Origin of the sequence: Sphingopyxis sp. 113P3 (genome assembly GCF_001278035.1) — a bacterium.
In the GTDB taxonomy this organism is placed as follows: Bacteria; Pseudomonadota; Alphaproteobacteria; order Sphingomonadales; family Sphingomonadaceae; genus Sphingopyxis.
The window spans coordinates 780,693-893,291 of sequence record NZ_CP009452.1; the positions used below are offsets into that span (position 1 = coordinate 780,693).

Consider the following 112,599-nt stretch of genomic DNA (forward strand, 5'->3'; position numbering starts at 1 on the left):
CAGGCCATATTCCTTGAAGATGCGCTCGAACACACTGATTGCGAACACCTCCTTGGTGGTTGCGAGGGCTTCGCAGCCGAGCAGATATCGACTGGCTGAGTCGGTCACCGTCAGCGGATAGCAATATCTCTTGTCGGCGAGCATGAACTCGCCCTTGTAGTCGGCGCACCAAAGATCGTTGGGTGCCAGCGGCCGGGAGAGCGGCGTTCCCTCGGCCTTGTAGCGCCGGCGTCGCCTTCGCTTCACCAGCCCATTGCGGTCGAGCACGGCGTGAACGGTGCTGATCGCGGGGCACTGGAGCTCAGGATAATGGCGCCTGAGCTTCTCACGGATCTTGGGAGCGCCCCAGCTGGGCCATTCGCGCTTCAGCTCGATGATCTGCTTCTCGATCTGGAACGGAAGCTGGTTGGCCTGGCGGTAGGGCCGGCGACTGCGGTCTGTCAGGCCTGACAGACCGCAGTCCTTGTAGCGCTCGAAGATCTTGTAGCCCGTTTTGCGGGAGATATCGAACTCCCGGCACAGCGGCGCCATCTTCTCGCCGTCCAACAGGCGCGCCACAAAGCGGAGACGCTCGTCCATTTTGTCACACTCCTTCCACGGCACTTTGCCCTCCTGCAAAGGCCAGAAGTGTAACCCATCTGTCCGGTACGGAATGTCACCCATCTCTCGGGAAGGGCAACAAAAGAGAGAACTGCGGGCGTGGTTTTGGCCACGCCCGCTGCCGCACTCCGGGCCAGCACGGCTTTGGAGCCACTGATGCGGATTTCATGGGGTTGGACACGGACCTCGCTGAGTAGCAGCCGGGCATAAGCCTGGCGCAGATCAGGCGGACCGTGATGGAGCTTGTCGCGCAGGAGCAGCGCCAGCTTCTCGATCTTGGCGGGCGTGATCACCGGCTCGGCCATAGCCAGACGACGGGTGAGATCGGAAACCTGCTCGGCGAGTTCATCGCGCCGGAACCGCAGATTGACCAACCGCTCGCGCATTGAAGCGTCCTCGGCATCCATTAGGCCCTTCTCGACCAGTTCCAGCAGCCGGGTGATTCCCGCTTCGGTTTCCTTGTGGTCTTGGCGCATCTGCCGCAGCCGATCGCGGTTGCGATCCTCGCGTTCGATCGCCGTGCGCAGATAGTCACTGAGCAGGCTCACGAGATGCTCGGGCTGCAGTATCTGCTTCGTCACCTCGCCGATTACGATCCCGTCGAGCTTGTCCATCGGCATACGCAGACCCTTGCAGCCGAAGGGGCCTTCCTTGAGGCGGCGCGAGCAGCAGTAATAGCGATACTGCCCGCCCTTGCCGGTGTTCTGGATCAACGCAGCGCCGCAGTGGCCGCATCGGGCCACCCCAGCGAGCAGCGTCGGCGTGTTGACCAGGCGCGGCGCCACCCGCTTGGGCGCGCGGCTTTGCAGAAGCGCCTGCGCGGCGTTGAAAGTCTTTTCGTCGATGATCGCCGGGACAGCGAGCGGTATCCATTCGGAAGGATGACGGGGCCGGTCATTCCGGCTGTCGGTGCGATTGAAGTAATGCTGCCCATGATAGGTGCTCGCTGTCAGAATGGCATGAACGCCTCCGGTCGAGAACCTGCGTCCCCGCCGCAATATGCCGCGCTCGTTGAGCCATGTGGCAATCGCCTTCACGCCCATCGGTCGCCCATCCACGCCTGCTGCCATATCGAAGATCATGCGGACGACGCGCGCCTCGGCGTCGTTGACGACCAGCACCTTCTTGTCCTTGCTGCCTCGCCGCTCTGCGATCTCGACGCCATAGCCATAGGGCGGTCGTGAGCCGTTCCAGAAGCCCTGCCGGGCGTTCTCCAGCATGGCGCGGTGAACGTGTTTCGCGGTCTCCCGGCTCTGATGCTCGTCGAAGATGTGCAGCAGCTTGCGGAACATCTCGCCCGTGGGGTCCTGTCCAACCTCCTGCGTGATCGAGACCAGTTCGACCCCGGCCTTACGCAACTCGCGGATGTAGAGTTCGGAATGCAGCGAGTCGCGGCTGAACCGGCTCAGCGAATGCACGACCACGAGATCGAAGGGTTTGTCCGTGCGCTTCGCCGTGTGGATCATTTCCTGGAAGACAGGCCGGTCTTCATCGAGCGCCGAGGCGCCGGGCTCGGAGAAAACTCGGACGACCTCGATGCTCTGCCGCTGACACCATGTGCGGCACTGGGCGATCTGGTCGGGGATCGACAGGTCGCGCTCGGCCTGACGGGTCGTCGATACGCGGACATATATTGCTGCCCGGGTCATGATTCTTCTCCCCGCAGCTTGCGAATGACGTCGGCGTGGCGCGAGTAGGCGGTGAAGCTGGTCGCCTGGTTGTAGTATTTCTGGCTCGAAACCGGCGTCATATGGCCGAGCAGATGCTTGGTCATGCCGATCAGTTCTGGGCGCTCAAGAGCAACTTCGGTGGCCGCGCAGTCGCGGAACAGGTGCGGAGAGAGGTCTCGTCCGAAGTGCTTGCGCGTGGTCTTCGGCACGCGGATGCTGATGTCGTTGGCGGGCATCCGGCGACCCTGGCGTCCGATCCAGAGCCAGCTCTCATCCGGGATGCCGCTCTTGAGCAGGACGGGCCGAACCCGATCGAGATAGGTGAACGTCGCCCCTTTGAGCCGCTCGGGCACATAGCCGTCGAAGGCAACGCCCTTCTTGGTCTCTTCGCGAGGGATTGTGATCCTGATGCCGAAGTCGTCGACAAGCAGGTTATGGCCGAGCCGCAGGTCCGCGAGATTGCGCCGGCGCCAGGGCCGATGGGCAAGCAGGCCGATGATCAATCCGTCGCGATAGATGGGAGCGCCGCTGCGACGGCTGCGCCGCAACTCTTCCAGGCCGATATCCATCAGCCTGTCGGATAGCAGGATGATGTCAGCGACCCGGACCATGCGCGGCAGCTTGGGGCGCGACGGCTTGGCGGTGTTCGTCATCCGGTGCGCGAGCTTGGTCAGCCAGTCCACGCCGTCGGGCGGTGCGCAGGCCCGCAGGACGTAGGCCATGCCCCGAACGGCGCTCGCGACCGTCGTTTCCGCGCGGCCAACGCTATATTCGGTGATGAATGCCCTGATCAGGTCCCGCGTCACACGGTGACAGGGATGTGCGAGGGGATCGAGCTGGCCGCTTCTGTCCAGCCAGCCGACCAACATGCCATACCCCCGCTCACACATCTTCATGGTGGGCGAACGCCACCGCGCGGCAAAGCCGGCATCGTCATCGAACGGTCCGCTGGGCTGCCGGGCGGCCTGCCAGAGGGATCGATCGCGAGCAGGCCACTGATCGACCGGAAGCGGGGGGAATGCCTGTTTGATCACAGCAGGTCTCCCTCGTCGAAATCGTCGGTGATGCTGCTGCTCGATGGCTTGGACGGCCTGGCCGCATCTTTCGAACGCATCTCCTCGATCAGCCCATCGTAGCGGGCGAAGGCATCGTCGGTCAGCAGGCCCTCGTAGAAGCGGATCGTGGTCTCGATATTCTTGTGTCCGAGCAGGCGGCGCACGGTCTCATAGTCGCCGGGGTTGGCGAGGAGATAGAGATGGGCAGCAAGGTGCCGCATGAGATGGGCGTGGATGACCACGCCGATCTCGCGCCGGACGAAGCGGGCGAGCTGCTTTGAAAGGTTGGATGAGCCTTTACGCGCGCCCCGTTGCCCGACAAACAGGGCGGAGGTCGGTCCTTTCATGAGGACCGACCGAAACACGTTCACGTAACGGTCGAGAACGGCGCCAAGCTCTTCGCCGAGCTGAGCGTCGATGGCCCACTGGTTTTTCACTTCGCATGCCGGGATCGAGATGCGCCAACCTCCGATGCTGCCAGCGATCGGAGGAATGATGGTGGTCGCAAGGTCCAGTTCCGAAGGGTTACGGATACGCATCGGCACATGCAGCAACAGGTCAAGCAGCGTGGCCATCTGCATCCGCTGGGCCTGCCGAACCGTGGGGGCGTTCACCGCTCTCAGGTCATCTGCGACCTTCAGAGGCAGGTTGAGCAGTTTGGTGCGAACCGACGGGTCGAACAGCGGAATAAGTCGCTCCCGGTTCTTCTCGCACATGCCGCTGGCCTTGAAGCGGACCTTCTTCGCCAGCTGCTTGAGCCTGGCGCGACTGTCTTTATCCAGATCAAGATAGCGGGCGATGCTCAGGACGGCAGTAGTGATACCGTGCAAATCCATGCGGGCCTTGTCGTCCAACGGCCGTCCATCCAGCCGAAGCTCGAATGCCCGCTTTACGGTTGCGGGATCGACGACCGTGGCCAGCGACGGGAAGTCATCCGGAGACATGCCGTTATCGACCAGCGTGGTGAGCATCGCGCGGATACGGTTATGATAATTATCCAGCGTCACCGGCTTGATCGGGCGGTGCTCCTCATCGAACGGGTCGTCTTCCAGCATCCTCTCGCCGTAGGCGCGCAACTCGTCCTGGAGCGATTGTGGGAAGTCCTCCCAGCGCACGAGGCGCTTGCCGATCGGGTTGGGCGCGGGGATTGTCTGGTAGGATGATCCCTCCACCGCGATCGCGCGGTTCCATGCGCGGCGAGCGACATGACCGCGCTCACGCGGGTTGGTCTGGGTCATCTGCTGATCGAGATAGGCATAATAGGGGTCGAAAATAGCAGGCGAGACATCGTGCGGGCTGATCTCCCGGATCGAACACCAACCAGCAAAGCGGTGAATGTCGTCTCGATCACGTCTGCACAGCGGCGCAAGCAGTTGCTCCCATTCGGAATTCGGTTTGAAATTGCGGCGCTGGCGATGGACTTTGACGCCCCCGATCTCCAATGCGTGGTTGAGCCGCGACAGGATGTTCGCCCAGCTTCCCTTCGTGTATCCGGCGAGCAACCAAGGGGCCTTTGCTCGAAGGGTGCGGATGGTGCCGGGATCGGCGATGATGTCGTCCGGTGTGAGGCCGCAGACCTTGGCGAAATTCCTGATGGCGGAACACAGTTCCCGCCGCTTCCACAGCGGGATTTCCGGCAGGCTCATGATCAGCTCGGCGAGCAAGCGAAGAGTCAAAGTGGGGGTGCTAGGCGCAGGCATGGTGAAGCCCTCCTCTTGGCAGGTAGATGACTGGTGATGACTGGTGTGATCAGGGGGGCGGATTGGTGATCCCCCCGGTGCCCATTTTTATTGAAAATGGGGCTTCAGGGTTTCACCAAACCCTTGATCCGTCCTCTGGCGACAGGACGGGGCAGGACATCAGAGGTCCTGCGCGCAGCGCGCTTCGAATAGCGCGACGTTCGCCGCCGACACGCGAACGGCCCGTCCGATACGATGGGCGACAAGCTCGCCATTGTCGATCAGACGGCGAATATGCCGCTCGGACAGGCTCCACCGGACTGCAAGTTCGGCGACGGTGTAGAACGCCTTACGCCCCGACGGCAGCGGCGCGGGCGCCCGGTTTGCGACGGCGGCGGTTGTCTTCTTCGGTACGCGGATGGGCATGGCAGCAACTCCTTCAGGGCGTTGCAGTCACCTGGCTCCGACAGACTGGATGGGCCAACACATGACTGCGTCTGCCACCAAGGGAAGCGCGAAGTTCAGCGTGAAGCAATGGGATGGCGTCCGCCCGGAGCAAGGTCTGCTCCACTGGGTGCCTCGTTGGAATGACGCCAGACGCGGGCGGCTCAGAATTGCGCGCTTTTCCAACTCGCTCATCGTGCGGCTTGTGTCGTTTAACGCAGGCGCGCTTGACGCCCGCCCGCGTGCTACAGGTCGTCCTGACCCCGCTCGGGTGCGAATCATGGGTAGGCGTTATCGGCCGACGTGTATCGTGTGGTCTGCCCATCACCACACCCCGCCCCCACCGTGTCGGCAGCTTGTGGTCCGGCAGCCGGGAGTTGCTCGTGGACGTGGGTGCGGAATGATCACCGCTCCTCGAAGAGGATCGCGTCGATCTCGCGCGCGAGATAGGCACGCAGAATGGCGACCTCTTCGCGAAGGACCGGCAGGGCGGTCGGCAGGTCGCTGATGACGCCAGTGCCGGCGTCGTTCGTCCGGGCTGCATGGGGTCCAGGCCGTTTGCGCCGGATGACGATCCGTCCACGCCGTTTCGGCGTCGGGCGGCCTATCGAACCAGGGCGGGAGGTGGGCTTGGGGTCCATCTCCCATTGTCTACGGGACACAGCCCCTGGCAACCAAGTCCTATTGAATGGGGTGGGGCGCTGCGTGGTCCACTTGCCGGTCCACTCGATGTCGTGCAATTAATTGCACGAAGTGCACTTCGACTTTATCAATTGTATTTCCAACGTTTAGCCGTTTTCGAAGCTCGCCTCCAACCGCATCGAGGCATCGCACGGCTTCACGCTGTGTCGGGATGCTCAATGCCTGGCGCCGTCATCATTGGACAAGAACAGCCGGCCCGAACGGTCCAGTTCCTCCACTTGCGGCACCGCCCACCAGTCGTTCTCGTCGCGCAGGAACTCGATTACGGCAAGCATCTCATCATCACCGCCATGCTCGCGGACGAGCAGTTCAAGCCGGCCAAGCTGTTCCTCTACCCATTTGCCAGTCATGTGTTGCTCGATGTCGACGAGTGCCGGTGTCTGCCGATCCATGTTGCTCATTTGCCTGATCTCCATGCCTGATGACGAAGATGATGCCGAACCCGCCGGGCAGTGCAAGAGCGCGCCGAGGTCCCGGAGCAAACCGTGACCAAGGAACGTTGAAGGTGCCCGGCGGGGTGAAGGGTCAGTTCGACACGACGCGATCCAGCAGTGCCGTAAGCACGGCCTCCTTGTTCAGCAGGCCCCTTGAATGCGGAATGGCACCCGCAGCCAGAAGTGCCCGCTCGAATACGGCATATTGCTCGCTGTCGAGGTGGAGGACGACGGTCTTGCCATCGGGGTCGAACTCGTTCCCACGCAGATACATCTTCAACTCATGCGCGGTAGCGTCAGCCGCCTTCGCAAGCAGCCTGCCGATGTTGCGCTTATCGACATAGGGTGAAAGCAGCGCGAGTTTGGTCCAGCCGACCTGCCGCAACCGTTCAATTGGCACTTCGAGGTCTTCGAATGTCCGGCTGATCTGGGCGAGATTGTACGCCTTGCGAATACCGATCTTCAGTTGCTTGGCGACCGACCTGAAGTCCTCCGGATGATTTTTCTGTGTCTCGCGCAGGTGCCGCGCGACCTCCAGGAAATGATCACCCATCATGTCGACGATCATCTGAGGCACCTTGGACGTGTTCGATTTTGTCCCTTCCATTGTTCCAAACCTTTGAAGTTGTTGGGAACTATTTCCTATGGAAAAGACGCGCCCAGACAAGGAAATTGCGAGGAAAAACGGCAGATTTCCATGGGTTTTACCGCCATTAACCATAAGCAATTAATTGCAATATGGTTAATGGTGCTGACGGAGCAGCGCCTGCCAAAAGTCAGGGCGAGCGCTCAATCCCGCGATCATCAGGGGGCAGAGGCATGCTGTCCTCGGGCAAACTCTGCTGCCTTCTGGGCATCGAACAGTTCGGCAACGTCGACCTTCAAAGCATCCGCGATCCTGACGAGCACCTTCACTGACGGGTTTCGGACACCGCGTTCCACCCCGCTGATATATCCGCGATCGAAGTCGCCGTCGGTCGCGAAATCTTCCTGCGTGATCTCCCGCTCCTTCCGCAGTCGCCTGAGATTCCAACCTATGCGTTTGTGGACGTCCATCGAGGCGGACGATCAGTTCATGAGACTGATTAGCCCACGACTTATAAGTCTCATTTTGCTGGACGCAGTTGCGCCGATCACGCAGATAAGGGGCATGGCAAGGCATCGAGCAGTCCCGGTTCTCATCACTCACGACAACAATCGCAGTGCGTTGACGCGCGTTCGGCTGGGAGGCGGCCTGCATGACGAAAACTGGCTTCAGGCATTGATCCACGATCATCCGGCCATCCTGCCGATCTCGGACATTGAGCCAGGGTTCGGCGATCTGATTGCGGTTGCCCGCGAAGTCCCCTGCGGACACGGCTACATCGACAATCTCTATCTCACCCCGTCCGGTGACATCGTACTGGTCGAAACCAAGCTATGGCGGAACAGTCAGATGCGACGCGAGGTGGTCGCGCAGGCGCTGGACTATGTGGCTGCGCTCACCCTGATGGGATTCGAGACGTTCGAGGCGGCCATTGCGCGGGGGGGGCAGTCGCCGCGACGCCTGTATGACCTTGTTCGTGACCATCCTGAAGCTCTGGAAGAGGCTGAGTTCATCGATGCTGTCTCCCTGAACTTGCGGCGAGGCAGGATGCTGGTCATCGTCCTGGGCGACGGCATAAGGACGGAAACGGAGGCGCTCAGCGATCTCTTGCAGAGCCATGCAGGCGCGCATTTTACCTTCGCGCTCGTGGAGCTTGCCACATGGCGAAACGCAGCTGGCGACATCCTCGCCGTGCCGAGCACCCTGGCCAGGACCGTGATGATCGAGCGCGGGATCGTCCGCGTCGAGGATGGGGCGGCTACAGTGCATCCAATCTCCGCCGCTGCCCAAAAGGGACCCCAGTCGATCAGTTCGGCGGACTTCTGGGACATGATGGCGAAACGCGATCCGTCGCTGCCCGCCGCGATCCGATCGTTCCTGTCGGCGCTCGAACCGCTGGGTGTCTATCCCGATCTCAAGGCTAGCCTGAACCTGAAGCTCGACCTGGCCGATCAGGAAAAGCCGATCAATTTCGGCTACATCATGAAGAACGGCACCTTCTGGCCAAATCCGGCATCGTGGACATTGCCCGAGGGCATCTGGCGTCCTTACTTCGATGCACTCGCCCGGATGGTCGGCGGTATTGTGATAGACGAGCCCAACAACAAATATGTCGCCGTCAATGGCCGGTCAGGTCCCCGGATCGAACAGTTCCTGCCAAGGCACGAGAACGCATGGGTTGCCTCGATCGAGCAGGCCATCCACGCACTCCGTGCGCAAGCCAACCTGATTGGTTAGCTCGCCGAAGCGATGGTTTTGCATGCCGCATCCGAGTAGGATGGGGCTCGCAAATTCCCAAGGCGACGATGCAGATCTTGTTCGCTCCGATCCGCCTGCAATGCCACATCCTATAAACACTCTGCTGGAGGATGTGCATAACAAAGGGGTCACTTCAAAGCCGTCGTCCCCCGCCGTCGGCACCGCACGCCGACCGAGCCCAGAACGATACCGCCGAGGATCAGCACCATTCCGATGATGTGAAACCTGAATAAAGCCTCGCCCAGCAGTAGGGCGGCGAGACCGGCGCCGAACAAAGGCATCAGTGTAATCATCTGACCCGCGGGTGCTGCGCCGAGATTTTTCACAGCCGCGTTGTAAAGCACATAGGCGACCAGCGACGGGAAGAGCGCGACGTAGACAAAGGCCCCCAGCACATCGACCCGCAGCGGAATGCCTGCCCCGCCAGCCACTTCCATCGCGGCGAGCGGCGCCATAGCCGCCGCGCCGATCGCAAATGTCACCGCCAGGAAACTGGCCGGATGGCAATTGGGGCGAAGGCGCAGCAACGCGGTGTAAAGCGCCCAGCAGACGACCCCGCACAGCACGAGAAAATCCCCGAAATTGAGTGTCAGCCGCGCCAGCGCCGCAAGGTCGCCGCGCAGCACGATGACTGCGACGCCCAGCATGGAGAGGGTTACGCCGACGATCTGCAAAGCCGACGCGCGGTTACCGAAAAAGAGGCGATTGAACAGGAGGACGAGCGCCGGGATCGCCGCCTGAAGCAAAAGCCCGTTACTGGCGGTGGTGAATTGGAGGCCCGAATAGATGAAGGCATTGAAGGCCGCCACACCCGTCAGGCCAAGCAGCAGGACCGCCTTCCAGTGCGACAGGAGCCGTTGCCGATCGGCGCGCAAATGCCGCCAGGCAAAAGGCAGAAGGATCGCAAGCGCACCGCTCCACCTGACCAACGCCAAGGTAAATGGCGGAATGACACCGTGCACCGCTCGCCCGACAATGAAATTGCCCGACCAGAACAGGATCACGATGCAGAGCGTGGCGTAAGACCAGAGATCCATACCACTCGCCGGGGATCGATTCATATGCATGGCTGGCCCCGCATGTCAGACCAGACCGCGTGCGGCGCTGCCCCCGGCAGTCGTTAGCATGGTAGCGATATCGCGAAGCGCCTGTTCAAGAGCATCGCGCGAGCGCAGGCCGCCAAGGCACAGGCGAACCCCAGAGGGCGCCACGGCATCGACAATCGGCCCGTCGGGCGGCGTTAGCGCGATGGAGGCGCGCAAGGCGCGGGCGCTCAGCCGTTCGGCATCGAGCATGGGCATCGGCATCCAAACGTGGAGGCTGCGTCCTGCCCCCGGCACTGCCATCGCCTTGCCGAGGATCGACGATGCCAACTGCGTCCTCGCCTCGCTTTCGGTGATTACATCATCGGCGATCCTGTCGGCCGTTCCGTCCTGTTCCCACTGGCTGAAGACAAGACCGCCCAGCGAGGGTGGGCTGTAGCCAAAGGCCCGGATGCCCAGCAACAGTCGATCGCGAATATCTTCATTATCAGGCGGCAACAGGAAACCGAGCCGCAGGCCGGGCGCGACCGCCTTGGAAACGCCCGCGACCATCAACGTCCGTTCCGGCGCGAGATCCGCAAAGCAGTCCGCCGCTCCGGCATCGGCGAAGACGCGATAGGCATCGTCCTCGACGATCATCAGATCATGGGCACGGGCGACCTCGATGATTTCAGCGCGGCGCGCGGCATCGAGGCTGATCGTGGTCGGGTTTTGCAAGGTCGGGATTACAACTAGGACCTTGGCGCCAGTCTCCCCGGCGCAGCGGGAGAGCGCTTCGGGATCGATGCCGCGCGCATCCATGGCAACGCCCTGCAGGCGGTAGCCCGCATGGTCGGCCAGTGTCCGGATGCCGGGATAAGTCGCGGCTTCGCACAGGATCGTATCGCCGGGCCGCGCCAGCGCCGCGAAAGCAAGTGCAAGGCCATGCTGCCCGCCATTGCACTGAATGACCCGATCTGCCGTCGCGCGCGTCACGCCATGACGGCGCTTGAGCCAGGATGCCCCGGCCTCGCGGATCGAGGCCAAGCCTTCGGGCGGCGCATAGTTCACCGCAGTGCCAAGATCGGCGCGCTGGCGCACGCGGGACAGCCCCTCCCCGATCCAGCGCTCGGCAGGATCGAGCGGCGGCACATTATGCGCCATGTCTAGCGGGCCGGTGTCATGTGGCGCGGCATGCGGTCTTGCCCGGTCAGCGACGAAAGAACCCCGGCCCACATGGCTGGAAATGAACCCCCGCCGCTCCGCCTCGATATAGGCCCGGCTGACCGTGCCGACACTCAGGGACAGGCGGTGCGCCAGATCGCGCTGCGGTGGCAAACGGTCGCCGGGCACAAGGCGGCCATCGCGCACATCGCCCTCCAGCGCGGTCACGAGACGCTCGTACACCGGCGCGCTGCCCTTTGAGATATCCGGCTGCCAGTCCTTCATTGCCATTCCCGATCTATATTGAACCGGTTCAATATCACGTTTGACTCATAGTTCAATGATGATCATCCAGCTTCGCAGGAGAACATTATGGATACGAGTCTGCTTGCCCCGCTTGCGCTGTACAGTTTCGTCTGCACGGCCACGCCCGGCCCCAACAACATCATGCTCGCCTCGTCGGGGCTGGTTTTCGGATTCCGCCGGACCATCCCGCACATCTTCGGGATCAATTTCGGCTGTGCGCTCATGCTGGTGCTCAGCGGGCTGGGTCTGGGTGCGCTGTTCGAGGCATGGCCGGTGCTGCGCTGGGCAGTGCGGATCTTCGGTGCTGTCTATCTTGCCTGGCTGGCGGTGAAACTGTGGCAATCGGAAGGCGTCGAACGCCGCGAGGGCGCGCATCCGCTGACTTTCTTTCAGGCGGCTGCCTTCCAATTCGTCAATCCGAAGGCCTGGGCGATCACCATGCCCGCCATCGCCAGCTTTACCGTGCCCGGCCGGCCGCTCGCCCTGCAGCTCGGCGTTATCGTCGCAGCCTTCGTGTTGGTCGGCCTGCCTTCCATCGCAACCTGGGCGGCGATGGGCGCGGGGGCCCGCGAACTGCTGGAAAGCCGCAAGGGCATGATCGTGTTCGTGCGCGTGATGGCGGTTCTGACCGCGCTCACCGCCCTGCTGTTTCTGATCTGAAGGACAACGCAATGAACCGGGAAGACATGGAGATGTTCGCGGCGAACTGGATCGCCAACTGGAACGCGCGTGATCTCGACGCCATTCTGGCGCACTTTGCCGAGAAGGCGCGCTTCATCAGCCCCCTCGCAGCTGAGGTGACGGGGTCGCCGGTTATCGAAGGCAAGGCGGCCTTGCGCGCCTATTGGTCAAAGGCGCTGGAGGCTTCGTCCGATCTGCATTTCACCCTGATCGCTGCCGTCTGCGATATCGAACGCCAGGTGCTCGGCGTCCACTATGTGGCCCGGCGCAACGGCAAGGCGCGTCGCGCGCTGGAAACCATGCGCTTCGTGGACGACCGTCAGGTTGAAGGCGAGAGCTTCTACAGCGCTCAGGAACTGTCACTGAGCCAATGACCGGGCTGCGAGCGGGATCGCTGGTTCTCCTGAAGTCGGTAAGGACGATGTGTTGATGACGGTTTATGCAATCGGGCAGATTTCGATTCACGACCGGGCGCGCTACAATCGGTATGCTACCGCCTTCTCGGCGACGTTGACGCCCTATGGCGGATCGCTTCGGCTTCATCCAATTCACACAGCCGATACGCGTTCGCGCGTGGTGCCGCCAGTGCTTGCATCGGCCAATGGATCGCTTGCCATGAACGGCACGATGAACGAATCCAGTTCGTTGAACCCGTCGAAAGTCAGAACGGCTATCTGCATGTCTCTCTCGATATGGAAATGGCGCTATCGCTGCGCGGGATGGAAGGCGATGCGCAGGCCCAGCGCGATGAGCACGCCGCCGGTCAGGCCATCGAGCCAGCGCGCTACGGCCCCTTGCGCAAACCAGTGCCGCAGCGGACGGCTGCCAAGGATCAGGAGCGCGAACCAGGCCATGCCAAGCGTGGCATGAAGCGCCGCCAGCAACAGGCTGAAGCCAAGTACCGATGCTCCCGCCGGTACGAACTGCGGCAGGAAGCTCACATAGAAGACACCCATCTTGGGATTGAGCAGATTGGTGAGCAGGCCCTTCATGAACCAGTTGCCCGATCGTGATGGAGCGGATGGCAATGCCGGACTTGCTGCATCGGAGGGCGCGCGCGATTTGAGTGCCGCGCGAACCATACCCAGCCCCAGCCATAGCAAATAGGCCGCGCCTGCATATTGCAGGATCGTGTAGAGCGTGCCTGACAGCGCGAGCAACGCGCCAAGCCCCAGCGCCACCACCAGTCCCCAGGCAAGAACGCCCGCAATCACGCCTGCCGCCGCCGCGAGAGCCTGACGCGGCCCCTCGACGGCGAGCGTGCGCAGGACCAGTGCCATGTCGAGCCCGGGCGTGACGACAAGAAGCCCGGCGGCCAGCGTGAACCCGGCAAGCGCAGTCCAGATGGTCATGCTCCATTCCCTTCGATTTCAGCGAGAAATGAAGTGAGGATATCCCGGCCCTCCGGCCAATCGCCCAGATTGCTGCCCGCGTTGATATGGCCGAGCGGACCCAGCGCGATCAGCCGCGAACCCCATTGCCGGGCGCGTCGTTTGCTGTAATCGACCGTCCTATAAGGATCGTCCGCGCTGGCGACGATCAGGCTGGGAAACGGCAGCGGCTGCTCCGGTACTTGCGCGAAAGACCGCGCTTCATCCGGAAACACCTGTCCAGCGGGGTCGGGCACGGCGACCAGCATCGCGCCGGCTACCGGAGTTCCCCGCGCGGCCGCCCAATGCGCCACCAGCAGGCAGGCCAGGCTATGCGCGACCAGAATGGACGGGCGGTCCAGGGCCTCCACCGCCCGATCCAGCGCCTCGCACCAGTCGGCAAGTTCCGGTCGGTCCCAATCGGATGGTGCGAAGCGGGTCATGTCGGGATCGTTCCGCTCCCAATGGCTTTGCCAATGGTCCGGTCCCGAACCGCCTATGCCGGGAAGCAAGAGCACAGGGAGCGTCATGGCCGTGCCGTTTCCATGCGCATGAGTGTCTGCTGGCCGGAAGCACATAGCACCTCCTCTCCCTCACGCATTGCATGAACCTTGAGATCGCAGACCGTCAGCGCGCGGCCGGCGCGCAGCACTTCACCCGTGGCGCGCAGGCGTTCTCCCGCCGCCGGGCGGATAAGATTGAGCTTGTATTCGACTGTCAGGACATCCTCGCCATCCCCGAAGATCGAATAGGCCGCATAACCGCCCGCCACGTCGGCAATCGCACCAACCACGCCGCCATGAAGGAAGCCGTTCTGCTGGCAAAGATCAGCCCGGAACGGCAGATCGAGAACCACCTTGCCATGGCTGGCGTGGATCACCTCGGCCCCGATCAGCCCCATGAAGCTCTGACGCGAGAAGCTCGCGCGAACGCGTTCGAGCAGAAGCGGGTCATTGGCCCCGCTCATGATTCTGTCCTCCGGGGCACGCCATAATCAAGAGTGCCGAGGCGTTGCATCTCAGCCGTCTGGAACAGTTTGGGATCGGCCAGATAATCGCGCACCATGTCCAGCGTATCGAAGCCCCAGAATAGTTCCTCGCCGATCGCGAGAGTGGGCACGCCAAACACGCCATGCGCGATCGCCGCCTCGGTGTTGGCGCGGAGTCCCTCCTTTACATCCGCGCTTGCGATCCTGTCCTGCACATCGGAAAGACCAAGTTCACCGCCAAGCATCTCCAGTTCGGCACCATCGGTCAGATCCCGGCCTTGCGCAAACACCGCCCCGAACACGGCATCGACGGCATCCGCGCGGGCATCGAGCGCAATTAGCAGTCGCAGGGCCTCGACCGAACGAAATGGATGCGTATCGGGAAAGCGCAGCACGATACCGTTCCTGTCAGCAAGCCATTGGGACATACGATAGGTCTGCGCCCGCTTGGGCGGCACTTCCGCTGGGCCGATCAGGCCCCAGTGGTTGAGCAGCGCCCCCAGCAGCACCGGGACCGGGCGTATCTCCAGTCCGAAATCGTCTTCACGCAGGCGCTTCCACATCAGGAAGGCGAAGGGCGAGACGGGATCGAAATAGAAATTGGCCGGGGTCTTCGTGCTCATCTGGTTGCTCCTTGGGCCTCATCATTGTATCAAATTATGAGTCGATCAAATCAAACATTGTATTGGTTCAATCATGGCCGTTACCACGTCCCCCGTTCTTCATCTCGATGCCCTGGAGCTGCAAACACAGGCGCACGGCGATCTCTACGAAGCGCGTACAGCCTCCTTCGCTTCGCCGCTGGGTGCGCACATGCTGGGCGGAAGGCTGTTTGTGGTGCCGCCGGGAAAGCGGGCGTGGCCCTTTCACGGCCATCACGCGAATGAGGAACTGTTCGTGATCCTCTCCGGCAGCGGCCGCCTGCGCTATTCCGATGGCGACCATGCGTTGCGGGCAGGCGATGTCGCTCTGTGCCCGGCCAGCGGAGCGGCAAGTGCGCCAGATCATCAACACCGGCGATACGGACCTGCGCTATCTCGCCATCAGCACGATGAACGAGCCCGACGTTATCGACTATCCCGACAGCGGCAAGTTCGCGGTCATGGCAGGCGTCGCGCCCGGCGGCGACAAGGCGAGCCGGTCGGTGGACCATGTCGGGCGCTATGCCGATGCGGCAACCTACTGGGACGATGAGACATGACCGGGCGGCTCTCCACCGCCTCCGGCGAGTGCATCGCCACGCCGCCCGCGCTGCTCCTGCCGCCGGGCAAGCTGGTTGATCCCGGCGACCCGGAATGGGCCGCATTTGCGCGGAGTTGGGATGATCTGCCGCGCGACACATGGATGGCCGACGGCGGCACCTATCGCCGCAGACGCTATGCCGCCTTTGAGGTAACAGACAGGAAATGCACGCGTTTGCCGCATCGGCCGCATTACCAGGAGCGCGATCACAATCCATTGAATGGCGGCGTCGAACGCTGGTTCGCGCCAATGGCCGAAGCGCAAACCGGATCGCCGCTGTTTCAGGCGCTGGTGTTGGGCACTGCCTCACTTATCGCGAATACAAGCCCACAAGGTCCGAACTCCTGGGCGGTCGAGGCGCATCAATTTCGCATCGAAGCGCTGTCAGGACGGCCCGGCCTCCCCACGCCGGAGGGCATGCATCATGACGGGCGCGACTGGGTGCTGATCCTGCTTGTCGGCCGCAGTAACTACACTGGCGGCGAGAGCAGCGTCGAGGATGGCTCCGATACTTGCATCCTCGAACATCGGCTAACCCGTCCCGGCGAAGCACTGCTGCTGGATGACCGTACCGTCCGCCACAGCACAAAGCCGATCGAGTCCGCGATACCGGGCGCCCCAGCATGGCGGGACACGCTGGTTCTCACCTTCGCGCAAGCGCGGGAAAGTTGAGGGACGAGATGGACCGCTTCTTCGTCATAACCGGCGGACCGGGATCGGGCAAAGGCAGAGACAAACGCATCCGTCTCAACCAAAATCGGTTGAGACGGACACTGCGCGCCACTCGTTGAGTATAACAGCGTCGGAGGCGTGTTTGGCTTCGATTGCCGCGACCGTATCGCTTCCAAGTGGCAGGCGGACGGGCGGGTTCGGCGCATCGGCGAAGTCGACGATCACACGGGCCAGCCTGTCGGGGTCGCCGGGCTGGGTGTGGTTGAGGCCCGCCGCGCGACTCCTGACAGCGCCGGCGGTTTCCGCATAGTCGGGAATCGGATCAGCGCTGACGCTGAGCGAGGTGGCGTCGAGAAAGTCGGTGCGGAAATAGCCCGGCTCGATCACCGTCACATGGATACCGAGCGGCGCCAGTTCAGCATGGAGCGATTCCGACAGTCCCTCGACCGCGAACTTGGTCGAGCTGTAGACCCCAAACCCCGGTCCGCCGCGATAACCGCCGATCGAGGAGATATTGAGGATGCGCCCTGACCGCGCCGCGCGCATATGGGGCAGCACCGCGCGAGTGACGGCAAGCAAGCCAAAAACATTGGTGCGGTATACCGCTTCCACCTCCGCCGCCGTCGCCTCCTCCACCGCGCCCAGCAGACCGAACCCGGCATTGTTGAGCAGCACGTCGATCCGACCGAAGCGTTCCATGGCAGCCTGTGCGGCGGCTTTCGCCTGTGCCTCGTCCGTGACGTCGAGCGCGGCGGCGAGCAGATTGGGGTGATCCCCAAGCCGTTCGGTGATCGCCTTGGGATTGCGGGCGGTGGCGACCACATTGTCGCCCTGCGTCAGCGCGAGTTCGGCGATACGAGCACCAAAGCCCCGCGACGCGCCGGTGATGAACCATGTCTTCATGATGAAATCCTTTCGCGTATAGTCAGTTGGCCGGCACGGGTTCGACGCGCGACCAGAGATCGTTGAATGCGATGGCATCGAAAAAGGCCGATGCGCGCACGATCCGCCCGGCCCGCATGTCGAGGAACCAAGCGTATGTGTTGACGTAAGGCTCGCCGTCGCGGGCAGTGGCGCGTGCGTCGAAGAATACCACCACAGTGTCTCCGTCGGCATAAAGGCTGCGAACGGCGGGCTTCAGCGGCGTCTTCATCCGCGCGTTGAACGGGCGGATGACTTCGCGCATGAAGTCCTCCCGCGTGGGATAGGTTTTCGAAGCGACACTGTTGCCCTCGATCGTCCAGCGGGCGTCGTCCGCCAGCAGGTCGAACGGGCCGCCGGTGCCAGCGCGCCAGGCGTCGAAGCTGGCACCGATCACGGCCTTGTTGCGCTCTTCGGTTTCGGTGAGGGTCTGTGCCTGCGCTTCGGGCTGAAGCGCCATCAGGGCCAGCGCGGTCGCGCCGACGCCAAGCGCCGCATTGTAGATGCGGCTTGTGCGGGATTTCAAAGCGGTGAGCATGATGAAACTCCTTGATGGGGGAAGAAGGGAGCGGCGCTCCGGGCAAGGAGCACCGCTCAGGCGGGGGATCAGATGCGGTTTTCCCAGGCGTCGAGCTGGTGCTGTTTGAGCATGTCCTCGATGGCCTTGGGGCAGACGTTGCGGAACTTGCCTTCGTCCGCCGGGACGATCTCGATCATGCGATCGATCATCTCCTGCGGGTCCATCCGGCCCTCGGGCGTGGCGAAGAAATCGTCGAAGCCCTTGCGCAGATCGGCACGCTTGGTGAAGTTCACATTGTCGTCGAGCCAGCGGAACGGATTGTCGGCCATCGTCTCGTTGTAGCCGGTGTAATAGGCGCCCGGATTGATGGTCTGGACCTTGATGCCGTAAGCGCGAAGCTCCTGCTGCATCGCCTCCGCGAACGCCTCGAGGGCGTGCTTGGTGGAGACATAGGTGCCCCAGTTCGCCGGGGTGAACAGGCCGCCCATCGAGGAGGTGTAGACTACCTTCTTGCCCTGCGCCTTACCTTCGCGGACCCAGCGCTGGACGACGCCCTGCGTCAGCTCGAGCGGCAAGAAGACGTTCACTTCATAGTTCCTGCGAACGATATCGACGGGGATTTCCCACACCGGGCCGGGTTCGCCCATGCCGGCATTGTTCCACAGCACGTCAAAGTCCCACTTGAACGCCTGTTTGATGTCATAGGGATCGGTGAGGTCGAGCCGCTCGACACGGATCTTGTCGGACAGCCCCAGCGCTTCGACTTCCTCGCGCAGCGGCGTGACCTGCGAGGAGACCTGCGCCGTGGCGATGATATTATGCCCGTTGCGGGCCATGCCGATGGCAGCAGCCTTGCCAAAGCCCGTGGCGCCGCCGGTGATGAGGATGGTCTTGGTCGTCATGATGAATATCCTTTCAAGGTCTTGAGTGCATTGAGATCTGTTGGTGAGTAATCAGCTGCCGATCGCCGCCGCAGCGGCCTCTGCTATGGCGAGATCCTGCGCGACCGCGCCGCCGGAGACCCCGACCGCGCCGATCAACGTGCCTTGGGCGTCCCGGATAGGGAGGCCGCCGGCGAAGACGACGAGGCCGCCATTGCTGTTCTCCAGCCCCGGCGAGGTGCCGCCGGTCTTGCAGAACTCGCCGACATCCTGTGTCGCCATGCCGAAGAGCGCCGATGTGCGGGCCTTGCCGATGGCGATGTCGATGGAGCCGAGCAGCGCTCCGTCCATCCGGCTGAACGCCTTCAGGTGGACGGCGCCGTCGAGAACCGCAATGTTCGCGGCAACGCCGATTTCAGAAGCCCGGGCCTCGCCGGCGGCGATGACTGTCCGGGCCTGGTCGATGGTAATCATGCCAGTTCTCCTGCCTTCGAGGATCGGGACGGAGAGGAAGTTCCCCGTTCCGATAAGACAGGTTTAGGCGGCGGCGATGCGGGGGTATTTCCACATCCTGCGGAGCGATGCGCAGATATTGCTGAAGTAAATGTCCTGCGAACCTGTGGTACGAATTACCGGCGATGCTGCTCGCGGTATTGACCGGGCGTCAGGCCGGTCGCCTTGCGGAACACACGGATGAAGTTCGCCTGCGAGCCGAAGCCGGTATCGAGCGCGATTTCCACAAGCGAACTATGATGGAGCGCCAGCTTCTCGCGCGCGGCCTGCACGCGCCGCTCGGTGACATAACGGTGCGGTGTCAGGCCGGTTGCCTCACGAAACAGACGCGAGAAGTGAAACGGACTGAGAAATGCCTCCGCCGCAAGATCGTCAAGCGAAAGGTCGTCGGCTAGCCGCGCCTCGATGAAATCGAGCACGCGCGCGAGGCGTCGCGGCTCCAGCGAGGGGGCGCGGCTCGGCGGCCGCCAGCGGTCCGCCGCATAGTGCCCAAGCAGATGCCCGGCGAGCGCCGCCTGCATTCCGTCGACGAACAGCCGGTCGGTCGACTGCACCTCGCGGCCGAGCATCGAACGGAACGCCATCCCGATCTGATGCAGCATCGGATCGGCAAAGCCTCCGGCATAGGCGAGACGCACCTTGTCGGGATCGAGATCGTAATCAGCGAGCGCGCTGTGATCGATCAGCGTGGAGGGCAGATAGAGATGCAGGCATTCCATCGAGCCGGTGAGTTCAATACGGCTTTCCTCCGTGCCCACCGGCACGATCCAGCCCATGCCGGGCTGAGCGAAGACCTCCTGCGTCTGCCCGTCGCCCGTGCGACTGACTCCCGCCCGGCCCGAAAGCATCAGCACTACCTCCGTGCATTGCGGCGTCAGTGCCGCCTGCTCGCCGGGTTGCAGCAACCGATGCTCCACGCGCAATGTCGGCCAGTCCACCGCATCGCTGAGCGGCTGGCTCGACAGATATTTGATGTCCCCATGCGCCTGCAAAACCATGCCGCACCTCAGCGCAATTTTAACTCAATATAGAAAACGCGCAATAATGCTGAGATAGTGGTCGTTCCGGAGCATAAAGGGTCGTCGTATCCTTTGTGACTTCGACGAAGGGATCGTGGCGCATCGTCGTCCAGTCAAGCAGACCCGGCACCTTCCATCGCGTGTCGCCCGTCCCGTTGCCGGCGATCTTCATGACCGCGGAAACCAGCTCATGATCCCAGATGCGGCCATAGTCCGGCCCGGTCACGGCGCGCAGCTCGGTTCGCCCGTCTCCGGTCTCGAGGGTCTTCACCAGTTCGCCGCGATGCGCGAGCAAGCCGTGCTGCATGTTGATCCCCGCCAGGGCCGCAGGCAGCTGGCGCAAATATCCCGCGGGTGCGCCCACGAGACTGCAGAGCTGGCCGAACGACCAGTGCGTGGGAGCCACGGGCTCGGGCCGTTCGGGCAGGATGAGGCTCAGGCGCTCGGGATTGTCGGCAGCCGCTTCGACGCGGATCGCGCGTGTTTCGACCGTGCGCGCCGTTGCCGCCTCGGCGCGCGCCCGGACAGTTTCATAAAGGTCGCCGAGTGACAGGAACCGTTCGTCGTCAGGGCGCGAAAACCATTCCGAAGAAACGCGGCCGATCCGCTGTCCGCGCGAGATGTCGACCTTATAGCCCTGGGGTTTGCCGGCGGATTGGCTCGGGCTGGGAAATGTCATGGCTGTTCTCCACGACGGGTCCGGGAGCCTCTCTCCCGGCAAATGCCCGTCACGGCATGCCGCAGGCCCTCTCCCTCTCCAGCGAAAAGCGGGAGCGCGGCGCAACGCTCGCCCGCCAGCTCAACTGTTCAAGGCCATTTCATTCCAAAAAATGCCCGTTTGAAACAATCCCCGACCATCCAACCTGCCCATCAAGATCATATGATGGAGTATGATTTTGACCTGATCGTAATTGGAGCTGGCTCGGGCGGGGTCCGCGCGGCGCGTGTCGCGGCAGCCCATGGCGCCAACGTGGCTGTTGCGGAGGAACATCGCGTCGGCGGCACCTGCGTGATCCGCGGCTGCGTGCCCAAGAAGATGTTGGTCTATGGCTCGCATTTCGCCGAAGATGTGCGCGATGCCGCACATTATGGCTGGAATCTAGGCGAGACGAGCTTCGAATGGGAGACGCTGCGCGACAATATCAATGCCGATGTGGATCGGCTTGAGGGTCTCTATACCAACACGCTCGACAACAATGATGTGGAGCTTTTCCGCGAGCGCGCTACCATCTCCGGGCCGAACAAGGTGATGCTCCAGAGCGGCCGCGAGGTGAGTTCCCGATATATTCTCGTTGCGACCGGTGCGTGGCCTATGGTGCCCAAGGTACCGGGGGCCGAGTTAGGCATTACCTCCAACGAGGTCTTCTATCTCGAGAAACTGCCCCGGCGCGTTATGATCGCTGGCGCCGGCTATATCGCCAACGAATTTGCGGGCATCTTCCATGCGCTGGGCTGCCACGTAACGGTGGTCAACCGCTCGGACCAGATCCTGCGCGGTTACGATGAGCAAATTCGCGACCGGCTGCTCCAAATCTCCACCCAGAAGGGAATCGAGTTCATCTTCAACGCCAACTTCGAGAGAATCGAAAAGAAGGACGACGAAACGCTCCGCGTTCATTTTGACGAGCACCCCGGTTGCGACACCGACCTTCTGCTGTTCGCAATCGGCCGCAGCCCGAAAATCGAAGGGCTTGGCCTCGAGGAGGCCGGAGTGAAAATCGACGACAAGGGCGCAATTATGGTCGACGCCGATTACCGTTCGTCGGTGCCGTCGATCTTCGCGATTGGCGATGTCACCAATCGGGTGCAATTGACCCCCGTCGCGATCCGCGAGGGCCAGGCCTTCGCAGATGCTATCTTCGGCAACAAGCCGACCCGAGTCGACTATGCGACGATCCCGAGCGCGGTTTTCTCCAGTCCACCAATGGCGGGTGTCGGGTTTACCGAGCGCGAAGCGCGCGAACAGTTCGGCGCGGTGAAAATCTACACCTCGGATTTCAGGCCGATGCGCAATGTCCTCGCCGGGCGACAGGAACGATCACTCTACAAACTGGTCGTCCATGCCGAAACCGACGTCGTCCTGGGCATTCACATGATCAGCCCCGACGCCCCCGAAATCCTGCAAGCGGCCGCGATTGCGGTGAAAGCACGACTCACCAAGGCACAGTTCGACGAGACTATCGCGCTTCACCCTTCGATGGCCGAGGAGTTGGTACTTATGCGGTGAACTTGGCGTCGTTGTTTCAGCACGTCGACTTCGAAACTCGCCGGTCCAACCCGAAACGAAGCGCTCCAACGGGCGCGCCTCACACAGCGGACAAATCAATTTCATCCCGGGCTTGAATCACGATACTTCTTGAGTTACATGATAGGAGACCCGCTGTCGGAGCCTGTCATGAGTGAGGAAACCTTTGATGAAACTCTATGAGATGGAATTTGGCGTCTATCCGCGCCGTGTGAGCATTTACCTCGCCGAGAAAGGGATAACGGATGTCGAACGTTCGCCCTTCGACCTGAGCCAGGGCTGGCCGCCCAAAGACATGCCGAAGCTGTCGTCGCTCGGCACCGTGCCGATCCTGCAAGTCGATCAGGACATCATCATCCGGTCATCGATTGCGATCCTCGAGTATCTCGAGGAACGCTACCCGACGCCTCCCATGATCGGGGGCACGCTGGCCGAAAAGGCCCGCACGCGAGAATTCGTCGCCCTCGCAGACGAGGCGACCACCATGTTCAGCTTCTGGGTTCGCAAGGCCAGCCCCCTCTTCACTGGCCGGGAGGAGCTCAATCGCGATGCGGCCCGGCTTGGCGCAGAATGGTATTATCGCCGGCTCCGGGAAATCGACATGCTGATGTCCGAGAAGGAATGCGAATTCCTCGTTGGGAATGCTCCCACGATTGCCGACTGCATCACCTATTCGACGATTCAATTCGCTCACGATCTGTATGATGTACCCTATCCCGACGATGCGCCGCGTCTCATGGATTGGTTCCATCGGTTCGCAGCCCGCCCGAGTGCGACGAGCGTGCCCTTTCCGGCCGATCTTCGGGCCGCGACGCAGGGCTTGCCCGCTCTGACCTGGGAAGACTGAAAGATGGACGTCGCGATCGAAGCGGCGCGCCGCCAAATTGAGAGCGCCGTCCATCATCATGATAAGAGGCCATATGTCCGTGCGTTTCACGACGCGACGACAAACGCATTCAGCTATGTCGTCCATGACCCTGTGAGCCGGAAGGGCGCTGTGATCGACCCCGTTATGGGATTCGATCCAGCGTCCGGGCGCATTTCATATACCATGGCGGATCGTATGGCTGCCTATGCATCGGCAGTTGGAATCGATATCCAATATCTCATCGAAACCCATGCGCATGCCGACCATCTATCCGCGGCCGCATATCTGCAAGACAAGCTCGGCGGAAAGCTGGCGATAGGACGCGACATCGTCCGGGTGCAGAGGCATTTCCGTCGATATTTTCGCCAAGACGAACTGGAGCGTCCGTTCGAGTTCGATCATCTTTTCGAGGATGGCGAGCGATTTAGCTTAGGCGAGATCGAAGGCACGATCCTCCATCTGCCGGGCCATACTCCCGCCGATATAGCCGTGGTCATTGGTAACGCGGCTTTTGTCGGCGATACGATTTTCATGCCGGATGTAGGGACGGCGCGAACCGACTTCCCGGGCGGTGATGCAGTTCAGCTCCACAAATCGGTTCGCCGCCTGTTCTCCCTGCCGGACGAAACCCGGATTTTCCTGTGTCACGATTATCCGCCACCCGGTCGGGATGAATATGTCTGCCAGACCACAATCGGTGCGCAGCGGGCAGCAAATATACATGTCCGTGACGGAATTGGTGAGGAGGAGTTTGTGTCAATGCGAACGAACCGCGATCGGACGCTGGCGCTGCCCGCACTTTTCATACCTTCGCTACAGGTCAATCTAACACTACTTTGGCAGAAATGTGATTTTTGGGATTCCCAAAAGGAGATTTCCCTGATTCATGGGGAGCCAGCTTTTATGGAGGCTGGCGATGTCAGAGGATTGGCGCAATGATCTTGAGGTTTGGCTGACGCCATTTTTGTCGGCGTTGCGGCACAAGGCGCGGAAGCGTGTGTGCCCGGCCTATATCGCGGGATTGATCGGCCCCGGTGACCGCAAGAGCGTGCAGCCGATGGCGGCTCGTGATGGTGAGTTTGGCTACGACCAACTGCATCATTTCGTCGCGGACGGGGTGTGGGATAGTGCGCCGCTCGAGGCTGTTCTTCTGAAGGAAGCCGATCGTCTGGTTGGAGACGAAGCGGGATATCTGGTCATTGACGATACTGCCTTGCCGAAGAAGGGCCGTCATTCGGTCGGCGTGGCTGCGCAATACGCCTCCTCCCTTGGCAAGACCTCGAACTGCCAATCCCTCGTTTCGGTGACGCTAGCGTCCGGGGAGGTTCCGGTGATGGTGGGCCTGCGGCTCTTTTTGCCTGAAAGCTGGACGGACGACGCCCCCCGCATGGAGCGCGCCCGTGTCCCCCAGGAGCGACAAGTCGCTCGCACAAAGCCGGAGATCGCTATCGAGGAGATCGATCGGGTCATTGCCTCGGGCACTCGGTTCGGCTGCGTTCTAGCCGACGCCGGCTACGGGGCGAGCGGCCCCTTCCGCCAGGCTCTGAGCGAGCGTGGTTTGCGGTGGGCGGTGGGCATGTCACGGCGTCAGAATGTCTATCCGGCAGACACCGGGCTGATCTTTCCCGAGGCAGCAACAGGCAGGCGCCGCAAATATCACGTCCCCGACCGCACCGCCGTTTCTGCCGAAAAGATGCTGGGAGAAGAAAAATGGAAGAAAATCAGCTGGCGACGCGGGACCAAAGGCAAGCTGACCTGTAAATTTGCGGCATGCCGCGTCCGGGTGGCCGATGGCCACAGGCACCGCATGAGTGACGGGCGGGTCCAGGCCATGCCCAGCGAGGAGGAAGTCTGGCTGGTGGGGGAACGGCGCGAAAGCGGAGAGCAAAAATACTATCTCTCGAACTTGCCAGCCGACACGCCGATCAAGGCGCTCGCCGGTGCCATCAAGGCGCGGTGGATCTGCGAGCAGGCGCATCAGCAGCTGAAGGAGGAACTCGGTCTCGACCACTTTGAGGGCCGATCATGGACCGGACTACACCGACACGCGCTGATGACGATGATCGCCTATGCCTTTCTTCAGTCCCGCCGTCTAAGCGCAGCGGGGCGGAAAAAAAAGAAACTCGGGACCGCCGCCGCAACCGACCATGCCTGCCGTCAGGCAGGCGATAATCAACCTCTTCGCAAGACCGCCACCGACGATCTGCCCTCACTGCAATAAACTGGTTACAGCGACCGATCCGAATAATCTGCCAAAGTAGTGCTAAGTGGTGGTCGCTTACCCGAACCGGCAGCAAATGGCCTGCGTTACATCCGCATACCGATCGATGTCTTCTGACCATGCATGACCTCTTCCATTTGTTTCTCGGGGCACTTTGCGGTGGCTCCATCGGACTTGTTCTCGGGCTCGTCGGCGGCGGTGGATCGATCCTCGCATTGCCGATGATGATCTACATTATCGGGGTGGGTAATCCGCATATCGCGATCGGAACGTCGGCATTGTCGGTCTCCGCGAACTCAGCGATGGCGCTTATCCATCATGCGCGTGCCAAGACTGTGAACTGGTCGTGCGGGCTTATATTCGCAGCAAGCGGAATGGCTGGAGCACTTGTGGGCGCAAAAGCTGGAATGGCCGTCGACGGACAGAAGCTTCTCCTCCTGTTCGCCGTCATCATGATCGTCGTAGGAGTGTCGATGCTCCGCAACCGGCGACAGGATGGAGTGGTCGATCCGAAGTGCGACCGTCGCAACGCTCCTTCCGTTCTGGGTATCGGGACGGCTACGGGAGCGATGTCAGGCTTTTTCGGGATTGGCGGTGGTTTTCTGATCGTACCCGGACTGATGCGCGCCACCCGGATGCGAGCGATCGATGCGGTTGGAACCAGCCTCCTTGCTGTTACCGCCTTCGGAGTAACGACCGCTGCCAGTTACGCCCTTTCGGGCTTGGTGGACTGGTCGTTGGCCGGCGCATTCATTCTCGGGGGAAGTGCGGGCGCGACTCTCGGGACCAGGCTCTCGCACCGCTTCTCTCGTTCGGGATCGCTCCTCAATGTCTTCGCGGGCCTGATTTTCACCGTCGCAGCCTACATTATTTTTCGCAGCCTCTGATTCACACGCATCGATCAGCTTATTGAGGCACCGCATCGAGCGCTCCTTGTAAAGTTCGCCGCTGGAGGACATCCTAAATGCGTTGTGAGTTGGCTTGCCCGGCAATCCGGGATTGGGCAGGAGCGACATTCATGGGCCCGCAGATCAGGACAAATCGAACCATATGACCAAGGATCGCCGCGCGAGAACGGACGGCAGATTGTCCCGAATGCTCCATGTGCTGCTGCACATGGCGAGGCAGGATGTGGCGTTTACCTCCGACCAGATCGCCAAAATGCTGAACACCAACCCGGTACTTGTCCGCCGCACCATGGCGGGGCTGAGAGAAGCCGGCTATGTTCGCTCCGAGAAGGGACATGGCGGCGGCTGGACCCTTGCGAAAGATCTAAGCAATGTCTCGCTTCTCGACATCTACAAGGCGCTCGGCGGTTCGACCATCTTCGCTATCGGTAACATCAACGATAATCCGGAGTGCGCCGTCGAGCGCGTCGTGAACGGAGCAATGAACGACGCTCTCAACGAGGCTGAAGCGCTCCTCATGGAACGCTTTGAAGCCGTTGCCCTTTCAGACCTGGCACAACAATTTGATGAAATTTGCCGCGCCCGCGGCTGGGATGACAATCCTCATTCGGTTTGAACCGTAAAAGCCGGGCGCCGTCATCCGCGGCCATGGACGGCGCTATTTCCCGAAACCGGCATCTCTATCGACGCGTCGATCCATGCAAATAATGTAATGTCAGGGATTGCGTAAGCAGGCCCTTGAGCTTATTTGTAACTCGACGAGATACGAATCGACCGAGGTGTGTTTTGTTTTCAAGAAGAGCGTTCGTCGGAGTTTCGGCCGTCGCTTCCCTCACCCCCACTTGGATGGGGAAAGCTGCCGCAAAAGGAGTCGGGTATATGCAATATGATGCTGCCGTTATCGGTGGAAGTTTCGCGGGCCTGTCCGCCGCAATGCAGCTCGCGCGCGCGCGCCGCAAGGTCCTCGTGATTGATGCCGGCCTTCCGCGAAATCGCTTTGCCAAGACATCCCACGGCTTCCTCGGCCAAGACGGCCGAGCACCGCAGGAAATTGTCGATATCGGTCGCAGCCAGCTTCTTGCCTATCCGACGGCTCAAATCATTCACGCGGAAGCGTCGGCGGTCGCCCAATCCGAGCAGGCCTTCAGTATCGAATTATCGAACGGTCAGAAGATTAGTGCAGCCCGGCTGGTGCTGGCGACCGGGGTCAAGGATGAATTGCCGCAGATAGCCGGCCTGGAGGATCGCTGGGGTGCCACCGTCCTCCATTGTCCATATTGTCACGGCTATGAGGTGGCAGACCGCCGGATCGGCGTGCTCGGCTCAGGGCCCGGATCGATTCACCAGGCTGCGCTCGTCGCGGACTGGGGACCAGTGACGCTCTTCACAATGGGCGTTGTCCAGCCATCGCCAGAGGACCTAGCCCTGCTTGCGAAGCGAAACGTGCAAATCGAAAATGCGCCTATCGTGGAGCTTGTGGGAGCCGCGCCCGAGATGGAAGCGGTACGGTTGCAGGATGGTCGCGTCCTGCCGCTCGGAGCATTGTTCCTTATGCCGCGAACGCGCTTTGTCAGCGATCTGGCGCTCCGGCTCGGATGTTCGACGGAGGAGGGGCCAATGGGTCCCTACCTCAAGGTTGACGAGCGAAAACAGACCAGCGTGGCGAATCTGTTCGCTGCCGGCGACGTCGCAGCGCCCATGCCGAATGCTACCCTCGCAGCAGCTGCCGGCGTTCTCGCCGGGGGAGCAGCGCATCAGTCGCTGATCTTCGGATAAGCGCTGCTAAACTCGAGGATCAGCTCCCGCCTTTGCACCGAGGCTGATCTGGATTGTACGAGAATTGAACTGCGGGTTCGCGTCCGGCGCACGGCATGCCGCCGCGAACTCCGCAGCTTGCGGTTGTCGAAGGCCGCGCGCGCCTAGCGCCTGACGACCCGGCGCACGTCGATATCCGAGTCCTAGGTTCCTGCCCGACCGGCGATCTGGCTGCAAGGCTATGCCCGGGCGCCAGATGCGCCCGGCAAGGTACGCGATTCGCGTCTGCGCGAAACCTATGGTGAATGGCGCTCGAACGCCCGCATCTTGCCAGCAGGCGAGGTCACAGGCAGCGGCGAACGCCATGGCCTGAATAGACCATCATTTGGCTATTCTGTTCAATTCTCCAACGGTCGCGTGACGCATCATGCACCGATGAAATTCTCTGCCCTAACTCTTCTTCGCGGCGCGATGAGCGGCCAGACCTGCTATCCTCGCCAATGGCGCAAAGCGTCGCCTCGCCCGAGCTATGATATCATCATCATCGGCGGCGGCGGCCATGGTCTGGCGACAGCTTATTATCTTGCCGCAGTTCATGGCGTCACAAATGTCGCGGTCCTCGAGAAGTCGTGGATCGGCGGCGGAAACACGGGCCGAAACACCACCATCATTCGCTCGAATTATCTCTTCGACGAAAGCGCTGCTCTTTATAATCACGCTCTGAAGCTCTGGGCGAACCTGAGCCAGGACATCAACTACAATGTGATGTTCAGCCCGCGTGGTATCCTCATGCTGGCCCACACGGTCCATGACGTTCAGTCAAGCAAGCGCCACGTTCACGCGAATTCGGTCAACGGCGTCGACAATGCCTGGCTCACGCGCGAAGAGGTGGCAGAGTTTTGCCCGGCCCTCAACATGTCGACGAGTGCTCGCTATCCAATCATGGGCGGCGCGCTCCAGCGCAGTGGCGGTACGGCGCGACATGATGCCGTCGCGTGGGGTTATGCCCGCGCCGCGGACGCCCGAGGCGTCGATATCATCGAAAATTGCGCAGTTACCGGCATCGTTCGAAACGAAGCCGGAGCGGTCACGGGTGTCGACACCACCCGCGGATTCATTGGCGCCAACAAGGTCGGGATCGTCGCAGCCGGACGCAGTTCCAACGTCGCAGCTATGGCCGGCTTGCGCTTGCCGATCGAAAGCTATCCGCTGCAGGCGTTGGTATCCGAGCCGGTAAAGCCGGTGCTGGATTGCGTGGTCATGTCCAACTCGGTGCATGGCTATATCAGCCAGTCCGATAAGGGCGAACTGGTCATAGGCGCCGGCTCTGACGCCTATGTCAGCTACAGCCAGATGGGAAGCGCGCACGTCGCCACGCAGGCGATCGAGGCCGTATGCGAGCTATTTCCACAATTTGCCCGGATGCGGATGATGCGCAATTGGGGCGGGATCGTAGACCTGACTCCGGACCGGTCCCCGATCATCGGCAAAACATCAGTGCCCGGTTTGTTTCTCAACTGCGGATGGGGAACGGGCGGCTTCAAGGCTACGCCAGGTTCGGGACATGTTTTCGCGCACACGCTCGCCACTGGTGAACCCCATCCGATCGCGGCGCCTTTTTCATTAGAGCGCTTCACCTCCGGCAACCTCATCAACGAGGCGGCAGCTGCCGCCGTGGCCCACTGAGGTCTTTTATGCTTCTGATTCAATGCCCCTTTTGCGGACCTCGTCCCGAAATTGAATTTCGCTACGGTAGCGAAGCCCATATCAGCCGGCCGGACGATCCCAGTGCGCTCGACGATAATGAATGGCGCGCGTTTCTCTACGAGAAAAGCAATCCAGCCGGCGAACATGCCGAGCGGTGGCAGCATGTCCACGGTTGCAGGCGCTACTTCAACGCCATCCGCAACACGGTAACCGACGAATTCCTGACGAGCTATCCTGCCGGATCGCCTCGCCCAACCAAAGGGGAAGGCGAATGACCGCTTTCAGCAGATTGCAGACGGGCGGGCGGATCAATCGCCGCACGGTGCTTCGTTTCAGCTTCGACGGCCGTTCGATGACCGGATACGCCGGCGACACTCTCGCCAGCGCCTTGCTGGCAAACGGTGTCAGCCTGGTGGGTCGCTCGTTCAAATATCATCGACCGCGCGGTGTCGTCGGCGCGGGCGTCGAAGAGCCGAACGCACTGGTCGAGATCGACCGCGGCGAAGGCCGCCGCGAGCCCAATGTGCAGGCCACAACCGTCGAACTATATGACGGTCTCGTCGCGCGCAGCCAGAACCGGTGGCCGTCGCTGCGATTCGACATCGGGGCGGTCAACGGACTGGGTTCTAAGCTGATCCCGGCCGGCTTTTACTACAAGACCTTCATGTGGCCCTCCTGGGCGTGGAAGAAGCTCTACGAGCCGAACATCCGGCGGGCAGCGGGTCTTGGCCGGCCGCCGGTCAGCGCGGACCCCGATCGCTATGACGTGCAATTCAGCCACTGTGAGTTGCTGATCATCGGCGGGGGCCCGGCTGGTCTCGCCGCGGCGCTGGCGGCGAGCGACCAAGACAAACGTATCATATTGTGCGACGAAGGCAGCGAACTTGGCGGGTCGCTGCTACGCGATCCCTCCGCAAGGATCGATGGGCTCTCCGCGGGAAAATGGATCGACAAGGTCCGGAGCATCCTTGCCAGCCGCCCCAATGTCAAAATACTCACCCGCGCGACTGGCTTCCGTTACGGAACGCATAACATGGTCGACATCGCGGAACGGGTTAGCGACCATCGGCCGCCAGCGGCCGGACCGGAGCTCCGTCAGCGCTGGCACCGCGTCCGCGCCGAGCAGGTCATCCTCGCGACCGGCGCGCATGAGCGCCCGGTGCTTTTCGGCCGGAACGACCTGCCGGGGGTCATGCTCGCATCGGCGGCGCAGACCTATGTGGCTCGTTATGGCGTGCGACTTGGCCGTAGGGCCGTCGTCCTCACGCGGGATGATTCTGGTTATTCTGCGGCGGTCACCTTGGCCAGAAGCGGCCTCGAGGTCTGCATCTGTGACCTGCGTTCTGCCGCGCCGAGCGACCTCAAGCGCGAAGCCGTTGCGATCGGCATCAACGTTCTCGAAGCTACACGCCCCGTCAGGGCAAAGGGAAAATCGCGCGTCCGCTCGATCGAAGTCCAGCTCCCGGACGGGACAACCCATAGGCTCGCATGCGACGTCGTGGCGATGGCGGGTGGTTGGACGCCCGCGATCCATCTGTTCTCGCAAGCCCGCGGCAAAACCCGGTTCGAGGAAACCATCGAGGCCTATGTGCCGGCAAATTCGCTTCACGGTATTGCGTGCGTCGGCGCCTGCCGGGGGGATTTCGGTCTGGGCACAGCGCTGGAGCAGGGCTTCGCCGCTGGCCGCACCGGAGCCGATCAGGCATCGACGCAGTCTCCACCACGGTGTGACCACCGGGACAGGGATTATGACATGCGGAATGTCCCGATCGCACTGGGCGGCACGGCGTCGATGGCGTTTGTCGATTATCAGAATGATGTGACGACGAAGGACCTGCGCCTTGCGGTTCGGGAAGGATTCCTGTCGGTCGAGCATTTCAAGCGCTTCACCACGACCGGGATGGCTACCGATCAGGGCCGGACGTCAAACCTGAACGCCATGGCAGTCGCAGGCGACGCGATGGGCGTCACGATGGGGGAAGTGGGAATTACCACCTTTCGCCCTCCCTACACCCCGATCCCGTTCGGGACATTGGCCGGGTATAATCGCGGCGACACCTTCGTACCTTCGCGGCGAACCCCTTCGCATGATTGGGCCGTAGCTCATGGTGCCGTGTTCGAGGATGTCGGCCTGTGGAAGCGCGCGCGTTACTTTCCGCGGGATGGCGAAGACATGGAAAGCGCCGTCCGGCGCGAATGCCGGGCTACGCGCGCCACGGCCGGCATTCTGGATGCTTCAACGCTCGGCAAGATCGAGGTCGTCGGCCCGGATGCCGCCGAATTCATGAACCGGATGTATGTCAACGCGTGGTCCAAGCTGAAAGTCGGATCATGTCGCTACGGCGTGCTGCTGCGTGAAGATGGCTATGTGTTCGATGATGGCGTCGTAGGCCGCATTGCAGATGATCGTTTTCACGTTACCACCACCTCGGGCGGCGCAGCCAATGTCTTCAACCTGATGGAGGACTATCTCCAGACCGAGTGGCCCTATCTCGATGTATGGCTGACCTCGACGACCGAGCAATGGGCGGTTATCGCGGTACAAGGCCCAAAAGCCAGGGACATTCTCGAACCGCTGGTAGAAGGCATCGACCTCTCTCACGAGGCCTTTCCGCACATGTCTGTCCGCGAGGGTATGATCCTGGGCGTTCCTACGCGCCTGTTCCGCGTGAGCTTCACGGGCGAACTCGGCTTCGAGGTCAATGTCCCCTCCTCGCGCGGTGCAGAGATCTGGAATGCTCTCATCGCCGAAGGCGAACGGCATGGCGCCGTACCCTATGGAACCGAGGCCATTCACGTTCTTCGCGCCGAGAAGGGTTTCATCATCGTGGGCCAGGAAACGGACGGCACGGTGACGCCGGACGACGTCGGGCTCACTTGGGCGATCGGGAAAACCAAACCCGATTTCGTTGGCAAGCGATCGCTGGCTCGCCCTGATCTCGTACGACCGGGGCGCAAGCAATTGGTCGGTCTACGGCCGATCGGCCATGACCGTGTCCCGGACGAGGGAGCTCAACTCATCGCAACCGGCCCGGCATCTCGCCCCTCGTCGCAGGGCCATGTCACCTCGGCTTATTGGAGCGACGCCGCCGGCGGGCCGATCGCCCTGGCTTTGCTCGCCGATGGCCGCGCGCGTCATGGCGAAACCATTGAGGTTACGACGCTCGGCGGTCCCCCGACCCCTTGGCGCATTGGTGAGCCGGTATTTTTCGATCCCGCAGGAGAGCGCGTCAATGCTTGATCCAGACATCGAACGGCGGATCGCGAGCCTCAAGACGACGCGCGTGGAGATCGGCACCGCCACTCCGCGGTACGCCTGGTCGCTTCGCGCGCGCGCCGCCCAAGTCGACGAGGCGGCGAAAGCCTGGCGCGCGCCGCTTCCGGCTGACCCTCTTTCGGTCCAAGAGGAGGATGGTCGCTGGGCGGCTCATTTGGGTCCCGACGAGTGGCTGCTGCGTGCTGCGGACGGATCTGCCGCAAGCGCGCTATTCGAGTTGGGAAGTGCGGGACCGATTTCGATCGTCGATATCTCTGATCGCGAAGTGGAATGGTGTGTGCGGGGCGATGCCGCCCGGACTGTGTTGGCAGCCGGCTGTCCGCTCGACCTCGACGAGAAGGCATTTCCCTCTGTTCGCGCCACGCGCACGGTTTTCGGGCAAACCGAAATAGTGCTCTGGCGCGGCCGCCAGGCCGATGAATGGTGCCTTCGCGCCTTACGTTCTTATTCCGACCATCTGACGCGCCATTGGGCGGCCGTCATCGCGAACCTTTGAAGCGGACCATAGCAATGAACTACAGCAACAATCCCGCGGCGCATCCCGCGACCGCCGATACGCGCCGCACTCCAACGCTCTTCTGCGTCACGGTGTCGTGCCCCAACAAGCCGGGCATCATGGCGGGGATCACGACCGAGCTCTTTCGTCATGGCGCGGACGTGCAGGAAGCCCACCATTTTTGCGATGCCGATACGGGCATGTTCTTCGTGCGTATCACCTTTACCTTGCAAGACGAGGCTGCGTTCGAGGCGCTTCGCGGGAGCTTCGCGATCCACGCAAACGAGCACGGCATGGACTGGGCCATGCGAATGGCGGAGGAGAGGCGCAAGGTACTGCTGCTGGTTTCAAAGTTCGACCATTGCCTGGTCGATCTGTTGTACCGCTGGCGTATCGGTGAGCTGAAAATGGATCCGGTCGGCATCGTTTCGAACCATCCGCGCGAGATTCACCGCAACCTGGACTTTGGCGATATTCCGTTTCACCATCTGCCCGTCACGAAGGACACGAAGGCCGAGCAGGAAGCACGCATCAAGGCACTGGTGGACGAGACCGGAGCCGAGCTTATCGTGTTGGCCCGCTATATGCAGATCCTCTCGGACGATCTTGCCGCGTTCCTCAGCGGGCGCTGCATCAACATCCACCATAGCTTCCTCCCTGGTTTCAAGGGTGCCAAGCCTTATCACCAGGCGCACGAACGTGGCGTCAAACTGATCGGCGCCACGGCACATTATGTGACCGCAGATCTCGACGAAGGCCCGATCATCGAGCAGGACGTCGAGCGCATCAGCCATCAGGATAGCGCCGAAGACCTGGTACGCAAAGGTCGCGACATCGAGCGAAGAGTCCTGGCCCGCGCGGTCGCATTCCATCTTGCAGGCCGATCTTTTGCCAACGGCGCCAAAACCGTCGTGTTTCGAGACTGAGCCATGACGGCAGCACGTATCGACGGGGCCGCCGAGGCGCGGCGGCTGAGACAGGAGATCGCTCGCCAGGTCACCGCTTTCCCCCAGCACGACAGGCCGGGCCTCGCTGTGGTCCTCGTCGGCGACGATCCCGCGAGCGGGGTCTACGTCCGATCGAAAGCCCGGATGACGGCCGAGGTCGGCATGAACTCGATCGAGCACAGATTGCCGGCGAGCACCGAAGAAGCGGAACTGCTGATTTTGATCGACCAGCTCAACCGCGACGAAGCCGTCGACGGCATACTCGTTCAATTGCCGTTGCCGCCATCGATCGACCCGCTGAAGGTAATTCAGGCAATCGACCCTTCCAAGGATGTCGACGGCTTTCATCCCCAGAATGCCGGCGCTTTGGCGACCGGCATGAGCGGGCTCGTCCCCTGCACGCCGCGCGGTGCGCTGCATCTGCTCAAAACGGCGCGGGAAGATCTCTCCGGCCTCTCGGCAGTGATCGTCGGCCGATCCAATATTGTCGGAAAGCCAATGGCGCACCTTCTGTTGGCAGAAAACTGCACGGTCACCCTGGCCCATTCGCGCAGTATCAACCTCCCCGACATCGTCCGGCAGGCCGATATTGTCGTAGCGGCAGTCGGTCGCCCCGAATTCATCCGTGGGAGCTGGCTCAAGCCGGGAGCCATCGTGATCGATGTCGGGATCAACCGCATATCGGAAGCAGGCGCGAAAGACCGGATCGTGGGAGACGTCGCTTTCGCCGAAGCCTCGAATGTCGTCTCAGCCCTCACGCCGGTTCCGGGCGGTGTTGGCCCCATGACGATTGCCTATCTGCTTCAAAATACGCTGGATGCAGCGCGCCGACGGCGCGGTGTTATCGGCAGCGCTCAGGACGAAGCCGCTTCGTCGTTATGATGATCAGCACATTCGAGCTGTTCAAGCAGGGCGTCGGCCCCTCGAGCAGTCATACCATGGGGCCAATGATCGCCGCAGCCGGGTTTGTCGACGAGTTGGCAGCACGCGGACTTCTGCCACGCGTTTCTACCATTACGGTGACCCTTTACGGATCGCTGGCGCTCACCGGCCGGGGGCATGCGACGGACCGAGCGGTTCAGCTCGGCCTGATGGGCCTCACCCCCGACCGCCTCGACCCCGATGCCGCCGAAAGCCTTTTACAGGAGGTCGCGGCGCAACGCACGCTTCGGCTGCAGGGCACGCGCGACATTAGATTCGATCGTGACCAGCACATCGTCTGGGCAAAGCGCGAGCGCCTGGCGCGTCACGCAAATGCACTCAAGATCGAAGCCCGTGATGACGGAGAGGCTGTGCTCGCCGCCGAAACCTATTATTCAATCGGGGGCGGCTTTGTCATTGCGGAAAGCGATGGCGACAAGCCTCTCGCAGCCGACAACAGGCGCGAGCCCCCGTTTCCTTTCGGCTCCGCAGAAGATCTGCTTCGACAAGCGAGCGAACATGGCCTGACCATCGCCGAACTGATGCTGGCCAATGAATTGGCATGGCGCGGGGAAAGCGAAATAGTGTCGAGCCTGGACGCAATCGCTTCGGCCATGAATGATTGTATCGATCGAGGTTTGCGTCAGACAGGACAATTGCCGGGTCACCTTGGCGTCGCGCGGCGCGCGCGTTCGATGTTCGAGAAGCTGGAGTTGAAAGACGCCGGCGCCAGCGACCCACTCGCGGCCATGGACCGGATCAACCTTTGGGCGATGGCGGTCAACGAAGAAAATGCCGCGGGCGGCCGCGTCGTTACCGCCCCGACCAATGGTGCCGCCGGCGTGATTCCCGCGGTCTTGCGCTATTATGACCATTATCATCGCGGCACTTCGGAAGGGCACCGTATCTTTCTATTAACCGCAGCCGCGATTGGCGCCCTCTATAAGCGTAATGCCTCGATTTCAGGCGCGGAAGTCGGCTGTCAGGGCGAGGTGGGCGTCGCCTGCTCAATGGCGGCCGGAGCCCTTTGCGCCGTGCTGGGCGGCACGAACCGTCAGATCGAAAATGCCGCGGAGATCGGGATGGAGCATAACCTCGGCCTGACTTGCGATCCGATCGGTGGGCTGGTCCAGATTCCATGCATCGAGCGCAATGCGATGGGCGCGGTGAAAGCGGTGGATGCAGCAAAGATCGCGTTGCTGGGCGACGGCATTCACCACGTCTCGCTCGATAGAGTGATCGACACCATGAAGCGCACGGGCGCCGACATGAATGAGATCTACAAAGAAACCTCGCTAGGAGGATTGGCGGTCAATCAGGTGGAGTGCTAGGTATCGTTTGACCGCGCGATAGCGCCTTATCGATTGCTGCTGATTCTGGCACATATTGGTCATGGAAGTATCTATTTCGCCACCGATGTCCCCCGGCGTCCCCGAACTGCGCGTGGGGATCGTTCCCCTTAAAAATTTCACCATGCTCGCCTTCGCCGGCTTTATCGATACGCTGCGCCTCGCCGCTGACGAAGGGGATCGATCGCGACAGCTGAGATGTCAGTGGACGATCATGAGCGAAGGCCGCCAGTCTGTTCGCGCCAGCAACGGTACCGTCATCCAGCCAACCAGCGATCTGACGAACGTGCCTCGATTTGACTATATCGTCGTGGTGGGCGGTACGCTGCATGAAGCCGATCCCGACAGTCCCGTTCTGTCCGCCTATCTGAAAGACGTCGCGGAGACGACGCCATTGGTGGGGCTGTGCAATGGCGTGCTGACCCTTGCACGCGCAGGTTTGATGAAGGGACGCCGTGCGTGCGTGAGCTGGTTTCATCACCTGGATTATGTTGCCGAGTTCCCGGAACTCGCGCTGGTATCTGACCGCATGTTTCTGGTGGACGGCAATCGGATCACCTGCCCGGGTGGCGTCAGCTCGATTCACCTGGCGAGTTGGCTGGTTGAGAAGCATTTGGGAGCTGGGGCAGCCGCGAAAGGGTTGCGCATCATGCTGGAAGATTCCGCGGCAGACGGCGCAGCAACACAGCCGCTACCCGCACTCGACATCTTTACCAAAACGCGCGACCAACGTGTACGCAAGGCCGTTCTCGCGATGGAGCGTCTGCTCGACCGCAGCCTCGAACTGGCAGACCTGGCGCGGTTGGCAGGCTCGACGCCTCGCCATCTCTCACGCCTCTTCGTGACGGAGCTTGGATTGACGCCGAAGGCAGCGCTCGAACGGATGCGGATCGCGAAAGCGCGCCGGCTCATCACGGATACGGGGTGGTCGATCGCCCAAATCGCCGTAGAGTGCGGCTTTGCCGACGCATCGCATTTGACCCGCCGGCTACGCGCGAGTGACGGTATCACGCCCGGACGGCTGAGGGATCAAAGCAGGGCGAATGCCGGGCATGCAAGCTGACCAGATATAAGTCGGTCAACCCGCGATCGGACCCGGCGCTCCGCTGCCGCGCATCGATACACCGCCATCCAGCGTGAGGATCGTTCCGCTGGCAAGATTGGCGCGCGCCGCGGAGGCCAGGAACAGATAGGCCTCGGCGAAATCACTGAGCTCGCCAAAACGCCTCAATGGCATGTTTGCCTCCTGAGGCCCGGTCGCAACTGCGTCCTTCTGAGCCATGCTTTCGAGCCCTCGAAGCTGGGTAGGAACATAGCCGGGCGCCACGGCATTGACGCGCACGTCCGGCGCGAGTTCCAGCGCCAGCTGCCGTGTCAGGCCCGTTATGGCATGCTTGGCGGCAACATAAAGTGCGCCGCCGAAGCCGGGAATTGAGCCCGAGATCGAACTGGTGAAGATGATCGATCCGTTCGAGGCCTTCAGTGCCGGCGCCGCCGCGCGCGCACCAAGCATATAACCTTTGACATTGATGCCGAAGAGTTCGTCGAATGCCTGCGCCAGTTCTGCTTCGTCGTAGGTCTCGAACCGCCGCTTGTGGTCATAGACTCCGGCATTGCCGATAAACACGTTGAGGCGCCCGAAACGCTCGAGCGCAATCGCAACCGCGCGCTGGTTGTCCTCCATCGATCTGACGTCGCCCAGCACGGGAACGTAATGTTCGTTATCCGGGCCCGATGGCGAAGACGCTGCGCTACGATTGAGAGCGACCACGCCATATCCGTCAGCGAGAAACCGGGCAGCGACGGCCGCGCCGATACCGCTGCTCGCGCCGGTGATGACGATTGCCTTAGAGGGATGGGTCACGCTGTTCTCTGCTCCACTTTCCAAAGCGCCTGCTTCATATGACGATTGGCTGAGCCAGGCCGCCAAGCAGACGCGCTATACTGTGCGCCGTAAGCGCCGAGGTCTTGGGATTAACAAGCGATGGCTTGCCATTGATGCTCACCTGAAAAGAGCCGTCAGCTCCTTCGAAGGACAGCTCATGGATATTGCTCGTTACACCAGGGTCGGCCACGAGCCTCACTTCGGTCTTGTCGAACCCGAGCCCTGCAAGCGCGACCGTAGCAGCGACGTTCGAGTTCTTGGGATAGAGCAGAGCGGCTTCGCGCGCGTTGCCCTCGTAAATGGTCGTGGGCTCGTCGATATTCTCAAGATCAACCGCGGCGCCAGCCTGGGTGCCTTGCCATGCCCGCGGCGGCTTGCGTCCGGTATAGCATACGCGATCGAGACCACCGATTTTGGCCGCGGCCAGCGCCTCTATTCCCGCCATCGCCCCGGCTGCCAGGATGAGGCGTGCATTTCCGTTGCGCGCCGCTTCCCGGAGACGGACAAGCAAGTCCGGGTCCGCCAGTGCTCCGATCGATACGATCATCATCGGGATGCCCGCAAGAAGCACGGTTTCTCCGTAGGCGATAACCGCATCATGACCCGCACATTCAACGATGATGTCCGGGCGTGTTGCGAGTAATTCCGCGATACCGCTGACAACCGGACTCGGGGCATTACAGACGGGCGAGCGCGCCAATATTGCCGAGATCGTCGCGTTGAGATCGACCGAATGTTCGAGAGCGTCGACCACCGAGCGTCCGATGCCGCCGTAGCCGATCATGCCAATGCGAAGCGCCTTGCCGCTCATTGGTCGAACTCCAGAACCAGCAGAGGCGTCTTCGATCGCGAAACGCAGGTTTGAATAAGTTCGTTCGAGGCGCGATCGGCATCGCTCAGATAATAATCGCGATGGTCCGGCACCCCCGCCAAAACTCTGGCCTGGCACATACCGCAGTCGCCCCGTTCGCAGTCGTACATGACGTCCTCTCCGGCCGCGAGGAGAGCTGCCAGGATGGTCTGATCGGCAGCGACATGTACGCGCTTGCCCGAAGGCGACAATTCCACGTCAAATGGCTGGTCGCCCTCCTGCGATTGCGGTTCGGCGAAGATTTCGAAATTGAGGCGTCCAGCCGGCCATTCCTGCTGCCGCGCATATTCGATCGCGGCATCCAGCATGGGCTTTGGTCCACAGATGTACACCGGCCGGTCCGCCGCAAGCCCGTTCAGGATCGCGGCCATATCGAGAATACCAGACTGGTCATCGGTATGGATCGCGAGGTTTCCATCGCACAGAGCTTCGAGTTCGGACAGGAAGGCAAGCTGATCGCGGGCCCGGCCAGCATAGACCATGTCGAACCCCGCTCCGCTCGCCCGCAGCGTGGCTGCCATCGACAGCAAAGGCGTGACGCCTATTCCCCCGGCGAGAAGCAAGGGTCTCTGCTCCCCCGGTTCCAGCGGAAACCGATTCTCGGGCTTCGAAATCCAGACATGATCGCCAGGCTTCAGATCGTGAATGTAGCGCGACCCGCCCTTGCTACTCTCTTCCAGGCGTACACCCAGTCGGTAGGATTGCGGGCGGTCGATCGCAACGCTGTCCGGATCCGCATTTATCAGCGAATAGGATCGCGTTTCACCGTTGGGCAGCCTCACGCGCACATGCGAGCCGGCCGTCCACGGAGGCAGGATTGCAGAGACGGAACGCAGTTCCACCGACCGGATTTGCGGCGACTCCGCTTTGACGGCGGCAACGACCGTTTCGATATATTCGCGGTCGTCTGTCATGTCTTTTCAACTCGATTTTGCGTCATGCTGGGCCGTCCAAAAGAAAAGCGTCCAAAAGAAAGGTGCGCAGCGCATCGGCGAACCGGTCTGGCTGTTCGATGTGCGGTGCATGGCCTGCCTCCGCGATCAGTTCATATCGCGCGCCCGGAAGAGCGGCCGCCAGCGTCTCGGAAGGGCCTCGGCCGGTGACCGTGTCCTGCTCACCGCACAGGATGAGTGCTGGCGCGGACAGATCATTGAGCCAGGGCCGTGCATCGGTCGATGCAATGATTTCCGCCACGGTGATATAGCCGGTGGGCCTGACGCGTCGCATCGCACGCGCTATCTCCTCGAGGGCCTCCGGAGGCGCCCCGGGAGCCGCAATTTCAGCCGCGCGCTCCAGGCTATTCTCGCTGAGATGGGGAGCCATCTCGCGCCGCATATTCAACCAGCGTTCGCGCTCTCCCGCCGCGCCGATGGAACGACCCAATGTCGCATCAGCCAGGATCAGCGACCGGACCAGATGCGGATGCCGCCTTGCGAGGGCAAGGGCACACAAGCCACCGAACGAAACGCCGACGACATGCGTCGCGGCTCCATTGAGCAAGGCTGCGATCGCATCGAGGATCGGGTCCAGCCCGGGGCCGTCGGGATCCGGTGAGTCACCGTATCCGGGCAAATCTACAGCGATGCAGCGGAAATCCTTATCGAGGCGGCGTATTGTTTCGTCCCATGAAACACGGCTTCCGCCGATTCCGTGGAGGAACAGGACCGAGGGTCCTTGACCGCTGCGGGTTGTGGCCAGTGTCATCGGGACAGTCACAGCAGCCCCCTCATTTCACCGCCGTCCAAGACATAGCCCGAGCCGGTGACAAACGCGGTCGAGGTTCCGCAAAGGGTCGCGACGAGGGCACCGAAATCTTCCGGATTTCCGCCATTCTGTTCGGATCTGCCGAGCTCCGCCATCCGCGCGGTTCGATGCGGACCGGCAAAGACGGCATTGATGGTGATACCGTCCTGATTGAGCTCCGGCGCAGCGCTCTTGGCCCACGCCCACAACGCACTTCGGGCGGTGGCCGACAAGGTTAAGAACGATTTGGGAGCCTTGACGCTGGTAGAGGAGATGATGATGATCCGGCCCCAGCGGTTCTCGCGTAGCGGACCTAATCCAGCGCGAATGAGACGGACTGCGGGGTAGAACGCAGTCGCGAATGCTTGCTGAAAATCGTCATCATTTACGGCGAGGGGCTCCGCGCGCGGAGGACCGGGTGTGTTGACAATGAGGATATCCAGCCTGCCAAATTTCTCGAGCGCCATTTTCACGGCCCGCTCCGGAGTTTCCAAGTCGAGAAGATCGGCCGATACGCCGACCACTTGGCCCGGATAGCTTTCCTCCAACCGGCTAAGCTCCTCGGCACTCCGCGACAGCGCGACGACTTTCGCGCCTTCGCCTATCAATGCTTCAGCTGTGGCGCGTCCCAAGCCTCTCGACGCTCCTGCGACGACGGCGACGCGATCCCGTAAACCTAAATCCACTGCACATATCCTTGAATTAGCATCTAGTATTCTAGATACCATGTTAGTATGGGTCGCTCACAAGCTGAGGGGAACGCTCTAAATGAAGTCCATGCCACCGCTCTTCCGCGCACAGAGTCTGGCCCAGCAGGCCTATCACACGATTCGAAGAGCGATCCGCGATGGACAGATTCCGCAAGGGGAGTTTTTCTCTGAGACGACCTTCGCCGAAATGCTCGGCGTTTCGCGGACGCCCGTCAGAGAAGCCATGCTCGACCTGTTCCGCGAAGGCGTGGTTGAAATCATTGCCAAGCGGGGTTTTCGCCTCGCGGTTCTCGACGACAACGCGATCATTGAAGTCAGGATGTTGAGGGTCGCCTTGGAGAGTCTCGTTATCCGCCGCCTCTGCGAAGTTGCGACCAAGGAAGATATTGTCGAACTGCGTAAGGTCCTCGCTGGCGAGGCCACCGAGGAAGACGATATCTTCAGCATCGACGAGGCATTCCACATGCGAATGGCCGAGATCGCCGGGCTGCATCAGGTCAAGCGCATCCTGCTTGGCGTCCGGGGCAAAATGTATCTGATCGCCAGCGGCGCGCATGTGGCTCAACCGCGAACCGATCAGGTTGTCGACGAACATTCTGAACTCCTCGACCTGATTTCCCGAAAGGACTGCCAAGCAGCCGTTGATGCCGTCACCGCGCATGTGGAGCGTTCGATCGATGCCTTCCTCGCCGCGCGTGATAATTCTCCCGCTACTCGCTGACGTCCGTGGCTGTGCGCGTTGCAGGATCGACCTTCACACGGCGCCGCGCGCCGCCCGTGTGGCCCGCCTCATATTCCCTGATGGCTTCGCCCTCGGGAAACGCCGTAAAGAAGGTTTCATGGATGGGGGCTCCCAACGCACCATAGAGGTGAACCGGCGTTTCACCCGCACAGCCGAAGCTGTGGTTGGTGTGCGGCGGGATGATGACGCACGCAGGTGCCTCAACGACCTTCTTTTCGCCGTCCACCTCGAGCTGAAGCGCGCCTTCCACAATTACCAGATGCTCTTCATAAGTGTGGAAATGCTCGGACACACCCGAACCGGGCTTGAAGATTTGTTCGCCGACCCGAACCTGCGAAGCCCCGTCAACCTCGCCAGACCAGCTGCGCGAAAGCACGCCCGGCCTCCATTCCTCCCAGGGACGATCCTTTAGCGAGATGATGTAATGCGCCATTAGTAACTCCTGATCACGTAAATCTGTTGAAACACGAATAGAGGATTCGTCTCATTCTTTTGGAATATTTTGATAATATTGCTCATTGCTCATCCCGGTAGCTCTGGCGAAATAGAGCAAGGCCATTGGATGAGCGCCAAATCTGTAGAGAAAGCCTACGTCCCCCTCGCGGATCGCTTTCTGCATCTCATCGGGGAATCTTGCGTCGGCGATCACCGTATCGGGATCGGAGGCGAAGCGAGATGCCAGGCCGCCGCGCGTGATATCGACAAGAAACTGGTTAAGCCGGTCCAGCATCAGACGTCCTCCCAAAGAAGCTGGTGAACGCCCATGTTCCACCCCTCAGCGAAGGGAATCCTAGTGATGGTGACCGGCTTGCGCGGTTGACTTGCCGCGGCGACAACTATCCAGTTGCGTATTTCATGGGTTCCATTCCCGGCCGCGTCGAGTTCGGCATCCGCGATCTCGCATACGGCCTCCACATCGCCGGCGAGCAACGACTTCAGTATCCATCTGTCGAGATCTCGATCGACATCGAACACGCCGGGCGTGCCGACGCTATGCGAGAGGCCGCCGGTCGCCAGCAAACCTATCCGGCGGCTTCCGCCCAACTCATCGATCAGTTTGCCCAGCGTCCTGCCGAATTGCGCGCATCGCGCCAGCGAGGGAAGCGGAGCAAAGATGCTGTTAACGACGATCGGGATGACTGAAACCGCCTCGGCAAGCTTCATCAGGTGCAACGGCACGATGGTCCCGTGATCGAGCACCAACTCAGTCGAGTGAGCGGGCTCGAAACCGGCATCATAAAAGCCCCGGGTAAGAGCTTTCGCAAACGCCGCATCTCCTTTGATATCTTCCACCGGCAAGTTGAAATGTCGCTCGGGGAAGACAGGGTGCCGATCTCCGCAGCCGATCATGAACGGCGGCGCCATTTTGGGCGAGAGATTGACGATGTGCTCGCTCGTCACGACAACCAGAGTGTCGATTTCGGCGGCACCATAGGCTTCGCTCAATCGCGCGAAGCCATCCATTGTCGCGGCAAGATCGGGCTTCCGTGCGCGGTCTGGCCAGCCGGTAAGATACGGCGCGTGAACGGTTGCGGCTGCAATCATGTCTTCAACCTCAAAAGAATACGCTCAACCCTTGATGGGTGAAGACTTGACGATCCATCGTCACGGTTCGGCTGCGAAGTTTCAGGCCGGCTTCGGAGCCGTTGAGCACGTCGAGGCGATCGCCCGTAAATTGCTGGTCCAGGTTCCAGCGGCTTTGGAACAACAGCAAATTGCTCCTCGCGAGCCAGCTGTTCTCGTCGACTTTCTGAACGTCGAGCAGCTGCACAAAGTAGCGCAGGCGGGAAGGGGGATTCTCGACCCAGCTTTGCTTGCTTTCGAGTTTCGCCACCCTGGCCTCGAGCAACTCGGCGTCTTCGTCATAATAGCCGATGGCGCCGTCCGCCACGATCAAGCCTTCGTTTGTGCTCGTCGTTACGGGGACGCGATATTCGATGCGGTCGTCCATGAGCTGGAGCCACTCGCGGTAACGCCGCTCCTGCAGCAACAGGATCTCGCGGCGGTAGAAGGCCTCGATCCCTCGCCACACAGTCTCGTCGACGACGGAGCCCGAGCCATCGGGCAGATTGTCCTGCCCGGTCATTGTCCCGGCTCCTGCATGACAGCAGCCCATTGGCGATAAAAGGCGCGCTGATTGGCCTCGGTCATCAATATGTCGCTGGTCGAGCCGACGAAGGGAGCGCCGTATCGGTCGACGGCCTTGCCTTCCCGTCCCAATCCCATCTCGTAATTGAGCCAGCCATCGCGGCCGATCGGACCGATCATTCCTTCCTGGATGCTCTGCCAAACGTCGCCATCGTCCTGCTCGAATATTCCCGAGGGGCCAAATGCGAGCGCGTAGCGCCGCCCGATTTCTGCCTTCAGCTTCTCGGGCATCGCCTTGTCGACGACGAGGTAGGAATAGATTTCGATCTTGCCGACGCCCCTCGGATGCCAAACCCGAAAGGTACGGAAGCGCGCCGTATCCATGAAGGACAGGTTCGGGAAAATGGTCCCGACACCGACTGGCATGAATGCGCCGGCCTGCTCGCCGTACCGCTCGACCAGCTGCCGCCGCATGTCATCGATCACGCCCTGATATTCGGTCTGAACGGCGTGGCCTTGTTGGGCGCCGCCCCTTTCGGACCCGATGGAATGTCCGTTGCCGGTATGGATGCAGTAGCCTTCGTTCGTCAGTGGGCTGCGATATCCCATATCGACGCCGGCACCATGGGTGGTCGGCACGTGGTAATGATCTCCCGCGAAGTTCTCCGAGGGAATTTTCCAATTGACGTCGATCGTCCACCGATGAACCCCGCCGATGACTTCGACACCGCCATCCATCCGCCCGAGCATCAGGTCGAGGTAGAAGACCATGTCGCCGAGATAGTCGCGCAGCGACACCGCCTCGGCGTCCCAAGTTGCGAAGATGAAGCCATGGATTTCATCGAGTTGCGCGACCTCACGCAAACCCAGGCGATCCCGGTCAAGCTGGTCACCGTAGACCTGGCCAAGCCGCGGAACGCTCGCCAACGCTCCATCGGTACCGAACGTCCAGCCGTGATACGGGCATTTGAACATACGAGCCGAACCGCTTTCGGCGCGGCACACCTTCGCCCCTCGATGGGTGCAACTGTTCAGGAACGCGCGAACCTTCCCGGCTTTGTCGCGCGTAACGATCACGGCGTCTTCACCCATGGTCGTGGTGAAAAAGTCGCCATTGGCCTTGAGCTGGCTTTCATGCCCCAGATAGAGCCAGCACCGACCGAAGATGCGCTTCTGCTCCATTCGATAGATTTCGTCATCGATGAAAAGCCGACGATGCACGGCTGATGCATCGTGGTTCAATAGTTCGTCGGTGCGGAAAGACCCGATCTGGCCATCTGCCGGAATTGCCGGAGGACGCAATGCCTCGGAAACAACCCCTTCCGCTTTCATTTGAGCGCCATTCACCATCCGACTCCACTCACCCCAATTGTTGTAGTATTCTATATACTAGATCGGCGTGGGCCGCAAGGCACCCGTCGGCGAAATCGGCACGCCGCTCCTAGATCGTCCGTTTGTGAAACTTGCCCGCCGACATAATGGCGGCCAGATTGCGCCCGGCGCCGCCCAGCACGGTCACATCTTTCAGCGGATCGCCATCGACAACAAGGATGTCGGCCAGCGCGCCTTCGCGGATGCACCCGAGCTTGCCCTCTTGCTGGAGCAGTTCAGCGTTTATCGAACAGGCACTTCTGAGGATGTCGATCGCCGGCAAAACCCGTGCGCGCAACGCAAACTCATCCGTCTGGTGTGAATGCAACTCGCCCAGGAGGTCCGTCCCGAACCCCATTTTCACATTATTTCGCTTCATTGTCTCCAGCCCGGCCAACATGTGACCCGACAGCATATTGAGTTTGTCGATGCTGACCTGCGGAAGTCCGAGCCGCGCGCCTTCTTCCAATAGCGTGAAGATGACCGCCATCGTCGGAACGGTGAAGGCACCGGCCTCCGCCACGAAGGCAGCCGTCTCATCGTCGATCATGCTCGCATGCTCGATCGATCGAACGCCCAACTCCACGCACCGGCGTATCGCAATGGTGGGATGACAATGCGCAGCGACATATTTGTTTACGCGCGTCGCCTCGTCGACCGCAGCGCGTATTTCTTCATCGGAATATTGGCTGCATTCCAGCGGATCGGTCGGCGACGCCATGCCCCCGGAAGCCATGATCTTGATATGCGAGGCCCCGCGGCGGAGTTCTTCGCGCGCTGCCCAACGCACGGCGTCTACCCCGTCGGCAATGATGGCGAAGACGTCCGTGTAGCATGCGCAGCCACAAAAGCCGTCATCGTGCAAGTCGGCGTGGCCGAGGCGCATGTCGCCATGACCGCCGGTCTGGCTGACGATGCGGCCACCATAGAAGAAGCGCGGCCCCTTGATGAAACCGTCACGGAGGGCGTTGGCGATGCCGACGTCGCCGCCACCGACATCACGAACGGTCGTGAAACCGCTATCGATGCAGGACTCCAGGAAGCGCGCGCCGAAATGCGCGGTATAGGTGCGCGGCCAATGGGTCACGCTCGGGAGATTGACGCTGCCGGCGTAAACGTGGACATGCGCGTCGATGAGGCCGGGCATCAAAGTGCGCCCGGCACAATCAACCACGTCGATGTCGTCCCGGATTGCGATCGGACTATCCGAAATCTCCCGGATCACCCCATCTTCGACAAGAACGTCAGCCCCGTCGCGCAGGTCTTCCGACCACCCATCAAATACGCGGGCGTCACGAAAAAGCGTCCTAGTCATGTCGAAACTCCATTAAGAGGGCAATCCGGGATCAAGGTGGCGTGTCAGGCCTTCTTCTTCAGAAGCGCCGGATCGATCGTGATCTTGTTGTATTTGATCTTCCAATCGGACCCTTCGCGAACCATGACGATGTCGAGGTCGCCGGTGCCAATGAAGGACGGACCCTCGGCGACATTCATCTTCATGACATAGCAGCGAAGGCGAGCACCCTCGGCATGGTCTTCGACCAGCATGTTCGTGATGAAATGACGCACGCCGGCTTCGTGTCCCTGGGAGACATAATCGTCCATCCATGCGAACACCGCGTCGCGGCCCTCGGCCTTGCCGAACGGGCCATCCAAGGTACCATCTTCGCTATAGAGATCGGCGTAACCGCGTGCGTTCTCGCCATCTCCCGCGTGATACATCCGCACCGCCACGTTCTGAACCGCGATAATTTCTTCAACGGATAGTGCCACTGCACAACTCCCAATGCTGGATTTGATGGTATGTAGTATTCTACGAATGTCTGTTGTCAAGCTGGCATGTTGCCCACGCCGGCTAAATCACCTCGAGCGTGGGGTTCATTCCAACCGCCGAATTCAGATTGAAGAAGTTGGGAGAGGTCTTTTGCACCGCCCGATGAATTTCTTCGAACTGCTCGGGCGTGCCATTGCCCGAAATTCGGACCACATAGTCCACTTCGTGATAACCCGGCTTGACGCTGTCATCGAGGCCCAGAAAGCCGCGCAGGTCCAGTTCGCCGCGCATTTCGATCTCGAGCTTCGTCAATGCGATTCCTCGCAGCGAAGCGTTGGCGGCATAGCCAACGATCATGCATGCGTTGATTGCACTCATCAGCAGTTCCTGCGGGTTCGGCGCGCTGTTCTGGCCCAGCAGCTCAACCGGTTCGTCGGCAATGATCTCGAAGCTGCGAGGGATCGACTGGCCGGCGAGCTCGTAGCTCTCCACCACAGATCTGCTGCGGGTCTGGCCTTCCCAGATCGTGCCCACTTTGAACGCGACGCGCGCCTTGGCAGGATCCTCCTGAACCGCGGCGACGGTAGCGGCGAGCGCCGGAACGTCGATCGCGTTAATATGGTCGGTACTTGTCACCATGTTTCTCCTCAAATTGGGGTCGCTTCATGCGTCGGCGACCGCCGTCGCAACAATTTCGATCATCAGGCCGTCGCCGCCGAGCGACGAAACGCACTGGAGAGTGTTGACCGGCGGGTGGGGGCCCGTGACGAACTCATCCCGAACGGCGACAAGGGCATTTCGTTCGGGGTCGTCAAAGCGGGTCACATAATAGTCCAACCTCACGACCGAATCGAACCCGGTCCCAGCGGCCGCCAGCGCGACCGAGATATTCTCGAAGGCCTGCCGGGCCTGTGCAGCAAAATCGCCCTCACCGACCAGCAGGCGGTCCTTGTCGAACGCCACCTGGCCGGACAGCATCACGAGGCGGCCGCCCGACACGCTGATTGCGTGGCTGTATCCATGGGTCGGGTGAAGGTCCGCGGGTCTGAACGAATGGATATCCATTATCTTCTCCTTCAAGGCGCAATCGTCCTGGACCCGGTTCAGACCGGCGCCGGAATATTGTTCGTATCGACCACCCGGGCATGGGTGGCCTGCGACCAGGTCGAGACCTTCGCGCGCATGCGATCGGTGAACAGACCCTGCGCTTCCATGTTGAAATGTGCCGCTACCAGCGCGACCGAAACTTCGGGATCCTCCGCCGCCATCTCCGAAAGAGTGCCAAGGTAGGCGAATTGATCAGGCTCTGGCGGAGCGACATTCTTAAGCTCGGCGCCATCGTAAAGGCTATCTGCCATGCCCGACACCGAGAAGGCGAGTTCGACGAAATGGGCGAAGGCGCTCTGGAAACGCTCTGGAAGGCTCACATCGTCTTCGGACGTGGCGAGGCAATTGCGCAGCACCGCGGCGCCTTTCGCGGAAATCGTCATGCCCTGGCCGTAAAATGGATTGAAAGAGGCTACGGCATCGCCTGTGGCGATGAAGCCGGAGGGGCGGCGGTCGAGCAGATGCCAGCGGCGCAACCGGCTGCTTTCCATGCGATAGCCGGCAATATTGGACAGGGGTTCAGAGGCGCGCGCGACCTTGCCGAGCAGCGGCGTGCTGGCGCCATCCAGATAGTCGAGCAGCCCCTCTTGCTCCAGCGGCGGATAGTCGCGCATCATGCCGGCGGCGGTGATCATGTGCATGCCGTTATCGATGGGTATGATCAGACCACCGCGGTGATGCCCGGGATAAGGCATCGCCACCAAGCCCGCAGTACCCGGCTCCAGGACATCTTTGGGCAGATGCACGAGCTGGGACGCATAGCCCATGAAACAACTCACATGCTGTTCGTCGGGTACCGGATATCCTAGTTGTTCGAGCCAGCGCGGGCTCTGCGAACCGCGCCCGCTGGCATCGATGACAAGATCGCCGGCAATGACACTTCCATCCGATAGCGAGACGCCAAGGATCGCCTTGCCTTCGTCGTCCGCCACCAGCGATTTCACGGTGGCGTTGATGATTTTGCAGTTGGCGAAACGGTTCAGATTGCTGCGTATCACCATTTCCAGCAGCGGGCGGCGAAAGCCGAAGGAGGTGATCGAACTGGCGGTGCGGGCGCGCCAACCGGATGAAGTAAAATTGGGAAGCTGGAGGCATTGGTCCACTTCCGAGCATCCGGCCTGCCGCAGCTGTTCGGAAAAATCAGGGATAAACTCGGAAATCAGGTCTCGCCCGATACCGAGAAGGGCATGGGCCTGCCGTCCCTGCGGCACCCCTTTCCGGGGCTCTCCATTTTCGACCAGCCTCTCCCGTTCAATGAGCAGGACCTCGTCGAAAAAGGGGCTCACCGCCATGGCGGACAGACTGCCACCGATGCTCGCTCCGATGATGATCGCTCTATTTCTACCCATAGCAAAGCCCTCTCAACTTGTGCGATCCGGCGAGATTGGCTCTCGCTCGGTCGTGATCAGTGATCGATAAAAGCGGTCGCCTCGATCTCGATGCGCACGCCCGGAACCGCGAGCGCGGACACGCCCACCAGCACGCTGGCGGGCGGATTGGACGCCGAAAGATAGCGATCCCGAATGGCAGCGAGCGGCGTACGCAGGGGCTCTTCGAAATCGACCACATAATAAACCAGCTTGGTCAGGTCGGCGTATGTCGCCCCTGCGGCTTCAAGCGCCCGGCCAAGATTTTCGAAAACGGCAATCGCCTGTGCTTCGAAATCATCCTCGCCGATGACGCGATTCTCCATGTCGAACGGAACCTGGCCGGCAAAGACGATGTGCTTTCCAGGCCCCTCGACGATCACCGCATGGCTGTAGCCGAATGTGGGATAGAGATTTGACGGCCGCAGATAAGTTTTTGCCATGTCTCGCTCCATTGCTCTTGGCGTTGGTCGACCGCGCCCGCACACATCATGTGGTGACGACGATTTTGCCGCGCTGGCGATTGCTTTCCATGTAGCGATGCGCGTCGACGATCTTGTCGAGCGTGAAAACGCTATCGATGACCGGTATCAGCCGCCCAGCCTGGATTGCCGAACTGATATAGGCAATCGCCTCGCTGAGTTTGTCCGGCCGACTGGTCAGCTCGAAGAAAGTGTAGGCGTGCACCGTCAAGGCTTTGGAAAGTGCTGTGAACAGGGGGTAGCCAGGCTCGCCGAGCAACGCACCGTAGATGTGGACGGTGCCGCCAAACGCCGCCGCATTTGCCAACTTTTCAAGGAAGGGTCCGGCGACGGGGTCAAATGCCACGTCCACGCCGCGTCCGGCGGTGATCGCCATGGCGCGCGCGACCAGATCTTCCTCATCGGAAATGATGACGTGATCGGCACCAGCCTCCAGGAGAAAGTCTTGCTTGTCGGCGCCCCGTGTCGTTGCGATCACGGTGGCTCCAATGTCCTTGGCGATCTGGATTGCAGCGACGCCCACGCTCGAGGACGCCGCCGTGACCATAACGGACTGCCCCTTCCGAAGCTGGCTGAAGGTGACGAGCGCTCCATAAGCGGTAAGATACTGCACCCAGAGGGCCGCAGCCTGCTCGAAGGTCAGCGACACGGGATGGCGCGTGACCCATTGCGCGGGAACGGTCGCGGTTTCGCCGTAGACGCCGTAGCGGCCGAAGTCGAAACCGGGGATGACGCTGACGATGTCACCCGGCAAGACATTCGACACGCCGGCCCCAATCGCCGAAACGATGCCGGCTGCTTCGTAGCCAAGCCGCGACGGCAGCTGTGGCTGCATCACATATTCGCCGGAACGGAAGGCGACTTCCGCCCGATTGAGGCCAAGTGCCTTGACGTCAATCCGGACTTCGTCGGGCGCGAGCGCGGTCTCCGCGACCTCTTCGAGCCGGAGCACGTCGGCGCCGCCCGTTTCGTGAAAGCGCACGATTTTAGCCATCGACGCGGCCCTCCTCGAACAGGGCAACCGCTGCCGACAGCCGATCGGCAAGGTCGGCAGACAAAAGATAGCCGTCCTGCGAGCGAAGGGCGGCGTCGAGAGCAGGATCCTCGGCAGCTGCAAAGACCGTGAAAGCGGCAAAATGCGCTTGAGCTCCGGCAGGACCCATGCCTTCGAAGCAGCCCCGATTCACCATGAATGTGAAGGCGATCCGGTTGAACATCGTAAGATCGGCGAAAAAGGGACTCTGGCGATATGCCGCGAAGGCGTCCAAATGCCGCAGCGCGCCATCGCTCAAAAAGCCCTGCTGCTGCAACGTGCTCAAATACCAGGTAGCGGCGGCTTCGACCTGCTCGGAAACATAGCCGATCTTGCTCCACACCTCGGCCATATTGCCGTTGTTGAATCCCAGGGCGTCTGCCACCGCTTCCAGGCCCGGAAATTTTATGTAGAGCGCAAACATGTCGGACGCATGCGCATCGAAAGCTTCGATGAGTTCGCTATCATCGCGGCAAAATTGCCTTGGTGAACCTTCCGATATTGTTCCACGCGAGAGGGGTTGCGCGTAACAATGACGCAGTAATTGTGCATGCCGCCGGCCGTCGGTGCCGAACGCGCCGCGTCAAAGATCGCGTTGAGCGTAACGTCGTCGACCGGTTCCGGGGTGAAATCGCGGACCGATCGTTGTCCACGCAGGAAATCCGCGGTTGCGTCTGGTGGCATGTGCACGATTGGCTGTCCTTGCTTTGCGCCTGTGTAAGGCGACGGCTACGCCGCGCCGGATGCCCTTAGAGACGGTGCAGCCGGCCCTCGAAGCGCACGACCCCGACCGTGTTCGAATTGAATGTGTCAGAACCGCTTATCATCACGCCGGTGCTGCGGAAGCTTCCACCGAAGCCGGCAAAACGGCCGGTCCCCTTCACGACGTTGTAAACAACCGTCATGACATTCGGCCGATCGTCGGGGTAAATCTGAATGGTGTTGACGTCGTTCGTGTAGAGCGACGACCCATCCTTATCGAGAAAGTAGTGGAGGCCATTGAATTCCGTCTTCCCGTCACCGAGGTCGCGAACTTCGCTGACGATTTGACCGTAGGCGGCCCCATCGATCGTACCGGTCATCGCTCCGATGCCATTGCCGTCGGTCATGGCCATGACGTTGGCCGTTCCGCCCATTTCAATATAGTCGCCGCTGCTCATATTCTGTTCCTCACCTTGGGTTGCCGCCTGCAAACCGGGACGGGACGGGCCCGCCCGGAGGGATGCCTTCCTATTTCGGATCCAGCGTCATGCCGCTGGCCATTTGGCTGGAAATGAAGGAGTCGAGGCATGCCGGGAGATAGCAGTGATCAAAATCGCGGCCGCCGCTGGGAGGGGGCACGGTCGCTTTCTGCGATTCCAGCGCCAGCACGTTCTTCGCCCAGGCCGGGATCCGTTTGAACTGGGGGAGGACGTCGGTGCCGTAGAGGCGATCCAGGATATCGATCCGAAGAAGGATCGGCGCATACTGGAAATCGATCAGGGCGAGCTGTTCGCCATTGAAGAACGGGCCGTCGCTCAACTGCTCGTCAAGCTTGGTGAGTTTACCCAGAAGGCGCGTGCGGTTGAACTCATATTCCTCGAGCCGGCGCAGCACGGTCATGTCGACAAGCGCCAGCAAAATTTCCAGCGCCGCCAGTGTCCAGGCGCGATTCTTGGCCTTCACGACGGGATCGGTCGGAAGGAAGCGACGCGCCGGAAACATCTCATCGAGATATTCGTTGATCACGGACGATTCGAAAATGAGTTCGCCGTCGACGTCGAGCAGCGGAACGAGACCTTGACCGTTCGGCGTCAGGTCCTTGTACCATTGCGGCTTGTTGTACGGATTGATGTAGACCAGTTCATGCTCGATCTGCTTTTCGAACAGGCACATCCGGACGGGCTGAACCATGGGCGCTTTTTCGACGGCGTATAAGGTGATCTTCTTGGGAACAGCCACGATCTTATCTCCACTATAGAAACCTGTCTCCGTACCCGTCCGCCCGCACGTTGGCGCGCGAGCCCTTCCGGACGGACGGGCACGAAGAAACTCCGCTAAAAGCGGTGCGACAGCTTGATGCCGTAGGTGCGCGGCGGAAGAAACACCTCGAGATGCTGGTAGTTGAGAAACGGACTCGTGTCGGAGAAGGAACCGAGAACGTCATTGTTCTCGAGATTCTCGACATAGAGCTGGCCCGTCCAATCCCCGTCCGCGCTTTCCCACGTCAGCGAAGCATTGGTGCGGTGGTAGCTCGGGATGAGGTCCGTCGCCAAGTTGAACGGACGGGCATATTTGTTCGAGGTCCATGAGTGATCGATCCGCGGCGTTAGCGTTCCGGCAGATCCCAACGAGATCATGTACTGGACGCCGCCATGCAACTGCCATTCGGGAGCCTCGGTAAGCCGGTTGCCTTTGAGATCGACCACCCCGGCACCCAAATTCTCGGGATCCGCGGTCTGGAAGGAATCGTAGCGCGAGTGGAGCCAGGACACCGAACCATCGAAGGTCAGGCCGTCGACCGGCTCGGCAATCGCTTCAAGTTCGATACCATAGAGCGTCGCCGCGCCCGCGTTTTGGAAAGCCGAGAAACCCTGCGCATCCGCAACGCTTTCTTGCTTGTCGGTGTAGTCGTAATAATAGCCCGATGCATTGAGCTGAAGGCGGCGATCGAACAGCTTGCTCTTCACGCCGACCTCATAGGCGTCGAGAATCTCGGGTTTGAATGCCGGCGCCGAGTCCTGGAGATTGAAACCGCCCGATTTATATCCGCGCGAATAGGAAGCGTAGGCCATGGCGTCGGCGCCGAGCTTGTAGTTGGCCCCAAGTTTCCAGGTGACCCTGCTCCACTTGTCATTGTCCATGACATGGCTGAAACTGAAGTCGAATGCCGGGGAGTTTACGACGCTGAAGCCGACCGAACGATCCACGGCCATCTTGTCGAGGGTGTAGCGCAGCCCGCCGGTCAGGGTCAGGCCGTTGGCGACTTCCCAGTCCAGTTGGCCAAAGGCCGCATAGGAGTCCGCACGAACAACGCCTGGTGTGGTCAGGTCCACCTCAAAGGGATTGGGACCGCCATCGACGAAGACGCCGCCTTCGTAGGACGACTTTTCGTGATAATAGTAGGCGCCGAGCAGCCACTTCAGGGCGCTGCTGTTGTCCGACGACAGCTGGAATTCCTGGCTGGTCGTCTTGTATTTCGATTCGAAGAAAGCATAGGATTTCAGCGAAGCGAGATCGGTACCGTCTTCGTCGTAGGTGACGCCCGTATCGAGATCGAAATAGCCGGTGATGGATCGCAAGGTGACGCCGCCCATCTTCCATTCGATCGTGCCGGTGACGCCCTTGGTCTCGTCGAACCCGTCACCGCGGGTGTCCTGCTGCACCTTGCGTACGTCGTCGAAAGTCGCGACGCGATACCCTGCCGGCACACCGTCAAAGAGGCCAAAACCACCCAGATTGGCGGCGGGGAAGCTGCGCGGACGGTTCACGAAATTGGCGCCGTCATTTTTGTAATAATAGCCAACAAGGCTCACCAGAACATCATCGGCGAGATCATATTCCAATGTGGCCCGAAGGTTGGAATAATTGGAGTTCAGAAGCTTGTTATTACCCGGATCGTTCACGTCCTTGACGTAGCCGTCGCGGTCTTCCATCGCGAAGGCAATGCGCCCGCGCAGCCGGTCCGAGATCGGGCCGCTCAGCACGCCGAAGACGCGCCGCTTGTCATAGTTTCCGATCTCCACGCCGACTTCGCCGCTGAAATCATTGGTAGGGCGTTTGCTGATCACATTGATGCTGCCGCCGACCGCGTTGCGGCCATATAATGTGCCCTGGGGCCCGCGCAGCACTTCGACGCGCTCGATGTCCAGAAAGTCCTGCAGCATGACAGACGGCGATTGCAGATAGACGCCATTGGCATGCACCGGAACGGCCGGGTTTCGGCCCGGCGTCGAACCGCGAAGCGCCGACCCACCCACACCGCGCAAGGTCACCAGGCCTGAGCCAGTGACCGAACCGCTGTAAACCAAGCCCGGAACCGACTGCTGCAGCTGCTCGGGATTGGAGATGCCGCGCGCAGCCAGGGAGTCCGAGCTGAACGCGGAGATGGCGACCGGGACATTCTGGACATTTTCGCTGCGCTTTTGCGCCGTGACCACGATGTCACCCATCAACGCGTTGCTTGACCCTTCCTCGGTTTGAGGGGCCGCTTCCTGTGCAAGGGCCACCGCCGGGGTGAAGACACCGGGTACGAGGATCGAGATGCCAACGAGCAAAAGTGCCTTCGGAGATCTCATCGGATTTGAACTAACGTATGTCATATTGCCTCCCGTTATTTCTTTGTCTGTATAGGTTGTTAAGTTCGTACGGCCGGATCGAGGATCAGCTCCAGCCTGCTAAAGCACCAATTTCCTTGGTCGGCGGTCGCAATGGCGTCGAAGCAACCGGTACCCATTGCGGTGGGGCCATCAGCAATGTTCACCTGCATCAAATAGGAGGTCACTTGCGCGCCACTTGCATGCTCGGAGACATGCTGGTTCGTCACAAAATAGCGGACGCCGGCCGTCATGCCGTCAGCGATCCGCTGCTCGAGAAAGGCGGCGATCTCTGCTCGGCCCTTCAAGTGCATGAACGGTGTCACGAACTCGCCGTCTGCTGTGAATACAGAAGCATATGCGGTCGGGTCGCGCGCATCCAACGCAAGGTAGAGGCGATTTGCCAGATCGCGGATTTTGATCGCGTCAGCTTCGGAGATCGCCATCAGAGCGTCTCCCGCAGTCGGCGGGCGCGGCGGAGATGCATCTCAAGGACATCATTAAATGCTGGCCCCGCCTTTTGCACGGCATGGCCAAAGCCGGTGATAGTCGTGAGCTGCCCCTGGGTCAGTGACGCCACGCGATGACAGATCGCATCATAGGCGGGACTCCAGCCTCCAGCGACGACCAAAACCGGGACACCTGCATCGGAAAGCGCGCCGACAGGTAGATCGATGGCCCACAGATGCTCCGTGCGCAGAAGCGATATCGCGCGGTCAAGCTCCGGTGGAATGACCTTGGGAACAGGCCGGGTCATTTTGAGCGCCGCTAGGAAGCCGGCCATAAATTCCCTGTTCGAGAGGCCGTGCTTTTCCCAATGCAACTTCAACGCCTCGATCGCGCTAGCGACCGACGGGATGTCTGCCGCTACGGCGAATGCTGGCGGCTCGATCAACGTCAGCGAACGGATGGCCTCGGGACAAGACGCCGCTGCTTTGGCGGCAATAAGAGCCCCTGTGGATGTGCCAACCAAGTGCGCTCCATCGCCAGCCGCCTCGATCAGATCCAGGACGTCCTTGTCGTGATCCACCTTCATGGCCTGCGAAGCGAGCGTATAGCCATGGCGGGTGATCACGCGCACATCATAATATGTGCTCAGAATTTCCTGCCCGGCGAAGGCGTCACCAGCCCCGAGACTGCCATGCACGAAGATGATCGCCTCACGCTCGGCTGCACCCGCCACAGGCATCTCCTCGCGAGAAAGGCTCGCGACATTGCCCTGGTCGGGATGAGAAAAAGCGTCACAACTCACGTAAGCCTCCGGTCTGGTACGTAGTACACTAGACACCACATACTTATCATGTCAATAGGCGCACTCGCCTCGTCCGAAGCGCGCCCAACAGGCGCGCGGCATTTTATAAGGAGGTGTGGGCATGGCCTCGATCGAGACCCTCGCAGAGGCGATCCGCAATCGCCAAGCCATCCTCTTCGCCGGGGCCGGGCTATCTATGAGTGTGGGATTGCCCTCTTGGGCGGACCTGATCGCGCATATGTGCCAGGACGCTGGCCTGTCGGATGCTCCTCAGCCGGCCTGGACGTATCAGACGCTCGCCGAATTTCATCGCCTCAAACATGGAAGCATTGGCCCACTTCGAAGCTGGATGGACCGGAATTGGAGCGTGTCACCTGAAAGGGTTCGCGAGTCCGAGATTCATTCCCTCATCGTGCAACTGGATTTTCCGATCATATACACAACAAATTACGACAATAATTTGGAAATCGCATATGATCTTCACGGAAAGAAATATGTAAAGATATCAAAGACCAGCGATATCGCCAGGCTGAACAGCGATCTTTCCCAGATTGTTAAATTTCACGGAGATTTTGAGGACGACAGGTCTCTGGTCATTGCGGAACGGGATTATTTTGATCGGCTCATGTTCGAGACCCCCTTGGACGTGAAATTTAAATCCGACGCCCTTGGAAAGACTTTATTGTTTATCGGGCACAGCGTGAGCGATCTGAATATCAGAATGATGCTGTATCGCTTGTGGCAGATCTGGAAACAATCAGGCAGCGAAAGAGATCGCCCGAGCTCATTCGTATTTATGACACGAAAAGATGTTGTCCAGGACGCGGTTCTCGAAAATTGGGGGATAACAGTATTGCATCAGGACGCCGACAGCCCGCACGACTCCGCATTGCAATTTCTACGGCGTCTCAAAGACATCGTATTTACTGTATAAACATCTGGGGATCAGCGCCATGCGTGGACGTGGAGTGGGCCCCTTGGGCCGGACAGGGAAGCATAGTTGGATTGACCGGTTGGCCGGGCTTTTGGAGAAGAGCCCATGGCAAGACATCGATCCCATAGCGTTGAGTTCAAGCGTCAGGTCGCACAGGAGTTTCTGAACGGCGAGACGCTTCACGGCCTTGCCAAGCGGCATGATATTTCCCGGCAGTTGATCCGCATCTGGGTGGCGAAGTATGAGGCCGGTGCCCTTGATGACGATGCGCGGGCGGCGGATCTGATCCAGGAATATGAGGCGCGGATTGCCGCACTCGAACGCCTTGTCGGCAAACAGGCGCTGGAGCTGGAGTTTTTAAAGGGGGCTCTGCGCGACGCACCGCGGCCGAGAAGCGCCAATACATCCGTGATCACCGGCCCGGCGGGATGTCGATCGCGCGAGGATGTCGGCTGATGGGCATCGCACGATCGACATTCTATCATGAGCCGACCCAACCGATCGGCGATGCCGAACTGGTAGCTGCTATCACCGTGATCTGCGATGAGTTCGAAGCTTATGGCTGGCGCCGCGTGCAGGCCGCGCTCCGCCATCAGGGCGTGATCGCGAACCACAAGCGGATCAAGCGATTGATGCGCGAGCATGACCTGCAGCCGCGCCGTCGCAGGCGTTATACCGCAACCACCGACAGCGATCATGACCTGCCAGTCTTTCCGGATCGCTCGAAGGATATGATTCTTGATGGTCCCGATCAACTCTGGGTGGCGGACCTGACCTATGTCGCCATCATTGGCGGCTTTGCCTATGTCGCGATCGTCCTCCATGCCTGGTCACGCCGCGTCGTCGGCTATGCGATCGGAAGATCGATCGATGCGCGGCTCGCAGTGGCGGCGCTGAAAGTGGCGATCGAACGACGGCGCCCGCGATCAGGATGCGTGCATCATTCTGACCGCGGCAGCCAATACGCATCCCGGATTTATCGAGCGATGCTCGCCGATCATGCCATGGTCGGCTCGATGAGCCGGCGGGGCAACCCGTACGATAACACCAAAGCGGAAAGCTTCATGAAGACACTCAAGGTCGAGGCGGTCTATCCCATGGCATTCGAAACCTTCGACGATGTCGCCGACCAGCTTCCTAGGTTCATCGACGACATCTTCAACCAACGCAGATTGCATTCCGCGCTCGGCTATGTCAGCCCCGCGCAGTTCGAGCAGCAAAACTCCCGGCTCATGGTCAAATCAGCTGCGTGACCCTGTCCGGCCCAAGGGGCCCACTCCAAATCGGGGGTCCCTTTTGAACACGATGACGTAATTGCTGCCGTTGTTCTCATTTGGGCGCGACAGCTGCAGGATGCGAGAAATCATCGTAACGGAGGAGCATCGCCATGAAGCACTATGTCGGACTGGACGTATCGCAAAAGGAAACGTCGATTTGCATCGTCGATGAGGCAGGACGGCCCATACACCAGGGCCGGGTGAAATCCGATCCGGGCGTGCTGGCGGCGGTCATCGCCAAGAAAGCTCCCAATGCCGAACGCGTCGGCCTCGAGACGGGCGCCATGTCGAGTTGGCTCTGGCATGAACTCAAGCGCACCGGTTTGCCCGTGGTCTGCATCGATGCGCGTCACGCCCCTGCGGCCCTGTCCGTTCGCATGAACAAGAGCGACGAGAATGATGCTCGCGGTTTGGCGGAACTCGTCCGGGTCGGCTGGTATCGGGAGGTTGCCGTCAAGAGTGAAGAAAGCCAGACCGCGCGATCCATCCTCGTGTGTCGATCCCGATTGGTACGGGTCCGGCGCGACCTCGAAAACCAGATGCGGTCTATGCTGAAGGAATGCGGTCTGCTCTTTCCACGCGCTGCCGGCGGGCAATTCCAACGGCGGGTCAACGACCTCATCGCCGATGGCCATGCTCTCTGCCCCATTCTTCGGCCGCTGCTATCCGTGCACCAACAGACTTGTAGCGAACTGGAAAAGATCGACCGAACAATCCGCGACCTTGCGCGAGAGGATGAAACGACGCGGCGGCTCATGACCGTGCCGGGCATTGGCGTCGTCACGGCCCTGACATATCGTCACACGATCGACGATCCAACCCGTTTCCAGAATGGTAACCGACCGATTGAGGCCGCCTGCCGAGGATTGATGTGAGTGGGTAAGTGACGTCCATAAGGACGTCGTTATGGACGTCCTGTTCGAGAGCGAGGGACGGACGGTGGAGATTCTGGGCCGGGAACGGCGGCGGCGATGGAGTGAAGCGGAGAAGCTGGAGATTCTGGCGGCGGTGGAGGCGCGCGGCGAGACGCTCGCGCGCGTTGCCCGGCGCTACGATGTGTCGCGGAGCCAGATTTATACCTGGCGCCATCAGTTCAGGAAGAGCGGGCGGCTACCGGCGCCGGTTGGAAGCGCATTCTTGCAGGTCGACATCGATGCGCCGATGCTGAACGCGGGGCCCGCCTCTCCGCCCGCACGCGAAGCCTCGGCGGCGTCGCCCTCGATTGTCGAGCTGGGGCTGACACAGGGGCGGTGTCTTCGTTTCGACAGTGGCATTGAGAGCACGGTCCTGATCCGGCTCATCCGATCGGTGGAAGCTGCATGATCGGGCCAGGAACTGGTGTGAGGGTGTACCTCGCCTGCGGCGTCACTGATATGCGCAAAGGGATTTCGGGCCTCGCCCTGCTGGCCCAGACGGTGCTGCGCCAGCAAGCCGCGAGCGGTGCCGTATTCGCCTTTCGGGGCCGGCGCGGCGACAGGCTGAAGCTGCTTTACTGGGACGGCCAGGGGTTTTGCCTTTATTACAAGATTCTCGAGCGCGGCCGTTTTCCCTGGCCGTCGGCAGCCGACGGAACGGCCCGGCTGACGTCGGCCCAGCTCGCGATGCTGTGGGAAGGGATCGATTGGAGGCGCCCCGACTGGGGCGCGCCGCCAGCACGCGCAGGGTGACTTTTCTTTTTGGAAAGTGGCGGTTTTTCTGGACTTTCAGGCCATTTCTCCGTAGCAAAGGCCATGCTGAACGCGGCCCCCGATCTTCCCGAAGATCCCGCCCTCCTCAAGGCGATGATCGCTGCGTTGCAGGCCGAGAACGCGAAGCTGACGACCACGCTGCGCGCCCATGACCTGGTCGTCCAGGCCCTCCGCTTGCAGATCGCCAGGCTGAAGAAGCAAGCCTTCGGCAAGTCCTCCGAGAAGATCGAGCGCGAGATCGCACAACTTGAGCTCGCGCTCGAAGACGTGCTCGTCTCCGTCGCACAGCAGGCCCCCGTAGCAAGCGATCAGGACGATCCCGACCCTGATCTCGCGACCGCTCCCTCCGACACGGACCCCACGCCGCGCCCATCGCGGCGACCCCGCGTCTCGGCAGACACGCCGCGCGAGCGCCGCGAGCTTGATTTCGGCAACACCTGCCCCGATTGCGGCGGTGAGCTGCGCCTGGTCGGCGAGGACGTGAGCGAGATCCTCGAGATGATCACGGCAAAGCTCAAGGTCATCGAGGTCGCCCGCCCGAAGAAGTCCTGCCGCTGCTGTGAGAAGATGGTTCAGGCACCGGCCCCGAGCCGGCCGATCCCCGGCAGCATCGCCGGGGCAAGTCTGCTTGCCTACGTGCTCGTCTCCAAGTTCGACGATCATTTGCCGCTATACCGGCAAAACGAGATCCTCAACCGTATGGGCGCCGATATCCCGCGCAGCACACTTGCCGACTGGTGCGGCCGATCGATGCGGGTCTTGCAGCCCGTGATTGACGCGATCGAGGCCACGGTCCTTGGCAGCGACATTCTGCACGCCGACGACACACCGATCCGCGTACTGGCGCCGGAACGCCGCGCCAAGGGCATCGGCAAAGGGGTGATGCAAGGCCGGATGTGGGCATATGTGAGGGATCAGCGCCCCTGGGCGGGCACCGCGCCGCCCGGGGTCGTCTATCGCTATGCCCCCAACTGGAAAGCCGAGCATGTCCAGAACCATCTTCGCCATGCGCGCGGCATTCTCCAGGCTGACGCCTACAAGGGCTATTCGAAGCTTTACGAACTCGGCACGGATGGAGAGCCCCGCTTTCGCGAGGCCGCCTGCTTTGCCCATTGGCGACGGGATTTCCACGACATCTGGAAGTCACAAAAATCTCCGATCGCTCACGAAGCGCTCGAGCGGATCGGACAGCTCTACGACGTTGAGCGCGACATCGCGGGCAAGCCCGCCGATGTTCGGCGTGCCGTGCGACAGGAGTTGAGCAGGCCCAGGCTCGAGGCTTTGCATGCCTGGGCCCAGATGCAGCTCACCCGGATTCCGGCCAAGGGGGATCTGGCCAAGGCATTTCGCTATGCTCTCGGCCGCTGGCACGCGTTCAGCCTTTTTCTCGATGATGGCCGCGTCGCCATCGACAACAATGCGGCCGAACGCGCCGTCAGGCCGATCTGTCTGGGCAAGAAGAACTGGCTGTTCGCCGGCTCCGGGGCCGGCGCTGAGACGCTGGCCCGCGCCATGACACTCATCGAAAGCGCCAAGATGAACGGCCTCGATTCCCAAGCCTACATCACCGATCTGCTCGATCGCATCCACGACCACAAGATCAACAGGATCGACGAGCTTCTCCCCTGGAACTGGTCGCCGCTCGTCACTCGCCAGGCGATCGCCGCCTGATGGGCACAATCACCTACGTCCGCACCCTCGACTATGTCGCCACCATGCTCGAGGAAGACGCAGAGCTGCTGGAAGCTATCGTCTCGAACGATGACAACCTGAGCTACGGCAACATCATCAGCGTCTACACCGGCCCGGACGCGGCGATCGCCGCGCTCACCGATCATGGTGTCGAAGAACTGGCCGACATGATCCGCGACGCACGCCGCACGACCAAATCATGGCACCAGTTCCTCGATAACGTCGTCGTCGATCCCAAACTCGCCGCACGCCTCAAGCGTCAGCCGCGGTAGATATCGGACGGTTACCCAGAATGCGGCAAAGGTTGGCGCTTATCTCGGACTTACGCCCCGCCGAAAGCAATCGGGTGAAATGGACGTCACGGGAAAAATCTCGCGCTGGGGCGACCGGTTGTTACGCGCCTATCTGTTCGAGGCGGCCAGCGTGCTGCTCCATCGAACCAAGCGGTGGTGCTCGCTCAAGGCGTGGGGGCTGCGGCTTGCGAAGCGAAGTGGCATGAAGAAGGCGCAGGTCGCGGTCGCCCGAAAGCTCGCCATCATCCTTCATTGTATCTGGGTGGATGGAACCGAGTTCGAGTGGGGGAAGCAGCCTGCCTGACCGTCATACCCACCCTGAGATTGCAGGCCTGACGCCAGACCTGTGATGATCCACCGGGACGGTGGTTGCGGTGACCTCGTTCAAACGGCTGCGGACTTCCAGGACCGCGTTGCGCACGTTGAGGCATCCGACCCGGACATCATCATGAGGCATGACCTCGAAAAGGACCATGACCCCGGTTCGGATCAATATGCAGGCTTGACAGATACCCGCAATTAAAGGGCCGTTTGACACCCAAGAACGCTGCCACCATCTTCTCATTGGGACTGCTCCCTCGCGTCGCAGCCATCAAAGGTGACGGGGGAACTTGAGACCCCACATGGTGAGCCCGAAGACGGCCGGTTTTGTTCCCATGCCGAGGGGCAGGATTTCGGACCTGACAGGCACTTTGATCTGATCGAGATGCAAAAAGCACATGCAGCACGTCTTATGGTCGCGTGTCCCTGTTCGTAGTGGCCTTCAGAGCTGAGAACGAACTGGTTCGGAGCCGAAGTCGACAGACAACCGCACATCATGGAACTTTCAAAAGTACAAATTTTTTTCACGAAATCGAAGTTGATACGCCCATCCACCGTAGCTCCGCCGACGGATCAGAATCGCAGACTTGGCCCAAGTCTCTCCAGGACGGCCGGAGCTCCGATACTCCGAGATACGTCGGGTGGCACCCATCCTGCACGAGGTGCGCCGCCGATGGTTGCATTGCAAGGAACTGTTCTCCACCTGCCGACCTGTTGTGACGACGCCGGCTTGTCAGTTTGGACACGCGCCCCACCTGAAAGAATTTATTGACATATCAGCCAACGTGTCATAAAAAAATGACATGTGCAATGAATTTTTATGCTGCATCGGCGGTGGGGATGAATGGAGATCGGATGCTGGAGACGTTGGCCGCTCTTGCGAATCCACATCGGCTGCGGATCCTCGAGGCACTCCATACAGACGGGCGGATTTATGTCAGTCAGCTTGCTCGAAAGCTGGGCATCAGCCGTCCTTTGCTGCATCTCCACCTCAAGAAGCTGGAGGATGCAGGGCTCGTAACGAGCAGGATGGAATTGTCGCAGGACGGGAAATCGCTGAATTTCTATGAGGTCGCACCGTTCAACGTCGTCCTGAATCCTAGTTCTGTTGCTGACGCCGCTCGTTCGTTAGCCATTTCCATAAAATCCGGAGCCTCTGAAAGGGACGAACATGAATGATCATGCCTCTACGTTTCTACTTGTTACCATTCTCGCGCTGATGGTGGTTTTGCTAATATTCGGAATGAAATACTTCTCTGCAGCGCGATCTGCGCGGCTTCGTATCATGAGCGAAGACGCTTATCGCGATCTCGCCGCACGCTCCATCAAAGCACAAGAAGAATGTGCCAGTGCAATGCCGGCCATGAAGGAGGCGATCGCCGAGATAGAAAGCCGTCTCGTAAATATCGAAAAGGTACTCAAGGAGGTCGAGTGATGCAGTCGTCCGAGACCGCCGAAGAAATCTGGCAATTACGAAAAATGCGGGCAGCCTCGCTTCTGGAAGGCTTTACTCTGATCATTCTGGTTGGAATCGCTGTTCCGCTGAAGCACTTCGCCGGATTGGCCGTCGCCACCTCGATCATGGGGCCCATTCACGGAATAGCCTTCGTCTTTTACTTTTGGATGCTCATCCAGATCGTGTCCGGCGGAGGATGGGCTCGGGGCGAAGTGACCCGCATGATTGTAGCTGCTCTCGTTCCGTTCGGGGCATTCGTAAATGAACGAGCGTTGGCGCGTCGCCAAGCTTTATTGATCGAAGCGGTTTGACGAGGCTGCCATGGTCTACCTTGGGCTCAAAGCCTTTCACGTTGTGGCGGCAATCACCTGGATCGGAGGAATGCTCGCTGCCGCGGTCGTGATAGCGGCAGCCACTCGCAACGGCCCGCAGAGACAAAGCGATGGCCCCTCGGCGTTCATCACATCAATGCGTCGTTGGGATCAGAGGGTCACTTCCGTTGCGATGCTCCTGACTTGGGCGTTGGGGTTAGCGCTCGCTTTGTTGGGCGGCTGGTTCCCAGACGTGTGGTTGATTGTCAAACTTGGTGTCGTCCTTCTGCTCTCGGCTCTGCACGGATGGCTATCAGGTCGTCTCCGCCGACTGCACCAGCAAAACTCGACCCGAATGCCTCCCAGCCTGCGGTGCATTCCCTTTACGGTTATTCTTGCGGTCTCCGTCGTTGCAATTCTCGTGGTTACGAAGCCTGTCTGAAGACTTTCGGGGACAATCGGTTCTTCGTTTGCGTTCCGGTGTGCGCAAGCGGTTGAGCAATCGACATGCGAAGCATCGAGCGATGAGTCGCAAGGATCCCCGCGCTTCTAAAACTTCACAGCATCCACAGCCCCCATTCAACGTTGGGGTTCCGGTGAAGTCCGGCCCGGACCTCACCGAGGAGGCTGTCGCGTGGATACAAGGCTACGGCATCGACATGGTGGGAACGGCTCGAGCTGCTGGAGCCGATATGCGCAGGTACACCTCATCTGATTAGGCACGCCCAGGCTCATCCGAGCCTTATTGCGATGCAGTTCCCGACTTCGTCGGAAACCCTTTCTCTCCATCCATGTCTATCTTGGAAATGGAATCACCCATGCCGCCGATGACCCCAACATCTGCTACTCTATTGATGACCATCGCGCCTGTATTGGTCGCGCTGGTTGCAATTGCCGTATTATCTCTTCCGTCAGAGCCAACTCGCCAAAGGTTCAGCGCAATCTTCGTGGCAGGCGCAGGGGCTGCCTATCTCGGCTCGGGGTTTGGTCCACTTGAGCTGGTCTTTTGCGGTGTCGTGACATTGCTCGCGTATCGCGGATTGAGCGATTATCGGGCGATCGGCTTGGCTTGGGTGCTACATTCCTGCTGGGATGCTGCCCACGATCTGTGGGGGGAGCCCATTCTGCCCTTCGCTCCGACTTCGTCCTATGGCTGTTTTGTCAGCGACTTCTGGCTTGCTGCTTGGTATTTTGCCGGCGCACCAAGTCCGTGGCGGCGCGAGACCTGGCTGAAGAAATTGAGTGAGTTCACCGCCATTCTTCAGGGTTGCACGCTCGTTGCGCTTGTATGCATCGCGATTCCAGCACAGCTTCTGTTTAATCTCGAAGACGCGATCGCGGCGGCGTTAGTCAGTCATGTCGTTGCCGTTGCTGTCCACACATACACGGTGCGCAACAGGCCAACTCGGGATAATTGGATTCTCGGAGCTCTGGTGCCCTTCGCAATTTTCTTACGCGGCAGTGTACGCGACACGTCGTCACCGAATGGCCCTGATTGATCGTGCGGTTTGTGGTCCATGCCAACAATTTGATCATCTGCTTTATCTGAGCCGCCAAATGACCGGTCTCGAGCGGTTCTGTCGGTCATTCCCGTCGGTCACTCGCGGTCGATTACGCAGAGCCATGCTCATCGAGACCAAACGGCAGGACCACAAGCGTTTTAGAGATAGGCGCATTGACGGGTTTATATGCGTTTCATATATGGATCGTATATTTAAGCAATTTGAGCACAGCATATGGGCATCGTGAAGATTGACGACGAACTGCACGAAGAGGTGCGCAAGGCGAGTGCGGTAATGTGCCGTTCCATCAATGCGCAGGCAGAGTTCTGGATGAAGATAGGTAGGCTTGCCGAGGCCAATCCGACATCTACGTTCAGCGAGATCATCAAGGAGCAGCTCGCTACTGCGGAGGATCACGCCGAACGGGCGGCCGCTGCCTGACATGGTGAAGACGTCTGACGAGCTCGCGCTCATGCGTATATCTGGCCAGTTGCTGGCCTCTGTCTTCGACATGCTGGACGGGCTGAACCTCGTTGGTATGTCGACAATGCAAATCAACGATCTGGTCGAGCGCTACATCACCATCGATCTCGCTTCACGCCCTGCCAGCAAAGGGCAGTACGGCTTCAAGTTCGTCCTCAATTGTTCGATCAACGAGGTGGTTTGCCATGGCGTGCCCGATGCGGACGTGATCGTACGGGACGGCGACATCATCAATCTCGACATCACGCTGGAGAAGAATGGCTTCATCGCGGATTCGAGCAAGACATACGTAGTCGGCAATGCATCCGGTGCGGCAAAGCGCCTGGTCCGGGTCGCCCGTGAAGCCATGTGGAGGGGGATCAGGCAGGTGCGTCCTGGGGCGCATCTCGGCGATATCGGCTTCGCCATTGAACGGCATGCGAAAAAAAACGGGTACTCCATCGTGCGGGAATTCTGCGGCCACGGCATCGGCCGCGAGATGCATGAGGAGCCGCAGGTGCTCCATTTCGGGCGCCCGGGAAGAGGCCTCCGCCTGCGAGAAGGCATGGTCTTCACGATAGAGCCTATGGTCAACCAGGGCAGCCGCAAGGTTTACACCGAGGATGACGGGTGGTCCGTCGTCACCAACGATCGGAAATTGTCTGCCCAGTTCGAGCATACGGTCGCTGTGACGGCAAGCGGCGTGGAGGTCTTGACCCTGCAGCGCCATGATACCGTGCCAGCCTAGACCACTAGGCCGTGGACTCATAAGCGTTGATCCAGAGGCGTGCTGAGAAGAGCTTGATGGCGGCGAGGAAGTTGTCGGCTCGCTTGTCGTATCGGGTGGCCAAGCCTCTGGCGTGTTTGAGTTTTCCGAAGAAGCGTTCGATCAGGTTGCGATATCGGTAGAGGAAGGTGCTGAACACAAAGCCCTGCCTGCGATTGCGCTTGGCGGGAATGTTGGCGAAGCCGCCTTGTGCTGTGATCCGCGCGCGGATGGCGTCGCTGTCATAGGCCTTGTCGGCGAGGAAGGTGCTGCCTTCCGGCACGGCGCCGAGCAGCGGATCAGCTTGTTTGCAATCGCTCGCCTGTCCTTCGGACAAGTGCAGCTGGATCGGCAGGCCTCGTCCATCAACCAGTGCGTGGATCTTGGTCGTCAAACCGCCGCGGGAACGTCCCATGCAGCGATTTGGGTCCCCCTTTTTAAGGTCGCACCGTGCTGGTGGACCCGGATGGAGGAACTGTCGATCATCACCAACTCGCCGTCGAAGGCATGGGAAACTGCCGTCAGCAGCCGATCCCACACACCGGCTTTGCGCCAGCGCACGAAGCGATTGTAGCAGGTGGTGTGTGGACCATAGCGTTCCGGAATATCCGCCCAGGGGCTGCCTGTGCGGAACCGCCACAATATCCCGTTGATCACCCGGCGATCATCCACACGTGGCACGCCCCGCGGCTTGTTCGGAAGCAGCGGCTCGATCACAGACCATTCGAAATCTGTCAGCTCAAAACGGCGACGCATCTCCAAGACTCCTTTCCCGAGCCTTGAATCAATCACTGCCGCCTCGCGCAACTCAGTTTATGAGTTTACCGCCTAGATCGCTGATGGAACTCTCGCAGCTTCAATGGATCGAGCGGCCGCCTCCGCCATCAGATGCGATATTCCTCCCCTGCAGCTCGGCCTCCCGACAGCGGCCAAATGCCGGCATTGCAGGCGAACTGAACAATCGGCGGTTTTGAGGGAGCGAGAAGGCCATGGTGAACGTCGACAATGTCGGCGAACGTTACCGTTACGTTTCAAGATATTAAACGATGATCACCCAGTTCTCATCTTTGTCATCTTGGGTGCACCATAAAATCAGGCTCTTCCCCGTGAACGGGGGATGAGGGTGGATCAGACCCGATTGATGACGCCATTCCAACCGCAAAGAGCGAGCACGCGCAAGCGGTAGTTGTGAAAGTTGCGGAAGCCGAACGCGCGGCGCGAGATCATCTCCATCTTTGTGTGAAAGCCCTCGGTGATTCCATTGTTCCTGGAAAAGCGCCACATGCGGGCGACGGGCTCGAGCCAGCTGGTCAGGGTATCGGCGAGGGACTTGAGGGGGCTGGCGGCGAACTGATCGATCAGCCTGAGCAGGTCGGGGATAAGCTGGCTGGCCTTTTTGGCATTGAGGGATTTTTGCGTCAGCAGGAGGGCCATGTCCTGCTTGGCAGTGTAGAGGGCTTCGAGCACCGGATTGGCTTTCAGGTAGACGGCCAGCCTTTTGCGCTGTTCTTCGCTTAGCTTCCATCGATGGCGCCGCATCGAACTGAGCAGCCCGCGATTCTTTCGGCCCTCGGGATCGAAGCGCTTCCATCCTTCGAGGAAATGCTGGTTGAGCAGCCGAATGACATGGAAGCGATCGGCGACGATCTTCGCGTTCGGAAAATATTTGCGGGCGATTGCGCGATAGGTTTCCGACAGGTCCATCACGATGACCTTGACCTTGTCGCGCCCTGGCAACCTTCGCAAATAGCTTCGTAAACTGTCTTCCGAGCGTCCCGGGACGACATCGTGGACCTTGTGATTCTTCAGATCGACAAATGTCGTCGCATAGCCTCTCTTGCGCGAGAAAAAATGCTCGTCGATCCCCAGGACCTGCGGGCAGGGCCGACCGGACAGCTCCGAGACGCGCTGTTCGATGAAATGATGATACCAGCGCTCGATGGTTGCACTGCCGATCGCATGGGTGCTCGTCAACTGGCTTTGGCTGATGCCTCCGTGGTGACCGTCGAAGACCTCAAGACGGTACGTCTCCGTCGCGCGATAGCGCGGACGGATGCCCGAAAAGCGATGACGGAAATAGCGGCCGCAACCGGCACAATGATATTTGGGCACCGCAAGGTGCACGATCAGGATCTGGTTGCCTTGACGCGTGTGCTTGAGCTCGCGCTCATAAGTCGCCTTGATCCGCAGCCCCCCGTGGCCGCAATAAAGGCAAACAGGCCGCTTCGTTGGCCGCGCCCACACACGAATGTCGCGTCGCCGCTCGACACGGACAATCTCAACATCCGACAGCCCTAATATGCCGTCGATTCCCTGATCAGCCTTCTTCTTCATCAGACTTGTCCTTCCTATGACAAGTCTAACCCAATTTCCCTCATCCCCCGTTCACGAGGAAGAGCCTAAAATCAATGACTTAGTGATTAATCGCGTGGGTTTCTGTGTTGCAACTGGTGACACAGAGTTTCAGCGATTTTCCGTGATTTTTAGAGAGTTTCGGCCAGTCGATGCAACATGGATGCAACACGAAGAGGGTTATTTCCCTCGGCGAATTACCCGAGATTTATCGATCTTGATTGGCCGCCGACGGCGGGCTCGCTCGATCATTCGCGGGGCTGTCGCAGGCGCAGGCGCAGTTTCAGGCTCTGGCGCCGGTGCTTCCGCGTAAGTGGTGGCCTCTTCGAAGCGTACGACCTCGGAGGCAGGAATGCGGATCAACGCGCCGATACGAAAGCAGCCCAGCTGCCCCTGATTTATGAGCTTGCGGATCATGCTGTCGCTGCACCCCCAGCGCTCGGCCAGTTGTGCGATCGAATATGGCCGAACATCGTGCTCGGGCAGGATGTGGCTCCTTTCAGTCAAAGCGTGGCCGCCTTTTCGGTTGGCACGCTTCCCAAGCCCGCCGGCAAGCTGCCTCGACCTCTGGATCTGGATGCGGGCGCGGATATTGCGCCCTGTAGGCTTTCTCCATGGCCTCTTCCCGCTCAGCTTTCCTGACTGCAATACGATCCTCCGCCAGGTTGCGGGCCCACTCCGCGGCCGCCTTGGAGAGAGCATCATATCCTCCCATTGCGACAAAAAGATCGAGGTCGTCGGCCGAAAGCGTAAGCGTTTTGCGACGTTCGATTTTCTCCGAGAATCGACGATAAAGTTCGGCCGGTGTTGTCATATCAACGCCCCTTACGAGATTTGGGTTTGAGATGCGCCCCCTCGGCCAGTCGCTTCTTGGCCCGGTCCAATAGCGCATCTGTCTCGGCCTTCTTGGCTTCTTCTGCTTTCCATCGGTCGTAATCGCTCAGCAGCGCCGCCGGCGCCTCATCGGTGCCGAACTGATCGGCAATGAACTGGTCGAGCTGGACTCGCGCCCACAAGACGCTGCCGCCCTCCTTCACCCCGACGGCCCTGAACCGCTCCAAAAACGTGGTGTCCGAGATACCCATATAGGCCGCGGCGATCGGCGCCGCCATGCGTCCGGGCCAGTCCGGCATCTGCTCGAGACTTATTTTCACGGCCGCCATCTCCTTGCCTTCTATCCGATCGTAAAGGCTTGTCCGCGCGGTCCAACGTGGGGACCACCTCGGCGGCAAGCTACATGTCTCTGCTGTCGGGAGACGCGGCATGACCGGTGCGCCGCAGATCCTGCTTGCTCATCACCTGAAGACGCTGAAGCTCCCGACCTTCTTGCGGGAGCACGAGAAGCTGGCGCGCCAATGTGCAGCCGAGGGCCTGGACCACGTCCAGTTCCTCGCCCGACTGGTCGAACTGGAACTGATCGACCGCGAGGGACGGATGATCGAACGCCGGATCAAGGTTGCAAAGTTCCCCGCCAAGAAGAGCCTGGACAGCTTCGACTTCAAGGCGATCCCGAAGCTCAACAAGATGCAGGTACTGGACCTCGCCCGTTGCGAATGGATCGAGCGGCGCGAAAACGTCATTGCGCTCGGACCGAGTGGCACGGGCAAGACGCATGTTGCTCTGGGGCTGGGACTGGCCGCTTGTCAGAAAGGAATGTCGGTCAGCTTCACTACGGCCGCGGCACTGGTCAACGAGTTGATGGAAGCCCGCGACGAGCGCCGCCTCCTGCGGCTCCAGAAGCAGCTGGCCTCGGTCAAACTGCTCATCATCGATGAACTGGGCTTCGTGCCTCTGTCAAAGACCGGCGCCGAGCTACTCTTCGAGATGATCTCGCAACGCTACGAGCGCGGCGCCACGCTCATCACCAGCAACCTGCCGTTCGACGAATGGACCGAGACCTTCGGAACAGAGCGGCTGACCGGCGCTCTGCTCGACCGCCTGACCCACCACGTCAACATCCTCGAGATGAATGGCGAGAGCTACAGGCTCGCGCAAAGTCGGGCCCGAAACGCCGGCCAGACCCCATAGAAAACCGCAACGCGCGCTTGAGCCCGCCGCTCGGGCTACGCCCTCCCGGCGGGCTCAAGCGCGCAAGAAAGTGGCCTGCTTTTGCGCCGCCCCGTGGCCGGTTTTTGCTCCGCCGTCATAGCCCTTGGCCCAAAAGACGTGGAGCGCATCGACCAGCGCCTTGTCGACGCAGAATTCGCGTGGGCGTCCCTTCGTCGTTTGTGCGGTCTCAACTTCCATAACGGACGGTATATAATGTACTGCGCGGAAAAATCCAGCCTGCGCGTCAAAGTCCGGCGAAGCTGTGAGATGCTTCGAAACGGAGGCCGAGGACGAAGGCGTCGGCGAGGGTGGGATCGGCGGACGGGCGGCGGATATAATGGGCGCTGGGCTGGATCGACAGCCAGGGGGCGAGCTGCGCGCGGTAGCTGGCCTCGATCGCGACCTCGGCCGAGCCGCCGCCGGTCGCGCGCCGCCAGCTGTCGGAGGTGAAGGCGGCAGAGACGGCGATGCCGAATTCATCCTCGGTGCGGCCCGGAATCCAGCCCCCGAACTTGAGGCCGCCGCCGGCGAAGCGGTCGAACATGTTGAAGCGACCGCTTGCCGAGCCGAGCCTTGCGAAGGCGTCGATGCGGCGCTCGTCGCGGTTCAGGACGGGAAGCTCTGCGCGGACGTAGGTGCCGGCGTTGCCATTCGCGCGGCCGCTACCATCGTTGAGGTCGAAGCTTGCGGTATAGCGCCAATGGCCGAGGAGCAGCTTGCCTCCGCCCAGCGGTGCCTCGACCTCGCCGACAGCGAGTGCGCCGTCGCCATGACCGAGCCGGATCGCGGTGCGCGCCGGATGGTCGGGATCGCCGGGGACGCCGTCGAGCAGCGCGGCGCGCACCGTCCATCCTTCGGCGGGCGCGATCGCGACGCGGGCCGCGAGCGAGGTGGACGGGAAGATCGAGGGGCCGTTCAGGCCGCTCTGCGCGAAATCGGTGCCGATGCCGTTCGGGCTGCTGACGAAGAAGCCGGCGGTATCGATCGCGTCGAACTCGGAATTGAGGTCGTAGAGCCCGAGCTTGATCGAAGCCGCGTCGCCGATCTTCTGGTCGATCCAGGCTTCGTAGAGCCGCAGCGCGCGGACGCCGGTTTCGATATTGCTGACCGCCTGGGTGTCGCCGGCAAGATCGCTGATCGAGCGGCCGTTGTTGTAGAGGCCATAGACATGGAGCTGGGCGCCGGTCCAGCCGGCGAGCCGTTCAAGATCGGCCTCGAGCACGAGGTCGAGATTGTCGAGATAGCGCGCGCCGCGGCGCCGGCCACCCGCGACATTGCCCATCACCTCGCCGGTATAGGTGATCTGGAGGAGCAGCGGGCCGTGCGACTCTTCGATCTCGCCCGGCGCATGGATGTGGCTGTGCGGCCGGTCGGCGGGGGCTGCGGGTTCGGCCGGCGCCCCGTCCACCGGGAGGCCGGCAAGGCCCAGTGTCGCGGCGGCGAGCAGCATCAGAAGCTCAGCATGAGAGCAAGGCGGATGCGGTCGAGCCACTCGGTCGAGGCGAAGCTGCCTGCGTAGAGCGGATCGAGCGGCCGGTAGTGGTACCAGAGCAGGTCGACTTGCAGGTTGCGCGCCGGAACATGCGAGAGGCCGACGCCGTGGAGGCGGTAGTTGGTCGACAGGTCGATATTGTCGTGGCTGAAGGCGGCGAGCACCGAATCGACCTCGACCTCCGAATAATTATAGGACAGGCGCCAGTCGCCGGGTTCGGCGGTCCGCCCCGCCGCGAACTCCAGGTTGAAGGCGGTGTCGCCCGACACGGCGGCGCCGAGATTCTTCACATAGTCGGCGGTGAAGCTGACCGGCCAGCGAGGCGACGGACCCGCCCAGCCGAGGGTGCCGATCCCTTCGACGAGGTGGAAGTCAGAGAGATAGCGGCCGCCCGAAAGGAGGTTGCCGCGGAAATCGCCGGCATCGGCGCCCGCGACCGACCCGAGGCGGTAGTGATAATAGCTGCCGGTGAGGCCCGCCTTGAAATCGGGCGCGAGGGGCGCGGCGAGGGCGAGCTGGCCGCCGAGCATGTCGCTGTCGCGCGCCACGGCGGCCTCGTCGATCACGAAATAGAGGCCGCGCGCGTCGAGCTTCGCGCCGCCGAGTTCGGCGCCATAGGAGAGCGCCGCGCCCTGCGGCGAGACGTCGCCATCCCACAGCATATCGGTGCGCTGGAAGACCTGGGGGAATTTGCCGGCATAGGCGGTGAAGCCGCCGTTCCTGTAGCGCACCCACGCCTGATCGAGCGACACCGCGAAATCGTCGACGAAGCTGCCAAGGGTGACGTCGGTCGAGTTGGGATCGTCGGGGTCGCCGGTGGCGATCTGGGTGCCGACCGAGAAATGATCGTCGATCGCATAGCTCGCGCGCAGCCGGGCGCGGACGGCCGAGCGCGACCGGTCGCGGCCCGGGACCAAATTCCATTCCTGCCGCACCCGCACGTCGCCGCTGACGTCGAGGCCGGGGATGCGGAATGCGCCATCCGCCACCGGCGCGGCATCGGCAAGCTGCGCCGGGGCCGGCGAGGGTGCCGCGCCCGGGGCGGGAGGCGATGCCGGCACGGACGCCGCGACATCCGCGGGAGAGGAAGGGGACGTCACCGGTGCCTGCTCCAGCATCTGCGACTGCTTCGCCACCATCGCTTCGAGCTGATCGATGCGCGCCTGCTGTTCGGCGAGCCGGCGTTCGAGCGCTTCGAGCCGGTCCTCCTGCGCGTGGGCAGCAGGTACGAGGCTGAGCGCTGTTGCCGCGAGAAGCAGATGGCGAATTGGCATGATGAGCATCCCCTTGCTTGATTTATGGCGATGGAGCCGATGGCCGGCCCCGCGCGGTCGTTATCTTAGCGCTGGAGACTGACGACAAACTGATGGCCGCGGATTCCGGTTTGCATCATCAGGCACTCCGCCCCTCACGCGCCCTGGCGACCGGCCTGCGACGTCGAAGCCAGAGCAGAAGACCGGCGACGATCATGGTGATCAGCCAGACGCCGATGGCGATGGAGAGAAGGCGTCCGATCAGCCCGCCGGCTTCTCCGGTATGGATGGGGAACAGCGCGCTCATGAAAGCGCGGGCCGGCGGCGCATCGGCAATCGGCCAGACGCCGCGCAGCGTGCCGTCGTTCGCGTCGACAAAGACAATGCTGCCCCCATAGGCGCGCCGAATCTCGCCCGGCGCACGCACAAGGATGCGATAGGTCGCATCCTCGCCTTCCGGCCAGGTGACGTTGGTGAGGTTGCTGCCGGGAAGGGCGGCGAGGGCCGCGCCGGCCGCGGCCGCGAAGCCGACCGGCGGGCCGGCGGGCGGATTGGCGGGCAGGGAAACCTCTTCCGCGCCGACCAGCGTTCCGACGCCCTGTTCGAATTTCAGCATGGTGCCGGTCGCGGCGATCGCGAACGCCGGCAGCACCGCCCACAGACCCACCGCCCGGTGCCAGGAATAGAGCCGCGCGGCGGCGGGACCCTTGCGTATGGGAAGGAGCGCGGCCCGCCAGGTCCCGCGCCGCGGCCAGGCAGCGATAAGGCCCAGGAGAAGGTTGGAGCAGAGGAGAAGCCCGCTGATCGAGACGATCCAGCTGCCCCACGCGCCGAGCAGGTCGTGGTGGAAGCCGACGAGGACGCTCATGATGCGGGTTTCGTCTTCGCGCGGGGCGTCGATGATCGCGCCGTCGCCGGCGATCCGAACCGACCGGCTGTTGCCCGCACCGTCATCGAAATAGAGATCATAGCGATCGGGAAGGCCGGCCGACGTCCAGATCGCGCTGGCTTTCGCGCCGGTTCCGGTCGGGACGAGCGTGTCGATGCGCCGCTCGATCGCCGCGAGGTCGGTCGGGCGATGCAGCGTCGAAAGCGATGCGTCGGCGATTTCCCAATGAAAGACGATCAGGATACCGGTGACCGCCTGAAGCAGCCAGAAGATCGCGGCACCGAGGCTCAGCCACCGGTGAACGGCCAGAATCTTGCGGCGGAGCGTCGGGCGCCCCTGCTGGACTTGCGTGCTCATCCGACTGCATTGGCGTGTCCGGAAGGACCGAAAAACATCCACTTTGCCGCCGAGCGAGGGGACCAATCGAGCGGGGCCGGTCAAACGCCTCGGCGGCGCGCAAAAGAAAAGGGGATTTGCAAACACCAGCATTGGACAAGACCCGCCTCTTATGACTCGTCACCCTGAACTTGTTTCAAGGTCCATGGCCTGCCCTCGAATTGGGCGCGGCGCGGCAGGAGAAGTCCGGCCATGGATGCTGAAACAAGTTCAGCATGACGAAGACAGGGAGGAAGGGCTGCCGGCTGCCAGCTTTGCATTTGCAAAGGATATAATGCCCAACGAAAAGAGCCCGGCTGCTGCCAGCCGAGCTCTCTTGAACAAGGGGGCGGCCGGTCAGAATTCGACCGTCGCCGAGGCCTTGAAGGTTCGCGGCAATCCCTGAACCAGATAGCCGCCGAGCGACGAGGACCAATAGGATTTGTTCGCGACATTATCGACGTTGAAGCGGAAGGTGATCGGCGTTTCGCCCGCTGCGACGACATAGCGCGCGCCGAGATCGAAGCGCGTCCATTCAGGCAGTTCGAGCGTGTTGGTCAGATTGACCTGCTGCTTGCCGGTCTGGATCAGGCGGCCGGTCAGAGTGACCCCCGGCAGGAAGCCGAGATCCCATTCGACGTTGACGTTGGCGGTATAGTCGGGGACGCCGATCGCATCGAGCCCGTCCGTCGCGCCGCCCTGCGTGCGCCTTTGCTTCGCGTCGGTGAGCGACAGGCCGGCGATGACGCGCAACCCGGTTACCGGCTCGCCGTCGAGGCTGAATTCGATGCCCTTGTTGCGTTGCAGGCCGTTGACCGTGAACTCGCTCTGACCCGAACCGTTGACGATCGTCAGCGCTTGCGGGCGGTCGGTCTGGAACAGTGCGACCGAGGCATTGAAGCGGCCGAGCGCCACCTTGCCGCCGATTTCATATTGCTTGGTCTTGTAGGGCGGGAAGACGTCGCCGGCGTTGATTGTGCCGGCCGGCGCGACCGGACCCTGGACCAGCCCCTCGATCCGGTTGGCATAGAGGGAGACATGTTCGCTCGGCCGGATGACGAGGCCGATCACGGGGGTCGTCACATTTTCCTTGTACCGGCTCGTCTCGCCGCCGAGGGTGATGTTGTAGGCGCGATAGAAGATCTGTTGGCGGCGCAGACCGAGCGTCAGCTCTACCTTCTCGTCGAACGCGCCGAGCGTGTCGGATGCGAAGAAGCTGGTCAGCCGGGTGCGGTTCGCCGGATTGGGATCGTCGAGATCGCCGCCCAGCAAGCCCGCGCCATATTCGGGTTCGGGCACGTCGACGGGGTCGAACAGATTGTTCGGGCTGCCGGCGAAGGAGCCGAAGGCATAGGCGTTGCGGTTGATGTAGCGGCTGTGCGACGCGCCGAGATTGATCTCGTGCGTGATCGGGCCCGTCGCGAACTTGCCGCGGATGCCGACCTGCGCTGCCTCGTTATTGTCGTTACGCGGAATTTTCGACCCCGTGACCCGACCGAGGCCGGTATCGGCGTCGAGCAGGGTAAAGCTTTGATAATTGCCGCGTTCGGCCGCGTCGCGCGCACCTGCCGATGCGTAGAACATGAAATCATCGCTGATATCATATTCGAATTTCAGGATGCCGAAGATGTCCCTTAGGGTAGTGTAGTTCCAATCCTGACCATAATTCAGATCGGCCTTCGGCGGCTTGGGGATGAAAGCCAGGCCGCCGTCGAGCTGAACCATCGGACGCATATGCTGAACCTTGGCGCGCTGATAGGCGAGGTCGAGCGACAGGCGGGCGCGGTCGCTGCGCCAGTCGAGCGCGGCGCCGAGCACGATCGAACTGCGATATTCGTCGTCGATGGCGATGTCGCCCCAGCGACCGGCGCCGTTGACGCGGATGCCCACCGAGCCGTCGGCGCCCATCCGGCGCCCGAAATCGAAGGCGCCGCCGATATGGGAGTCCGACAGATAGTTGACGGTGACGCGGTTCGTATCCCTGTCTTTGGCGCGCTTGGGCTGCAAGTTGACCGTGCCGCCGAGCGCGGAGCCGCCAGGCGCGGCGCCGAACAGGAAGGCGCTGGCGCCGTTCAATACCTGCACCTGATCGTAGAGTTCGGGCGAGACGAGCTGGCGCGGCGTCACGCCGTAAAGACCGTCGATTGCGATATCCTCGCCATACAGCGGGAAGCCGCGGATCACGAACTGCTCCGAGGCATTGCCGAAGCCGAGCGAGGTGCGCACGGACGGGTCGTTCTCGAGGACCGCGCCGAGAGTCAGCGGCTGCTGGTTGAGGATCAGCGTTTCGCTGTAGGCCTTGACCGCGAAAGGCACCTCCATCGCGTCCTTCTCGCCGAGTGCGCCGAGCGAACCTTGCCGGATGACCTGCGTTTCATTCTCGCGCTGCGCGGTGACGACGATGCTGTCGTCCTCTGGCGCGACTTGCTGGGCCAGCGCCGGTGTGGCCGACGCGAGCGCGGCGCCGAGCGCGGCGAAGCCTGTTCCCCGAACGATAGTGCGGCATGCAACCATGATCTTTACCCCCATTATTGGCACCAAATCTTCTTCCGGTACGAACGGGATCGGGCGCCAAGCCTGTAACTGCAACATGTTTGACCCGGTTGGGCCTTAAAACATCCAGTTTGCGCAGTTGCTGGGGTCCAGATGGTCCATCAAATTCCGGTCGAGGGGACCATCGTCAGCCAAAGCGTTGAACGCCGCCGACAATTGTCCGCAGCGCTTTTACCTTTGTTAGAGAATGAGAATCAATAGCAAAGAAATCATGGTCCCAAACGACGAGATCGGCGAGCAGGCCGGGAGCGATCAGGCCGAGGCGCGTCTCGCTGAAGCCGGCATAGGCGCCCTCGCGCGTATAGCCCCGCATCGCCTGGGCGAGCGTGATGCGCTGCTCGGGATGCCAACCGTGCGGATTCCTGCCATCGAGCGTCTCGCGATTGACCGCGGCGTCGAGCCCGGTGAGAGGGTCGATCGGCGCCACCGGCCAGTCGGACCCCATGCAGACATGCGCGCCCGAGCGGACGAGCGAACCATAGGCGAAGCTGGTCTTCAGCCGTTCCTCGCCGATCCGGCGCACCGCCCAGCGACCGTCGTCGATCGCGTGATAGGGCTGGACCGATGCGATGATGCCCTGCTGGGCGAAGCGCGGCAGCGCGTGCGGCTTCATGTGCTGGACATGCTCGACGCGGAAGCGGCGATCGCGCGGGCCGTTGGCGGCGGCGACGGCGGCCATGGTGTCGAGGACGATGTCGTTCGCCTCGTCGCCGATCGCGTGCGCGGTGACCTGCAACCCCGCCTTGTCCGCCCCTTCCATCCAGCGGCGAAGATCGGCGGGGTCGGTGACGATGATGCCGCGCGTCGTCGGATCGTCGGCATAGGGTTCATAGAAGCGCGCCGTGCGCGAGCCGAGCGAGCCGTCGAACACGACCTTGCAGCCGCCCCATTGCACCCAGTCGTCGCCGCGGCCTTCGCGCGCGATCAGCTCGACTTGCGCCTCCCAGTCCTTGAGCGGCAGATAATGGCGGAAGCGCAGCCCGGTCTCCCCCGCGGCGCGCAGGCGACGGGTCGAATCGAAGCTGATCGATTCGAGCTCGGTCGGGTGAACCTGCGTCACGCCCTTGCTGAGCGCGACCGCGATTCCTTCGCGCGTCACCGCGTCGATCTGGTCCGGCGTCGGCTCTCCGATCGCGCGCAGGACCAGATCCTTGGCGGCGTCCTTGATAATGCCGGTCGGCTCGCCCTGCGCGTCGCGTTCGATCACGCCGCCGGGCACGTCGGGCGTGTTGCGGTCGATCCCCGCGAGCCGCAGCGCAAGCGAGTTGAGCAGCAGCATATGGAGGTCATAACGGATCACCGCGACCGGTGTGTCGGGGGTGACCGGGTCGATCCACGACCGGTTCGGCATTTCGCCGCCCCAGCGATCCTGATCCCAATTGCCCCCTTCGAGCCACTGCCCCTTGGGCAGCGCCTTCGCGGCGGCGGCGACGCGCGCGATGAATTCCTCGGGATTCTCCGCATCGCGCAGCGACGGTTGCGACAGCATCGTCGCGGCTTTGACGAAATGGACGTGCGCGTCGATGAAGCCCGGGGTGACGAAGGCGCCATCGAGGTCGACGACCTGCGTCCGCTTGCCGGTGCGCGCGCGCACCGCTTCGACACCGATCGCGGCGATACGGTCGCCCTTGATCCCGATCGCGTCGGTACGCGTGTCGGGGCCGGCGCCGGTCCAGACGCGCGCGTTGACATAAGCGATGTCGAGCGGCTCGTCGGCGCCGGCGAAGGCGCCGGGCGCGACCGCCACCGCGGCGGTGCCGCCCGCGACGGCGAGAAGGCGCCGCCGGGCGATCATTGCGCCGCACCCGTGGATTTGCGCGGCGGATTTTCAGCGCGCCACTTGTCGAGCCTGGCGAGCCATGTCGCCGCCGACAGCGGGCCATAGGTCTGGGAATCGCTATGTTCGGCGACCAGTTCGCGGATGTCGACGAAATAGGCCGGGCCGCTCGGCAGGCCGAGCTCCTTGCGCTTGCGGTCCATCGCCGCGGTCTGTTCAGGCGTCGGTTCGATGCCGGTGACCGGTTTGAACAGGATGACGTCGAAGTCGGCGCCATTTTCGTGAAAGAAAAGCTGGATCGGCGGAAGGCCGCCCGCTGCCGCGACCTCGTCGGCCTGGGCGATGCGGCGGATGAACTCTTCCTGCTTTCCCGGCGCGAGCTTGAAGATCTCGAACCAGGCCTCGGGCCATGGCGCGTCGGCGGCGGCGGGTGCGGTCGCCGGCGCGGCGGTCGCCGGCTGCGCCTGGGCGACGGGCGCGAGCGGCAGGGCCGCGGCGGCGAGCAGATATGCGAAGCGATATGTCATGATTTCCCTCCTGGACGAGCGGGAGGTTCCGTCCGCGGCGTGGATATGAGAACATCCAACATTGGACGGCCCGAGGGGACCAGCAATCAGCCCGCCGCTTCGCGCAGCGCCGCGAGCGCGGTGCGCGCCTCGTGCGCGTTGAGGCTGGCGAAGCCGATCCGCAGCCCGCGCGGCGCGTCGGTGGTCGTCATGAACGACCGCGACGCGGCGAAGCGCAGCCCCATCGCGGCGGCGCGCGTCTCCATCTGATCGAGGTCAGTGTCGAAGCGCAGCCAGAAGGAAAGGCCGCCGTCGGGCATGCGATAATCGACGAGGTCGCCAAGCGTCCGGTCGATTTCTGCCGCGAAACTCTCCCGCCGCCTGGCGTAGATTTGCAGCACCTTGCGGCCGTGCCGTCGCAGTTCGCCATTCTCGATCAATTCGGCGGCGGCGTCCTCGGTCAGCGCATTGCCCATGCCGTCGGTCAGTGACACCCGGTGTGCGATCGCGTCGATGACCGCGGGCGGCGCCGCGACATAGCCGATCCGCAGCGCCGGGAGCAGCAGCTTCGACATCGACCCGACATAGAGGACGTGGCCGGGGCCATAGGCCGCGAGCGGCAGCAGCGGTTGCGATTCGAAGTGGAATTCATGGTCGTAGTCATCCTCGATGATCGCGAAGCCGAACTGCCGCGCGAGGTCGAGGAGCCGCAGGCGCCGCTCGGGCCGCAGCGAGACGGTGGTCGGGAACTGGTGATGCGGGGTCACGAACACCGCGCGCACGGCGTTGCGGCGGCAGGCGTGCTCGACCGCCTCGACGTCGATCCCGTCTTCGTCGAGACCGACGGGAACGATATTGGCACCGAGTGCCCGGAAAGCGGCCACCGCCGGCTCGTAGGTCAATTTCTCGACGATCACCGAATCACCCGGGCCGAGCAGAACCTGCGCGGCGAGAAAGATGCCGTTCTGACTGCCGCGGGTAATGCAGATATTTTCCGCCGCGACGGGCAGGCCGCGCTGGCTTTTGAGCATCATGGCGATCGCTTCGCGCAGCGCCGGCGACCCGCGCGGGTCCCTATATTGGAAGCCATTGTCGCGCGAGGCTCGCTGCACCGCGACGCGATAGGCGCGGGCCAGCAGCTCGACGGGAAACAGGCGCCCGTCGGGCGCGCCCTCGTCGACCTTGAGCCCGGGGCCGGAGGGGAGCGCAAGCGGTCGTTCGGGCGGCGGCGCGAAGCGATAGTCGATCACCGCATCGCTCATCGTCGCTTCGGCTTCGCCCTGATGCCGGTTGACCGGGTCCGGCAGCGATGCCGCGACCATCGTGCCGCGCGTCCCGGCCGATTCGAGCCAGCCCTGCGCGATCAGATCCTCATAGGCGAAGACGACGGTCTTGCGGTTGACGCCGAGTATCTTGGCGAGCTGGCGGCTGCTGGGAAGATAGGTGCCCGAGGTGAGCCGTCCGCGCTCGATATCCCGGATCAGCGCCTGAATGATCTGCATATAGATCGGAACATCGCGCGCGGGGTCGATCCGCTCGCCGAGACTGACCTGCCATGGCCGCAACATTGGATCTCTCCGGATTAGTATTTGACTTGTTTTTCGGACCAATCTTATCGTGATCGATTCCGGACTGCAACCGGGACTGGCCCCATGCACTTTTCGATTTTGGCGCTTGTCGGCGTGCCAGTGCTGGGGAACAAGAGAGGTTGGGAACCCGATTTCCGGCCCGCCGCGCGGGCAGCAGCCGGCGCGGGTTCGCTCGATTTCACGATTTGCATCCGGGGGTGATGTGGGGCTTTTCGAACGATTTGACGATGCCGATGTGCAGGCGCTGGTGGAAGCCTATCCGCTCGCCTGGGTGTGCGCCGGCGCGCCGGGTGCTATCGAGGCGAGCCTTTTGCCTCTCGTCGGGCTGTTCGACGCCGAGGGCCGGCTGACCGAGTTGGTCGGCCATCTGATGCGCTCCAACCCCCTCTGTCCGGCGTTGCAGGCCGGCGGGGGCGCGACGATCCTGTTCAAGGGGCCGGACGCCTATGTCAGCCCGGAACATGCGGGGGTGCGCGACTGGGGCCCGACCTGGAATTATGCGCAGATCAAGATCGGTGCCGACGTGCTGGTCGACGAGGCGCTGACCGAATGGTCGCTGCAGCTTTTGATCGACGCGATGGAATCGGGGCGGGTGAATCCCTGGGGAATCGAAGAGCTGGGCGTGCGGTATCAGGGCATGCTTCAGCGGATCATCGGCTTTCGGGCGAAGGTGACGAGCCTGTCCGGTAAGTTCAAGCTGGGCCAGGACGAAAAACCGGAAACGCGGGCGTCGATCCTGGCGTCGCTTCCCGACCCCGATACGGTGGCGTGGATGCGGCGGTTCAACGAGGGGCGAGGGGATGATACGAAATAGGGCCGGCCTAGCGGCCGTTCTGATGGCCGCGTTTGTGCTTGCCGCGCCGGCGAGCGCGCAGCGGGCGGCGCCGTTACCGTGGCAGGAAGACCCGTTTCCGAGCCGCTATCAGGCGCCGCCGCCCGACGACATGCTGCTACGCGGCGCGACGATCCTCGACGGCGCGGGCGGGCGGATCGACGGCGGCGACGTGCTGATTCGCGGCGGAAAGATCGCCGCGGTCGGCAAGGGGCTCGCCAATCCGGGGGTGCGGGAGGTCGACGCCGCCGGTCGCTGGGTCACGCCGGGGGTGATCGACGTCCACAGCCACGACGGCACCTTCGTCCTGCCGCTGACCTCGATCGACCGCGAGGCGTCCGACGTGTCGGAGGTCGCGTCGCCGAACAGCGCCGACACCTGGATCGAGACCGCGGTCAACGCACAGGACATGGCGTTCGACCGCGCGCTGTCGAATGGGGTGACGACGATCCAGATCCTGCCCGGATCGACGCCGATCTTCGCCGGCCATTCGGTGGTGGTGAAGCCGGTTCGCGCGCCGACCGTCTGGGGCATGAAGGCGGCCGGCGGCGTCCAGGGCTTCAAGATGGCTTGCGGCGAGAACCCCAAGAGCTGGGGCGCCGACGACGACAATGAGGGGCCGACGAGCCGACAGGGCGTCGTCAGCTATATGCGGCAGCAGTTCCTGAACGCCCGGCGCTACAAGCGCGCGGTCGAGCAGGCGCGCGCCGGTGCGGGGGCCATGCCGCCGCGCGACCTGAAGCTGGAGGCGCTGGCGGGAATCCTCTCCGGCGATATCCGCGTCAACGTCCATTGCTATCGCGCGGGCGACATCGCGGCGGTGCTGACCATCGCCAGGGAATTCGGCTTTCGCGTCGGCGCCATCCATCATGCGACCGAGGCGTACAAGATTCCCGGCTTGCTGCGCGAGGCGGGGACGTGCGCGGCGGTCTGGGCCGACTGGTGGGGATTCAAGCTGGAGGCCCAGGACGCCGTTCGCGCGGAAGCGCCGCTGCTCGAAAGGGCGGGCGTCTGCGTGATGATGCATTCGGACTCGCCGGCCGACGGCCAGCGGCTCAATATCGCCGCGGCGAAGGCGGCGGCGGCGGGACGGCGGATCGGCATCAACACGCCGCCCGAGACGATGATCAAATGGACGACGAGCAACCCGGCGAAGCTGCTGGGGCTGGACAAGCGCATCGGGACGATCGCGCCGGGATATCAGGCCGATGTCGTGCTGTGGTCGGGCGATCCGTTCAGCGTCTACAGCCGCGCCGACCTCGTGCTGATCGACGGCACGGTGGTGTGGGATCGCGCGCACCCCCACAGCGAACCGGTTTCCGACTTCGAGCTGGGACGCGGGGGAGTGGAGCCATGAAGATGTTCGTGAGCGCGATCGCGCTGGCCATCGCCGCGCCGGCGTCGGCGCAGTCGCTGGCGATCGTCCACGCCGAGGCCTGGACGATGGAGGGCGATACGCCCGTTCACGATGCGACGATCCTCGTCGATGACAGCCGGATTCTGTCGGTGAAGGCGGGCGGCGCGGTGCCGGCCGGGGTCCGGACCATCGACGCGCAGGGGAAGCCGGTGACGCCGGGCCTCGTCAACGGCGCGACGCAGATCGGTCTGGTCGAGATTTCGGGTTCCAACGACACCGTCGACACCACCTCGCGCGACGAGCGCAATCCGGGCGACGATGTCAGCCGCGCGCTCAACGGCAATTCGACGCTGGTCAGCCTGGCACGGGCCGACGGTATCACCCGCGCGCTCGTCTATCCCTCGCCCTCGCGCCACGCGCCCTTCAGCGGCGAACCGGCCTTTGCCCGGCTGCGCGACGGGGTCGATATCCTCGATGTCGCGAATGTCGGCGTCTATGCGGTGATCGGCGGCGGAGCGTGGGAGCGGCTGGGCTCGCGCGCCGTGCAATGGTCGGCATTGCGCAATGCGCTCGAAGAGGCGCGCCGGGGCATGGACGACGGCGATGCCGGGAGAAAGGGCAAGAAGGGCCATGGCGACGGCCCGCCGGGCGGCGGGAGGCGCGCGGGCGCCGAGCTGATCCGCGGCGTGCTCGCGGGCGAGGTTCCGCTTGCCATCCAGACGCACCGTGAATCGGATATCCGGCAGGCGGTGGCGCTGGCCGAGGATTTCGGCATCCGGGTGATCGTCGTCGGCGGGGCGCAGGCGTGGCGCGCCGCCGATGCGCTCGCGAAGGCGAAAGTGGCGGTGGTGCTCGATCCGCTCGTCAACCTGCCCTTCAATTTCGACCAGCTCGGCGCGCGGCAGGACAATGCGGCGCTGTTGGTCAAGGCGGGGGTGCGCGTCGCGGTCGGTCAGGCCGGAGGCGCGATCCACGCCAATTACAATGCCGGCATGGGGCTGCGCGAAGGCGCGGGAATCGCGGTCGCGAACGGGCTGCCCTATATCGAAGCGCTGCGCGCGGTGACCGTCAACCCGCTCGCCATCTGGGGGCGCGGCGGCGGCGCATTGACGCCGGGCGCCGATGCCGACCTCGTCGTCTGGGACGGCGATCCGCTCGAGCCCTCGACCAATGCGGTCAGCGTGATCGTCGAGGGGCGCGAAGCCTCGACCCGCTCGCGGCAGGACCTGCTGGCCGAGCGCTACAAGGACGCACGCTGATGCGGGTGCTGCTGATCGGCTGCGGGCGGATGGGAAGCGCGATGGCGCGCGGCTGGCGCGGTTCGGGGCCGGTGCTCGTCTTCGATCCGATGGTCGACGCGGTGCCGGAAGGGACCGAGCGGGTCGAGGCGCCGCGCGCGGTCGCCGGCGGCGCGGATCTGGCGGTGGTGCTTGCGGTGAAGCCGCAGGTGTTCGGATCGCTCGGCGACGCGCTGCGTCCGCTGGCCGATCGCGGCGCGCTCTTCCTTTCGATCATGGCGGGCATCACGCTGGCGGGGCTCGGCGCCGCGCTCGGCGGCAGCGGCCGCATCGTGCGCGCGATGCCCAACACGCCGGCGGCGATCGGCAGGGGGATCACGGCGGCGGTGGCGGGATCGGATGTCGCCGACGCGGATCGCGCTGCGGTCGACCGGCTGCTCGCCCCGACCGGCGAGTTGGTATGGATCGACGATGAAGGTCAGATCGATACGGTGACCGCGCTATCGGGCAGCGGTCCGGCCTATTTCTTCCGCTTCGCCGAGGCGCTTGCCGCGGCGGGCGCGGCCGAGGGGCTGCCGCCCGCGCTGGCGATGCGGCTTGCGCGTGCGACCTTTACCGGCGCGGCGGCGCTCGCCGAGGCCGATACCGCGCCGCTCGCCGAGCTGCGGCGGCAAGTGACGAGCCCCGGCGGGACGACCGCGGCGGGCCTCGCCGAGATCGACCCTGTCGACGATCTTGCGCGTGCGGTCGTGGCGGCAGCGGCGGCGCGCTCGCGCGCGCTGGCGGGCTGAAGATCGTGACACGGATGGCGGAGATGGGCGCGGCGCCGCTCGTGCTCGATCGCAAGGCGCGGGCGCGCGCGGCGATCGCCGGGTCGGCGGGCAATCTGATCGAATGGTATGATTTCTACGCCTATGCCTATACCGCCCTCTATTTTGCCTCGGCCTTCTTTCCGAGCGGCGACCGTACCGCGCAGCTCCTCAACGTTGCCGCCATCTATGCCGCGGGTTTCCTAATCCGACCGCTCGGCGGCTGGTATTTCGGCCGCTACGCCGACCGCCACGGGCGGCGCGCGGCGATGGTCGCCTCGGTGATCCTTATGGGCGCGGGGTCGCTGCTCGTCGCGGTGCTGCCGACCTATGCGACGATCGGCGCCGCGGCCCCGGCGCTGCTGCTGGTCGCGCGGCTGATGCAGGGTTTTTCGACCGGTGGCCAATATGGCGCGGCGGCGACCTATCTCAGCGAGATCGCCGAGCCGGGTCGGCGCGGATTCTATGCCTCCTTCCAGTTCGTGACGCTGATCGGCGGGCAATTGTTCGCGCTGCTCGTCATTTTCGGTCTGCAGGCGGCGATGAGCGAGGCGGCGATCCGCGAGTGGGGCTGGCGGCTGCCCTTCCTGCTCGGTGCTGCGCTGGCGGGCGCCTTCCTGCTCTGCCGCGAGTTGATGCACGAAACCGCCGAGCCGGCGGGCGACGGCGAGGAGGCGGGGTCGCTGAAGGTGCTGGCGCGCCACCCGCGCGCTATGCTGACCGTGATGGCGCTGAGCGCCGCGGGCGCGGTGACGCTCTACAGCTTCACCACCTATATGCAGAAATATCTGGTCAACACCGCGGGCATGGACGTGGCGACGGCCAGCCGGGCGATGCTGATCGCCACCTTTGCCTTCCTGCTGCTGCAGCCGCTGCTTGGGACGCTGTCGGACCGGATCGGGCGGCGGACCAACCTGCTGATCTTCAGCGGCGGGATGACGCTGTTCGCGGTGCCTTTGTTCGGCGCGCTGGCGCGGGTGCAGACGATGCTCGCGGCAGTGCTGCTGGTCTTCGCGGCACTGGCGATCCTCAGCTTCTACACCTCGGTGTCGGGGCTGTTCAAAGCCGAGCTGTTTCCGGCGCGGGTGCGTGCGCTCGGCGTCGGGCTCGGCCATGCGGTCGCCTCGGCGATCTTCGGCGGCACCGCCGAATATGTCGCGCTGCTGCTGAAGCAATGGGGGCATGAAGGCCTCTTCGGCTGGTATGTTTCGGCGATCTGCGCGGTCGCCTTTCTGGTTGCGTTCACGATGCGCGAGCCCCGCGCGCACGGTCATCTCACCTGAACCCACGAACAGCGGAGTTTTCCCGATGAAAATGATCAGCCTCCTTGCCGCGACCGTCCTTTTCGGCACTGGCGCGGCCGCGGCGCAGGACGGCACGCCCGATCTTCCCTATGTGAAGACCGCGAGCGTCACGCTGTCCAGCACCGACACCGGCTGGGACTATGTGAAGTTCGAGCCGGGCAGCGCGCGGCTGTTCATGGCACGCCTCAACGACGGGCTGACGCTGTTCGACGTCGACAAGGGCGCGGCGGTGGCGACGGTGCCCGATTCGATCGGCGCCAACGGGCCGGTGCTGCTGCCGCAATTCGGTCGCGGCTATGTCGCGATGGACGATGGGTCGCTGCTGATCTTCGACCTTCGGACGCTGAAGACGATTGCGCGCACCAAGCTCGCCGACGACGGCGGGCTCAACAGCGGTTCGTTCGACCCGGCGACGGGGCGGCTCCACATGATCACCGGCACGCGGCCGGCCGAGGCGACCTGGTTCACGCTCGACGCCGCGAGCGGCAGGCTGCTCTCCACGACCCGCTTTCCGTTCCGCAAGATGGACGATCCCGCCGCCGACGGCAAAGGTCATCTCTATGCCCCCGCGCGGCTCGACGGGGTGGTGCTGAAGCTCGATTCGCGCACGCTGAAGGAAGAAGCGCGCTGGGACGTCGGCTGCAATGTGTCGAAGATGAAATATCTGGCGAAAACAGGCCGGTTGCTCGGCGCCTGCGTCGGTGACAAACGCTCGGTCTTTCTGCTCGACCCCGCGACCGGCACCGTCGGCGCGCGCGTCGCGATCGGCAAGGGGATCGACGCGCTTGCCATCGACGCGGCGCGCGGCCGCATCGTCACCAGCAACCATGAGGGGACGATGACCGTGATCGGGTGGGACGGCGCGAGCGCGCTGCGGCACGTCGCGACCATCCGCACCTCGCCGGGCGCGCGGATGATGGATATCGATCATCGCACCGGGCGCCTGTATCTGGTCAACGCGGACGCAACCGAGTTTCCGGGCAAGGATGGCGGGGACGCGGTCACCCGCTATCATCCCGACAGCTTCCGCGTCGAAACATGGCAGCCGAATTGAAGCCTGCGGCCGAAGGGGGATGGAGATGAAGCCGAGATTTGGCGGCCTGCTGGCGCTGGCGCTGACCCTGCTCGCGGCGCCCGCTGCGGCGCAGGACGAACTGCCGCTCGAACCGGCGCGGACGCTCGATTTCACCGTGTCGAGCGGGACCTTCACCTCGCTCGCCGTTTCGCCAGACGGCCGGACGATCCTGTTCGACATGCTGGGGGAGATTTACGCGGTGCCGGCGACCGGCGGCCGCGCCGTGCCGATCGCGACCGGGATCGCCTTCGAGGTGCAGCCGGTCTTTTCACCCGACGGAAAATGGATCGCCTATGTCAGCGACCGGTCGGGCGGCGACAATGTGTGGATCGCGCGCGCCGACGGCAGCGACGCGCGGCGGATCACCGACGAGGATGAGGGCGCGGTGCGCACCTCGCCCGAATGGAGCGCCGACGGCAAGTCGGTCTATGTCAGCCGCTACCGCATCCGGCTCAACCGTTACGAGCTGTGGCGGCATCCGGTCGACGGCGGGCCGGGCGAACTGGTCGCCCCGGCCCGCGCCGCCGCCGACGCGCCGCGCGCGGCGTGGCAGAGCACGCTCGGCGCCGCCGCATCGCGCGACGGGCGCTGGCTCTATTATGCGCGCCACGTCGGCGATCTGTCGTTCGATGCGCCCGTCGCCTGGACGATCGTGCGCCGCGACCTTGCGACCGGCGCCGAAGAGACGGTGATCGGCAGTTCGGGCGGGCGCGGATCGGAATCGGAAACCTTTTTCCGGCCCGCCATCTCGCCCGACGGCCGGACGCTCGCCTATGCGACGCGGCATCTGGCCGAAACGCGGCTGCGCGTGCGCGACCTGGCCACCGGGGTCGATCGCGACCTGGGCCCGGCGCCGCTCGACCTGATGAACGGTGCCGCGTGGCTCGACTTGATCCCGCGCTACAGCTTCACCCCCGACGGCAAGGCGATCCTGATCGCCTGGCGCGGACGGATCGAGCGGCGCCCGCTCGACGGCGCGCCGGTGATTCCGATACCCTTCACGGCGCGGCTACAACTCGCGGTCGGGCCGAGCACGCGCGTCGCGATCGAGGAACCGCGCGGACCGGTACGCGCGAAGCTGCTTCAGGGCACCGCCGCGTCGCCCGATGGCGCGCGCGTCGCCTATGCCGCGCTCGGCAGCCTTTATGTGCAGGGCGTGGACGGCAGCGCGGCGCGGCGGTTGCCGATCGCCGGCGACCCGCCCTCGCTGCCCGGCTGGAGCCCCGACGGCACGCGCCTCGTCTATGTGACGTGGAGTGAGCGGGGCGGCGGAGCGGTCTGGACGATCGCCGCCGACGGTGCGGCGCCGCCGGTGAAGATCAGTGACATCCCGGCCTTCTACAGCCATGCCGTGTTCACGCCCGACGGCGCGCGGATTCTGGCGGTACGCTCCCCGGCGGCGGCGCGACAGCATTCGAGCTTCGAGTTTGGGACGGTGCGCGACGCCGACCTCGTCGCCTTTCCCGCCGCGGGAGGCGCCGCACGCATCGTCACCAGCGGCACGCTGGGGCAACGGCCGCATTTCGTCGCGGGCGAGCCCGGCACCGCCTATCTGATGAGCGATACGGGGCTGGTCGCGGTCGACCTGGCCAGCGGCGACCGGCGGCCGGTCGCGACGGTCAAGGCGCAGGGTTATTATTTCACCGAAAAGCCGGTGCCGGTCGACGACCTGCGGCTGAGCCCCGACGGTCGCTGGATCGCCGCGCAGACGAGCGAGCAGCTTTACCTGCTGCCGCGCCCCGCCGACCCGGCGGCCGTGGTCGACCTGACCGCGCCCGGCAATCCGGCGCGCCGTGTCACCGACATGGGGGCCGATTTCTTCGACTGGCGCGCCGACGGCAGCCTGGTCTGGACCGTCGGCAATTACCTCCAGACGCTGCCCCACATGGCGGCGCCCGTGCCGGCGGACCATGTCGAGCTGGTCGCCGAACTGCCGCGCGCGGTGCCACAGGGCCGGTTGCTGCTGCGCGGCGGGCGGGCCCTGACCATGGCGGGCGGCGACCGGATCATCGCCGATGCCGATATCCTGATCGAGGGCGACCGCATCGCCGCGATCGGCCCGCGCGGCAGCTTCGCGGTGCCCGCGGGCACGCCGGTGCGCGACCTCGGCGGCCGCACCGTGATGCCGGGCTTCATCGACGATCACGACCATATCGGCAGCATCCGGCGCAACGTCATCGGCTATGAGGATTGGGGGCTGCGCGCGCGGCTGGCGTTCGGCGTCACGACGGCCTTCGACCCCTCGACGCTCGGCATCGACCAGATCGCCTATCAGGATTTGATCGACGCGGGACTGATGGTCGGGCCGCGCTTGCGTTCGACGGGGCCGGCGCTCTTTTCGAAGGAGCGCTTCACCTCGCTCGACCAGGTGCGCGCGGTGCTGCGCCGCTATCGCGACGCCTGGGGGCTTCGCAACATCAAACAGTATCGCGGTGAAAGCCGGCGGGTGCGGCAGTGGATCGCGATCGCCGCGCGCGAGCTGGGGCTGCTGCCGACCAACGAAGGCAGCCACAATCCCAAGCTGATCCTGACCCAGACGCTCGACGGCTATGCCGGCAACGAACATGCGCTGCCGACCGCGCCGTTCGGGGAGGATGTGCTGACGCTGTGGCGCCTGATGCGTACCAGCTATGTGTCGACCCTGCTCGTCAACACCAGCGGGCCGACGGGCGCCGACTATTTCATCGCGACGCGCGATCCGGCGCGCGATGCCAAGGTGCGGCGTTTCTGGCCGCCGACGACGATCGCGCAGAAGCTCGCGCACCGCGAATGGGGGTCGCTCGACGCCTCGCGCCTGCCGGCGCTCGCCGCCGATGCCGGCGCGATTGCGGCGAACGGCGGGCTGCTTGGCATGGGATCGCACGGCGACGATCCGGGGATCGGCTATCATTACGAGCTGGAGGCGCATGTGATGGGCGGCATGGCACCGATGGCGGTGCTGCACGCGGCGACCGCCGGCGCGGCGGAAACGATCGGGCGGCTGAGCGACATGGGGACGCTCGAGCCGGGCAAATATGCCGACCTGATCGTCTTCGACCGCGATCCGCTGGCCGATATCCGCAACACATGGTCGCTGTCGCTGGTGATGCGCGGCGGCCATCTGTTCGATGCCGACACGCTCGATGAGCTGTGGCCCGAGGCGCGGGGGCTGCCGCCGCCCTGGTTCGCGGGCGGCGAGCCGCGGGCGCAATGGCTGCCGACGGTGGGCGAGTGACTCCGGCGCTCGACCCCGAAATCGCGCTGTTCCTGGCCGAGATGAGAGCCGGCTGGGCGGCGCATCCGCCCTTCGCCGACCTCGACTTTCCGGGACAGCGCGCGGTGTGCGAGCAGGTGCGGGCGCGCTGGGCGGCGGGCGGGCCGGCGATGGCGGCGAGCGACGAGCTGCGCTTCGATCCCGGCGCGGGCGAGCTGCGGCTTCGCATTTATCGCCCGGTGGGCGCGGCGGCGCCTGCGCCGGCGCTCGTTTATCTTCACGGCGGCGGCTTCACCCTCTTTTCGATCGACACACACGACCGGCTGATGCGCGAAGTTGCGGCGGCGGGCGGCTTCGCCGTGATCGGCGTCGATTATCCGCTATCGCCCGAGCATAAATATCCGGTCGCGCTCGACCGTATCGGGGCGCTGATGCGCTGGCTTTCCGTGCATGGCGCCGGGTGGGGGATCGACCCGGCGCGGCTGGCGATCGGCGGCGACTCGGCGGGCGCCAACCTGTCCTTCGCGACCGCCTTGCGGCTGCGCGACCGGGGGGAGGGGGGCGTCGTCCGCGCCATCCTGTCCAACTATGGCTATTTCACGCCGGAGGTTTCGGATCGCGCCGAGGCGCGCTTCGGCGGGCCGGGGTCGATCATGGACCGCGCCGAGGCGCAGGCCTATTATGACAATTATCTCACCCACCGGGAGCGCGAGCGGTCCGATCCGTTCGCCTGTCCGATCCATGCCGATCTGACCGGCCTGCCGCCGGTCCTGCTCGTCGTTCCCGAATGCGACCTGCTCGCCGAACAGTCGCTGGCGATGGAAGCGCGGCTCGAAGCGGCGGGCGTCGCGACGACGACGAACATCTATCCCGGCGCGACCCACAGCTTCCTCGAGGCGATGTCGATCGCGCAGGTGGCGCGCGACGCGATCCGCGACGGCGCGGCGTTCGTTGCCGACCGGCTCGGCTGATCAGGCCGCGATAACGCCTGCACCGACCAGCGCGTCGATCTCGCCCTCCGCCATGCCGCTTTCGCGCAGCAACGCGCGGCTGTCGGCGCCCAGCGCGCGCGGCGGCGTGTCGGGGCGGGGGGCGATGCCGTCGAACAGCACCGGTTGGGGCAGCGCGCGAACGATGCCTTCGGGATAGTCGGCGGGAACGTCGAAGAAGCCGATCTCTTCCAGATGCGGATCGCCCAGCATGTCGGCGAGGCCCGGAACCTTGGAACAGGGGATGTCGCGGGCCGACAGCGCTGCGATCCACGCCCCCGTCGTCCGTTCGGCCAGGCTGGCCGCGACGAGCGCGTAGAGGGTGTCGATATGGGCGGCGCGCTCGCGCGGGTCGTCGAACCAGGGTTCGCGCGCGACGTCGGCGCGGCCGATCTCGTCCAGAAAGGCGCGCCACTGGCGCTCGGTATAGGGCAGCACTGCGATCCAGCCGTCGGCGGTGCGAAAAGGGCGGCGGTCGGGCGACAGGATGCGCGGATAGCCGACCGCGCCGTCGGCGGCGAAGGTCGCGCCGGCGAGATGCTCGTTGAGCAGGAAGGCGGCCAGCGCCTCGAACATCGGCACCTCGACCTTGATCGGTCCCTCGCGCCCGCCGGCCCGCGCGACGAGTGCGGCGAGGATGGCATAGACGGCGTGGAGCGCGGCGACCTTGTCGGCGAGGATGGTGGGGACGAAGCGCGGATCGCCGCCGGCCGCGGCGCCCAGCCCGGCGATGCCGCTCGCCGCCTGGATGATGTCGTCGAAGGCGGGCCGGTCGCGGTAGCGGCCGCGCTGGCCGAAGCCGATCGCGGCGCAATGGACGATGCGCGGGTTGATTTCGGCGACCGCCTCGAAGCCGAGCCCGAGCCGTTCGGCGGCATCGACGCGCATATTGTGGAACAGGACGTCGGCGCCTGCGATCAGCCGGGCGAGGGCGGCGCGGCCCTCGGGCCGCTTGAGGTCGATGGCGAGCATCCGCTTGTTGCGATTATTGTTGACGAACAACGCGCCCCCCGCCTCGCCGCGCGGATGGGCGTGGCGCGCGATGTCGCCTTCCAGCGGCTCGACCTTGACGACATCGGCGCCGAGGTCGGCGAGGAGTTGGCCCGCATAGGGGCCGAGCACGACGGCGCCGATCTCTATGATCCGGATTCCATTGAGCAGCGGCAGCATCATCCTCTCCTTCGGATTTTTGTTTCCATATCGAGACGATATTGTCCACTCAGAGATATATATGAAAGGGTTTCAGACGGGGGTGATGTGTCGGCGCGGTGGGCATCCACGCGCCGCGAGCCGCAGGAACCCGCGGGTAATTGCACTTCCGGCAGGCAAATTCACCCATCAAAGTTCGCAATTACCCAAATCGGGGCGAGCGCTGGCGTGCAGTCCAACTACACTCGCTGTCCAAGAGGAGAGAACAGACGATTCAGGGTCGGGACCAACGGGATGGAGGAAGGGGGCGTTATGACTAGTGTCTGTCAAATTCGTGCAGCGAGGCGGCACGGATCGATCGGAGTATCGTTGCTGGCATTTGCGTGCGCCGCATCCGCTCATGCGCAGACGGCCGATGCGGACAATCACTCGGATATCGTGGTCACCGCGACTGCGACGACGGCGACCAAGACCGACACCCCCATCCTGCGCATTCCGCAGGCCATCGAGGTCGTGTCGTCCGAGGACATACAGGACCGGGGCGCGCAGAACATTCGCGAAGCGCTGAACTACACGGCGGGCGTTTACAATGGAGGCGACGATTCACGCGGCGATTTCAACTATATCCGCGGGTTCGAATCGGTGTTGTATGTCGATGGCCTGAAGCGCAATTACGGCTTCGTCTATATGCCGCGCCCCGAAATCGCGACGCTGGAGCGTGTCGAGGTGCTCGTCGGCCCGGCATCGGTGCTTTATGGCGCCGGCAGCTCGGGCGGCCTGACCAACATGCAGAGCAAGCGCCCGCAGCTCGATTTCGGCGGCAGCGCCAGCGTGAGCTATGGGACGTTCGACCGCAAGGAAGCGGTCGTCGACGTCACCGGCCCGCTCGGCGATACGCTGGCGGCGCGTTTCGTCGGCGTGGTGCGCGATTCGGACTCGCGCATGGACTTCACGCGCAACGATCGCGTCGTCGCGCAGGGCGCGCTGACCTGGCGGCCCACCGACCGCACCGACATCACCGCGATCGGCATCTATCAGCAGGACCATAACCCGCCGAACTACAACGTCATACCGCTCTGTCCGCCGTCAGCACCAATGGCACAGATTTGAGGTTGTGATTTAAGGAGGATTTGGGCTTCGTCGTAGTGACGAAGGAACGAAGATGAAGCCCAAATCCTCCTATTCAAAATCGCCGTCGAAGGCCCCTGCGGAGCAGGTGGTGAAGGATATCCGGCGGCAGACCCGGCGGCACTTCTCTTCCGAGGACAAGATCCGCATCGTGCTTGAAGGCCTTCGCGGCGAGGACAGCATTGCCGAGCTGTGCCGCAAGGAAGGCATCGCGCAAAGCCTGTACTACACCTGGTCGAAGGAGTTCATGGAAGCGGGCAAGCGCCGCCTGGCGGGCGACACTGCCCGTGCCGCGACCACCGGCGAGGTGCAGGATCTGCGCCGCGAAGCGCGTGCCCTGAAGGAATGCGTGGCCGACCTGACACTCGAAAACCGTCTGCTGAAAAAAAGCATGATCGCGGATGGGGGCGACGACGAATGAGGTATCCCGCATCCGAAAAGCTCGAGATCATCCGGATCGTCGAGCAGTCGCACCTGCCCGCCAAACGCACGCTGGACAAGCTCGGCATCGCCTGCCGGACGTTCTACCGTTGGTATGACCGTTATCTTGGGGGCGGGCCGGAAGCGTTACAGGATCGGCCATCGGCGCCGAGCCGCGTGTGGAACCGCATCGGTGACGACATCCAGAACCAGATCATCGAAATGGCGCTGGAAGCCGACGCGACCAATCTCAGCCCCCGCGAACTGGCGGTGCGCTTCACCGACGAGAAGCGCTACTTCGTATCGGAATCCACGGTTTACCGCCTGCTCAAGGCGCACGATCTGATCACCAGTCCGGCCTATGTCGTGATAAAGGCCGCCGATCAGTTCCACACCAAGACTACCCGCCCGAACGAGATGTGGCAGACCGACTTCACCTACTTCAAGATCATCGGGTGGGGCTGGATGTACCTCTCGACCGTGCTCGACGACTTCTCGCGCTATATCATTGCCTGGAAGTTGTGCACCAACATGCGTGCCGAGGATGTAACCGAAACGCTGGACCTCGCCTTGGCGGCTTCCGGCTGTGACAGCGCCACGGTGCTGCACAAGCCCCGGCTGCTCAGCGATAACGTCCTATGTTGGGAAGCAGCGGCGGGAACAGGCCAGCAGATCTCGTTGCGCCGAGTGTGATCGGCGCTGGCAATTTTATGATCCAGATGGCTTCCATCGTCAAGGAAGGCGCTCTCGGCCATAGCAAACACAGGATCCATCGATCGTCGGGATCGTGGTCCTCACCGTCCTTAAGATGAGATACGCATGCCAGATGGAAGGCCCGAACATTATCTACAGGGTCGCCGTAGCGCCCTCACGGCACAGCAGAGAGGGGTCCTTCCATCTGGTGTCCGCCCGTTCGACGAACGGGCGGTACTCGGTTCCCGTCTTGATGACGGCGTGCACGACGCGCGCCATCTTGGCGGTGAGAGCGGTCATCGCCTTGCGGCGGCGATCGGGATCGCCGGCATGGCCGTCGACATAGCGGGAGAGCTTGTCGCGGAAGCTGTTGTTGGGTTGTCGGATCGCGACCTGCGTGGCCATCCAGAAGGTGCGTCGCAGCCGGGCGTTGCCGTACTTCGATAGCTTCGTCCGCCCCCGAAATATCCCTGACTGGTAGGTGGCGAGGTCGAGACCGCAAAACTTGAGGAACTGGCGATGGTGGCTGAAGCGGCGTAGATCGCCGGCTTCGGCCAAGATCGTCAGGGCATTGATCGGACCGATGCCGGGGATCATGCGCAGGAGCTGATAATCGCTGTTCGTCGCCAGCGCGTCATGGGCAATCCGCTCGATCTCGTTACGCTGCTGAATCAGGGTGCGCGCCTGGGCGATGACCATACGGAACATGGCGACCGCCGTGGAATCTTCGTCGATCGGCAGCGCGATCGATGCACAGGCGGTCTCGTAGATATCGTTGACCACCCGGGCCTTGGAGACCTTGCGACCGATCAGCGGCCAAGCCTGTTCGGTGAACGCCTCGCGCCCGATCGAGGTGATGCTGCCCGGCGTTGGGAAGCGTTCGATCAACGCCAGGAACCAGTCGGACCGGCTGTTGCCGGCGAAACGCTCGATCTCCGGAAAATACAGTGGCAGATAATGCGTGAGGATCCGATGCCAGGTCTGGGTCTTCGCCTTCGATATGGCTTCATGCGTCTTCGACATCTCCTGCAGATCGTTGATCCCTGCGGCCAGCGGATCGACATAGCGTTGGGTCGCGCCGATCTTTAGCATGTGCAGGATCACCTGCGCGTCCTTGGAATCATTCTTGTCCCAGCCATTGTGTAACGCTTCGCGCGTCCGGGCCAAGGCGACCGATGAAATCAGGCGCAGCTCGAATCCCGCGGACAGCAATCGATGCGCCAGCGTGCGGTGATAATTACCGGTCGCTTCGAATCCGACGACCACGGGTCTGCCGGTGGCGGTCAGATCGTCGGCCAGGCGATCATAGTCCGCCTTCGTCGCCATTACGGTCATGCGGCGCCGGCGGCCTCCCTCCGGTCGTTCGAGAAGAACTTCCTGGCGGTGCTTCGACATATCGATGGCTACCAGCACGGCGTCGGGTGGCGTAGAATGCAGCTTGGTCATGATCGGTCAGCCTCCAAAGGGTTGTGTCGACAACTTCTCTTTAGAGACCTGCTGGCCGGTCATGACTGCCTTGATGAAGCCGGCGGGCGCTACGCGCCCTTGTCTCCATCAAGGCATTGCGGCCCTTCGAAAGGCTGCTTCCCAATGTGCTACGGCCCCAGCTACATCGCCGGCGAACTGGCCGAATATATCGAGGCCAACAAAATGAGCCATGTCCGCGGCGCTCCCATGCACCCGCAAACCCAGGGCAAGATCGAGCGCTGGCACCAGACCCTGAAAAACCGCATCCTGCTGGAGAACTACTTCCTGCCCGGCGACCTCGAAGCCCAGATCGAGGCCTTCGTCGAACATTACAATCACCAGCGCTATCACGAGAGCCTAAATAACGTGACGCCCGCCGACGCCTACTTCGGCAGGGCCCCGGCCATCATCGAACGACGAGAAAGGATCAAGCGACAGACCATCGAATATCGGCGCTTGCAGCACCGCAAGCTCGCCGCCTAACATCAACCCCCAGACGAGGCCCGCACTCCGCTAATCTACGCCGCGAGTTGTGCCGAATGTTCTTCTGTGGACGCCCCGACGAACGCAAGCGGTAATTTGGGTATGATTGCGCGTAGATCGGATGCTGCCATCTGTCCGGCCTCGTAGTGCAGCGACATTAGCTGCGGGCCCGTATGGGAGTTCGCGGATCGGATCCAGATCAGACGAGCGTGCTCAAGGCACAAGAACATTTCCTGGTTTTCCGACCCCGTCTTGCCGACTGTTGCGCCATACCCTCCTTCGACCGCTTGTCGTCCTCCGACGACCTCTGATGGCTGCCTGGCTTATGCCGCTGCCGCCACCGGAGCCCTGTAATCCTCGTTCTTCATGAGCAGCGCCCAGACGATGCGCGCCGTCTTGTTCGCCTGTGCGACTGTGACCAACATGCGCGGTTTGCGCGCCAGCATCCCGGCGAGCCATGATCCTTCGGGCGCCCCGCGCCTGCTCGCATGCAGGATCACCGAACTGCTGCCGATGATCAGCAATCGCCGCAGCGTACGTTCGCCCATCTTGGATGTTCGACCCAGCTTCGTCTTTCCACCCGTTGATTTCTGCAGAGGTGTGAGCCCAAGCCAGGCAGCAAAGTCACGACCACGTTTGAACGTTTGTGCTGCTGGTGCCAATGCCGCGATCGCAGTCGCCGCAATCGGTCCGATGCCTGGAATGGTCATCAGTCGGCGCGCAACTTCATCTTCACGGGCGCGCCGAGTAATTTCCTTGTCGAGGTCAGCGATCTGATCATCGAGTTTCTCGAGCAGGTCGAGCATAATCCGGAACATCTCCCGCGCCGCATCCGGCAGTGATGCCCCGCCCTCGTCATCAATCAGCTCGCCAAGCACTGTCACCCAGGAAGGCCCTTTCGGAGCCACCCACCCGTATTCTGTCATGTGCCCGCGGATCGCGTTGATAGTTTGCGTACGCTGACGAACCAGCAGATCCCGTGTGCGGAATACCAGCGCTGAGGCCTGCTGCTCCTCACTCTTCACCGCTACAAACCGCATGCTTGGCCGCTGCACTGCCTCGCAGATCGCCTCGGCATCGGCTGCATCGTTCTTCTGGCGCTTTACGAAAGGCTTCACATAGGCCGGTGGGATCAGCCTCACTTCGTGGCCCATGCGTATCAACTCGCGGGCCCAATGATGTGCCCCGCCGCAGGCCTCCAGCGCCACAAGGCACTTTGGCTGTCCAGCGAAAAACTCCAGCACCTTTCCGCGTGCAATCCGTCGGCTAAAAACCTGGTGGCCCCCAGCATCCGCGCCGTGAGCCTGAAAGACATTCTTTGCGATATCCAACCCGATCGTGATAACCTCTGCCATGGACGCCTCCTTCTCATAGGTGTTCTGCAACACCTACCTTGGCACATAGATGCCGTCGGGGGGCGTCCACCCCATCAGACGACGAACACTTGGCGCCAGCGAGCGTGAAGCGATCGCGGAAGCGATCCATCTGTTTGGGGTTGATCGCGTGCACGGGGAAACCGCGCTCGAGCAGCGTCTCGACGACGGGCCCGTGCGGTACCTCAATCGCAACCAGCACGTGGTTGGCATCCGCCGCGTCACTCGTGGCGATTAGCCAGGTCGCCATCTCGGCAAGACCTTCGCCGCCATGTGGAAAGATCCGCTCGCCGATCTTTCGTCCGTCACCGTCGGTGACGGACGACATGATGGCTCGCCGACGCCCAGTCGACGCCAGCAAAGCAAAGTGCTTGATCTTTCATGGCATGTCCTTCTCCTCGCAACTACGCACGAGCCACCGCGATCATCGTCGATCCCTGTACTGGCGCTCGGATCATGTCGTGCAGGTCCGGCGCGGACTTCCCACGGGGCGTGGATCGCGGCCAATCCGTCGGGGCACGCGTCCCCCCCCCTGGTGGTCGCGCCACAAGGGGGCATTTGGTCGCTCCCAACGAATCGGCTCGGTCCAGGAAAGATACGCCCTTCAGGCCGTCGCCCGCAGCTCGAACTCCGTTTCGCTACGCTCCACTTCGTGCGAGCTGCGGCGTACGTTCCAAGACCGTCCGCGAACGGTACAGGGGAGTATCCGCTCCAGGACGGATTTGGCTGGACCAACGGCGTCACCCGGGCCCTCCTCGAGGATTATCCTGGTCTCCTATCCTCCACGGGCTTCGCTTCCGGAGCGGCGGCCAATTGACCAGGGTTCAACGTTCGCGTCCGCCTTGCTTCGCGGTTCGGACCGCCTCTTCCGCTAGGGACGCGAAGACAGCTCATCTGCCCTCGGCCAAAGGGCTGATCCTGACATTCTTGCGTGACCTTATTCCACCAATCTCCTTTACGACACCGATGCGGATATCCGATACCTCGCAAATGGTGGCGAAGGCTTCGTTGGAAGAGGGCTCAAATCTGTTGAACTATTACCCCCGGCAATCATCCAAGAAGATTTGGCGCAAGGGAACTCGGCCGAAGTTGATGGAGCAGGCGCTCCGTTGCGCTAGGATCTTATTCCTTTATCGTGAGGTGATCACCAAATCACAAAATGATTTAAAAATCCCGATGATCGGTTAGCGAATAATTGGATCTAATGGCTATCTTTGCGGGCTCCAAAGTTATCTGCATCCGGATGATTCGGCGATCCGGTTTGGTCTGCGATATTTCTGTTGCTATTGAACTTTTGACCAAGTAGCTCCCGCTTCTGGGGGGCTTATGACAAACATCGAATATGACGACGCAGAAGAACTGAATAGGGGTGCGAAGTTTCGGAGGTGGTGGAAGGACAAGCTTTCTGCGAAAATCGGTTCCGCTGCTCAGAATGCGGAATCGCGTTATCTTGGCCTTCTTCGGCTATCGAGTCTGCTCATCGCGACCATATTGCTTGCTGGGGCCTCGATCTTTTCCCTCACCGGAGTTGTGAAACAGTTAGGCTCAAGTGACATTGAGCCTGAACTGGCCCAAGTTGACGCAAGCGACCTCATTGCGCCCACTGCGCATGCGGGAGACGACAGTGAGACGGAAAACCCAAAGTCTCAAGGCGCGCCCGGCCCGCTGTGGAAAAGCCGGCTGAACGCTGAGCAGCAGCGACGCTTCTTTACAATCTACAAATCCAAGTTCGAGCCATCGCGGCGGAAAGAGGATCCGGTGCTGACTCGCGAGAGCTTCTTCGAGCAGGTTTTTCCCGACGACCAGATCGATGAGCTTCGCGCTCTACCACTCGATAAATTGTCCGGAGCTGACGGAAAGCCTATCGGCGCGTTTCCGGCGCTGGCCGACGAGCTGGCCCAGGCGATCGAGCAGGCCGCCCAGTCATCCGCGTTGAAACGTCAACTTAGCGCCTACAAGCGGGCGACAAAGATCCAGGTCTGCGAAACCAAGATGGTGTCGCAGAGCCGGCAAATCAGCGCATGGGACAGCGGATCGACGAACTGCGCCTATTGGTACGAATATCCTTATGGTTGCCCTGTGACGCGTACGGTTCAGGAATCGGTCCCAACCCGGGCATGCGAAATGCGGGTGCCAGAAACGTTAAAGCGGCCCGTCGCGCTCTATAGCGAACTTGTGCGCCGCTATGGCGAAAGTGCGGCCGCGGGGGTGGAACGCCAAGCGATTGCGGCTGAGGAGCGCCGGGCAGAAATTCTCGCCCGAAAGGCCGAAGGCAAGGGCGCGCTCTTGTCTGGTGGTCAGTGGTTCTTGGCATTCATGGCCGTGATGTTCCTCTATCTTGTCGTGGCCATCGAGCGTCACCAGCGCCGCTTGGCCGTGCGAATCGAGGAAAAGCTCAAAGCCGCGTCACTCGATTGAAATGCGCTGCTGGGCCACGTGGGCGCGCAGCAAAACGGCGAAGGCGTCGGCGGCAGGTGATAGTGTCTGCGGGCGACGCGACAGAAGGGAAAGTCGCCGTTCCATGACCGGCGCGACGAGCGGTAAGACGCGCACCCCCCGTGCTTCGCCCGGAGCAAGTGCTGTAGTGGGGAGCACCGCGACTCCGAGGCCGGCCCGCGCATAGGCGATTGCCGTAGGCATCTGCTGCGATTCCAGAACGATATGCAGCGAGATGTCCGCGCGGCGCGCCCCTTCCTCCATCACGCGGCGAACCGTGGTGCCGTGACCCATCGCGATAATGTCATGACCTTCAAGCTCGGCCCAGCGGATCTGACTGGCCGAAGGATCGAAAAGCGCATCCGGACCGACCGCTGCCAGCTGATCGGTGAGGAGGCGCTCGGCGCACAGTTCGTCACTTGCCTCCGCATAGCCGATCCCAAGGTCGACCTGTCCCGACAAGAGCTGCTCCAGCAGCGGGTCGCCGAGTACGTCGACGATCGACACGGCGATCCCGGGATGATGGTCGCGAAACGCACGAAGCGTCGCTGGAAGGAGGATGCGGCTGACGGAGGGCAGGGCGGCGATACGCAATTTACCGCGACGCAGCTGCGCATAATCGCGTGCGTCCCCGATCGCGCCGTCGACGTCGGCGAGGATGCGCTCCGAGGCGCCGAGGAACTCGCGCCCGATCGACGTGAGGTCAACGGCGCGCGTCGTGCGATGAATGAGCTTCACGCCGAGGTCCTCCTCAAGCTGCGCGATCAGTGCGCTCAGCGCCGGCTGCGACAGCCCGATGGCTTCGGCGGCGCGGGTGAACCGGCCATGGTGCGCAACCGCGCGAAAGGCCCGCAAATGCTTGAGATTGATTCGCTTGCTTCCGACCATCACGCACCGTCTTAGATCGCACAACTGATCAGAATTACAAATAAATTCTTCGGAAGCTGTTATTTCTCTGATGGCGACGCGCTTGCTAGCCTTTGAAAAAATGACGTGAAAAGGATGTTTGGGTGCTCGATCTCCTGCGCGGTCTGCGAATTCTCGATCTGACGACCGTCGTTCTCGGACCCTATGCAACCCAGATGCTGGGTGACCTCGGCGCCGAAGTGTTGAAGGTCGAGCCCCCAACGGGCGATGTGTTCCGGGCGGTCCGCCCGGGACGGAGCGACGCCATGGGAGCGGGCTTTCTCGGCTGCAACCGCAACAAGAAATCGATCGCGCTGGACCTCGGCGACACCGCGGGGCGCGAGGCTTTCCTGCGCCTTGTCGAGACCGCGGACGTCGTCGTCCATAATATGCGGCCTAAATCGGCGCAAAAGCTCGGCATCGATTTTGAGGTCTGCCGTGCGCGTAATCCCGCGATCCTCTATTGCTATGCAAGTGGCTTCGGCCAGCAAGGACCCTATGCCGACGAACCGGCCTATGACGACACGATCCAGGCGGTGTCGGGGCTCGCGCATCTCAACGCGGATAGCGACGGAACGCCGCGCTTCTTGCGCACGATCATCGCCGACAAGGTCGGCGGTCTCCATCTCGTCATCGCGGTCCTCGCCGCGGTCGCGGCGCGTCAGCGCGATGGCGCGGCGCGCTGCATCGAGGCGCCGATGTTCGAAAGCCTCGTATCTTTTCTGATGGTCGAGCAGCTTGCCGGAATGAGTTTCGAACCGCCGCTCGGGGGAACCGGCTACGAACGGCTGAACTCCCCATACCGCAAGCCCTTCGCCACACGCGACGGCTTCATCAGTATCCTTCCATACACGGCGACGCATTGGGCACGCTTTCTCGAGCTGGTCGGGCATGACGAACTTGCGGGCGACCGGCGGGTTACCGATTCGGTCGAACGCAGCCGCAACATTGACATGCTCTATGAAATCATCGAGGCGCAGGCGCCGAAGCGGACGACCGACGAATGGATGACCCTTCTGCGGGCACGCGACGTGCCGTGCGCACGCGTCAACCGGCTCGGAGACCTGTTTGAAAACGAGCATCTGAAGGAGGTCGGAATGTTCAGACCGCTCGAGCACCCGACCGAGGGCCGCACGCTGTCGGTGCGCACGCCCTTTCGCGACATCGGGCGCACCAGTTCACCGGACCGGGCGGCGCCGTCGCTCGGCGCCGATACGTGCAGCATCCTTGAGGAGGCTGGGTTCGATCGCGCGGAGATCGCTGCCCTGATTGCCTCTGGTGCTGCGAGGGCCGCGACGTGATCAGACGCGCGGCCGCCACCTTCGCACTTATGATGCTTGCGGCGGGCGCATTGGTGCCGGCAGCTGCCCGCGACGAGGTTGCGCCGGTGCGCGAGCAGCTTCGGGCCGAGCTTGCAAATGCCGCCGCTCGCGGGCGTATCCCTGGCGCGATCGCGATCATCGCAAAGGGGACGGAAAGACTGGTCGACGTCACCGTCGGCCACAGCGATATCGCCGCCAAAAAGCCGCTCGGTCACGATGCGATTTTCCGGCTCTATTCGATGTCGAAGCCGATCACCAGCGTCGCAATTTTGATGCTCGCCGAACGCGGCAAGCTGCGTCTTGAGGATCCGGTCGCGCACTATCTTCCCGAGTGGCGCGACATGCGGGTCTATGTCTCGGGCGAGCTCGATGACATGGTGACCGAGCCGGTACGCCGCCCGGTGACGATCGCCGATCTTCTCACACATAGCGGAGGGCTTACCTATCATTTCACCGGCGACACGCCGGTGCATCAATATTATCGCAAATATGGCGTGATGCGCGATACGCCGGTGGGCCGGATGTCCGGCGACGGCGCCCCTGCGCGGACGCTTCGCGAGCTCGTCGCGCGGCTCTCCCGCGCCCCGATGCTCCACCAGCCGGGCGAGACCTTCGCCTACAGCTATTCAACGACCGTACTCGGTGCCGTGATCGAACGAGTAAGCGGCCAGAGGCTCGACCGCTTTTTGAAGGCCGAGCTGTTTTTGCCCCTCGGCATGACGGATACCGGCTTTTATGTCGCAGAGGCCGATCTGGACCGCTTCACGCCGCTCTATCGCGAAAGCGCCGACGGGCTCCAGGTCGCCGAAACGCCCGAATCGTCCGACTACCGCGACCCGGCGCGCCTGCTCGACGGGGGCGGTGCGATCGCGGGCTCCGCGGATGACTATCTCCGATTTGCGCAGATGCTTGCGAACGATGGAACGCTGGGAGGGGTGCAGATCCTGTCGAAAGCGAGTGTCGATGCCATGTTCACGCCGCGGATCGCGCTGGCCGGGTTCGGCCCCGAACACGCGCCGTTCGGCTATGGCGTCCTGCTCGGCGATGCTGAATCCGAGGCGCGCGGCGGACTACCCGCCGGCGCGGGCGGCTGGGCGGGGTCGGGCAACACCTGGTTTTTCGTCGACCGCAAGCGTCGCAGCGTCGCGCTTGTGATGACGCATTTTCTCGGCAACGGGGAAGGGCAAGCGGCGATCCGAAACGCTCTTACGAGCGCCTATTCGCAGCTGGTTCGTCCCTGAGCCATGCTGGCGCTCGCAGGGCTCCTGACCATCCTTCTGGTCCTGACGACCATTATGAAGAAATGGCTCTCGCCCTTCGTCGCGCTCGCCGCCATCCCCCTCGCCGCCGCCTTGCTTCTGGGGCAAGGCCAGGTGGCCGGCGGCTTCATGCTCCAGGGCCTTGCGGCAGTCGCGCCGATGGCTGCCATGTTCCTCTTTGCGATCCTGTTCTTCTCGATCCTCTCGCACGCTGGGCTCTTCCGCCCCCTGGTGGGACTCGTCATCCGCGCGACGCGCGATGATCCACGGCGCGTCGCGCTCGGAACCGCGCTCCTTACCAGCATCGTGCACCTCGATGGAGCCGGTGCTGCAACCTTCCTCATCGTCATCCCGCCCCTCGTCCCCATTTACGACCGCCTCGGGCTCGATCGGCGAATGCTCGCGGGGATCGTCGCGATGGCCGCCGGGGTTGGCAATATATTGCCGTGGGGCGGTCCGACCCTTCGCGCTTCGACCGCGCTCAAGCTTCCCGTCATGACCTTCTTTGCGCCGCTCATTCCGGTTTATCTTGTCGGTTTGCTCACCATGTTTGCCTTTGCCTGGTGGATGGGCGCGCGCCAGCTTCGGTCCCCATCGGGAATCGCAACGCACACGACGATCGATGAGGAGCATGCGTCCGTCCCGCTCGATGGACGCTATGCGCTCAATATGCTCATGGTGGTGGCCGTTCTGGGCGCGATGCTGACCTCGCTCCTCCATCCCGCCATCGCTTTCATGCTCGGGACGATCATGGCGCTGATGGTCAATCTGCGCGGTCCGGCTGCACAAACCGCGGCGCTCGAAGCGCACGCCCCTGCCGCGATGTCGATGGTCGCCATCCTGATCGCCGCGGGTTGCTTCACCGGCATCCTGCGCGGAACCGGCATGCTCGATGCGATGGCGCACGCGGGCGCGGGGCTACTTCCCGCCAGCATCGCGGGCCAGCTGCCGCTCCTCACGGGTCTCACCTCGATGCCGCTCAGCCTCGTATTCGATCCCGACAGCTTCTATTTCGGGGTCCTTCCGGTTCTCGCCGGTGTTGCGAACGCAAGCGGAGTACCTGCGGTTGATGTCGGCCGAGCCGCCGTGCTCGGGCAGATGACGACGGGCTTTCCCGTCAGCCCGCTGACGCCGTCGACCTTCCTTCTCGTTGGCCTCGCCCGCATTGGCCTTGCCGACCATCAGCGTTTTACAATCCCCTATCTCTTCGCGCTCAGTGTCGTGATGACGTTTGCGGCGGTCGCCTTCGGCGTCTTTGCGCCATGACACGCGTCGAGATCGTCGAAGTGTCGCCCCGCGACGGACTGCAGAATGAGGCGCGGATCGTTGCGAGCGCCGACAAGGTCGAGCTGATTCGCCGTGCGGTCGCCGCAGGGGTGCAGCGCATCGAAGTCGCGAGTTTCGTCGATCCCCGCCGCGTTCCCCAAATGGCTGACGCGGAAGCGGTGTGCGCGGGGGTTGCCGGCCTGGCCGCGACCAAGATCGGCCTCGTCCTCAATCAGCGCGGCGCGGTGCGCGCGCTTGCTACCAGCGTCGATGAACTGGGCGCTGTCGTGAGCGCCAGCGACGGCTTCGGCATCGCCAATCAGGGACGGAGTTCGGATGAAAGCGTCTCTGACGCAATCGCGATCCTCAACCTCGCGCGCGATCATGGCCGGCGCGCGCAGGTGACAATCTCGACCGCCTTCGGCTGCCCATTCGATGACGAGGTCGCGCCGGCGCGCGTTGCCGACATCGCGAGGCGTCTCGCGGCCGCACGACCGATTGAAATCGCGCTTGCCGACACCATCGGCGTCGCAGCACCCGGGCAGGTTGTCCGAACCCTTCGCACGGTGGCTGCGGCGATCCCGGGCATGCCGATCCGCTGCCATTTTCATGATACGCGGGGGACCGCGATTGCCAACAGCTGGGCGGCGCTCACCGAGGGCGCAGTGACGCTCGACGCGTCAATCGGGGGCCTTGGAGGCTGCCCCTTTGCACCCGGTGCATCGGGCAATGTCGCGACCGAGGATTTGCTCTATGCGCTCGATCGGTCTGCCATCGAGACGGGAATATCGCTCGAGCCGCTGCTCGAAATCCTCCCCTGGCTCAGCGCGACCGCGGGGCGCTCGCTGCCTTCGAAGCTCGCGCACGTCCCGCCTTTCGCGCCGGATCCCGGCTGAGCTTCCAGCGCCAACGCTTTTATGTTGATGGCTTGACGCGCCCCGCGGCACGCAGGCGTGAGGGAGCGGGTGACGCCGTGAGCCGGCAGCGTTCACCTATCAGTTCTGTCTATAAATCTGGCCGATAATACGATTATTCTTTGGTTATCCTCAGGCTTATCACGCGGACAAGGGCGGGATCAATCCGTCGTTCAGAGCATTGGGAGGATGGATCATGAAGGCAGTCTGGATGATTTCGGCGTCATTGTTGAGCGCTGCGATCGCCCATCCGGCGAGTGCGCAGGACGCCCCAACGCCTGTCAGTTCTGACAACGGCGCGCAGAGAGTGCAGGGAGGCGAGCCCGCCCTGAGCGATGGCGAGATCATCGTCACTGCGACGCGGCGCAGCGAGCGGCTTCGCGACGTGCCGCTCAGCATTACCGCCTTCTCGCAGGCGAAACTCTCCTCCGAAGGCATCGTCGGTTATGAAGGTCTCGCGCGCGAAACACCGGGCGTAGTCGTCAACAAGCCGACCGCGAACTTCAACAATTTCACTGCGCGCGGTATCGCGACCAATGGCTATGGCGCCAATCTCCAGTCGACCGTCGCCATCTATATCGACGAACTGCCGATCTCGCGCACGGGCAATACGACGCTGCTTGATCCCAATCTCTACGACGTTGAACGCGTGGAATTTCTTCGCGGACCCCAGGGGACGCTCTTCGGTTCGGGATCGCTTGCCGGTGCGCTGCGCATTTTGACCAAAAGCCCCGACCTCGACGGCTTCGATAGCTCGGCGCTCGTTGACATCGGACTAACGGGCTCGGATTCGGTGCGTCAGCGCTACAATGCGATGGTCAATGTCCCGCTCATCGATGGCGCGCTCGGTCTGCGGGCGGTTGGATTTTACCGAAACGAGGAGGGTTATGTCGACAATGTCGAAACCGGGATCCACAACGCCAATACGCTCAAAAATTACGGCGGCCGACTGATCCTTCTCGCAAAGCCCACCGAGCGGCTCTCGCTCCGTCTGCTGGCCTCCTACGAGAAAAGTCTGCCCAAGGACTCGGCACTCATCAATCCCACGCTTGGCCGCTTCGCCCGGCGCTCGGCACGGCCCGACATCTTCAGCGGTGAGCAGCAGAATTACAATGCAACGCTCGAATATCAGTTCGACGGGGCGCTGCTGACTAGCTCGTCGACCTATTCGCACTTCAAGCAGGAGTTTTCAGCGGACATCTCGGCCGCGGTCGGGCGCGCTATCCCCTATGCGCTTAACGCCGAGGGGCCCGAAAAAAGTTTTGTCCAGGAAACGCGCCTCGCGTCGGACCCGGGCGGAAGATTCGACTGGGTGGTCGGCGTCTTTTATTTTTATCGCTCGACCCAACTTGAAAACCGGCTTTTGAGCACCGCCCAATTTCTCGCGGACCGCGGCATCACAGGTGGACAGGGACCCGACGGCGATCTGATTGGCACCCAGGTTCTGCGCCTCAAGACGCACGAACTCGCAGGGTTTGGCGAACTTACCTATCATTTTAGCGATCGCTTCTGGGCTACCGGGGGAATTCGCTACGGGCGCACAGACTCGCAGCTCAGGAATTTCGGCGGCTTCAACACCGACTACATCACCCGGGGGCTCACCGGCGGCACGGGCGCGCTCGCGATCGCCGATGTCGCGCCCAACGTTCAGCCCAAGGTGGTCGGCAAGCGGCCATCGTTCAAGGGCAGCCTTTCCTATCGACTGTCGGACGATGTCACCACTTATGCGCTGGTCTCAACGGGCTACCGCGCGCCGGTGCAGAATGCGAGCGCAGGCCGTGTCAGCCTCATCGATCCAACCGATATCGTGATCCCGAACGGCGCGGGGTCGGACAAGCTCATCAATTATGAGGCGGGGCTTAAGGGCAGCTTTTTCGGCGGCGCGGTCACGGGCAATTTTGCGCTCTACTGGATCGACTGGAAGGATATCCAGGTCCAGGCCAATCGCGTCTCGGACTCGGCGCAATTTGCTACCAATATCGGCTCGGCGCGAAGCCGCGGCCTTGAATTCGAAGTCACCGCACGCCCCGTTCCCGGCCTCAGCTTTGGCGTCAACGGCTCGGTGGGCGGCACGAAGATTACCCGCTTGACCCCGTCCGAGGCAGCCATTTCGGGCGCGGTGCCGGGCGCGCGACTCTCAGCGCCCAACTTCCAAAGCAGCTTCTTTGCGCAAGCCGACTTCGACCTTTCCGAGCGCCTCTCAGGCTATGTCAACATGACGCTCCAGCATGTCGGCAGCTTTCCGAACATGTTCCAGAATGTGCCCGGGCGCCCAGGGACCGTCGCGCCGACCTACGGTTACACCGATGATTATGAGAATATCAACCTGCGCCTCGGGTTGCGGAGCGGCAATCTTTCGGCGGCGTTCTACGTCGAGAATCTCCTGAACGACGATTCGACGACTTACCTTCACCCTGAAGGTTATCTCGATGCCCGGTACGGAACGCTACGTCCGCGCACTTTCGGGATCCGGCTTGGCTATAATCTTTGATCGGGCCCCCTCTGCGGCACGCCGCCGCGCCCGGCGAGGAGAGGATCCGGTGACCAGTCCGGCCATGCCAGTCCCGCGGCCCGCCTACGCGTCGCTCGTTCTCGCGATCCTTTTTCTCGTCTATGTTCTCAATTTTCTTGACCGGCAGCTGCTATCGATCCTCGCCAAGCCCGTGCAGGACGAGCTTGGCCTGACCGACGGCGAGCTTGGGCTGCTTGGCGGGCTCTATTTTGCGCTTTTCTACTGCGTCATCGGCGTGCCAGTCGCCTGGCTCGCCGACCGCGGCAACCGCGTTCGCATCCTGGCGCTCGCCTGCGCGCTGTGGAGCGCCGCCACGATCGCCTGCGGGCTGGCGCGAAGCTATCCTGAGCTCGCAGCCGCCCGTATGGCTGTTGGCATCGGCGAGGCGGGGGGAGTGCCGCCCTCCTATTCAATCATCAGCGACTATTTTCCGCCGCACCGGCGCGGCATGGCGCTTGGTCTTTATAATCTCGGCCCGCCGATCGGCTCGGCGCTCGGTGTTGGCTTCGGTGCCGCGATGGCGGCCGCCTACGACTGGCGACGTGCCTTCCTGATGCTCGGTCTTGCGGGTCTGGCCGCGGCCGCGATCACATGGGGTGTCGTGCGAGAACCTAGTCGCGGCGGGACCGACGTCCCCTCCGAGCCGAGCGACGACATGCCGCCCCTTGCTTTCTGGCCTGCGCTGCGCCTCTTCTTTGGGACGCCTGCGCTGCGGCTTGTGGCGTTGGCGGGCGGGGCAACGCAGTTCGTCACCTATGCGACGCTCAACTTCACGACGCTCTTCCTGATGCGCGAAAAGGGCATGAGCCTGAGCGAGATCGCGCTCTGGTACGCGCTACTGCTGGGGGTCGTCGTCAGCGTCGGAACCTATGCTTCCGGATGGCTCGTCGATCGGTTCTCGGCGCGGCGACCGCAAGCCTACGGATTGATACCAGCGATCGCGCTGTTGCTCGCGCTCCCCTGTTTTATCGGCTTCGTGCGAACGCCCGCCTGGCCGATCGCAATGATGTTTCTTGCCGGCTCGACCTGTTTCAATTGCTTCTATCTGACGCCGTCGGTGACGCTCGTTCAGAATATCGTTCCCGCGGCCCGGCGGACAGTCTCGGGGGCGGTGCTGCTTCTCGTCATGAACCTCATCGGCCTTGGCCTTGGACCAACCTATCTCGGCGCGATGAGCGACTGGCTGCGCCCCAGCTACCCTGACGACTCGCTGCAAATGGCCTTCTACAGCCTCATCCCCTTTTATGGGCTCGCGGCGGGCCTCTATTTCGCGCTTGCTCGGACCCTCACGCGTCC

General features: G+C 62.5%; 115 protein-coding genes and 7 pseudogenes (2 of these 122 running past the window's edge). 58 read left to right on the forward strand and 64 right to left on the reverse strand.

Annotated features, from left to right (window positions below; all coding sequences use genetic code 11):
• From LH20_RS23890 to LH20_RS03650, 8 genes are all read right to left on the reverse strand, one after another.
• Positions 1-531, reverse strand: partial view of an integrase core domain-containing protein gene (locus tag LH20_RS23890; protein WP_235527191.1) — the 5' end (the start) only. Its footprint begins 585 nt before the window's first position; only the first 531 of its 1,116 coding nucleotides appear in the window; the start codon lies at positions 529-531; its stop codon lies off the left edge, out of view.
• Positions 441-2,249, reverse strand: coding sequence for a recombinase family protein (locus LH20_RS22705; protein ID WP_083455266.1), 1,809 nt, complete (start codon positions 2,247-2,249; stop codon positions 441-443). The genes LH20_RS23890 and LH20_RS22705 overlap by 91 nt, the downstream gene beginning before the upstream one ends.
• On the reverse strand, positions 2,246-3,304 hold the full coding sequence (locus LH20_RS03625) for a site-specific integrase (protein ID WP_053553041.1): 1,059 nt from the start codon (positions 3,302-3,304) through the stop codon (positions 2,246-2,248). The genes LH20_RS22705 and LH20_RS03625 overlap by 4 nt, the downstream gene beginning before the upstream one ends.
• On the reverse strand, positions 3,301-4,989 hold the full coding sequence (locus LH20_RS03630) for a tyrosine-type recombinase/integrase (RefSeq protein WP_158501089.1): 1,689 nt from the start codon (positions 4,987-4,989) through the stop codon (positions 3,301-3,303). The genes LH20_RS03625 and LH20_RS03630 overlap by 4 nt, the downstream gene beginning before the upstream one ends.
• Before the next feature lie 195 nt (positions 4,990-5,184).
• Complete coding sequence (locus tag LH20_RS03635; RefSeq protein WP_053553043.1) at positions 5,185-5,430, reverse strand: helix-turn-helix domain-containing protein; 246 nt, start codon at positions 5,428-5,430, stop codon at positions 5,185-5,187.
• A 422-nt stretch (positions 5,431-5,852) separates the two neighbouring features.
• Positions 5,853-6,089 (reverse strand): hypothetical protein, encoded by a 237-nt coding sequence (locus LH20_RS03640; protein ID WP_053553044.1) that lies wholly within the window; start codon positions 6,087-6,089, stop codon positions 5,853-5,855.
• Between the two features lie 216 nt (positions 6,090-6,305).
• Positions 6,306-6,551, reverse strand: a complete 246-nt coding sequence (locus tag LH20_RS03645) for a hypothetical protein (protein ID WP_053553045.1) — start codon at positions 6,549-6,551, stop codon at positions 6,306-6,308.
• 124 nt (positions 6,552-6,675) lie between these two features.
• Positions 6,676-7,305 carry a hypothetical protein gene (locus LH20_RS03650; protein WP_235527101.1) on the reverse strand — a complete coding sequence of 210 codons (630 nt, stop codon included), beginning with the start codon at positions 7,303-7,305 and terminating at the stop codon, positions 6,676-6,678.
• Between LH20_RS03650 and LH20_RS03660 the strand changes: the two genes are divergently transcribed.
• Entirely contained in the window at positions 7,282-8,907 is a 1,626-nt protein-coding gene (locus LH20_RS03660; RefSeq protein ID WP_442800448.1) for a hypothetical protein, read from the forward strand. The genes LH20_RS03650 and LH20_RS03660 overlap by 24 nt on opposite strands.
• A gap of 149 nt (positions 8,908-9,056) precedes the next feature.
• On the opposite strand, the gene LH20_RS03665 is transcribed toward LH20_RS03660, so the two are convergent.
• Together LH20_RS03665 and LH20_RS03670 are read right to left on the reverse strand one after the other, a co-directional pair.
• Positions 9,057-9,965, reverse strand: coding sequence for a DMT family transporter (locus LH20_RS03665; protein ID WP_053553049.1), 909 nt, complete (start codon positions 9,963-9,965; stop codon positions 9,057-9,059).
• Between the two features lie 45 nt (positions 9,966-10,010).
• Entirely contained in the window at positions 10,011-11,405 is a 1,395-nt protein-coding gene (locus LH20_RS03670; protein WP_200905428.1) for an aminotransferase-like domain-containing protein, read from the reverse strand.
• Between the two features lie 81 nt (positions 11,406-11,486).
• On the opposite strand from LH20_RS03670, the gene LH20_RS03675 reads away from it, so the two are divergent.
• The 3 genes and pseudogenes from LH20_RS03675 to LH20_RS24335 form a co-directional block, all read left to right on the forward strand.
• The gene (locus LH20_RS03675; protein ID WP_053553051.1) at positions 11,487-12,080 is read left to right on the forward strand and encodes a LysE family translocator; all 594 of its coding nucleotides are present in this window, start codon (positions 11,487-11,489) and stop codon (positions 12,078-12,080) included.
• Between the two features lie 26 nt (positions 12,081-12,106).
• The gene (locus LH20_RS03680; RefSeq protein WP_144423501.1) at positions 12,107-12,475 is read left to right on the forward strand and encodes a nuclear transport factor 2 family protein; all 369 of its coding nucleotides are present in this window, start codon (positions 12,107-12,109) and stop codon (positions 12,473-12,475) included.
• Positions 12,476-12,530: 55 nt separating this feature from the next.
• Positions 12,531-12,620: pseudogene (locus tag LH20_RS24335) on the forward strand (hypothetical protein); the annotation flags it as partial.
• Between the two features lie 29 nt (positions 12,621-12,649).
• Here LH20_RS24335 and LH20_RS24155 read toward each other — a convergent pair.
• The 6 genes from LH20_RS24155 to LH20_RS23895 form a co-directional block, all read right to left on the reverse strand.
• Positions 12,650-12,781, reverse strand: coding sequence for a hypothetical protein (locus LH20_RS24155; RefSeq protein WP_268796093.1), 132 nt, complete (start codon positions 12,779-12,781; stop codon positions 12,650-12,652).
• 24 nt (positions 12,782-12,805) lie between these two features.
• Positions 12,806-13,453 (reverse strand): LysE family translocator, encoded by a 648-nt coding sequence (locus LH20_RS03685; RefSeq protein ID WP_053553053.1) that lies wholly within the window; start codon positions 13,451-13,453, stop codon positions 12,806-12,808.
• Positions 13,450-14,049, reverse strand: a complete 600-nt coding sequence (locus tag LH20_RS03690; RefSeq protein ID WP_321164235.1) for an RBBP9/YdeN family alpha/beta hydrolase — start codon at positions 14,047-14,049, stop codon at positions 13,450-13,452. Before LH20_RS03690 ends, LH20_RS03685 begins: the two co-directional genes overlap by 4 nt.
• Positions 13,998-14,438, reverse strand: coding sequence for a PaaI family thioesterase (locus LH20_RS03695; RefSeq protein WP_053553055.1), 441 nt, complete (start codon positions 14,436-14,438; stop codon positions 13,998-14,000). Before LH20_RS03695 ends, LH20_RS03690 begins: the two co-directional genes overlap by 52 nt.
• Complete coding sequence (locus tag LH20_RS03700; RefSeq protein WP_053553056.1) at positions 14,435-15,082, reverse strand: 2-hydroxychromene-2-carboxylate isomerase; 648 nt, start codon at positions 15,080-15,082, stop codon at positions 14,435-14,437. Before LH20_RS03700 ends, LH20_RS03695 begins: the two co-directional genes overlap by 4 nt.
• A gap of 67 nt (positions 15,083-15,149) precedes the next feature.
• The gene (locus tag LH20_RS23895; RefSeq protein WP_235527102.1) at positions 15,150-15,404 is read right to left on the reverse strand and encodes a hypothetical protein; all 255 of its coding nucleotides are present in this window, start codon (positions 15,402-15,404) and stop codon (positions 15,150-15,152) included.
• On the opposite strand from LH20_RS23895, the gene LH20_RS24340 reads away from it, so the two are divergent.
• A complete protein-coding gene (locus LH20_RS24340) occupies positions 15,297-15,653 on the forward strand; it encodes a cupin domain-containing protein (RefSeq protein ID WP_442800460.1) in 357 nt (118 codons plus the stop codon). The two genes, LH20_RS23895 and LH20_RS24340, sit on opposite strands and share 108 nt — an antisense overlap.
• A 3-nt stretch (positions 15,654-15,656) precedes the next feature.
• On the forward strand, positions 15,657-16,373 hold the full coding sequence (locus LH20_RS03710) for a 2OG-Fe dioxygenase family protein (protein ID WP_053553057.1): 717 nt from the start codon (positions 15,657-15,659) through the stop codon (positions 16,371-16,373).
• Positions 16,374-16,448: 75 nt separating this feature from the next.
• On the opposite strand, the gene LH20_RS03715 is transcribed toward LH20_RS03710, so the two are convergent.
• From LH20_RS03715 to LH20_RS03740, 6 genes and pseudogenes are all read right to left on the reverse strand, one after another.
• Complete coding sequence (locus tag LH20_RS03715) at positions 16,449-17,276, reverse strand: oxidoreductase (RefSeq protein ID WP_053553058.1); 828 nt, start codon at positions 17,274-17,276, stop codon at positions 16,449-16,451.
• Between the two features lie 22 nt (positions 17,277-17,298).
• Positions 17,299-17,832 carry a nuclear transport factor 2 family protein gene (locus LH20_RS03720; RefSeq protein WP_053553059.1) on the reverse strand — a complete coding sequence of 178 codons (534 nt, stop codon included), beginning with the start codon at positions 17,830-17,832 and terminating at the stop codon, positions 17,299-17,301.
• Positions 17,833-17,900: 68 nt separating this feature from the next.
• Entirely contained in the window at positions 17,901-18,716 is an 816-nt protein-coding gene (locus tag LH20_RS03725) for an SDR family oxidoreductase (protein WP_053553060.1), read from the reverse strand.
• Positions 18,717-18,767: 51 nt separating this feature from the next.
• Positions 18,768-19,169 (reverse strand): GlcG/HbpS family heme-binding protein, encoded by a 402-nt coding sequence (locus LH20_RS03730; protein ID WP_053553061.1) that lies wholly within the window; start codon positions 19,167-19,169, stop codon positions 18,768-18,770.
• A gap of 155 nt (positions 19,170-19,324) precedes the next feature.
• Complete coding sequence (locus LH20_RS03735) at positions 19,325-20,206, reverse strand: helix-turn-helix domain-containing protein (RefSeq protein ID WP_053553062.1); 882 nt, start codon at positions 20,204-20,206, stop codon at positions 19,325-19,327.
• A 61-nt stretch (positions 20,207-20,267) separates the two neighbouring features.
• Positions 20,268-20,906, reverse strand: a pseudogene (locus LH20_RS03740) (DUF932 domain-containing protein); the annotation flags it as partial.
• Between the two features lie 201 nt (positions 20,907-21,107).
• Here LH20_RS03740 and gorA point away from each other — a divergent pair.
• The 15 genes from gorA (at position 21,108) to LH20_RS03815 (ending at position 37,984) form a co-directional block, all read left to right on the forward strand.
• Positions 21,108-22,454, forward strand: a complete 1,347-nt coding sequence (gene gorA, locus LH20_RS03745; protein ID WP_053553063.1) for a glutathione-disulfide reductase — start codon at positions 21,108-21,110, stop codon at positions 22,452-22,454.
• Between the two features lie 187 nt (positions 22,455-22,641).
• Positions 22,642-23,319: a glutathione S-transferase family protein gene (locus tag LH20_RS03750; RefSeq protein WP_053553064.1), complete on the forward strand. Its 678-nt coding sequence runs from the start codon at positions 22,642-22,644 to the stop codon at positions 23,317-23,319.
• A 3-nt stretch (positions 23,320-23,322) separates the two neighbouring features.
• Positions 23,323-24,279 carry an MBL fold metallo-hydrolase gene (locus tag LH20_RS03755; protein WP_053553065.1) on the forward strand — a complete coding sequence of 319 codons (957 nt, stop codon included), beginning with the start codon at positions 23,323-23,325 and terminating at the stop codon, positions 24,277-24,279.
• Positions 24,257-25,561, forward strand: a complete 1,305-nt coding sequence (locus LH20_RS03760) for an IS701 family transposase (protein WP_053552719.1) — start codon at positions 24,257-24,259, stop codon at positions 25,559-25,561. Before LH20_RS03755 ends, LH20_RS03760 begins: the two co-directional genes overlap by 23 nt.
• A gap of 119 nt (positions 25,562-25,680) precedes the next feature.
• The gene (locus LH20_RS03765; RefSeq protein ID WP_053553066.1) at positions 25,681-26,448 is read left to right on the forward strand and encodes a sulfite exporter TauE/SafE family protein; all 768 of its coding nucleotides are present in this window, start codon (positions 25,681-25,683) and stop codon (positions 26,446-26,448) included.
• Between the two features lie 163 nt (positions 26,449-26,611).
• Positions 26,612-27,085, forward strand: coding sequence for an Rrf2 family transcriptional regulator (locus LH20_RS03770; protein ID WP_053556077.1), 474 nt, complete (start codon positions 26,612-26,614; stop codon positions 27,083-27,085).
• Positions 27,086-27,348: 263 nt separating this feature from the next.
• Positions 27,349-28,245 carry an NAD(P)/FAD-dependent oxidoreductase gene (locus LH20_RS03775; protein ID WP_053553067.1) on the forward strand — a complete coding sequence of 299 codons (897 nt, stop codon included), beginning with the start codon at positions 27,349-27,351 and terminating at the stop codon, positions 28,243-28,245.
• 414 nt (positions 28,246-28,659) lie between these two features.
• Positions 28,660-29,910, forward strand: coding sequence for a sarcosine oxidase subunit beta family protein (locus tag LH20_RS03780; protein ID WP_053553068.1), 1,251 nt, complete (start codon positions 28,660-28,662; stop codon positions 29,908-29,910).
• Between the two features lie 8 nt (positions 29,911-29,918).
• Positions 29,919-30,206: a sarcosine oxidase subunit delta gene (locus LH20_RS03785; RefSeq protein WP_053553069.1), complete on the forward strand. Its 288-nt coding sequence runs from the start codon at positions 29,919-29,921 to the stop codon at positions 30,204-30,206.
• Complete coding sequence (locus LH20_RS03790; RefSeq protein ID WP_053553070.1) at positions 30,203-33,172, forward strand: sarcosine oxidase subunit alpha family protein; 2,970 nt, start codon at positions 30,203-30,205, stop codon at positions 33,170-33,172. The genes LH20_RS03785 and LH20_RS03790 overlap by 4 nt, the downstream gene beginning before the upstream one ends.
• Positions 33,165-33,704 (forward strand): sarcosine oxidase subunit gamma, encoded by a 540-nt coding sequence (locus LH20_RS03795; RefSeq protein ID WP_053553071.1) that lies wholly within the window; start codon positions 33,165-33,167, stop codon positions 33,702-33,704. Before LH20_RS03790 ends, LH20_RS03795 begins: the two co-directional genes overlap by 8 nt.
• Before the next feature lie 92 nt (positions 33,705-33,796).
• The gene (gene purU, locus LH20_RS03800; protein WP_442800461.1) at positions 33,797-34,630 is read left to right on the forward strand and encodes a formyltetrahydrofolate deformylase; all 834 of its coding nucleotides are present in this window, start codon (positions 33,797-33,799) and stop codon (positions 34,628-34,630) included.
• A 3-nt stretch (positions 34,631-34,633) separates the two neighbouring features.
• Entirely contained in the window at positions 34,634-35,533 is a 900-nt protein-coding gene (folD, locus tag LH20_RS03805) for a bifunctional methylenetetrahydrofolate dehydrogenase/methenyltetrahydrofolate cyclohydrolase FolD (RefSeq protein WP_053553072.1), read from the forward strand.
• Positions 35,530-36,903: an L-serine ammonia-lyase gene (locus LH20_RS03810; protein ID WP_053553073.1), complete on the forward strand. Its 1,374-nt coding sequence runs from the start codon at positions 35,530-35,532 to the stop codon at positions 36,901-36,903. Before folD ends, LH20_RS03810 begins: the two co-directional genes overlap by 4 nt.
• 61 nt (positions 36,904-36,964) lie before the next feature.
• Complete coding sequence (locus LH20_RS03815; protein WP_083455270.1) at positions 36,965-37,984, forward strand: GlxA family transcriptional regulator; 1,020 nt, start codon at positions 36,965-36,967, stop codon at positions 37,982-37,984.
• Between the two features lie 15 nt (positions 37,985-37,999).
• On the opposite strand, the gene LH20_RS03820 is transcribed toward LH20_RS03815, so the two are convergent.
• Genes LH20_RS03820 through LH20_RS03840 form a run of 5 tightly spaced genes read right to left on the reverse strand, consistent with a single transcriptional unit; the run spans position 38,000 to position 42,148 of the window.
• A complete protein-coding gene (locus LH20_RS03820; protein ID WP_235527105.1) occupies positions 38,000-38,851 on the reverse strand; it encodes an SDR family NAD(P)-dependent oxidoreductase in 852 nt (283 codons plus the stop codon).
• Positions 38,820-39,617 carry an aspartate dehydrogenase gene (locus tag LH20_RS03825; protein WP_053553076.1) on the reverse strand — a complete coding sequence of 266 codons (798 nt, stop codon included), beginning with the start codon at positions 39,615-39,617 and terminating at the stop codon, positions 38,820-38,822. The genes LH20_RS03820 and LH20_RS03825 overlap by 32 nt, the downstream gene beginning before the upstream one ends.
• Positions 39,614-40,591 carry a PDR/VanB family oxidoreductase gene (locus tag LH20_RS03830; protein WP_053553077.1) on the reverse strand — a complete coding sequence of 326 codons (978 nt, stop codon included), beginning with the start codon at positions 40,589-40,591 and terminating at the stop codon, positions 39,614-39,616. The genes LH20_RS03825 and LH20_RS03830 overlap by 4 nt, the downstream gene beginning before the upstream one ends.
• Before the next feature lie 22 nt (positions 40,592-40,613).
• Positions 40,614-41,381, reverse strand: coding sequence for an alpha/beta fold hydrolase (locus tag LH20_RS03835; RefSeq protein WP_053553078.1), 768 nt, complete (start codon positions 41,379-41,381; stop codon positions 40,614-40,616).
• 8 nt (positions 41,382-41,389) lie between these two features.
• Entirely contained in the window at positions 41,390-42,148 is a 759-nt protein-coding gene (locus LH20_RS03840; RefSeq protein WP_083455271.1) for an SDR family NAD(P)-dependent oxidoreductase, read from the reverse strand.
• A 49-nt stretch (positions 42,149-42,197) separates the two neighbouring features.
• Here LH20_RS03840 and LH20_RS03845 point away from each other — a divergent pair, with 49 nt between their 5' ends.
• Positions 42,198-42,851: a GntR family transcriptional regulator gene (locus tag LH20_RS03845; protein WP_158501091.1), complete on the forward strand. Its 654-nt coding sequence runs from the start codon at positions 42,198-42,200 to the stop codon at positions 42,849-42,851.
• Here the strand turns inward: LH20_RS03845 and LH20_RS03850 are convergent.
• From LH20_RS03850 to LH20_RS03940, 19 genes are all read right to left on the reverse strand, one after another.
• Positions 42,841-43,305 (reverse strand): cupin domain-containing protein, encoded by a 465-nt coding sequence (locus LH20_RS03850; protein WP_053553081.1) that lies wholly within the window; start codon positions 43,303-43,305, stop codon positions 42,841-42,843. The two genes, LH20_RS03845 and LH20_RS03850, sit on opposite strands and share 11 nt — an antisense overlap.
• A gap of 51 nt (positions 43,306-43,356) precedes the next feature.
• A complete protein-coding gene (locus LH20_RS03855; protein WP_053553082.1) occupies positions 43,357-43,602 on the reverse strand; it encodes a hypothetical protein in 246 nt (81 codons plus the stop codon).
• On the reverse strand, positions 43,602-44,417 hold the full coding sequence (locus tag LH20_RS03860; RefSeq protein ID WP_053553083.1) for a hypothetical protein: 816 nt from the start codon (positions 44,415-44,417) through the stop codon (positions 43,602-43,604). The genes LH20_RS03855 and LH20_RS03860 overlap by 1 nt, the downstream gene beginning before the upstream one ends.
• Positions 44,418-44,427: 10 nt before the next feature.
• Positions 44,428-44,958, reverse strand: a complete 531-nt coding sequence (locus LH20_RS03865) for an aromatic-ring-hydroxylating dioxygenase subunit beta (RefSeq protein ID WP_053553084.1) — start codon at positions 44,956-44,958, stop codon at positions 44,428-44,430.
• Complete coding sequence (locus tag LH20_RS03870) at positions 44,955-46,181, reverse strand: aromatic ring-hydroxylating oxygenase subunit alpha (RefSeq protein ID WP_235527106.1); 1,227 nt, start codon at positions 46,179-46,181, stop codon at positions 44,955-44,957. The genes LH20_RS03865 and LH20_RS03870 overlap by 4 nt, the downstream gene beginning before the upstream one ends.
• Positions 46,182-46,401: 220 nt before the next feature.
• Positions 46,402-47,646 carry a metal-dependent hydrolase family protein gene (locus LH20_RS03875; protein ID WP_053553086.1) on the reverse strand — a complete coding sequence of 415 codons (1,245 nt, stop codon included), beginning with the start codon at positions 47,644-47,646 and terminating at the stop codon, positions 46,402-46,404.
• 44 nt (positions 47,647-47,690) lie between these two features.
• A complete protein-coding gene (locus LH20_RS03880) occupies positions 47,691-48,104 on the reverse strand; it encodes a nuclear transport factor 2 family protein (RefSeq protein WP_144423503.1) in 414 nt (137 codons plus the stop codon).
• An 82-nt stretch (positions 48,105-48,186) separates the two neighbouring features.
• The gene (locus LH20_RS03885) at positions 48,187-48,741 is read right to left on the reverse strand and encodes an OsmC family protein (protein ID WP_235527107.1); all 555 of its coding nucleotides are present in this window, start codon (positions 48,739-48,741) and stop codon (positions 48,187-48,189) included.
• 27 nt (positions 48,742-48,768) lie between these two features.
• The gene (locus LH20_RS03890; RefSeq protein WP_053553089.1) at positions 48,769-49,170 is read right to left on the reverse strand and encodes a RidA family protein; all 402 of its coding nucleotides are present in this window, start codon (positions 49,168-49,170) and stop codon (positions 48,769-48,771) included.
• A 38-nt stretch (positions 49,171-49,208) separates the two neighbouring features.
• On the reverse strand, positions 49,209-50,504 hold the full coding sequence (locus LH20_RS03895) for an FAD-dependent oxidoreductase (protein WP_053553090.1): 1,296 nt from the start codon (positions 50,502-50,504) through the stop codon (positions 49,209-49,211).
• A gap of 113 nt (positions 50,505-50,617) precedes the next feature.
• Entirely contained in the window at positions 50,618-51,022 is a 405-nt protein-coding gene (locus tag LH20_RS03900; RefSeq protein WP_053553091.1) for a RidA family protein, read from the reverse strand.
• Between the two features lie 46 nt (positions 51,023-51,068).
• Positions 51,069-52,055, reverse strand: coding sequence for a zinc-dependent alcohol dehydrogenase family protein (locus LH20_RS03905; protein WP_053553092.1), 987 nt, complete (start codon positions 52,053-52,055; stop codon positions 51,069-51,071).
• Positions 52,048-52,479: a hypothetical protein gene (locus LH20_RS23905; protein ID WP_144423504.1), complete on the reverse strand. Its 432-nt coding sequence runs from the start codon at positions 52,477-52,479 to the stop codon at positions 52,048-52,050. Before LH20_RS23905 ends, LH20_RS03905 begins: the two co-directional genes overlap by 8 nt.
• Before the next feature lie 20 nt (positions 52,480-52,499).
• Entirely contained in the window at positions 52,500-52,778 is a 279-nt protein-coding gene (locus LH20_RS24345) for a nitroreductase family protein (RefSeq protein ID WP_053553094.1), read from the reverse strand.
• 65 nt (positions 52,779-52,843) lie between these two features.
• Positions 52,844-53,254 (reverse strand): hypothetical protein, encoded by a 411-nt coding sequence (locus LH20_RS03920; RefSeq protein ID WP_053553095.1) that lies wholly within the window; start codon positions 53,252-53,254, stop codon positions 52,844-52,846.
• A gap of 70 nt (positions 53,255-53,324) precedes the next feature.
• Positions 53,325-54,035: a glutathione S-transferase family protein gene (locus LH20_RS03925; protein ID WP_053553096.1), complete on the reverse strand. Its 711-nt coding sequence runs from the start codon at positions 54,033-54,035 to the stop codon at positions 53,325-53,327.
• 95 nt (positions 54,036-54,130) lie between these two features.
• Positions 54,131-56,371, reverse strand: a complete 2,241-nt coding sequence (locus tag LH20_RS03930) for a TonB-dependent receptor (protein ID WP_158501093.1) — start codon at positions 56,369-56,371, stop codon at positions 54,131-54,133.
• A 59-nt stretch (positions 56,372-56,430) separates the two neighbouring features.
• Positions 56,431-56,835 carry an SgcJ/EcaC family oxidoreductase gene (locus tag LH20_RS03935; RefSeq protein ID WP_053553098.1) on the reverse strand — a complete coding sequence of 135 codons (405 nt, stop codon included), beginning with the start codon at positions 56,833-56,835 and terminating at the stop codon, positions 56,431-56,433.
• Positions 56,835-57,572 (reverse strand): alpha/beta fold hydrolase, encoded by a 738-nt coding sequence (locus tag LH20_RS03940; RefSeq protein ID WP_053553099.1) that lies wholly within the window; start codon positions 57,570-57,572, stop codon positions 56,835-56,837. The genes LH20_RS03935 and LH20_RS03940 overlap by 1 nt, the downstream gene beginning before the upstream one ends.
• 190 nt (positions 57,573-57,762) lie before the next feature.
• Between LH20_RS03940 and LH20_RS03945 the strand changes: the two genes are divergently transcribed.
• The 16 genes and pseudogenes from LH20_RS03945 to map all read left to right on the forward strand — a co-directional run bounded on the left by LH20_RS03945 (position 57,763) and on the right by map (position 68,325).
• The gene (locus LH20_RS03945) at positions 57,763-58,575 is read left to right on the forward strand and encodes an SIR2 family protein (RefSeq protein ID WP_053553100.1); all 813 of its coding nucleotides are present in this window, start codon (positions 57,763-57,765) and stop codon (positions 58,573-58,575) included.
• Positions 58,576-58,680: 105 nt separating this feature from the next.
• The gene (locus LH20_RS03950) at positions 58,681-59,031 is read left to right on the forward strand and encodes a transposase (RefSeq protein WP_053553101.1); all 351 of its coding nucleotides are present in this window, start codon (positions 58,681-58,683) and stop codon (positions 59,029-59,031) included.
• The gene (locus tag LH20_RS03955) at positions 59,004-59,828 is read left to right on the forward strand and encodes an IS3 family transposase (protein WP_144423507.1); all 825 of its coding nucleotides are present in this window, start codon (positions 59,004-59,006) and stop codon (positions 59,826-59,828) included. Before LH20_RS03950 ends, LH20_RS03955 begins: the two co-directional genes overlap by 28 nt.
• A gap of 134 nt (positions 59,829-59,962) precedes the next feature.
• Entirely contained in the window at positions 59,963-60,727 is a 765-nt protein-coding gene (locus LH20_RS03960) for an IS110 family transposase (RefSeq protein ID WP_200905430.1), read from the forward strand.
• Positions 60,728-60,758: 31 nt separating this feature from the next.
• Positions 60,759-61,175, forward strand: coding sequence for an IS66-like element accessory protein TnpA (tnpA, locus tag LH20_RS03965; RefSeq protein WP_053553102.1), 417 nt, complete (start codon positions 60,759-60,761; stop codon positions 61,173-61,175).
• On the forward strand, positions 61,172-61,519 hold the full coding sequence (gene tnpB / locus LH20_RS03970) for an IS66 family insertion sequence element accessory protein TnpB (RefSeq protein ID WP_053553103.1): 348 nt from the start codon (positions 61,172-61,174) through the stop codon (positions 61,517-61,519). The genes tnpA and tnpB overlap by 4 nt, the downstream gene beginning before the upstream one ends.
• A gap of 63 nt (positions 61,520-61,582) precedes the next feature.
• Complete coding sequence (gene tnpC / locus LH20_RS03975) at positions 61,583-63,211, forward strand: IS66 family transposase (RefSeq protein WP_053553104.1); 1,629 nt, start codon at positions 61,583-61,585, stop codon at positions 63,209-63,211.
• Entirely contained in the window at positions 63,211-63,504 is a 294-nt protein-coding gene (locus tag LH20_RS03980) for a hypothetical protein (RefSeq protein WP_053553105.1), read from the forward strand. Before tnpC ends, LH20_RS03980 begins: the two co-directional genes overlap by 1 nt.
• A 28-nt stretch (positions 63,505-63,532) precedes the next feature.
• A pseudogene (locus tag LH20_RS03985) lies at positions 63,533-63,829 on the forward strand (transposase); the annotation flags it as partial.
• Between the two features lie 827 nt (positions 63,830-64,656).
• On the forward strand, positions 64,657-65,025 hold the full coding sequence (locus LH20_RS03990) for an ArsR/SmtB family transcription factor (protein WP_083455277.1): 369 nt from the start codon (positions 64,657-64,659) through the stop codon (positions 65,023-65,025).
• Positions 65,018-65,281 (forward strand): hypothetical protein, encoded by a 264-nt coding sequence (locus LH20_RS03995; protein ID WP_020697644.1) that lies wholly within the window; start codon positions 65,018-65,020, stop codon positions 65,279-65,281. The genes LH20_RS03990 and LH20_RS03995 overlap by 8 nt, the downstream gene beginning before the upstream one ends.
• Positions 65,281-65,613, forward strand: a complete 333-nt coding sequence (locus tag LH20_RS04000; RefSeq protein ID WP_053553106.1) for a DUF3817 domain-containing protein — start codon at positions 65,281-65,283, stop codon at positions 65,611-65,613. Before LH20_RS03995 ends, LH20_RS04000 begins: the two co-directional genes overlap by 1 nt.
• 10 nt (positions 65,614-65,623) lie before the next feature.
• Complete coding sequence (locus LH20_RS24350; RefSeq protein ID WP_053553107.1) at positions 65,624-66,055, forward strand: CopD family protein; 432 nt, start codon at positions 65,624-65,626, stop codon at positions 66,053-66,055.
• A 412-nt stretch (positions 66,056-66,467) separates the two neighbouring features.
• Positions 66,468-67,112 (forward strand): DUF6010 family protein, encoded by a 645-nt coding sequence (locus LH20_RS23685; protein ID WP_235527108.1) that lies wholly within the window; start codon positions 66,468-66,470, stop codon positions 67,110-67,112.
• A gap of 237 nt (positions 67,113-67,349) precedes the next feature.
• On the forward strand, positions 67,350-67,556 hold the full coding sequence (locus LH20_RS04015; protein ID WP_053553108.1) for a ParD-like family protein: 207 nt from the start codon (positions 67,350-67,352) through the stop codon (positions 67,554-67,556).
• A 1-nt stretch (position 67,557) separates the two neighbouring features.
• Positions 67,558-68,325, forward strand: a complete 768-nt coding sequence (map, locus tag LH20_RS04020; protein ID WP_053553109.1) for a type I methionyl aminopeptidase — start codon at positions 67,558-67,560, stop codon at positions 68,323-68,325.
• A gap of 4 nt (positions 68,326-68,329) precedes the next feature.
• On the opposite strand, the gene LH20_RS22710 is transcribed toward map, so the two are convergent.
• The 5 genes from LH20_RS22710 to LH20_RS04045 form a co-directional block, all read right to left on the reverse strand.
• Positions 68,330-69,099 (reverse strand): IS5 family transposase gene (locus tag LH20_RS22710; RefSeq protein ID WP_144423492.1). Its coding sequence is split into 2 segments (ribosomal slippage): positions 68,330-68,784 and positions 68,784-69,099, totalling 771 coding nucleotides; the frame shifts between segments, so codons are not numbered across the junction.
• A gap of 372 nt (positions 69,100-69,471) precedes the next feature.
• The gene (locus LH20_RS04035) at positions 69,472-70,677 is read right to left on the reverse strand and encodes an ISL3 family transposase (protein ID WP_083455278.1); all 1,206 of its coding nucleotides are present in this window, start codon (positions 70,675-70,677) and stop codon (positions 69,472-69,474) included.
• A gap of 198 nt (positions 70,678-70,875) precedes the next feature.
• On the reverse strand, positions 70,876-71,202 hold the full coding sequence (locus tag LH20_RS24355; protein ID WP_158501094.1) for a helix-turn-helix domain-containing protein: 327 nt from the start codon (positions 71,200-71,202) through the stop codon (positions 70,876-70,878).
• On the reverse strand, positions 71,195-71,509 hold the full coding sequence (locus tag LH20_RS23445) for a hypothetical protein (RefSeq protein WP_053553110.1): 315 nt from the start codon (positions 71,507-71,509) through the stop codon (positions 71,195-71,197). Before LH20_RS23445 ends, LH20_RS24355 begins: the two co-directional genes overlap by 8 nt.
• A 1-nt stretch (position 71,510) precedes the next feature.
• Entirely contained in the window at positions 71,511-71,849 is a 339-nt protein-coding gene (locus LH20_RS04045) for a hypothetical protein (protein ID WP_144423508.1), read from the reverse strand.
• Positions 71,850-71,958: 109 nt separating this feature from the next.
• On the opposite strand from LH20_RS04045, the gene istB reads away from it, so the two are divergent.
• Complete coding sequence (gene istB, locus LH20_RS04050) at positions 71,959-72,723, forward strand: IS21-like element helper ATPase IstB (RefSeq protein ID WP_028095139.1); 765 nt, start codon at positions 71,959-71,961, stop codon at positions 72,721-72,723.
• 54 nt (positions 72,724-72,777) lie between these two features.
• Here istB and LH20_RS23215 read toward each other — a convergent pair whose 3' ends face one another.
• The 8 genes from LH20_RS23215 to pdxR all read right to left on the reverse strand — a co-directional run bounded on the left by LH20_RS23215 (position 72,778) and on the right by pdxR (position 83,157).
• A complete protein-coding gene (locus tag LH20_RS23215; protein ID WP_235527109.1) occupies positions 72,778-72,942 on the reverse strand; it encodes a hypothetical protein in 165 nt (54 codons plus the stop codon).
• 46 nt (positions 72,943-72,988) lie between these two features.
• Positions 72,989-74,194: a carbohydrate porin gene (locus tag LH20_RS04055; protein WP_083455280.1), complete on the reverse strand. Its 1,206-nt coding sequence runs from the start codon at positions 74,192-74,194 to the stop codon at positions 72,989-72,991.
• Positions 74,194-75,510 (reverse strand): putative porin, encoded by a 1,317-nt coding sequence (locus tag LH20_RS04060; RefSeq protein ID WP_158501095.1) that lies wholly within the window; start codon positions 75,508-75,510, stop codon positions 74,194-74,196. Before LH20_RS04060 ends, LH20_RS04055 begins: the two co-directional genes overlap by 1 nt.
• Positions 75,511-75,628: 118 nt before the next feature.
• Positions 75,629-76,735, reverse strand: coding sequence for a PepSY-associated TM helix domain-containing protein (locus LH20_RS04065; protein ID WP_053553113.1), 1,107 nt, complete (start codon positions 76,733-76,735; stop codon positions 75,629-75,631).
• A 375-nt stretch (positions 76,736-77,110) separates the two neighbouring features.
• The gene (locus LH20_RS04070) at positions 77,111-79,282 is read right to left on the reverse strand and encodes a TonB-dependent receptor (protein ID WP_235527110.1); all 2,172 of its coding nucleotides are present in this window, start codon (positions 79,280-79,282) and stop codon (positions 77,111-77,113) included.
• A 151-nt stretch (positions 79,283-79,433) separates the two neighbouring features.
• Positions 79,434-81,101, reverse strand: a complete 1,668-nt coding sequence (locus LH20_RS04075) for an amidohydrolase (protein WP_053553114.1) — start codon at positions 81,099-81,101, stop codon at positions 79,434-79,436.
• Positions 81,098-81,610, reverse strand: a complete 513-nt coding sequence (locus LH20_RS04080) for a hypothetical protein (RefSeq protein ID WP_053553115.1) — start codon at positions 81,608-81,610, stop codon at positions 81,098-81,100. Before LH20_RS04080 ends, LH20_RS04075 begins: the two co-directional genes overlap by 4 nt.
• Positions 81,611-81,696: 86 nt before the next feature.
• Positions 81,697-83,157 carry a MocR-like pyridoxine biosynthesis transcription factor PdxR gene (gene pdxR / locus LH20_RS04085; protein ID WP_053553116.1) on the reverse strand — a complete coding sequence of 487 codons (1,461 nt, stop codon included), beginning with the start codon at positions 83,155-83,157 and terminating at the stop codon, positions 81,697-81,699.
• Positions 83,158-83,380: 223 nt separating this feature from the next.
• Here pdxR and LH20_RS04090 point away from each other — a divergent pair, with 223 nt between their 5' ends.
• From LH20_RS04090 to LH20_RS04125, 8 genes are read left to right on the forward strand one after another with little or no spacing between them, the layout of a single operon-like run.
• Positions 83,381-83,992 (forward strand): FMN-binding negative transcriptional regulator, encoded by a 612-nt coding sequence (locus tag LH20_RS04090; RefSeq protein WP_053553117.1) that lies wholly within the window; start codon positions 83,381-83,383, stop codon positions 83,990-83,992.
• A gap of 22 nt (positions 83,993-84,014) precedes the next feature.
• On the forward strand, positions 84,015-85,367 hold the full coding sequence (locus LH20_RS04095) for an amidohydrolase family protein (protein WP_235527111.1): 1,353 nt from the start codon (positions 84,015-84,017) through the stop codon (positions 85,365-85,367).
• A complete protein-coding gene (locus tag LH20_RS04100) occupies positions 85,364-86,626 on the forward strand; it encodes an amidohydrolase family protein (protein ID WP_053553119.1) in 1,263 nt (420 codons plus the stop codon). The genes LH20_RS04095 and LH20_RS04100 overlap by 4 nt, the downstream gene beginning before the upstream one ends.
• Positions 86,626-87,396 (forward strand): pyrroline-5-carboxylate reductase, encoded by a 771-nt coding sequence (gene proC, locus LH20_RS04105; protein ID WP_053553120.1) that lies wholly within the window; start codon positions 86,626-86,628, stop codon positions 87,394-87,396. Before LH20_RS04100 ends, proC begins: the two co-directional genes overlap by 1 nt.
• A 14-nt stretch (positions 87,397-87,410) precedes the next feature.
• The gene (locus LH20_RS04110) at positions 87,411-88,697 is read left to right on the forward strand and encodes an MFS transporter (RefSeq protein WP_053553121.1); all 1,287 of its coding nucleotides are present in this window, start codon (positions 87,411-87,413) and stop codon (positions 88,695-88,697) included.
• 25 nt (positions 88,698-88,722) lie between these two features.
• The gene (locus LH20_RS04115) at positions 88,723-89,772 is read left to right on the forward strand and encodes a hypothetical protein (protein WP_053553122.1); all 1,050 of its coding nucleotides are present in this window, start codon (positions 88,723-88,725) and stop codon (positions 89,770-89,772) included.
• Positions 89,773-89,797: 25 nt separating this feature from the next.
• Positions 89,798-93,007, forward strand: coding sequence for an amidohydrolase family protein (locus tag LH20_RS04120; RefSeq protein WP_053556083.1), 3,210 nt, complete (start codon positions 89,798-89,800; stop codon positions 93,005-93,007).
• Positions 92,983-93,957, forward strand: a complete 975-nt coding sequence (locus LH20_RS04125; RefSeq protein WP_053553123.1) for an alpha/beta hydrolase fold domain-containing protein — start codon at positions 92,983-92,985, stop codon at positions 93,955-93,957. The genes LH20_RS04120 and LH20_RS04125 overlap by 25 nt, the downstream gene beginning before the upstream one ends.
• Here the strand turns inward: LH20_RS04125 and LH20_RS04130 are convergent, their stop codons facing one another.
• A complete protein-coding gene (locus tag LH20_RS04130) occupies positions 93,958-95,145 on the reverse strand; it encodes a CaiB/BaiF CoA transferase family protein (protein WP_053553124.1) in 1,188 nt (395 codons plus the stop codon).
• A gap of 291 nt (positions 95,146-95,436) precedes the next feature.
• On the opposite strand from LH20_RS04130, the gene LH20_RS04135 reads away from it, so the two are divergent.
• Together LH20_RS04135 and LH20_RS22720 are read left to right on the forward strand one after the other, a co-directional pair.
• Complete coding sequence (locus LH20_RS04135) at positions 95,437-96,234, forward strand: TonB-dependent siderophore receptor (protein WP_158501096.1); 798 nt, start codon at positions 95,437-95,439, stop codon at positions 96,232-96,234.
• Positions 96,235-96,286: 52 nt separating this feature from the next.
• A pseudogene (locus LH20_RS22720) lies at positions 96,287-97,305 on the forward strand (IS3 family transposase); the annotation flags it as partial.
• 209 nt (positions 97,306-97,514) lie between these two features.
• Here LH20_RS22720 and LH20_RS04150 read toward each other — a convergent pair.
• Positions 97,515-98,811, reverse strand: a pseudogene (locus LH20_RS04150) (IS110 family transposase).
• A gap of 153 nt (positions 98,812-98,964) precedes the next feature.
• Here LH20_RS04150 and LH20_RS04155 point away from each other — a divergent pair.
• Positions 98,965-99,315 (forward strand): annotated as a pseudogene (locus tag LH20_RS04155) (integrase core domain-containing protein); the annotation flags it as partial.
• A 323-nt stretch (positions 99,316-99,638) separates the two neighbouring features.
• Here the strand turns inward: LH20_RS04155 and LH20_RS04165 are convergent.
• The gene (locus LH20_RS04165; RefSeq protein ID WP_053553130.1) at positions 99,639-100,670 is read right to left on the reverse strand and encodes an IS110 family transposase; all 1,032 of its coding nucleotides are present in this window, start codon (positions 100,668-100,670) and stop codon (positions 99,639-99,641) included.
• A 13-nt stretch (positions 100,671-100,683) separates the two neighbouring features.
• Positions 100,684-101,016, reverse strand: coding sequence for an IS110 family transposase (locus LH20_RS23690; protein ID WP_200905432.1), 333 nt, complete (start codon positions 101,014-101,016; stop codon positions 100,684-100,686).
• A gap of 357 nt (positions 101,017-101,373) precedes the next feature.
• Between LH20_RS23690 and LH20_RS23230 the strand changes: the two are divergent.
• Together LH20_RS23230 and LH20_RS04175 are read left to right on the forward strand one after the other, a co-directional pair.
• Positions 101,374-101,505, forward strand: a pseudogene (locus LH20_RS23230) (trehalase family glycosidase); the annotation flags it as partial.
• Positions 101,506-102,014: 509 nt separating this feature from the next.
• A complete protein-coding gene (locus LH20_RS04175; RefSeq protein WP_053553131.1) occupies positions 102,015-103,106 on the forward strand; it encodes a hypothetical protein in 1,092 nt (363 codons plus the stop codon).
• Here LH20_RS04175 and LH20_RS04180 read toward each other — a convergent pair.
• On the reverse strand, positions 103,095-104,012 hold the full coding sequence (locus tag LH20_RS04180) for a LysR family transcriptional regulator (protein WP_053553132.1): 918 nt from the start codon (positions 104,010-104,012) through the stop codon (positions 103,095-103,097). The genes LH20_RS04175 and LH20_RS04180 overlap by 12 nt on opposite strands.
• Positions 104,013-104,134: 122 nt before the next feature.
• Here LH20_RS04180 and LH20_RS04185 point away from each other — a divergent pair, with 122 nt between their 5' ends.
• The 6 genes from LH20_RS04185 to LH20_RS04210 all read left to right on the forward strand — a co-directional run.
• Complete coding sequence (locus tag LH20_RS04185; RefSeq protein ID WP_053553133.1) at positions 104,135-105,331, forward strand: CaiB/BaiF CoA transferase family protein; 1,197 nt, start codon at positions 104,135-104,137, stop codon at positions 105,329-105,331.
• A complete protein-coding gene (locus LH20_RS04190; protein WP_053553134.1) occupies positions 105,328-106,593 on the forward strand; it encodes a serine hydrolase domain-containing protein in 1,266 nt (421 codons plus the stop codon). Before LH20_RS04185 ends, LH20_RS04190 begins: the two co-directional genes overlap by 4 nt.
• 3 nt (positions 106,594-106,596) lie before the next feature.
• Positions 106,597-107,877 carry a CitMHS family transporter gene (locus tag LH20_RS04195; RefSeq protein ID WP_053553135.1) on the forward strand — a complete coding sequence of 427 codons (1,281 nt, stop codon included), beginning with the start codon at positions 106,597-106,599 and terminating at the stop codon, positions 107,875-107,877.
• Positions 107,874-108,773 carry a hydroxymethylglutaryl-CoA lyase gene (locus tag LH20_RS04200; protein WP_053553136.1) on the forward strand — a complete coding sequence of 300 codons (900 nt, stop codon included), beginning with the start codon at positions 107,874-107,876 and terminating at the stop codon, positions 108,771-108,773. The genes LH20_RS04195 and LH20_RS04200 overlap by 4 nt, the downstream gene beginning before the upstream one ends.
• 214 nt (positions 108,774-108,987) lie before the next feature.
• Positions 108,988-111,282, forward strand: a complete 2,295-nt coding sequence (locus LH20_RS04205; protein ID WP_053553137.1) for a TonB-dependent receptor — start codon at positions 108,988-108,990, stop codon at positions 111,280-111,282.
• 49 nt (positions 111,283-111,331) lie between these two features.
• Positions 111,332-112,599: the 5' portion of a spinster family MFS transporter gene (locus LH20_RS04210; RefSeq protein ID WP_235527112.1), read on the forward strand. It continues 22 nt past the right edge of the window; 1,268 of the gene's 1,290 nt are visible here — the first part of the coding sequence; it begins with the start codon at positions 111,332-111,334; its stop codon lies beyond the right edge, outside the window.

Coding starts and splice junctions, on each gene's coding strand:
- LH20_RS04175 (WP_053553131.1), top strand. CDS start 102,015: ATGACAAACATCGAATATGACGACGCAGAAGAACTGAATAGGGGTGCG.
- LH20_RS04195 (WP_053553135.1), top strand. CDS start 106,597: ATGCTGGCGCTCGCAGGGCTCCTGACCATCCTTCTGGTCCTGACGACC.
- LH20_RS03945 (WP_053553100.1), top strand. CDS start 57,763: ATGGCCTCGATCGAGACCCTCGCAGAGGCGATCCGCAATCGCCAAGCC.
- pdxR (WP_053553116.1), bottom strand. CDS start 83,157: ATGTTGCGGCCATGGCAGGTCAGTCTCGGCGAGCGGATCGACCCCGCG.
- LH20_RS04065 (WP_053553113.1), bottom strand. CDS start 76,735: ATGAGCACGCAAGTCCAGCAGGGGCGCCCGACGCTCCGCCGCAAGATT.
- LH20_RS03960 (WP_200905430.1), top strand. CDS start 59,963: ATGAAGCACTATGTCGGACTGGACGTATCGCAAAAGGAAACGTCGATT.
- LH20_RS03715 (WP_053553058.1), bottom strand. CDS start 17,276: ATGAAGACATGGTTCATCACCGGCGCGTCGCGGGGCTTTGGTGCTCGT.
- LH20_RS04100 (WP_053553119.1), top strand. CDS start 85,364: ATGAAGATGTTCGTGAGCGCGATCGCGCTGGCCATCGCCGCGCCGGCG.
- LH20_RS03700 (WP_053553056.1), bottom strand. CDS start 15,082: ATGAGCACGAAGACCCCGGCCAATTTCTATTTCGATCCCGTCTCGCCC.
- LH20_RS03645 (WP_053553045.1), bottom strand. CDS start 6,551: ATGAGCAACATGGATCGGCAGACACCGGCACTCGTCGACATCGAGCAA.
- LH20_RS03775 (WP_053553067.1), top strand. CDS start 27,349: ATGCAATATGATGCTGCCGTTATCGGTGGAAGTTTCGCGGGCCTGTCC.
- LH20_RS04060 (WP_158501095.1), bottom strand. CDS start 75,510: ATGCCAATTCGCCATCTGCTTCTCGCGGCAACAGCGCTCAGCCTCGTA.
- LH20_RS03990 (WP_083455277.1), top strand. CDS start 64,657: ATGAATTTTTATGCTGCATCGGCGGTGGGGATGAATGGAGATCGGATG.
- LH20_RS03780 (WP_053553068.1), top strand. CDS start 28,660: ATGAAATTCTCTGCCCTAACTCTTCTTCGCGGCGCGATGAGCGGCCAG.
- LH20_RS03930 (WP_158501093.1), bottom strand. CDS start 56,371: ATGAGATCTCCGAAGGCACTTTTGCTCGTTGGCATCTCGATCCTCGTA.
- LH20_RS03735 (WP_053553062.1), bottom strand. CDS start 20,206: ATGGTTTTGCAGGCGCATGGGGACATCAAATATCTGTCGAGCCAGCCG.
- LH20_RS03790 (WP_053553070.1), top strand. CDS start 30,203: ATGACCGCTTTCAGCAGATTGCAGACGGGCGGGCGGATCAATCGCCGC.
- LH20_RS04115 (WP_053553122.1), top strand. CDS start 88,723: ATGAAAATGATCAGCCTCCTTGCCGCGACCGTCCTTTTCGGCACTGGC.
- LH20_RS03875 (WP_053553086.1), bottom strand. CDS start 47,646: ATGACTAGGACGCTTTTTCGTGACGCCCGCGTATTTGATGGGTGGTCG.
- LH20_RS03995 (WP_020697644.1), top strand. CDS start 65,018: ATGAATGATCATGCCTCTACGTTTCTACTTGTTACCATTCTCGCGCTG.
- LH20_RS03635 (WP_053553043.1), bottom strand. CDS start 5,430: ATGCCCATCCGCGTACCGAAGAAGACAACCGCCGCCGTCGCAAACCGG.
- LH20_RS03890 (WP_053553089.1), bottom strand. CDS start 49,170: ATGGATATCCATTCGTTCAGACCCGCGGACCTTCACCCGACCCATGGA.
- tnpA (WP_053553102.1), top strand. CDS start 60,759: ATGGACGTCCTGTTCGAGAGCGAGGGACGGACGGTGGAGATTCTGGGC.
- LH20_RS22705 (WP_083455266.1), bottom strand. CDS start 2,249: ATGACCCGGGCAGCAATATATGTCCGCGTATCGACGACCCGTCAGGCC.
- LH20_RS03920 (WP_053553095.1), bottom strand. CDS start 53,254: ATGAGCAGCGGCGACTATATTGAAATGGGCGGAACGGCCAACGTCATG.
- LH20_RS04180 (WP_053553132.1), bottom strand. CDS start 104,012: ATGGTCGGAAGCAAGCGAATCAATCTCAAGCATTTGCGGGCCTTTCGC.
- LH20_RS03675 (WP_053553051.1), top strand. CDS start 11,487: ATGGATACGAGTCTGCTTGCCCCGCTTGCGCTGTACAGTTTCGTCTGC.
- LH20_RS03895 (WP_053553090.1), bottom strand. CDS start 50,504: ATGGCGGTGAGCCCCTTTTTCGACGAGGTCCTGCTCATTGAACGGGAG.
- LH20_RS03935 (WP_053553098.1), bottom strand. CDS start 56,835: ATGGCGATCTCCGAAGCTGACGCGATCAAAATCCGCGATCTGGCAAAT.
- LH20_RS03720 (WP_053553059.1), bottom strand. CDS start 17,832: ATGCTCACCGCTTTGAAATCCCGCACAAGCCGCATCTACAATGCGGCG.
- LH20_RS23690 (WP_200905432.1), bottom strand. CDS start 101,016: ATGTCGTCCGTCACCGACGGTGACGGACGAAAGATCGGCGAGCGGATC.
- LH20_RS23685 (WP_235527108.1), top strand. CDS start 66,468: ATGACCATCGCGCCTGTATTGGTCGCGCTGGTTGCAATTGCCGTATTA.
- LH20_RS03840 (WP_083455271.1), bottom strand. CDS start 42,148: ATGGTATCTAGAATACTAGATGCTAATTCAAGGATATGTGCAGTGGAT.
- LH20_RS03900 (WP_053553091.1), bottom strand. CDS start 51,022: ATGGCAAAAACTTATCTGCGGCCGTCAAATCTCTATCCCACATTCGGC.
- LH20_RS04130 (WP_053553124.1), bottom strand. CDS start 95,145: ATGCTGCCGCTGCTCAATGGAATCCGGATCATAGAGATCGGCGCCGTC.
- LH20_RS23445 (WP_053553110.1), bottom strand. CDS start 71,509: ATGACAACACCGGCCGAACTTTATCGTCGATTCTCGGAGAAAATCGAA.
- LH20_RS03850 (WP_053553081.1), bottom strand. CDS start 43,305: ATGGCGCATTACATCATCTCGCTAAAGGATCGTCCCTGGGAGGAATGG.
- LH20_RS03755 (WP_053553065.1), top strand. CDS start 23,323: ATGGACGTCGCGATCGAAGCGGCGCGCCGCCAAATTGAGAGCGCCGTC.
- LH20_RS04015 (WP_053553108.1), top strand. CDS start 67,350: ATGGGCATCGTGAAGATTGACGACGAACTGCACGAAGAGGTGCGCAAG.
- LH20_RS04055 (WP_083455280.1), bottom strand. CDS start 74,194: ATGCTGCTCGCCGCCGCGACACTGGGCCTTGCCGGCCTCCCGGTGGAC.
- LH20_RS03825 (WP_053553076.1), bottom strand. CDS start 39,617: ATGAGCGGCAAGGCGCTTCGCATTGGCATGATCGGCTACGGCGGCATC.
- LH20_RS04035 (WP_083455278.1), bottom strand. CDS start 70,677: ATGAAGAAGAAGGCTGATCAGGGAATCGACGGCATATTAGGGCTGTCG.
- LH20_RS04095 (WP_235527111.1), top strand. CDS start 84,015: ATGGCCGCGTTTGTGCTTGCCGCGCCGGCGAGCGCGCAGCGGGCGGCG.
- LH20_RS03730 (WP_053553061.1), bottom strand. CDS start 19,169: ATGATTACCATCGACCAGGCCCGGACAGTCATCGCCGCCGGCGAGGCC.
- LH20_RS03750 (WP_053553064.1), top strand. CDS start 22,642: ATGAAACTCTATGAGATGGAATTTGGCGTCTATCCGCGCCGTGTGAGC.
- LH20_RS04135 (WP_158501096.1), top strand. CDS start 95,437: ATGACTAGTGTCTGTCAAATTCGTGCAGCGAGGCGGCACGGATCGATC.
- LH20_RS04120 (WP_053556083.1), top strand. CDS start 89,798: ATGAAGCCGAGATTTGGCGGCCTGCTGGCGCTGGCGCTGACCCTGCTC.
- LH20_RS03785 (WP_053553069.1), top strand. CDS start 29,919: ATGCTTCTGATTCAATGCCCCTTTTGCGGACCTCGTCCCGAAATTGAA.
- LH20_RS24350 (WP_053553107.1), top strand. CDS start 65,624: ATGGTCTACCTTGGGCTCAAAGCCTTTCACGTTGTGGCGGCAATCACC.
- LH20_RS03665 (WP_053553049.1), bottom strand. CDS start 9,965: ATGGATCTCTGGTCTTACGCCACGCTCTGCATCGTGATCCTGTTCTGG.
- LH20_RS04075 (WP_053553114.1), bottom strand. CDS start 81,101: ATGATCGCCCGGCGGCGCCTTCTCGCCGTCGCGGGCGGCACCGCCGCG.
- LH20_RS03690 (WP_321164235.1), bottom strand. CDS start 14,049: ATGTGCTTCCGGCCAGCAGACACTCATGCGCATGGAAACGGCACGGCC.
- LH20_RS03795 (WP_053553071.1), top strand. CDS start 33,165: ATGCTTGATCCAGACATCGAACGGCGGATCGCGAGCCTCAAGACGACG.
- LH20_RS03760 (WP_053552719.1), top strand. CDS start 24,257: ATGTCAGAGGATTGGCGCAATGATCTTGAGGTTTGGCTGACGCCATTT.
- LH20_RS04080 (WP_053553115.1), bottom strand. CDS start 81,610: ATGACATATCGCTTCGCATATCTGCTCGCCGCCGCGGCCCTGCCGCTC.
- LH20_RS03650 (WP_235527101.1), bottom strand. CDS start 7,305: ATGGTTAATGGCGGTAAAACCCATGGAAATCTGCCGTTTTTCCTCGCA.
- LH20_RS03640 (WP_053553044.1), bottom strand. CDS start 6,089: ATGGACCCCAAGCCCACCTCCCGCCCTGGTTCGATAGGCCGCCCGACG.
- gorA (WP_053553063.1), top strand. CDS start 21,108: ATGATGGAGTATGATTTTGACCTGATCGTAATTGGAGCTGGCTCGGGC.
- LH20_RS03865 (WP_053553084.1), bottom strand. CDS start 44,958: ATGACCGGGCAGGACAATCTGCCCGATGGCTCGGGCTCCGTCGTCGAC.
- istB (WP_028095139.1), top strand. CDS start 71,959: ATGACCGGTGCGCCGCAGATCCTGCTTGCTCATCACCTGAAGACGCTG.
- LH20_RS04110 (WP_053553121.1), top strand. CDS start 87,411: ATGGCGGAGATGGGCGCGGCGCCGCTCGTGCTCGATCGCAAGGCGCGG.
- proC (WP_053553120.1), top strand. CDS start 86,626: ATGCGGGTGCTGCTGATCGGCTGCGGGCGGATGGGAAGCGCGATGGCG.
- LH20_RS03770 (WP_053556077.1), top strand. CDS start 26,612: ATGACCAAGGATCGCCGCGCGAGAACGGACGGCAGATTGTCCCGAATG.
- LH20_RS03950 (WP_053553101.1), top strand. CDS start 58,681: ATGGCAAGACATCGATCCCATAGCGTTGAGTTCAAGCGTCAGGTCGCA.
- LH20_RS03725 (WP_053553060.1), bottom strand. CDS start 18,716: ATGACGACCAAGACCATCCTCATCACCGGCGGCGCCACGGGCTTTGGC.
- LH20_RS03835 (WP_053553078.1), bottom strand. CDS start 41,381: ATGACACTGGCCACAACCCGCAGCGGTCAAGGACCCTCGGTCCTGTTC.
- LH20_RS03685 (WP_053553053.1), bottom strand. CDS start 13,453: ATGACCATCTGGACTGCGCTTGCCGGGTTCACGCTGGCCGCCGGGCTT.
- LH20_RS23895 (WP_235527102.1), bottom strand. CDS start 15,404: ATGGTCGCCATCGGAATAGCGCAGGCGGCCGCTGCCGGAGAGGATCAC.
- LH20_RS04000 (WP_053553106.1), top strand. CDS start 65,281: ATGCAGTCGTCCGAGACCGCCGAAGAAATCTGGCAATTACGAAAAATG.
- LH20_RS04165 (WP_053553130.1), bottom strand. CDS start 100,670: ATGGCAGAGGTTATCACGATCGGGTTGGATATCGCAAAGAATGTCTTT.
- LH20_RS03860 (WP_053553083.1), bottom strand. CDS start 44,417: ATGATTGCAGCCGCAACCGTTCACGCGCCGTATCTTACCGGCTGGCCA.
- LH20_RS04070 (WP_235527110.1), bottom strand. CDS start 79,282: ATGGGGGTAAAGATCATGGTTGCATGCCGCACTATCGTTCGGGGAACA.
- tnpB (WP_053553103.1), top strand. CDS start 61,172: ATGATCGGGCCAGGAACTGGTGTGAGGGTGTACCTCGCCTGCGGCGTC.
- LH20_RS03980 (WP_053553105.1), top strand. CDS start 63,211: ATGGGCACAATCACCTACGTCCGCACCCTCGACTATGTCGCCACCATG.
- LH20_RS03845 (WP_158501091.1), top strand. CDS start 42,198: ATGCCACCGCTCTTCCGCGCACAGAGTCTGGCCCAGCAGGCCTATCAC.
- LH20_RS03695 (WP_053553055.1), bottom strand. CDS start 14,438: ATGAGCGGGGCCAATGACCCGCTTCTGCTCGAACGCGTTCGCGCGAGC.
- LH20_RS03955 (WP_144423507.1), top strand. CDS start 59,004: ATGTCGATCGCGCGAGGATGTCGGCTGATGGGCATCGCACGATCGACA.
- LH20_RS03765 (WP_053553066.1), top strand. CDS start 25,681: ATGCATGACCTCTTCCATTTGTTTCTCGGGGCACTTTGCGGTGGCTCC.
- LH20_RS03905 (WP_053553092.1), bottom strand. CDS start 52,055: ATGGCTAAAATCGTGCGCTTTCACGAAACGGGCGGCGCCGACGTGCTC.
- LH20_RS03815 (WP_083455270.1), top strand. CDS start 36,965: ATGGAAGTATCTATTTCGCCACCGATGTCCCCCGGCGTCCCCGAACTG.
- LH20_RS24345 (WP_053553094.1), bottom strand. CDS start 52,778: ATGCCACCAGACGCAACCGCGGATTTCCTGCGTGGACAACGATCGGTC.
- LH20_RS03670 (WP_200905428.1), bottom strand. CDS start 11,405: ATGGCAATGAAGGACTGGCAGCCGGATATCTCAAAGGGCAGCGCGCCG.
- LH20_RS03660 (WP_442800448.1), top strand. CDS start 7,282: ATGGGTTTTACCGCCATTAACCATAAGCAATTAATTGCAATATGGTTA.
- LH20_RS24155 (WP_268796093.1), bottom strand. CDS start 12,781: ATGCAGATAGCCGTTCTGACTTTCGACGGGTTCAACGAACTGGATTCG.
- LH20_RS04200 (WP_053553136.1), top strand. CDS start 107,874: ATGACACGCGTCGAGATCGTCGAAGTGTCGCCCCGCGACGGACTGCAG.
- LH20_RS03830 (WP_053553077.1), bottom strand. CDS start 40,591: ATGACAGACGACCGCGAATATATCGAAACGGTCGTTGCCGCCGTCAAA.
- LH20_RS03680 (WP_144423501.1), top strand. CDS start 12,107: ATGGAGATGTTCGCGGCGAACTGGATCGCCAACTGGAACGCGCGTGAT.
- LH20_RS23215 (WP_235527109.1), bottom strand. CDS start 72,942: ATGGAAGTTGAGACCGCACAAACGACGAAGGGACGCCCACGCGAATTC.
- map (WP_053553109.1), top strand. CDS start 67,558: ATGGTGAAGACGTCTGACGAGCTCGCGCTCATGCGTATATCTGGCCAG.
- LH20_RS03810 (WP_053553073.1), top strand. CDS start 35,530: ATGATGATCAGCACATTCGAGCTGTTCAAGCAGGGCGTCGGCCCCTCG.
- LH20_RS04125 (WP_053553123.1), top strand. CDS start 92,983: ATGGCTGCCGACGGTGGGCGAGTGACTCCGGCGCTCGACCCCGAAATC.
- LH20_RS03855 (WP_053553082.1), bottom strand. CDS start 43,602: ATGCTGGACCGGCTTAACCAGTTTCTTGTCGATATCACGCGCGGCGGC.
- LH20_RS04205 (WP_053553137.1), top strand. CDS start 108,988: ATGAAGGCAGTCTGGATGATTTCGGCGTCATTGTTGAGCGCTGCGATC.
- LH20_RS03710 (WP_053553057.1), top strand. CDS start 15,657: ATGACCGGGCGGCTCTCCACCGCCTCCGGCGAGTGCATCGCCACGCCG.
- tnpC (WP_053553104.1), top strand. CDS start 61,583: ATGCTGAACGCGGCCCCCGATCTTCCCGAAGATCCCGCCCTCCTCAAG.
- folD (WP_053553072.1), top strand. CDS start 34,634: ATGACGGCAGCACGTATCGACGGGGCCGCCGAGGCGCGGCGGCTGAGA.